The sequence below is a fragment of the Methylomonas sp. HW2-6 genome (assembly GCF_052474525.1).
Window position 1 is genome coordinate 2,412,579 of the sequence record NZ_CP184124.1, and the last position, 111,548, is coordinate 2,524,126.

Here is a 111,548-nt window from a genome sequence, read left to right on the forward strand (position 1 = left end):
ACCCATCGTCGAGGCCGGCAAGGCCGCGGTACAGCGCGGCGCGCTGTGGTTGTTCGGCGGCGCGCTGCTGTTCGGCGCGGTGTTCAACTGGCGTTTGACCCGGGCAATCGATTTGTTGGTGGCTTACGCCCGTGCCGTGACTTCCGGCGGCAAGGCCACGCCGCCGCAATTGCACAGCGTGGAATTGGCGACCTTGGCCCAAACCCTGGAAACCATGCGCCGCGAGTTGGAAGGCAAGCAATACGTCGAACGCTACGTGCAAACTCTGACCCACGAAATGAAGAGCCCGCTGGCGGCAATCCGCGGTGCGGCGGAATTGCTGGAAGACCCGTTGCCCGACGCCGAGCGCCGCCGCTTTGCCGGCAACGCCCGCGAGCAGGCGGAACGGCTGGACCAATTGATCGAACGCCTGTTGGGCTTGGCGGCGTTGGAGCAACGCCAGCAGTTGGCCGAGCCCAAGCGGCTGGATTTGGCCGTGTTGGCGCAGGCCGTCGCCGCCGAAAAAGCCGCGCCCCTGGTGCAACGGCAGCTCGGCGTCGCCTTCGAGTTTGCCGGCGAGTTGCCGGTGGTGGGTGAGGAATTCCTGTTGCGCCAAGCCTTGTCCAATCTGCTGGATAACGCCATCGCTTTCGCCCCGGCCGGCTCGCTGATCGAAATCGATGGCCGCAGCGAAAACCAGCGCGCGCACTTGTGTATCCGCGACCACGGTCCGGGCATCCCCGATTATGCCTTGCCGCGCCTGTTCGAACGTTTTTACTCGCTGCCGCGGCCGGATACCGGCCGCAAAAGCACCGGTCTGGGCCTGGCCTTCGTCCGCGAAGTGGCCGTGTTGCACGGCGGCGAAATCAAGGTCGGCAACGCCGAGGGCGGCGGGGTAAAGGCCGTTTTGAGTTTCCCCGCGGCTTAGTGCTGCCGGTCCGGCGAATTCTTGAAAATATGTTATCCGCATCACATAATTCGCTATTATTCTCGACCATTGCCGCAGCGAATTCGGCTGGGCCTAACCCTTGCAACCCGGAAACTCAGACCAGATGAAGCATTCCAAACTGATGCCGCAACCGACTGCACGCGCGGATATGCGGTCGATTGCCCTCAACGGTTCGGCGGCTGTTTGCCGCGCCGATGAATCTCCAATATTGAAAAATCCGTATCGGTTGGCCGCCGTTGGGCTGTTGGTGGTCGCCACCATCCCGGCTGACGCCGCGTCGTTGGATCAACAGATTCGCGCGCTGCTGGCCAAGGACGGCAACCAACTCGGTTGCGCGCAGTTGGTGGGCAGTTCGCCGCGCCAGACCGGCGGCGGTCAGCAGCCATTGAATTTCGGTCCGCAATTGGCCAGTTTGTGCGGCACCATCCCGGCCGGGAATCCGCCGCCGGTAGGCGGTGCGCCTGGTGGCGGCGCGGCGGGGAGTTCGGCTGCCGGCGCGGCGTTTTCCGCCCTCGGCCAAGCCGATCTCGTCCTGAAAAAACGCCGCGGCCAAGCGGACGCCGGCCAGGATCTAGCCAAGGGCGGTGCTGCCGGGGACGGCGAGATGGCCTTGTTACCCGGCGTGAATCTGTTTTTCAACGCCGATTACCGGGCATTGGATCGGCGCCAAACCGAATTGGAGCGGGGATATGTCTCCAACGAGGCCGGCTTCAGCTTGGGTATCGACACCATGCCGACCGACTGGGCCGTGGCCGGGTTGGCGGTCAACTATTCGCGCTGGCACGGCGACCAGTTTAACGGCGGCGGCTTCGACACCGACTCCTACGGGCCGACCTTGTTTGCCTCCTTGTTTCCCTGGCAAGGCTTTTTCGCCGACTTGTCGTTTCAATACCTGCGCAAAGACGGCAGCAACGCCAATCGCCGCGATTACTTGCGCGAAGACAACACCAATTTCGGCGGTGCGATCAGCGGCACGCCCGGTGCCGACCAATTCGAGGGCAATCTGTCTACCGGCTACGACTTGACGCTGGGCGGTTTGACTCTCGGTCCCCGCGCCACGGTCCGCTACCGCCACGCGGCGATGGATGCGTATAGCGAGCAGGGTAGCTCCGGCCTGGAACTGCGCTATCTGGCGGACCGGCTGACCTCGGTGCAATCCAGCGTCGGCGCCCAGGCATCCTACGCAATCAGTACCTCGTGGGGCGTATTGGTGCCGCAGGTCAACGCCGATTGGACCCACGAATACGACAACGGCCAGCGCACGATTTACGTGCAATTCGCGCAAGATTTCCGCGCGCTGCCGACCACGTTCGGTTTCCAAACCGACCGGCCCGACCGGGATTTTTTCCATGTCGGCGGCGGCCTGGTCGCGGTAATGCCCAACGGCTGGCAGGCTTACGCCAATTTCGACGCTTTGCTCGGCCACGCCTATTTCGACAACTACATCGGGACCATCGGCATCCGCCTGGGCTTGTAGCAGACTGCGTCGGCGGCCGTTGCTGTTGCGAACCGCACTGTTCCGCACCGCGCCGGCAGTATTTCCTTGCCTTCTTTGCGGTTAAATCGGTAATCTGGCCGCAATCCGTGTTCTTCGCCGTTTCCTGCAAACAGGGCGGAGGGGAGCGTGTTGAATTTTATGGCAGAGGTGAGCGCACGATGACACAGAAAATTATTGCGGTGGCAGTGAATCAAGACGGTACGATTGCGGCACACGCCGGTCGCGCGGCGAATTGGCGGGTCTACGTCGCTTCCGAGTCCGGGGTGGAACTGGCCTGGACGCTGGATTTGACCGAATTCGGCGGCCTGCACGAATGGCACGTGCGCGGCGACGGCAATCGGCATCCGCTGCATGATGTGGACGTGGCGATCGCGGCGTCGGCCGGCGACGGCGTGATTCGCCGCTTGGCGGAACGCAATACCGAACTGCTCACCACCGGCGAAACCTCGCCGCTGCAAGCGATCGCGGCCTATCTGGCCGGGAAACTCGCCGCCGGTCTGCCGCACGACGAACAGCAATGCCTGAACGGCCATCCCTGATCACCGATAGTTAGCATTGCCGGCCTGACGCCGTTCGCGTTGGCTTGGGTAATACACTTACCTTTTGCACTGTTTTATTAATTAAAACAATAAATTGAACATAGCGTGTATTGTCGATTTGTAATGCACCGGTATAGTGAAAGCGTATTTTCATTACGACCGAATCACGGTCTGGGAGGCCACATGAAAATCGCTAATACCGGAAGTTTCGGTTTGACGATCGCGGCACTGGCTACGGCCGGTTTGGCGGGCATTTTACCGATCGATTTTGTTGTGCCGGCAGTCTTGTTCGCGTTGTTGGTACGCGGTAGCGTTGCGTTAATTGAAAAGGCGCTCAACGGTGCCGACCAGCCTAAAGAACTGGATCGGCATTGATCGTCAAGCTTTTGTTAGCCTGGCCCTAATTCTTACTGGTATTCCGTTGCTACCCTCCGGGGGACAAAGGCGGGCGGTGTTTAAGGGCCGGGTTAATAGCAATGGTGCGGCAGACTGAAACAGGCGTTTTCCGGCGAAGAAAAGCCGGTTAAGCCGATTGGTCTTCGATCGCGGTACCGTTCTGGTCGAAACGCAATACTGCGATTTCGCCGTCCGCATCGGTAATTTCGGCGTCGGCCAAGACGCCGTTGGGGTGGTAGCGGTAACGATGGCGCAGTTCGATATCGCCGTATACCAGCTTTTCCAATAACAGCAGGCGTTGGTCGGCGTCGAAAAAGCCGCGGAAGTAAGTGTTGCGGTTTTCCAGATGGCTTTCATCGGGCAGCTCGTTGACCGGTTTCAGCGGTAATTTGACCCCGCTATAGCTGATGAAATAGCGGCAAACACAGTTATCCAATTCCACGTCTCGTTCCTCACAAACCAAAAGCCAAATTTCCGCAAATAATGTGCCGGAATATCCGCCGCCGAATTGTCCGGGTTGCTGCCGATTAATCGCGTATTTGCTGTGGTAAATGCTGCGGCGACGGTAGGCTTTGTCGGATTTGCGACATTCGGGCTTCGCTACCGAAAACCGGGCGCTCGGCGATACGCGCGGCGGTAACATCGGCGTCGGTGCCGATTTCCGCTGCCACGCCGGATTCAACCGGTGCTGGCGCCGATTTTGCTTGAGCGAAGTTTTAACTTGCTCAGCCTTCATGAAACTGTTTCTCGACTGGTCGTCTTACCGCAACGCCGGCATGGGCGACGCCTACGCCGACATTCCCAAGCACGGCGCCGATTTCGCCAAGGCGGTGGCGGTGTGCATCGGCAGCAAGCAATGCCAGCAGCAGGCCGACAAGGGCGTGATGTGCCCGAGTTTTCGGGTCAGCGCCAATCCGGATTTGTCGCCGGGCGGTCGGGTCAAGTTATTGAAAGCCGCGCTGAACGCCGATAATCCTGTGGCCTTGTTCGATCCGGCCTTGGTTGCCGCAATGGACTTGTGTGTGGCTTGCAAGGGTTGCAAGCGCGAATGCGAAAACGAAGTGGATATGGCGGCGATCAAGGCCGAATTCCTGGCCCAACAAGCCGCCCGCCGCGGGTTGCCGTTGCGGCGCAAATTGTGGGGGCATTTGCCGCGTTTGCTCAAATTCCCGCTGCTGCGCCGTTTGATCGCTTGGCGCAACCGCTCGCCGCTGCTGGCCAAACTGGCCGAAACCGCATTAGGCATCAGCGCCAAAGCCGAACTGCCGCTGCCGGCCGAACAGCCATTCCAAGTGTCGCCACAGTCCGGTTTGATTTTGCACCCGGACTTGAGCGATCGGCAAGTGGTGTTACTGGTCGACACTTTCAATTACTACTTCAATCCGGCCTCGGCCGACGCAGCGAAAAAGCTGTTAATCGCGGCCGGTTACCACGTCCACGTCGCGACGCCGTCAGCCGCCGATAAAGACCAGCGGCCGCTGTGTTGCGGCCGCACCTATTTCTCCAACGGTATGCTCGAACAAGCCCGCTTTGAGGCGCGCCGGATGTTGGCCGCGTTAGGCGAGCACATCGATGCCGGTCGCAGCATCGTCGGCCTGGAACCGTCGTGCATTCTGAGCCTGCGCGACGAATATCTGAAACTGGATCTGGGTGAGTCGGCGCGGAAATTGGCCGAAAAAGTCGTGCTGCTGGAAGAATTCATCGTCCGCGAACAAAGCGCCAAGCGCTGGACTTTGGCCTTTCAAGCCATTCCGGACCCATCTCGCGTGCTGCTGCACGGCCATTGCCACCAAAAAGCGGTCGGCTCAATCAAATCGGTCCGCAAAATTCTTAAGCAAATCCCCGAGTTGTCGTTCGAATTGATCGAAACGTCCTGCTGCGGCATGGCCGGTAACTTCGGCGTCGAAGCCGAGCATTACGCCGACGCCCAGGCAATGGCCGAACTGGCCTTGTTCCCGGCACTGCGCGCCGAGCCCCACGCGCTGCTGGTCGGCAGCGGTTTTTCCTGCCGCGAACAAATCGTCGGCGGCGGTTTCAGCAAGCCGCTGCATTTATCCGAATTACTTTGTCTTGCCTTACCGTCACAGGAGTGATGCATGAAATTATCCATCGACAAACCGCACTTGCAGCAACTGTTGGCCGCTCACCCGCGTTTGAACGGACTGAGCGAGCAACTGCGCTTCGGCAGCAAGGCACAGGTGTTTTACGACCAACTCAGCAGCGCCGAGATGGCAACCTTGGCCGGCATTTACGCCCAGCAAGGCGAGAGCCTGCAACAACAAGCCGCACTGCTGACCGCCTTGCAGCAAGCCTTGAGCGACGACCAGCGCCGCTACGGCCCGGACGATCTGGAAAAACTGCTGCCCGACATCGCCAGCTACTTGCTGGACGGCGCGATTCGCGGCTGGTTGTTTCATGTCGAGCATGGCGGTAGAACGCTGGCCTATTTGATCACCCGGGTCGATTACACGCCGCCCGGCGAGGAAGAAGCCGGCCGCATCCTGATCGAGTTAAAAGCCAACAGCAAGGGCAAGATCGCGATCGAAACCCTGATCATCCGCGGCAAAGACCTGGACCATAAAACCATCCCGGAAATCTTCGCCGGCAAGGGCTATTTAAAGGAAACCGCCGATTTGATCGCCAGCTACGACGAAGCCGCCGGCCGTTATTTCGACTGGCGCGGCCGTTACGGCGAGCAATTCTCCGGCTGGGGCACCGGCATCTACGCCGAAGATCCAACTGCCAGCCACCGCAGCAACGACTGGACCCGCAAGAATACCGTGGTGCTGTCGTCCGGCGGCGGAGCCTGTCGCTTGGTTAACGACGAAAACATCCTCAGCGACCGGGCGCTGACTTTGGAGGCCTCCGGCGACATTTTCGGCACCTATCTGCGCAAGGCCGGCAAAAGCATGCGCTACGACAGCAAAACCGAGAGCCAGATGGAAAAAGCCAAGGCCGAGGTCGGCAAGGGCTTGTTCACCGAATTGCCGGTACACGGCTATATCCTGCTGTTTCATCTGGAGTTGCATCACCACGTCTGGGTGCATGTCGACGACCTGCAGCCTTACGTCTACCAGCCGGAACTGAAGCAAAAACTGATTCTGCCGCCGGAACAGACCGACCTGATCGACATTCTCACCGCCGAAATGGACATGCTGATGGACGACATCGTCGAAGGTAAATCCGGCGGTACCACGGTGCTTTGCGCCGGACCGGCCGGTGTCGGTAAGACGCTGACCGCCGAGGTCTATTCGGAAATCATCAAGCGGCCGCTGTACCGGGTGCATTCCGGCCAGCTCGGTTTGAACGTCGCCGAAATGGAGAAAACCCTGAAGGAAACCCTGATCCGCGCCCAGCGTTGGGGTGCGGTGATGCTGATCGACGAAGCCGATGTTTACATCAAAAAACGCGCCGACAATCTGGCCTCCAACGCCGTGGTCGGCGTATTTTTAAGGGTGCTGGAATACTTCAACGGCCTGCTGTTCCTGACCACCAACCGGGTCGACGACATCGACGAAGCCATCATCTCCCGTTGCATCGCGATGATCCGCTACCACTCTCCGAACAGCGCCGACCGCCGCAAAATCTGGAAAGTGATGACCGAACAGTTCGCGCTGCCGGTCGCGGACGAATTGATCGAACAACTGGTCGACCTGTTTCCCGGCGCTTCCGGTCGCGACATCAAGGGCCTGACCAAACTGGTCGCCAAGTTCTGCCTGCAAAAGCAACTGGCGCCGACGCTGGACGTGTTTATTCGTTGTTCGGTGTTTAGAGGGCTGGAGTTGGTGGATCAGGCGGCTTAATTACGGTTTAGCGTACTCGCCAGCGTTGATAGAGCGTCGTGACTTTTCGGAACGGCGCGCGGCGCACCGGTGGCGATTGATTACCGGCTGGCCGCCGGCCCGCTGCTTGAAGCCTTATTGAGTGCGCCCTTGGGCAGGTTCAGAGCCCAAGGGCAGAAAAGCGAAAGGCTATTCAATAGAAGAATTGCTAATTCAGCTTCTCCAGCAGCGCCGGTTTGATTTGATCCAGCCAATCCAGAATCCGCGATTTCGTCATCTCGGGTTGATTGTGGTGGTCCAGAACCAAGCCGACAAATTTGCCGTCCACCACCGAGTTGGAATGGGTAAAGTGATAACCGGCCGTGCTCCAGGCACCGACCACCTCGGCGCCGTAGCCGGCCACGTAGTGGTACAAATGAATCAAGGAACCGGCGAAGCGATCAAAGTATTTTTGCTGATTGCCCAAGCCGAACAAGGCGATACGCTTGCCGGACAGATCGGCTTCGTCCAGCCGGAACAAAAACTCTTCCCAATTGCCTTCTTCGCTACCGGTGGTCCGGCCGGGAATTTCGCCGACCCCGTAGCTGGGCATGCCCAGAATCAAGGCCTTATAGCTTAACAGCTGGGCGACCGACGCCTGATTCACGTTTACCGGCTCGCTGGCGATATCGTCGCCCAATACGCGATACATGACTTGAGCCATCATCTCGGTCATGCCTTCTTCGGTTCCGTAGAAAATGCCAATTTTGTTCATGGTTTAACCTCGGATTACGGTGTCCATTTAACGAAGCAAAATGTAAACCACTCGCTGTTTTGGAACGGCGGCGATGCGAGCCGGCCGCGGGAAAGCTTTCCGGATACCGGCAAGCGTTGAAATTCGGCCGGATTTGTCAATGCCGATTCGGTGCCGGCTTAAAAAGCAGCCGAATGATCTGGGCCCTGCGGGCTTGCGCTTGGTGATTTTGCCGACAATCCGGCCGACAGGCGGATGAGTTTGCGACAAAGGGCTTGGTGGAAGGTGAGCGGTTGGCGAGGTTTGAGTGGGGGCTGGCGAATAAACGCTTGCCCTGATCTTTTCGCTCTCAGTTTGGGAATAGGCTAACCGGGGCGACCACATCGACGTCCTGTTACATCGCGATGATTCGCTACCTCACGCGGAACGGCACCGACGGTCGCAAAATATGGAAAGTGATGACCGAACAATTCGTACTGCCGGTGGCGGACGAATTGATCGAGCAATTGGTGGATGTGTTTATCCGCCGCTCAGTGCTTAGAGGACTGGAGTTGGTGGACCGGGCGGCGTGAAACGCTAAAGCGAGTCGATTCCGATCCGGCCCCTCTGGTTCCCAAGCTCCAGCTTGGGAACCCACCGCCCGGAAGCTACAGCTTCCCGACCCAATCACCAGTCCCGAACCACCTCTATCAAACCTTCCAACGCTGCATAATTTCGCGCGCTGGAATAGCGCCAATGCTCCGGCAAATCCACATAACCCCGCTCAACCGGATTGCGGTGGATGTAATCCAGCTTCTGCCGCATCACTGCCTCGCTGTCGATCAACTGCGGATGACTACCTTCCTCCCAGACCTGATACTCACTTTCGATCTTATGCGGCCGTTTCAATAACGCCAATAGCTCCAACACTCGCCCCGAGCTGCTTTGTTGCAGATAGGCAATGATTTGTTTGGCGGTATAAGCCTTGAAACGTTGCATGTCCCGGCTCAAATCCGGCGACGCGGCAATCAGGTGCAAGTGGTTTTCCAGGATTACATAACCGTACAGCTTAAACCCGCTGTCGCGCTGCAAAAACCGCCAGGAATCCAGCACGATATTCACTGTTGCCGGCCGGGTAAACAGCGGCAGCCAATGGTTGATCGTCGCGGTCAGAAAATGCGGGCTGGGGTTTTGCAGGACTCGGTAGCGGCTGCGGGGCATGGGCTATGTGGGATAGGGGAGCGGAAGCTGGAGTTTGGGAACCAGAGAAAGATTTCTAGCGGTGACATTCCCATATTGGAGTGAGCGTACGATGCACCGGCCGCTATTATTCGCTTTGCGAAATTATTGATTGAATAATTTTTACTACCCTATCGGTTTGAATTATCTTAATAATAGTGTTCTTAAAATCTGTTTCATCATTACAGATAATGCCCCGCACATTGAATCCATTTACATCTATAGTATCAATTTTTCCTTTGATATCTGCCTGTGTGATAATCATCTCCTCAGTCTTTATGCAAACAGGATATAGCTCTATCCCATGGACAATATTAAACAAATTGTAAGAGTATTGAAGTCTGTCGCTTACAATTATAAATCTATAAGTAAAACTGTGTTGATCTCCCTCATCTAGTCTAATAGCGTTTCCACGGACTACATACGAAGATTTACTAAATAACTCCTCCCCTATTTCATCAAGAAATTTCTTTGGAGTATTTACTTTTTCAGCTTTTATAGCTTTTTCCCATACACTATTCATGGCAAATCGTCCTAAGTTAAATATTAAATTCAGCCAAAATTGGAAGGTGATCAGAATATTTGCTGTTAATCAAGCCGTTTCTTGATAGCAATTCGTTAGCACCTATATTAGTCATAATAATTAAAGAATCCTCTACTAACTTATTAATAATCTGAGGTCTGAGTAAAACATTATCAAGTATATTCCAATGGTGTTCTTCATGGCACGGATTATTTAGATAATATGTTCCATAAGGTCTTTCTTTTTTGCTAAAAAACTTCCACATGGGGTTATAGAGATACTCATATTCCTTTTTTTGAAGAGTTCTTTTTAGCTTGCTAGCTATCTTAGAGTCAATGGTGGCGTTTAAGTAAAAGGCGCCAGTCATTGGGGTTTCAAATGGATTGATATTCAAGTCACCAAATATAATCGTATTCTTTGTATTTTTTAATTTTTCCTGTCGCAAAATCTCATCTTTAAAGTTGTGTATTTCAGCGCCGCGGGACAGGTCTGTTTTAAAATTTATTCTATCTACTAAATGGCAGAAGCAAATTAAAAATACGCCTTCAGATGGGGATTTAAATTCTATAAAAATGTATCTATCCGACTCCGATGTTGTTTTTATAATTGACTTTCCGACTCGTGTAAAGACTTTTATTTTGCCATTGCGATGCAAGCATTTAAAGCCATCAATAAGCATAATATTATCATCAATGTTCGAAGATTCCGCTAGCCCCAGAATGTCAATGTTATACAAGCTCATCAAATTTTTAATAAGGATAGTATGATTTTTATTTTTTATATTCCAAAATGCAATTTTCATACAAAACTCTTTTATCTTTCCTGGCATTATTAATGATAATTCATGATCTGTGCGTAGGTAGAAGGGTATTTTAGTTCCCAACTTCAGTCCGCTAGTTCCCAAACTCCAGTTTGGGAATGCTATCTCGGAAGCTCTAGCTTCCTATCCCCATGCAGACTGGAAGCTGGAGCTTCCAAGGCCGGGGTTCCCAAGCCGGAGCTTGGGAACCAGATACACGATAGAATCTTCGGATGCCATTATTCAATTCACCCAACATGATTAATCACATCCCTGCTTTGATGGGGCACGCCGATGATTTCTGTGCCGGTATCGTTAACCATATAAAAAATTAAATGCCGGCCTTCGGGAAAGCAGAAATAGCCGGGTTTTATATCGTCGCGCACCTTGCCCAGCTTGGGGTGTTCCGCAAGCCAGGCGAAACGGTGGAATAGGGCGCGTAAGTAGTGGTCGGCTTGTTCGGCACCCCACTGTTGAAAGCTGTACAGCCAAATTCGTTCCAGGTCCGCCGCCGCCAGTTGCCTGATGCGATAGCTTGGCTTCATTGGCTGTGTTTTGTTCGCATCGCAACCAGAAACTGCTCTTCGTCGAAATTCTCCTGCAACGGGCTGTCTTCGCCGGCTTGCAGCTTGGCTCTTAACGCCTGTAGCTTAAGATCCTCTTCTTCCAGTTTACGTAAACCGGCGCGGACGGCTTCGCTAACCGATAAGAAACGGCCTTGCTGTATTTTTTCCTGCACAAAATTATCGAAGTGGTCACCCAAGGTGACGGAAGTGTTTCTGGCCATAATTTCGCTCCCGATAAGGTGTATTAGATATTAATATAGGTAGCGGCTTACGCCAAACGCAAGCTTCTTCTAGTTCCCAAGCCGGAGCTTGGGAACCAGAGCCTAGAGCGCTCAGGCTCTCTCATCATCACCTGCAATTTGAATAATCTGATTCAACCGCTCGCAAACCTGAGCGAACGCATCGCCCGGCAAGGATTTGAGAGGATGCGGTTTGGCCTGACGCAAACGCCAGTCGCAGGATTTGGGTTGGTGGCAGAGCACATAGCTGGTTTGTCCGGTCTTACGGCCGCCGGCTTTGCCGACAGCCACCGCAAACGGATTGTCGGCATTGTAGGCGGCAGTCGTCATCGGCAGGCCGATTACCAGCGAGGTTTTTTCATTGAAAATGCGCGGCGAAAGCACCAAAAACGGATGAATGTCGCGCATTTCCTGGCCGACCTGAGGATTGCAATCGATCCAGATTATGTCTTGCCGTTCCGGCACCCAAACCGCCGTTTCCGTGCGGGCTACCAACGTTCGGCGCCTATCGCTTGTGTGTTCGCCATCGCCTCGCCACCGTGCCGCTCGGGGTCGAAGCGGGCCAAGCGCTGCTCCAACGTCAAAACTTCTTCGGCCAATGGCGTGATGACCACTTTATCGTCTTCCACGGAAATCCTTACCCGTTGATGGTTGTGTAAGTGCGCGGCCTTGGCAATGGCCGCCGGAAGGCGCACACCGAGATTATTGCCCCATTGTTTGATGTCGAGTATGGCTTCGGTCATGAACTGCTCCCAAACGTTTAAACGCAAGTATAAACATGGTCGTGAATTGACGTCAAATCCCTAGTTCCCAAGCTGGAGCTTTAGAACCAGAAGCCGGATCGACCGGCAGGGTTATGGCTCAATCCGAGTCTTCATCCACCCCCAACGCCCGCATTTCCAAACCCTCGATCTCCTGCAAGGACTTGCCGGCGATGCCTTGCAAATCGCCGTACATGCCGACCGTGGCGTGCATGACCCGTTCGATTTGGGCTTCGCGTTTGGCCCATTGTTTGAGGATGGCTTTGCGTTCCTTGTCCAGGTCTTCCTGCATGGTCGAGAAGGCTTCGACGATGGCTTCGACCCGTTGCCGAAAACGCGGGCCGGTCAGATATTGGTAAACCATCTCGGTCTTGCCGTGCTGGCCTTCGGCGGCGAGGCGGGCCAGGCCGATTTCCAGCAGGGTGTGGCGAAGTATGGTCGCGACCGGCAACGCGGCGCGCGGGCCGGTGACCCAGACGCCGTCGATGACGTCGAAGGTTTCCACGTCTTTGGGTAAGGCCTGGCTGACGATGACGGCCAGTTCGGCCTTGGCGGCGCGCTGGTCTTCGCGCAGTTTTACCAGCCAGCCGTCGCTCCAGTTTTTGGTGCGTTTGGATTCCCACAAGATGCTGCCGGCCGGGGTGCCCGAAGGGCCGGCGACGCGCTGTAACACGTCGCCGCCGAATTCGCCTTTGGCGACCGGTTCGATGCTGTCGAACGGGAACTTGGCACGCAACAGGTTTTCCAGCTCCAGCTCTTGGACTTCGCCTTGCAGTTGCTGCGAGCCTTGCTCGGCTTTTTGTTTGAGTTCCTCGATTTTTTGCTGCATCGCGGCGATGGTCTGGTCCTTTTCCAGCACCCGCAGTTTCAATCCTTCCTCGGCTTCGCGTTTGGCCTGATCGCGGACTTGGCTCAGGTTGTCCTGCACCCGTTTTTCCACGGTCAGTTCCAGTTCGCGCTTGGCGTCGTCGAGTTCACGCTGCTTTTTAATTAATTCGGCCTGGGCTTGCTGGGCTTCGGCGAGTTTGGCGTCGCGGACTTTCAATACTTCGGTCAAGTCGGCCAGTTCGCGGTTTTTATGCTCCAGCTCGGCGGCGGCGGCCAGTTTGGCCTTGCGGCTTTCTTCTTCGATGACGCGCTGGCGTTCGGTCTGCAGTTGTTTTTCGACCTGCTGTTTGACCTGGTTTTCCAGTTCGCGCTGCGCGTCCTGCAACTGCTGTTGTTGCTGTTTCAGGCCTTGCTCGCGCTGGGCGATGTCGGCGTCTTTTTGTTTGAGCTGTGCTTCGAACTGTTTGCGGGTGGCGGCGAGTAGCGGCGCGGCCAGTGATTCGGTCAGCGGCACGGCGGTGCTGCAATTGGGGCAGGTGATGGTGGCTTCGGTCATGGGCGATTTTTGCGGTTTGGCGGAGGGGGCATGATAAAGCCGAATCGGCGCTGCGTCTAACGCCGAAGCTTGCGATGCGGAGCGCCGCGGCGGGTTAGATCGTTCTAATTACGTTGAGTAATCGGCCCGATGCCTGGCGCCTGCTGCCAAGCCGTTTCTTATATTGGCCGAACATTTCACTGCAGCAGTGAGCAAATCGGAGTCGATGTTGTGTGGCAAAGCCGACAATGTGCGGCATGACATTGGATTTGTGACTGATTTTAAAAGGGTTTTTATTGGCATAAGGTTTGCTGCCGGCTACTGGGGGCAGCCTGCAACCCTTCGATTGTCCGGCAGTAGGTTTGCTGCAACGGTATTCAAGCCAGCGAAGGGCTGAATTTTAACCGGCGACCCGTTTAATCCCAGCCTTAACTATTGGAGCAGCCCATGCCAGCGACTTTCGAACTGAAAACCAACGACGACAACCAGTATTTTTTTCATTTTTTGAACGGTAAAGGCGAGCTGATTTTGATGAGCGCCGATTACGGCAACAAGGACGAAGCGCTAAAGGCAATTAAGGAAGTCCGGACCGGCTCGTTGATGAGCCAGCAGATCGCCGCCGGCAAGGTGCCCGAGGGCGATACCTTCTTCGTCATCAAAGATACCAAGGGCGACATCATCGTCAAAAGTGTTTTATACAGCTCGGCCATGGTGTTCGATAACGCGCTGCACACCGTCAAAGACAACGCCTGCGTTGCCGAAATCGTCGATTTGACCGCCTGACGCGCCAGGGCGCGGCATGCATCGGCTTTATTCAGATAGCGGAATCGGGTAACGGCACTATGGCAATCGAACTTAAATTAACCAAGGAACTGGCCACGGTTTGCGTCACGGCAAGCGAGTTGGCTGCAATTGAAACGCTGATCAAGGGCGAATTGGCCAAACCCGCCTTCGTCGAGCAACTCGACAAAATAGGCAATGCGATACGCGATTGCTTCGCCGAAACGGCTGCCGTTTTAGCGCCTTGGCTGGAAATAGACAACGAGACCGAGTTTTGCAATCGGTACGATGCTGCCTATGCCGATTACAAAGCCAGCTACCTCGGCATCACCAATCGGCCGCGACTGACGTCCGAGCGGGCGTACGTGGACTATATGCTGCTGCGGGAATTCAAGGAAACTCAAACCGCATACCCGTTGTTGAAGACGACTTTCGCCCGGTTGGACGAGTTTATCGACAAATGGATCACCAACGACGCCTGGCTGGCGATGACGATCGAGAATTTCGTCAAAATGCTGTACCGGTTTCTGACTGAAATCGCCGAGCTGAAACAGAAAGACCCGACCGATGCTTTTACGCTTTACCGAGCGTTGATGATCGCTTTACACCCGTATTACGCCATGCTGCAAAATTACCGGAAAGTGGTCGAAGAACCGGTTTGAGCAGGATCAAAGCGGAGGGTCATCGACGGGCGTCAGGCTGACCTTGGACTCAATGAGTAGGGTTTCTCGACGTAAACGAACAATAAAGCCGATGGCACTAATGTCAGGCAAAACGCTGCCGGCAGAAATACCCAAAATAAACAGGCGTGATCGTTGATCGGCGGATAGGTACGCGTGGCAATCAGGAATATGAATTTTAGCGCCAGCCCGTGCATGAGATAGTATGAATAACTCATATTGCCCAGCCAGCGAATAGGGTCCAAAGAAAACAACCTTGCGCTGAAATTAGGCGGGCTGAAACATTCCAAGCAAAAAATATAAAAAAGAACGAATAGAATCGGGTAGCGCCAATAGTCGTCGATATTTAGTTTTTGCAAGATCGCAACGGAACCGAGCGCCATAATCAGAGCCGGCAGGCCCAGGTATAGCGGCTTTCGCAGCGGATAGTGGCTCACCGTTTCGTAAAGCAGTATCCCGGAAATAAACATCAGCAGACGTATATGCCTGGGATAATGGCTGAAGTAAACGAACATTAAAACGCTGACGAACAAAAATAACAGGACCCGAAACTTGTGGGGCCAAGATCTGAGATTGAAGCAAAAAATAACTAAAGGCGTGATTAGATAATAAAAAAATTCGTAACTTAAGGACCAGGCAACGGTTATTATGGGTTGGATGTTGAACAGGCCGGGCAACAATAAGTAGTTTTTAATAACGTAAATCGTACCTTGGACCGGGCTGGACGGTATTTTGGATTCGTTTGGAAAAACTATCGACAGCGCTAGATAAATAATAAATACGGCGGTAAAGGTTGGGTAAATTCTCTGAATTCTCCGCCTGACATAGTTTAAAAAAGGCTTTCTTTTTTTAATCAGCATTCCGTAAATCAGGAAACCGCTCAACACGAAAAATAAGTCGACGCCGATATTGCCTACGCTTTGTAAATAGGCTGCAACCGCGTAAGTGAAACTGCCGGGATTGATCCAGGGTTTTGCCAGCGTCGTGTAATGCACGAGAAAAACCAAAAATACCGCAAAGCCGCGAATGCCTTCCATTGAAACGATCGTGTTATGGTCGGCGTGGGTAATCTGGAACGGGTTATTGGGCCACTTCATCAGTTCTGTATTAATTGCGACTAGGTTTTCTAAAGATAAGGTCCGCCTATTGTTTGGTTTTATGGGCTAAATCCTGCGGCGCTACCGCGCCGAGCCTGGCCAATTCCAATTCAACGGATGCTTCTGACTATAGCAGAAGGGCAGGAGGACGAGAATGCCGTAGCCAAAGGCAGTGCGTCGGCTAGCATTCGGCAAACCCTGGCAAGCTTGCCGGGAGTGACCGATTCGTCAGGCCGAACCGTTGCCATCGGGAATGCGCATGGAGAGTATCCGGTTTCGGCAGGAAAGCGGCGGCTGCGGGGAGGCTCGGGCCGGCAGGCATGCCGGCCTGCTGTTGCGGGTTTTCGAGCCTGCTTAGATTTGTTTGACGTTGATATTCAAGGTTTGGATCCGGTAAGCGATTTGCCGCGGCGTCATGTCCAGCAAGCGGGCCGCCTTGGCTTGTACCCAGCCGCTTTGTTCCAGCGCGGCAATCACCCGTTCCCGCTCGTCCATGCTCTCGTCGTGCAGATCGATATGCTTGATCGATTGCGGCGTGCGGCTGATGCCGATTTCGTTTTCCAGACCGGTGCTGGCAATCACGTCGCGGTCGATAGTGCCGTCGGCGCTCATGATCGCGGCGCGTTCCAGCCGGTTTTCCAGTTCGCGGACGTTGCCGGGCCAGTCGTGTTTCATCAGGATGCGGATTGCACTTTCCTTGATTTCCAGCGGTCGGCCGCCCTGCTGCTTGGAGATCCGGTTCAATAAAAAGGCCGACAGTTCCGGGATGTCCTCGATCCGCTCGCGCAACGGCGGCATGTTGATCGGCATGACGTTGAGCCGGTAATACAAGTCCTCGCGGAAATTACCGTCGGCCACTTCCTGCTCCAGGTTGCGATTGGTCGCGGCGATGATGCGGACGTTGACTTTCAGCGTGCGCACGCCGCCGACCCGTTCGAACTCGCCTTCCTGCAGTACTCGCAGCAACTTGGCCTGGAACGACGCCGAGATCTCGCCGATTTCGTCCAGAAACAGCGTGCCGCCGTCGGCCAATTCGAACCGACCTTTGCGTTGGCCGATCGCGCCGCTGAAGGCGCCTTTTTCATGGCCGAACAATTCCGATTCCAGCAAGGTATCCGGCAGTGCGGCGCAGTTCAGTTTCAGGAACGGGCCGTTGGCGCAGGCGGAATTGAAATGGATCGAGCTGGCGACCACTTCCTTACCGGTGCCGGATTCGCCGCGGATCAGCACCGTGGTATGCCATTTCGCCACCTGACGAATGATGTCGAACACTTTCAGCATCGGTTCGGAGTGGCCGATGATGTTTTCAAAGCGATAGTTTTTGACCAGGGTCTGCTTCAGATAATCTCGTTCATTCAACAGCTCGTTTTGTTTGCGTTCCATCACCCGCAGCATGTTGACGCTATGCGCGATCAGGTTGGCGACCATTTCCATGAAGCGGGCGCGTTCTCCCAGAAACGTGGCGTCGCAGGGTTGGGCGGCCAGAATCCCGACCACTTCGCCTTGTTCCACCGCCAGCGGCGAGCCGATGAAGGGCAGGTCCGGATCGTAAAGCCCCAGGCGGCTCAGGAACCGAGGTTCGTCGGCGATGCGTTCGACTACAATCGTGCTGCCTTCATCCAAAATCGCCCCGACCAGGCCTTCGCCGGGCTGGTAACGTACCGAGCGGTCGATGCCTTCGCCGTATATCTCGCAGATGCCCATGCTGTCGTCTTCGATGTCGCGCAGGGTGATCATGCCGAAGCGCAAGCCGCTGCGTTTGTGCAAAATCTCCAGAATGCCTTTGAGTTTGCTGCGTAACTCGTGGGTACTGTTCAGCAACTGGCTGACCATGTAGAGCGTATCCAGCTCCGATTCGACCAGTAATAATCGTTCAGTCATGGATGTTCACCATGGCGGAATTTTTTTGACAGGGAAAGCCGAGTTTGAAACTGCAGCCGTTTTGGTAATCGGGATCAATTTCGATCATACCGCTGTGCTGATTGACGATTTCCTTGACCATCACCAGACCCATGCCGGCCTGTGCGCTCTTCAGGTTTTGCGAGGTGGTGAAAAACGGCTCGAACACCTTGCTGCGCTGGTTGGCCGGAATCCCCGGCCCGCTGTCGGAAATAGTGACGTTGACCCAGTCGCGGTCGGTCGCCGTCGTGATTTTGATCAGCCGTTCGCGGCTACCGGCGCGGTTCATCGCATCCACTGCGTTATCGATCAGTTGTTTGAACAGCATGCGCAATTTGTTTTCGGAGCCGAGAACATTGGGCAATACCGGATTCGGCAGCCAGTCGACCACGACGCCGTTGGCCAGGAATTTATTGCTGTGTAACAGCATGACTTCGTGCAGCAGTTGGTTCAGATTGACCGGTACCACCGCCGCTTCCGGGATTTCCGGCACGCAACGTTGCAGCGTTTCCAGGGTTTCTTCGCCCATTTTTTGCACTTGGCCGAGTAATTCGCGTAACGGGCCGTTGCTGGCGTCGTTACGTTGGCCCATGATTTGAATTGCTGCATTGATTTGATTCAAGGGCTGGCGAATTTGGTGCATCGCGCCCAGCAAGGTCTCGCGTATGCTGCGGATATGTTCCTCTTCGGCAAGCAAAGTCCGTAACGATTGAATCTGTAACTTTTCTTGTTGCCGGCGCAAGGTGGTGATGTCGTTGAGCGTCAACAACAAATAATCCTTGGATTGGCGGGCAAAAAAACTATCGGCGCAGACGTCGTTTTCGATGAACCAGTTGCCGGAGCAGGAAAACCAGCGAGCCCCGCGCAAGCCGCTGCCTTCGATCCGGATTTCCCGGTTGGCGAAACCTTGGTGGCGGTTGATGTCGGCGCTCCACAAGTCGCCCATTTCCTGCTCCAACGCATCCAGAAAAAACAGGGCGGGCTCGTCTTTGTCCAATTCGCTGATCAGCATCTTGTACATTTGGTTGTCCAGTACCACGCGTTTGTCGCTGTCCAGTACCGCCATCGCTACCGGCGAAGCGTTCAATACCGATTCGATCAGTTGCTTCTGGTTGTTGACCTGTTGTTCGGCGTAGTGGGCCTGGGTCACGTCGCGGTGCATGCCGATGTAATGGCTGATCGCTCCTCTTTCGTCCAGCATCGGCGCGATGGTCAAATCGGCCAGATAACGTTGTCCCATCTTTTGCCGGTTGACTAATTGCCCATGCCAGACCTGTTTACGGGATATGGTGTGCCACAAGTCGTAATAGATTTGTCTGGGGGTGGACTTGTCGGACAGTTGCGATTCGTTTTTACCGAGAATTTCCGCCGCGTTGTAGCCGGTCACTTCGGTGAATGCGTCGTTGATATAAAGAATGTTGGCTTTCTTGTCGGTAATCGAAATCGCCACCGGCGCCTGCTCGACGGCCTTAACGAACAACGAAAACGGCAGCGTTTTGCTCGGCGTTTTGGCAACGGCTACTGCCGGACTGCTTCCGGGCGCGGCTGTCAGCAGTTCGGCGGTTTCGCTATCGATCTGGCTTTGCAGAAAGTCTGGAGTCGATTTGCTCATGCGCATAGATCTCGTCTGATTGATGAAGTCCACAAAACACATGCAATTTGGGCGCCAAATACGAATTTGCCTGCCTACGCTCGATAAATCCTGACGATTTGTGCGGTTTGCGACAATTTTAAACCCGGTTGTTTTGCCTCTGTGTTTTTTGACACAGAAATTTGTGGGGCCGATTTTGCGGTTTTTGCACTAAAACGGTGAGCTGACGGGCCTTTGCAGCGTTGGCACAATTGATGCTGATTACATTGCAAAACACCAGGTTTAAGGCGATGAGCGAATACTTACTTCTGATATTGGGTACGGCGTTGGTCAATAACGTCGTGCTGGTCAAGTTTCTCGGATTATGCCCGTTCATGGGCGTGTCCAATAAGCTCGACACGGCACTGGGTATGGGTTTGGCAACCACCTTCGTGCTGACGCTGGCATCCGCCGCCAGCTGGGTGTTGGAACACCGCTTGCTGATACCGTTCGATATCGGCTTTCTGCGGGTGCTGGGATTTATATTGGTGATCGCCGCCGTGGTGCAATTTACCGAAATGGTGATTCACAAGACCAGCCCGGTCATGTACCAGGTGCTGGGGATTTTCTTGCCGCTGATTACGACCAATTGCGCGGTGCTGGGTGTGGCCTTGCTCAACATCCAGGAGAAATACGATTTCGTGCAAAGCCTGCTGTTCGGCTTTGGCTCGGCAATGGGTTTTACCCTGGTGATGGTGCTCTTCGCCGGTCTGCGTGAACGCTTGGCGCTCATGGCGGTACCGGCGCTTTTTTCGGGGACGCCTATCGCTTTTATTACCGCCGGCATTTTATCGCTGGCATTTATGGGGTTTGCGGGTCTTTATACTAAATAAGAGGCGCATTATGTACGTACTGTCCGCCATCGTTGTTCTGACTGCACTGGGACTGTTACTGGGGCTGGCGCTGGGGATTGCCGGAAAGTATTTGAAAGTAGAGGCCGATCCGCTGATCGAAAAAGTGGAGGCGTTGATGCCCGGTTCGCAATGCGGACAGTGCGGCTATCCCGGCTGCCGGCCGGCGGCTGAAGCGGTGGTATCGGGCGCGGCGCCGGTGACTTTGTGCCCGCCGGGCGGGACGTCGCTGGTGGAGCAACTGGCCAAGTTGCTGGGCGTGGAAGTCGATTTGAGCCAGACCCGGGACCAGGAGCCGATGGTGGCCCGGGTGAGCGAGGAAACCTGCACCGGCTGCACCCGCTGCTTCAAAGTCTGCCCGACCGATGCGATCGTCGGCGCGCCGAAACAAATCCATGCCGTGGTTGCCGATGCCTGTATCGGTTGCAAAAAATGCGTCGAAGTCTGCCCAACCGAATGTTTGCAAATGTATCCGATCGAAGTGACCCTGCGCAATTGGCGCTGGCCTAAACCGCTGGCGGCCTGACGGAGAAGCCTATGCTCGCATTGTTCGAAAATCCCCGTTTGCGCGGCGGTATTCACGCCGAAGAACACAAAACCGAGACCTCGGCGCTGCCGATTGCGACCGATTTTCCGTTGCCGAAGAAACTGTATATTCCGGTGCAGCAGCATGTGGGCAAGCCGGCCGAGCCGTTGGTTATGGTGGGTGAAAAAGTGTTGAAAGGCCAATTGCTGGCGTACAGCCAAGGCACAATTTCGGCGCCGGTACATGCGCCAACCTCCGGCACCATTGTCGATGTCAAAGACTTTCCGGCGCCGCACCCGTCGGCCTTGCCGATCCGCACCGTCGTGTTGGAAAGCGACGGCCTCGAACAATGGGCGGAGTTGAACGTCGCAGAAGACCCGTTTCAGCTCGATCCGGAAGAAATTTGCCTGCGGGTCGGTGCGGCCGGCGTGGTCGGTCTGGGCGGCGCGGTATTCCCGTCGGCGGTGAAATTGAGTCTGGGCCGGAAGAACAAAATCCATACCCTGCTGATCAACGCCGGCGAATGCGAACCCTATCTGACTTGCGACGACCGCTTGATGCAGGAGCGGGCGGCGGAAATAGTGGCCGGCATCCGGCTGATGTTGCGCGGGATGGATGCGCCCAAAGCCTTGGTCGGGATCGAAGACAACAAGCCGGAAGCCTTTGCGGCGATGCGCGAGGCCAGCCGCGACTTCGCCAATATCGTCGTCTCGCAAGTACCTACCCGCTATCCGATGGGCTGGGATCGGCAAATGTTGCGCTATCTGACCGGCCAGGAGATTCCGGCCGACGGCCGCGCCACCGACATCGGCGTCGTAGTGCATAACGTTGCCACCGCGTACGCGGTTTATAAAGCCGTTTGTTTGGGGCAGCCCTTGATTAGCCGGGTGGTGACGGTGTCCGGCGCGGCGGTCGCGCAGCCGCAGAATGTCGAAGTCCCGATCGGTACCCTGATGTCGGAAGTATTGGCCTATTGCGGTTTGGACAAAGCCAGAATGGCGCGGCTGGTCATGGGCGGGCCGATGATGGGCGACGCATTGCCGATCGCCGAGGTGCCGGTGGTCAAGGCCTGCAACGGAATTCTGGCATTGTCGCAAGCCGATATCGAAGAGCCGGAAGTGCAACCTTGCATTCGGTGCTCGAGTTGCGTGACGGCCTGTCCGGTCGGTTTGTTGCCGTTGGAGATGGCCAGCCGGATCAAGGTTAACCAACTCGATGCGGCGGTGGATTTGGGTCTGAAGGATTGCATCAGTTGCGGTAGTTGTTCTTACGTCTGTCCCTCTAACATTCCGTTGGTGCACTACTTCAAGTTTGCGTCCGGCGAACTGGTCAAGCGCCAACAAGCCGAGCATAAAGCCGAGCAAACCAAGCGTTTGATCGAAGACCGCAACAACCGGATGGAACGCATTCGCTTGGAAGCCGAAGCCGAAGCCGAGCGCGCCGCCGAAGCCCGTGCCGCCAGATTGGCCGCCCAGCAGCAGGCGCAGCAAGCTAAAGCCGAAGGTACCGAAAAAACCGCGCCGGGCGTCGCCGCCGAGGAGACCGCATGAGCAGTAAACCGATCAGCGGGCCGCACGTTGCGGCGACCCGTCGCGTAGACCAGATCATGTGGCTGGTGATTAAGGCCATGGCGCCGGCAATCGCCTGCGGCATATTTCTGTTCGGTTGGCCGGCCCTTTACTTGCTGGCAACGACCGTAGCCGCGGCACTGTTATTCGAAGCGTTCAGTTTGAAACTGAAGGGCGTTGCCGCCATGCCGTTTTTGCGCGACGGTTCTGCCATCGTCACCGGTTTGCTGGTGGCCATGACCTTGCCGCCCTGGGCGCCGTGGTGGATAGGCGTGGTCGGTGCGGCCATCGCGATCGTGTTGGGTAAGCACGTCTACGGCGGCTTGGGCCAAAATCTGTTCAACCCGGCCATGCTGGCGCGGGTGGCCTTACTGATTTCGTTTCCGATCGAGATGACGACCTGGGCCAACGTGTCGCCGTTGTTCGCGGGTCCGGGGATGATCGATAGTTTGGGTATTACCTTCGGCGGCTTGCAAAATGCCGATGCCGTGACCGGCGCCACCACCTTGGGTTACGTCAAAACCGAATTCTCCCAAGGCCGGTTGTTGCCCGGCAGTTTGTTGGATTATTCCGGTTTTCTGGCTTTTTTAGGCTGGGAACGCGGCAGTCTGGGCGAGACTTCTTCACTGTTGCTGTTGTTCGGCGGCATCTGGCTGATGCGGCAGGGCGTAATCAAATGGCATATTCCGGTATCGCTGTTGCTCAGCATTTTTCTGTTGTCGAGTCTGTTTCATTTACTGGATAGCCAGCACTATCTGGGGCCCTGGGTGCATTTGAATTCCGGTGCGGTGATGTTAGTGGCGTTTTTTATCGCCACCGACTACGTCACGTCACCGAACACGCCGTTGGGCCAAATTATTTTCGGTGCCGGTTGTGGCATGTTGATTTACGTGATCCGCACCTGGGGCGGCTATCCGGAAGGTACCGGCTTTGCAATCTTGTTGATGAACGCAGTGACGCCGTTGATCGACCATTACATCCGTCCGCGGATCTACGGCCGTTACCGTAACGGCAAACCGCTCGATATTTCCAACTCCTGAGGCCGGCCATGAGTTCCGAACCCGCAAAACCTCAAACCGGGCTCAAAGCCGGCGAATTTTTAGAATCGGCGCGGCAACGTTGGGCTTGGTTCAGGCAAAAACTGGCGGTTTGGCTGGAACCCGATAATTTGCAGCAATTAAGGCCGCAAGTTAAATTTCAGGCTGGCGTGTTGGCCGGGTTTGCGCTGTTGGCTGCGATTCTGTTGGGCGTTGCCGACCTGGCGACCCGCGGCGTGATCGAATTGCGCTTGCGCGAAGATTTGCAGGCCAATCTGGCCCAGGTAGTGCCGGCCGAATTGCACGATAACGATCTGCTGCAGGACAGCGTGATGCTGGATGCCCGCGACAACAATCTGGGAAGCGAGCAAATCGAGGTGTATTTAGCCAAGCAAGCCGGGATGGTCAATGCGGTATGTTTCAAATTCGTGGCGCCGGACGGCTATGCCGGGCCGATTACTCTGGTGATGGGCATCGACCGCAACGGCGAAATTCTCGGCGTGCGGGTCATTTCTCACGTCGAAACGCCCGGTCTGGGCGACAAGATCGAAGTCACCAAATCGAAATGGGTGTTAGGGTTCAACGGCAAATCGCTGGATAACCTGACCGTCGAACAATGGGCCGTGAAGAAAGACGGCGGCGTCTTCGACCAATTCAGCGGCGCGACGATCACGCCGCGCAAAGTGGTGCAGGCCATCAAGCGCGGTTTGGACTTTTATAAGTCGCACCAGGCGGAATTGCTGGGTGCCGGTTAACCGTCGGTTAGTAAGCTCACTGAGCAGCGACTGCGTTGGCGCCGCCGATAGCGCACGAATCGCAACCAAGTTTTTATAAGGGAGCATAGCTGTCATGAATCTGTCGATTCTATTCTCTGCACAATACCGAAAAATCGCCCGCGACGGCTTGTGGGACAACAATGTGGTTTTGACCCAAAATCTGGCGCTGTGTCCGCTATTGGCTGTGACCGGAACCGCAACCAACGGTTTGGGCATGGGCTTGGCAACGATGGTGGTGATGGTGGCTTCCAACGCCGCGGTTTCGGTCAGCCGGCATTTGATCCCGTCGGAAATTAGGATTCCGATTTTCGTGCTGCTGATTGCGGCGCTGGTGACGCTGGTCGATATTTTTCTGAATGCCTGGATGCACGAGTTGCATAAAGTATTGGGCTTGTTCATTCCGTTGATTGTGACCAATTGCGTGATTCTCGGCCGCGCCGAAGCCTTCGCTTCCAAGCAGCCGGTGATGCCGTCGATGTGGGACGGTCTGATGATGGGTGTCGGCTTTACCGGGGCGATGGTGGTGTTGGGGGCGATGCGAGAGATTAGTTCGACCGGTACTTTATTTGCCAACGCTTCGGTTCTGCTTGGCGAAAGCTTTCGCTTTCTGGAGACCGTGTTGATACCGGAATACAAAGGTTTCTTACTAATGGCGTTGCCACCGGGCGGCTTTATCATGCTCGGGTTTATGGTGGCCTTGAAGCGGTTGTTGGATCGCAGAATTGCGCTCAAGCCGGCCCCGCTAGTGGAGGCGGCGGTGGAGGTGGTTGACGAGGATGCGGTCGCGGTGGAATAACAGGAGGCGAAGATGAACGTAGGGGTATGTTACGCACAGGCCGATCGGCAAATTTGGTTGCGTCTGGAAGTGCCTGACGGCAGCACCATCGCTGATGCGATCCAGTTGTCCGGCGTGTTGAAGCAAATTCCGGAGATCGATCTGGAAACGCAAAAGGTCGGTATTTTCGGTAAACTAGCCAAGCTGGATGCTCCGGTCAAAGAGGGCGACCGGGTGGAAATCTACCGTAAAATCACCGCCGATCCCACTCAAGTTCAACGGCGACGAGTGGCATAAGCGATGTATGTCTGCATTTGCAAAGCGGTGACCGATAGCCAGCTCGATGCCGCAATCGCCAGAGGGTTGTGTTCGCGCAAGCAGTTGTTCCATTGTTTCGGCGTGGGCGGCGACTGCGGCAAATGCAACAAGGATATTGCCCGAATCTTGACCGATAAATCCGCCGGACCTTTGCAGCAGACGGCGAATCGTCGGCACTGACCAAACCACATTACCCAGGAGATTAGACATGCAAGGCGACAAGAAAGTTATCGAGTATCTGAACAAGGTATTGGAAAACGAATTAACCGCGATCAACCAGTATTTTTTGCATGCCCGGATGTTTAAAAACTGGGGATTGCACAAGCTCAACGAAAAGGAATACCACGAGTCGATCGACGAAATGAAACACGCCGACAAGCTGATCGAGCGGGTGTTGTTTTTGGAAGGTTTGCCCAATCTGCAAAGCCTGGGTCGCTTGATGATAGGCGAGAATCCGCGGGAAATGCTGGAATGCGACCTTAAGTTGGAATTGCTGGCGTTGCCGTTGTTGAAAGAAGCAATCGCTTACTGCGAATCGGTCAACGACTATATCTCCCGCGAAGTATTGGAGCACATCCTGGAAAGCGAGGAAGAACACGTCGACTGGCTGGAAACCCAGTTGGATTTGATCGAAAAAATCGGCTTGCAAAACTATTTGCAGTCGCAAATGTAACCCACCTTTCGCAAACAGCGGTCGCGCCGAGAATACCTTTGGCGGCGCGACCGCCGTTTCTCGCGCGTGTTCCCAACTTCCTTTCTTTAATTCAATAGTCGCGTAGGCGGCGAAATATCAGCTCGCTTGCCGACAGGGCCGGCGAAGGTACTTGAGCGAATATTTTCCGCGCCTCGCCACCACTTTCCGCTTATGGGTTATGCTTACTCCGATTGCTGGGAGCGGCCTTGGGCTGGTTGATACGGTCGTATCCCGCCGTTGCCGTCTAGCGGCGTAAGGTTGCCGATTTTTCTATCAAAACTGCCGGAATGGAGCGTATGCCGCAAAATGCTTTTACCCTGGAATCCTTGCTGGAAACACACGACTTGCCGCTGGTTATCGTCGATGCCGGTTTGAATGTGGTAGCCGTCAATCGGGCTTGGGAATTGGGGTTCGGCGCTTCCCGGCAGAGTCGGGTAGGTAAACCGTGCTGTCCGGACAACAGCGATTGCCGGCACCGGAAAATGTTCAGAACCTTGGAATCGTATGCGGGGGTCTATCCCGATTACAGTAATCCAGAGGCGCCGTCCTCGTTAAATGTACGCGGTTTTCCGCTGTTGGATGCCGATGCCACGCTGTATCTGGGGGAAGTGCAGACACCATTGCACAAAGGCCCGTCTGTAGAGTCTGAGACCTTGATGGTAGGTAAGTCGCCAGCCTTTACCGAGTTTAAAACCCGGTTATGCCAGGCTGCGGATACTCAAGCTGCGGTAATGCTGCTCGGCGAGACCGGAACCGGCAAAGAGTTGGCCGCCGAGTTTGTCCACCGGAACTCCAAGCAGGCGAATGGCGAATTCGTGATTGTCGATTGCACCATCCTGGGTGAAGACTTGTTCGAAAGCGAGTTGTTCGGCCATGAAAAAGGCGCGTTTACCGGCGCCACCGCGGCGAAGAAAGGCCTATTCGAATTGGCTGACAATGGCACTTTGTTTTTCGACGAGATCGGCGATTTGCCGTTGTCGCAACAACCCAAGTTGTTACGGGCCTTGGAAAGCGGTCAATTTCGTCGTGTGGGCGGTACCACGATGCAAAAAGCGAAAGTCAGAGTGGTTTGTGCTACGCATCGGAATTTGGCGGAAATGGTCAAAAACGGCCGGTTTCGCGAGGACTTATTCTACCGATTGTCGGTGTTTCCGGTGGGAACGCCGCCGTTACGCCAGCGCAAGCAGGACCTGCCGATATTGATCGACCATTTCCTGGGGCAACTCGCGGTGGGAGATGGGTGTTACAGCCTGACGCAAGCGGCGTTGGTCAAGTTGATCCAATACGATTGGCCGGGGAATATCCGCGAGTTGCGCAATTGTCTACAACTGGCCGCCGGTTTGTGTAAGGAACACAAGATTCAAGACACCGACATTCACTTTATGCAGCGTCCGGCCGAGATCGCTGAGACCGGAAACGGCGTTGCCGAGCAACGCGAGCCAACAGCCCTGACCGGCTTGGCGCAGTACGAGGCGGAATTTATCGGCAGTCTGATGAAAAAATATCAGGGCAACCGCAAGCTGATAGCGGCCGAAATGAATATCAGTGAACGAACGCTTTACCGGAAATTGAACCGGCTGCACTTGAACTAGGCCACGGGACGCGATGATGGAATCCAATTTGATCAACTGGACGCTGGACAACATCGGTAACCAGCAACGTAACGGTTTCACGCCGCCGCGGGATATGCGGGAAATGATTTCCCAGATCAAAGCGTTGCCGCCGTTGCCGGGCAGTGCGATGCGCATATTGAATCTGATCGGCGATCCGCATGCCGATGTCGCCAAATTGGCTGAAATCATTGAGTTGGACCCGCTATTGACGGCGCAAATCATCCGTTGGGCCAGTTCTTCGTTGTACGGCTACCGCGGCAAGATCACGACCGTACACGACGCGATTAGCCGGGTTCTGGGATTTAATTTCGTACTGGATCTGGCGCTGGGCCTGGCGGTGCTGGCGCCGCTGAAATCGCCGAAGGAAGGGCAGATCGGGACCCGGATGTTCTGGACTCACGCTTTGGCCAGTACTCGTTTAATGTCGCAATTGGCGGCGGCGATGCCGGAGACGATGCGGCCGAGTTCCCAAGAACTGTTTCTGGCCGGCTTGATGCACAATATCGGCTTTCCGTTGTTGGGGCATCGGTTCCCTGACGAATTCAACTATCTGAGCGGCCTGATCAACGCAAATCCGAATTTGGCGATCTTTAACCTGGAAAATTTCGCGTTCGGTTTGAATCACACCGAAATCGGCGCTTGGTTAATGAATGTCTGGTCGATGCCGCGCACAATCACCGATATCGTTTACCACCACCATAACCCTTGTTATCGCGGCGAGCATCACGTGCTGAATTTGCTGACTTTTTACAGCGATTGTCTGTTGGGCAAGTTGGGGATAGGCGATGCGGCGAATCAGGCTTGTCCCGACGACGTGCCGACGCTGTTGGGCTTGGACGAGGCGGTGTGCGAACGTATTCTCGACAGCCAAAACGACGAGATCAGTTATATTCTGGCAACGGCCGAACAGCTGACGGACTAAGCACTGCCGCTACAGGCAAGCGGCGTTGATTCCCGGTTACGCTTGGTGTGCTTACAATTCGACCCGGCCCCCGGATTCCGAGGGTGCCAGGATCGGGTCGCATTTGGGATTAGGTTGAAGAATGGCTGGTTTCGACCAGGATTTTCAGTTTCGATCCGGGTTTTAGGTCGGCTTTGTTGCGCGGCACGTTGTTCCATTTGCGCAATTCGGTGACGTTGACGTTAAATTTTTTCGAAATTTGGCCCAGCGTATCGCCCGGTTTGACGGTGTAACTGATTTGTTTGATGGCTGGTGCCGTCGATGCGACGGTAATACTGCCGCTGGTCTTTTTGATGGTCAGTTTTTGGCCGGGTTTTAACGCGGCTTTTTTCGATAGCTTATTCCAGCTGATGATGTCATCCTGATCGATCGCGAAATGCTGAGCCAGGCCGGACAAAGTGTCGCCTTTTTTGACCGTATACACCTGCTTGCCGGCCGGTATCGGCGCAGAGGTTTGGGATGCCGGTGCCGACGAGGCTAGGCTGGTAGCTTCGCCTTTTTGCGATTGGTTGGACGCCGGAATCAGCAAGATTTTGCCTTGTGCCACCGATTCGTCTTCCAAGTGGTTGACGCTGGCAATTTCGTCGACCGTGGTGTGGTGTTTGCTGGCGATGCTTTTCAGCGTCTCTTTTTTACCCACCGTATGGTGTTCCCAGCGGATGCGTTCTTCGTGCGGCAGTTCCGCCAGTTTTTCCTTGAATTTATCGGCTTTGTCGACCGGAATCAGCAAGTGCTGGGCGCCGTTCGGATCGGTACTCCACCGGTTGTAACCCGGATTCAGCTTCAAAAAATCGTCCAATGGGGTTTGCGCCAATTCCGCGGCTTTACCCAGATCGATCTGGGATTTGACGTCGACCAGTTCAAAGTAAGGCTGGTTGGCGAATTGGTGTAAGTTGACGTTGTATTTCTCCGGATTGGCAAAGATTTTGGCGATCGCCAGCAGCCGGGGTACGTAAGCCGAGGTTTCGTTATTCAGATCCAGTGACCAGAAATCGGTGGGTTGGCCGCGTTCAACATTCCGGTCCACGGCATTCTTGATGTTGCCCTTACCGGCATTGTAAGACGCCAGCGCCAGCAGCCAGTCGTTATTGAAGGTTTCGCTGAGCTCTTTTAAGAACGTGGTGGCGGCCTGGGTCGATTGGACCACGTCGCGGCGGCCGTCGTACCAGCTGTTTTGTTTCAGGCCGTAAAGCTTGCCGGTGGGCGGAATAAACTGCCACAAGCCCGATGCTTGCGCCGGCGACATTGCATCCGGGCGGAAAGCGCTTTCCACCGCTGGTAACAAGGCCAGCTCGCCGGGGATGTTTTTGGCTTCGATTTCGTTCAATATGAAATACAGATAAGGTTCCGCCCGCTGCTGGACTCGGGACAGATAGTCCGGATTACGCAGATACCAGTTCACTTCGCGGTCTATCCGGGGGTGGTCGATTTCAGGCAATGCATACAGCGACAACATTCTGTCCCACAGCGTGTTATGTTCTTTGGCTGCTTCCTGCTTCTTAGTCGAGCTGATAGCTTTGCCATTGCGGGTAAATACGGAAAACTTACTCGTGGAAGACTGGGTCAGATGATCTTTCTGGGCTTGTTGGCTACAACCTGTAACCAGCAAAATAGGTAGTAGATAAGACAGATGACGGGCTGATTTTTTAGAAATTGAGCGGGGCATTGTCTGAACTCGCTAAAATAAAAAAATTAGATCGTAGCATGGCTTTCTAAAATAGCCAAAAAACATAGCCTTATCGGTTGAATAGATGAAAAGACAATTCTTGTTTGCACTATACGAAACCCCAAGGGGGAAGCTGTTGCAAACCATGGAGGCCAGTTACCTGAAACGCTCTATTACCGTCAGTTGCAAACAAAACCAATTGCAAATCGGCGGACTGGGCTGGGAGAAAGAGTTCGTCGACTTTTCGCTTTACCGCAATTATCTGATTCTCGACGGCAAGGCGTTGGGCGATGCCGACGCGCTTAAAGTGGCCGCTAAGGCCTTTAGCTTGCCGATACAGACCGAGTCGATAGATTTGGTGATTTTGCCGCATATACTCGAGTTCGATGCGCGCCGGTTCCAGACTCTGCGCGAGGTCAACCGGGTGCTGAAGCCGGGCGGCGAATTGGTGGTATTGAATTTCAGTCCGTTTAGTCTGGCGGTTCGGTTTCAGTTTCTGTGGGACCGAAAAATGGCCGATTCCTGGCGCGCGCATTTCATCAGTAAATCGCGGATGTTGGATTGGTTAAAATTGATGAATTTCGAGCTGTTGACTGCGGCCGAGTTCGGTCTGGATAGTTACACCATTTCCCACGGCAAGTTCCAAACCGGATTCGCTGCGTTGTTTGCAATGGCGTACGGCATTAGAGCGGTAAAGAGACAATATACCCTGATCCCCCTGACCGTCGAAAAACGGCGTAAAACCAAATTAGCGACTGCGGCGGCGGGCTTGGAGTCGCGCTCACACGAGGATTCATAAACATGGCGGAAACGGTCAACATATACACTGACGGCGCGTGCAAGGGCAATCCGGGGCCCGGCGGCTGGGGGGTGTGCCTGGACTATAAGGCTCACCGCAAAGAGTTGTTCGGCGGAGAGGCAGAAACCACCAATAACCGGATGGAATTGATGGCGGCGATTCAAGCTTTGGAAACCTTGAATAAACCTTGCAGCGTCAAGCTGTATACCGATTCTAAATACGTGTTGCAGGGTATTACCGAGTGGATGCCCAACTGGAAAAAACGCGCTTGGAAAACGGCTGCCAATCAGCCGGTGAAAAACGTTGAATTGTGGCAGCGTCTGGATGCGGCGATCCAACGCCATCGGATTGATTGGGTCTGGGTCAAGGGCCATGCCGGCGTTCCCGGCAATGAACGCGCCGACCAGTTGGCAAACCTGGGTATTCCCCCGGTTGCCGGGTTACTCAATAATTAAACAGGTGATACATGATAGGTTCGGTAGCGGCGGCGTTAATCGCAGTATGGTTTTACAACACGGCCGCGCGCTCGGGCCGGCCGGCGATTTCCTGGGCGGTGTCCGGGGTAGTGGTCTATTTTTTGGCGGCGGTATTGTGGACGCTGGTCGTGACGCCCGCGATCAAGGACACTGCCAGCCACACTCAAAACGGCGTGTTGGTTTTTATAGTGCAGTACGCTTACATCGCGTTTGGTGCGGCGGCGGCGCTGGCCGTCAATGCCTGGTTGAATAAGCCGGCTTGACCCGGCCGGTGCGATGGCAGTTTGGTCGGTTTACATCATCGAATGTTGTGACGGTAGTCTGTATACCGGCATCACTACCGATGTCGAACGGCGGTTTCGCCAGCATCTGACCGGCACTGGCGCCAAGTATTTCAGGTCCAAGCAGCCGCTTCGGATCGTTTACACGGAGTCGGAACACGATAGGGTGACCGCCAGCCGGCGGGAAGCCGAGATCAAACGCATGGCGCGGGTCGAAAAGCTGGCAATGCTGCAATCGGCCCGCTAAGCGGACAAGTTTGCGGTGGGTTTGCAATTGCCCTCGCGGCTACGTCCCTGTCAGCCGCAAGTTGGCCGGCTTGTTATCAAAAATTGACTTTAAAACCGGCTTGGACCAAACGCGGCGAGCCCGGCAGAATGCCGCGGGTCCTGTCGACGATGTAAGTCTCGTCGAGCAGGTTTTTCAGCGATACGAAGAAATCGGTGTTGATCGGTTTGGCGTGATAGGTGGTGGCGACGTTTAACACTACATAGTCGTCGATTTTGCCGGTTTGGCCGTTACCGTTGACCGGCGCCGTGCCGGTATTGGCAAAATCGCTGAATTGTTCGCCGACGTAAACCGTTTCCAGATGCAGATCGAAGCCGCTGGGATGGGCATAGCCGATGGTGGTAGTCAGGTTGTGTTCCGGCGAGTAGGGCAGGCGGTTGCCGACAAAGTTGCCGTTGGCCATCGCACGCGCCGTGTCGTTATTGCAATCGGTGCCGGTGGCCAGACAGCGGAAAGCGGAAGTCATCTCGGCAGTACCGACCCAAGTGTAAGCGGCTTGCAGGTAAACGTTATGATCGCTGTCGAACAACGGGCCGAAGTCCTGGCGGGCCGACAGTTCGGCGCCCTGATATAGAGCCTGTCCGGCGGCCAGCGGGGTGGAACCGCCGGCGATGCTGCCGACTGCGTTTTGCTGCAAGAAATCTGCGTGGAACAAGGTGGCATCCAATTTGGCGCCTTTATATGGTTTGGTCCTGACGCCCACCTCGTAATTCCAACTTTTCTCCGGCCCGACGTCCACGACGGTGCCGACATTGCTCAGCGTATCCTCCGCGCGCGGCGGGGCAAAGCCGCCGTGAAAACCGAAAAAGGTGGTGATCTTGTCGTTCGGCGTATGCGCGATACCGAACGCCGGCAAGATTTCGGTCAGCGTGGTATCGCCGGCAGCGTTGGTGAGTTTGTTCAGTCGGCGAAAATCGACGTGTTCGATACGAACGCCCGGCGTCAAACTCCAATCGCCGAGTATGAACCGGTTTTGGGCGAAGCCGGAGTAGGCATCGGTTTCGCGCTCGTTACGTTCGGCGAACGAGGTTATCGTGCCGGTCAAAAATTGTTTATTTTCCTGAATCCGCTGCTGTTCTTCGAAGTGGGCGCGGAAGCCGATGTCGAGTTCGTTGTCGACGCCCAGGGTTTTGTGGTTGACATGGAGACGCGGTTCGACGCCGTAGCTGTAGTAATCCCGCAACCGGCCCTGAATCGAGTTGCAAGCGTCGGGATTGACCGCGACGCCATTGAGTCTGGCGGTATTGAAGCCGCACTGGTTGTCGGTGGTCGTGCTGGCTTGGCGCCACCAGTCGCGATGGAAATGCGACCAATAGACATTGGTGGTCAACGTTGCGTTATTGTTGATGCTGTACTGGTGGGTGACTGAAGTACCCCAGCGGTCGGTCATCATCCGGTCGTTTTTAAACGGGTTGTAGCGAATCCCGAAGTTGCGCATTTCGGCGTCGGTGATGCCGGAATAGGTCAATTGCGAGTCTTCCTGGAAATAGTTGGCGCGAATGGTCAGGGCATTGCTCGCGTCGATATCGTAGACACCTTTAATGTTGAAATCGTTGATGTCGGAATGGGTATTGTCGCGGGCGCCGCGGCTTTCTTTGTGAGTGATATCGACCAGACCGCCGAAATCGCCGACCGTGCCGCCATAGTTGAAATGGCCGTCGTAAAAGTCGCGGGTACCGCCGGTAAAGCTTAGATAACCGCCGGGCTTGCTAGGCGGATTCGGCGTCAGATAGTTGATAGTGCCGGTGATGGTTTGCGGGCCGTACAAGATTTGCGACGGACCCTTCAACACTTCGATGCTGGCGAAACGTTCGATCGGCGGATGGTAATAACTGGCATTATCGCCGTAAGGAGCGTACGAGAGCGGGATGCCGTCTTCCAATAACAAGGTTTTGGTGGAGCGGGTGGGGTTCATGCCGCGGATACCGATGTTGGGCCGCATGCCGAAACCTTCCTCGTCGCGGGCATTGACGCCAGGGATTTTTCGCAACGCCTCGTTGACGTTAAACACATGGCTTTCGAACAACTCTTCCTGGGTCAGTACATTGATGGTGCCGGGGATTTTTTGCAGGGTTTCCGCGGAATCGACGATTTCCACCACCGGCATTTCCAGCTCAGAATCTTCGGCGGCGGGTACTGCGAGCAAAATCGGAGAATGGCCGAGGAGTATGGCGATTTGACCGGGTATCAAAAGGTGTGAATATTTTTTCGGCATGGTGTTGATCCGCATCGGTAGTTTCTATAAGACAAGTAGGGTATTTACCAAAGTTAACGGAAGTATACGTTCCTTAATGCAAAAGGTAAATGATAATGCATATTATTTACCATTCATTTTGGTAGTGGTGGCGTGAGTGTCTTGCGCCGCATTGGATTGGATTTTTTGCTGTTTTATTTTTAGCCCTGTACCATGCCCGGTCATTTGTTAAGTTTGGGGAAAACGATGAATAAACATCTGCAACAAGTCAGGGCTTTTCACGACACTTTCGGCATCGTCCAACCGGAAGAAGGCGATGCCGGCCGTCTTTCGGATATGGATATTGTCCTACGCCAGGCTTTGTTGCTGGATTGCGCCAGCGACACCTTTAAAGCGATTGCCGCCGGCGATCTGGAAAAAATACTGGCCGGTTTGGTGGACTTGGCGTTCAACGCATTGGCGGCCATTGCGACCCGCGGCGACGATGTGGTGACAGTTGCGGCCAACTGGCGCCAGGACGGTTCGGTCTTGTCGGTGGTCAGGGTTTTATCCGATAAGGTCAACCAATGCGCATCGGGCGAAACCGTGCATTACTCGGGTTTGTATTCCATCTGCGTGCATCTGGCGCAGCGTTTCGTCAATGCCGATTTCGACCAGGCCTTCCAAATTTTGCAGCGCCATCTATTAAGTGGGCAGGGCGATTCGGTACGGATCGACTTGAGTCCGGCTTTGTTCGAATAAGCGGGCTACTATGCTTGGGCGACCCTACAAATTAGGTTTCGTCGGCATCGGCCTGATGGGCCGGCCGTTGGTGTTGCGCCTGCTGCAAGCTGGTGACCAAGTTTGGGTTTGGAATCGAAATTGGGAAAAAACCAAGCCGGTAGCTGAGGCCGGTGCCGTGGTTTGCGGTTCCGTTGCCGAACTGGTGCGTGCAGTCGATGTGACAATTTTGTGTTTGTCGGATACCGCCGCCGTAGAACAGGTTGTCGCAAGCCAAATATTGGACAACGGCGGTCCCGGTAAATTGCTGATCGACTTGTCCAGTATCGACCCGGAAGCCACCCGGCGGCTGGCCCGTGAATTGGAATCCGCGTGCGGCATGGCTTGGATCGATGCCCCCGTTTCCGGCGGCACCGCCGGCGCCGAGCAAGGAACTTTGGCCATCATGGCGGGAGGGGATGCGGCCGATATTGCCCTTGCGCGCGAGGTGCTGCGGCCTTTATACAGCCGCCTGACTCATATGGGGCCGGTCGGTAGCGGCCAGACCACCAAGATTTGCAATCAAATGATCGTCAGTTGCAATGTACTGGTGATTGCGGAAATGATGGCCCTGGCCAAAGCGGCCGGCGTTGACTCGGCCAAAATACCGGAAGCTTTGGCCGGCGGTTTCGCCGATTCCAAACCCTTGCAAATCGTGGGGCCGGAAATGGCGGCAGAGCGTTTCGAACCGGTGAAGTGGCGGGTTAAAACCTTGCTGAAGGATTTGAACATGGCGGCCGAACTGGCTACCAAGCAGGGCAGCGCGGTGCCGATGTCCGGGCTGGCGGCGCAACTGATGCAATTGCACGGCAGTCGCGGATTTCTGGAGCAGGACCCTTCGACCTTGGTCAAGCAATATCTCCGATCTTAACCATGTTGCAGTTTTCGGCCAATCTCAGCCTGCTATTTAACGAATATCCGTTGCCGCAACGGTTCGCGGCCGCCAAGGCCAACGGTTTCGATGCGGTTGAAATTCAGTTCCCCTACAGCGTTCCGGTCGCGGAATTGCGGCAGCTATTGGATGACCACGGCTTGCGGCTGGTGTTGTTCAATGTCGATGCCGATACCTTGTTGCAAGGCGGCGAAGGTCTCGCCGCGGTGCCGGAAAAGCGGCAGGATTTTCAACGAGCAGTCGAACAGGCGCTAGGCTATGCCGAAGTGTTGCGGCCCGGAGCGATAAACGTGTTGCCCGGCCGCTGCCTGAACTCGGAACGGTTGGCCGAATACCGGGCAACCTTTCTGGAAAACCTGGATTACGCCGTTCGGGTGTTTGCTGAGCGAGATATCATCACCGTTTTCGAAGCGGTGAACAGTTTCGATATGCCGGGATTTATTGTCGATAGCAGCGCGCAGATGCTGAAAATACTGCACGACTTGAATCATCCGCAATTGTGTTTGCAATACGACATTTATCACATGAGCCGGATGGACGAGGATTGCGCCGATTTTCTGCGTCGCCACATTGGTCAGGTCGGCCATATCCAGTTTGCCGACTGTCCGGGACGCGGCCAACCGGGTAGCGGGGCAGTGGATTTTTCAGCCTTGTTCCAAATTATTCGCGATTCCGATTACGCTGGCTGGACCGGAGCCGAATACCGGCCAAGCGCAGTAACCGCCGATAGCCTCGCTTGGCTGAAAAGCTGCTCGGCAGGCAATATTCGCGCGGTATAATCCAAGTATTGTCCAATTGTTAGACCAGAAATATGTCCAAGCATAACTTCACGATTCACCATGCCAGTCTGATTGTTTCCGATACCGAGCAGTCGCTGCGTTTTTATCGGGATGTACTCGGCATGCAGCTTATCGAACGTCCGCCGTTGCCGTTTCCGGGCGCCTGGCTGGCAATCGGCGACCAGCAGATCCATTTGTTGGAGCTGGAAAACCCGGATCCGACTACCGGTCGGCCGGCCCACGGTGGTCGCGACCGCCACGTGGCGATGCATATCGATTCGGTGGACGCGTTGCGGAGCGATTTGGAGGCGTCCGGTGTTGCTTATACGCTAAGTATTTCCGGACGTCGGGCCTTGTTTTGCCGGGATCGCGACGGTAATGCGCTGGAGTTCATCGAGCGGGCTTGAGTGTATGCGATTAGGGCGCATCATGTACCTGGGGTTGACCGTTGGCAGTCTGGCTATGTTGTTGTTTGTAACCGGTTTTTTCTGTTTTCGGCTTGGCTTGGCTTTACTGGCCGGTTTTTTTTACGCTGTAGCGAGTAAGTTTCTATTACTTGCGCTGGTTGGGTTGGGAGTGCTTGGTCTGATTGCTTTGGCAAAAGCGCTGTATCGGGAGTTGCGTAGCTATTTTCGGCGCGATGCCGCGGAAATTCGCTGTTGGTGGGCGTTGCGCAACCAACTCAGTGACGCCGGCTTGCGCGCCGCTGCGGAGGCGCGGCAACTGCGCTATCGGATGCAACTTGAGCGCGGGCGTATCTCTGCCGCAAACAACCGTAAACATTTGCGGCAATTACGGCAGGCTATTGCAGCTGAGCTGGCGGCGGTCCGCAAGCGGGTGCCCGCTGCGACTTATAAGGCACTGTGCAAATCGCTAAGGCAACATTACAAGCAGGCGGATGCAGCCGCGATGCTGGCATTGCGCAAACAATTGCCATGTCCGTGATGCGGCGCTGGTTGGCGGAAGCCTTGACGTTTTGGCGGCGTAGTAGCGACGACAATCTGCATTGGCGCTTGTCCCGGCAGGACGACCTGGTGCAACTGCGCCGCGAACAAGCTTTGGCTGAGCAGGAACTGGTGGCGGAATTAAAAAAACGCAGCCAGCAACTCGCGCACGAATTGGCTTTGAACAAGGCACGCAACCAGAATGAACTGGCGATGCTGAAAACCCGTTGTCGGCAAGATTTGCAGGATTACCAGCAATATTTGCAGTCGCTGGATAAATTGAAAGACTCGCTATGCCTTAGCTACGGTCACTTGCCGGAAGCGGTCGCATTCACGATCCATCACCACGCCAAACAGTTGCTGAACCGGATGTGGGAGACTGACGAACCGCAGCAGAAATTGCAGATTGAAATGCAACTGTTGCAGTTCATGACGGCTGTTCACGAAGACAGTCGGGCGTCGTTACAGTCTGACACGGCCGAAGGCCTGCCGCAGCGGGCTTTGGCCTGTATCGATGCCGATTTCGAAAATCAGATCGGCTGAAAATACTCTTCGATATCTTTAATCAGCTTTTTATTCAGCGCGAACATCACTACGTGGTCGCCTTCGGCGAACACAGTGTCGTGATGGACCGGAATCACTTCCTTCTCCCGAATCAAAGCGCCGAGAATCACGCCGTCGGGTAAGTTGACCTGATCGACGCGCAAGCCGACTACCGATGAAGAGTTCTTGCTGCGGTGGGCTATGGCCTCGATGGCTTCGGCGCTGCCGCCGCATACCGAGCTGACGCCGACCACGTCGCCTTTGCGGACGTGCTTCAGAATGCCGCCCAGCGTCTCAAGTTTGGGTTGAATCGCCAAATCGATATCGCTGCCGTCCAGCAGTTTCAAATAAGAGTTATTGTTGACCAGGCAGATCGATTTTTTCGCGCCCAGTTTCTTGGCCAGGCCGGCAGCGATCAGGTTGATGCCGTCGTTATTGGTAATCGCGCAGAACAGGTCGATGTTCTCGATCATTTCTTCCTGCAGTAGGGATTCGTCGGTGCAATCGCCGTGCAAAATCAGGGTGCGGCGCAGGTCGTTGGCGATTTCCCGGGCGCGGTTGATATCCTTTTCGATGATTTTGACCTGGTAATTGTGCTGCAAGGCGATGCCCAGACGCTTTCCGACATGGCCGCCGCCAGCCAGCATGATCGTTTTGATTGGCGATTCCAGCTTGTGCAGGTCGATCAGGGTCTTCAGGACTTTCTCGCGCGGGCAGACGAAAAACACTTCGTCGCCGCTGGCGATGACTGCTTCGCCGTTAACCGCGATTGCCTTGCCGTCGCGGAAGATCGCCGCAACCCGGATCATGCTGTCGGCCAGTTTTTCTTTGACGGCGTGGATGCGTTTGCCGGTCAGGAAACCGGTCGGTACTACCCGGATCGAAAACAAACGGACTAAACCGTCGGCGAATTCGGAAACGTGCAGTGCGCCGGGGTATTTGATCAGATTGTGGATGGATTCGGTGACGACCTGTTCCGGGCTGATGACAATATCGATGCCGCCGGGTTGGAATAATTGCGGATGGTTCAGGAAGTCGATCGCTCGCACCCTGGCGATGGTTTTGGGTTTGCTGTACAGCGTGTTGATCACCTGGCAGGCCAGCATATTGGTTTCGTCGCGGTCGGTGACGGCGATCACCATGTCGGCGTCGCGGATGCCGGCTTGTTCCAAAATACTCGGATGGGCAGCGTTGCCTTCGATGGTGGCGATATCCAGGCGTCCCTTCAGTTCGGTTAGCAGGCTCGGGTTTTTGTCGATAACCACGATATCGTTTTCTTCGCTGGCCAGGGCGCCGGCAACCGATGAGCCGGTCACGCCGGCACCTAATATAACTATTTTCATGACACGTAACGCCGGGGATAAGGGCTTGGCGGACAGATTCCGCTAGATGCTAAGCCAGCTGGGTTAAAGGCCGCGGATTATACGCCTATCGCCCGGCATGTCCATGCTAAAACCCGTGCTTGGCGGCGCCGAATTGCCTGCGGATACCGGCGCTGGCGGTGCTGGTATAAAACGGGGCTGGGATTAGCGTTTGCCAACGATTTCGACCTGCGCAAACAACCGGGCCAAACCGGCCTCGTTCGCTATGTAAGCCGTCGGCCGGCCCAGTGCGTTAGGCTTGTTTTCTGGTCATTGCCGCCTCATAACGTTTATAATCGCAAACTTTGGTTCACTCTCACACTGGAAGTATCATGCTGGGTAAGCTGGTTAAAATGGTAGTTGGCAGCCGCAACGACAGGCTGGTCAAGAAGAAACGCAAGCTGGTCAAGAAAGTCAATGCGCTGGCCGCCGAGTACGAAACATTATCCGACGCCGCTTTGCAGGCTAAAACGCAAGAGTTCCGCGATCGCTTGACCCAGGGTGAAAAACTCGACGATTTGTTGCCGGAGGCCTTTGCCGCGGTCCGCGAAGCTTCCACCCGCGTTTTCGGCATGCGCCATTTCGACGTGCAGTTGATCGGCGGTATGGTGTTGCACAGCGGCAAGATTGCCGAGATGAAAACCGGCGAGGGTAAAACCTTGATGGCAACCTTGGCCGCATACTTGAACGCCTTGCCCGGCAAAGGCGTACACGTCGTTACCGTCAACGATTATCTGGCCCGGCGCGACGCGGAGTGGATGGGGCGGCTCTACGGATTTCTGGGATTGACCACCGGCGTCATTGTCAGCGATTTGAACCACGAACAACGTAAAACTGCCTATGCGGCAGATATCACCTACGGCACCAACAACGAATTCGGTTTCGACTACCTGCGCGACAATATGGCGTTTAGCCTGGAACAGAAAGTCCAGCGCGAGTTGCATTTTGCCATCGTCGACGAGGTGGACTCGATCCTGATCGACGAGGCCAGAACGCCGTTGATTATTTCCGGTCAAGCCGAGGGTAGTACCGACATCTATTCGATTACCAACCGCATCATTCCGCATCTGACCAAGCAGGAAAAAGCCGAGGATCCGGAGCAGCAAGACAAGATGCCGGGCGATTACGCGGTCGATGAAAAACAGCGGCAAATTCACCTGACCGAAGCCGGTTACGAGAAAGTCGAACGTTTGCTGACCGAGCAAGACTTGATTCCGGAAGGCTCCACTTTGTACGACCCGGTCAACATTCGCTTGATGCATTACTTGAACGCCTCGTTGCGGGCGCATGTCTTGTTCCAGCGCGACGTCGATTACGTGGTCAAAGACGGCCAAGTCATTATCGTCGACGAGTTTACCGGCAGGATGATGCTGGGTCGGCGTTGGTCCGAGGGTTTGCACCAAGCGATGGAGGCCAAAGAAGGAGTGCCGATTCAAAACGAGAACCAGACTCTGGCTTCGATTACCTTCCAGAATTATTTCCGCCTGTATCATAAGTTGTCCGGTATGACAGGTACCGCCGACACCGAAGCTTTCGAGCTGAATAAAATCTACGGTCTGGAAGTCGTGGTGATTCCGACCCACCGGCCGATGATTCGTAAGGACATGGGCGATTTGGTCTATCTGTCGGCCCGCGAGAAATACAAAGCCGTGATCGAAGATATCAAGGACTGCGCCAAGCGCGGCCAACCGGTCTTGGTCGGCACCACCTCGATCGAAAATTCCGAACGGATTTCGGCGATGCTGCGCGAGCAGGGCATCAAGCATGAAGTCTTGAACGCGAAACAACACGAGCGCGAAGCGCACATTATCGAAATGGCCGGTTTGCCCGGCGCCGTCACGATTGCTACTAACATGGCCGGCCGCGGCACCGACATCGTTTTGGGCGGTAACTTGAATGCCGAGCTTGATGCGCTGGGGCCTGACGCCAGCGAAGCCGACAAAGAGCGGGTTCGCGGTGCTTGGCTGGATCGGCACGAGCAAGTGTTGGCCAGCGGCGGTCTGCACGTGATCGGCTCCGAGCGTCACGAATCGCGGCGGATCGACAACCAATTGCGCGGCCGCTCGGGCCGGCAGGGCGATCCTGGTTCGACCCGGTTTTATTTGTCGCTGGAAGACGATTTGATGCGGATTTTCGCGTCGGAACGGGTGGCGTCGCTGATGCAGAAGCTGGGCATGGAAGAGGGCGAAGCGATCGAACATCCTTGGGTGACGCGGTCTATCGAAAGCGCGCAACGCAAAGTCGAGAACCGTAACTTCGATATCCGCAAGGAAATTCTCGCTTACGACGACGTCGCCAACGACCAGCGTAAGGTGATTTACGCGCAGCGTAATGAATTGATGGCAGCTGAGGATATCAGCGACATTATCACTGCGATTCGCGCCGACGTGTTGAACGACGCGATTACCCAGTTCATTCCGCCGAAGACGATGGAAGAGCAATGGGACGTGCGTGGTCTGGAAGCCCATTTGCAGCAAGAGTTTCATTTGAGCTTGCCGCTGGGCGAGTGGTTGGATAGCGACCGCAGTTTGAACGAGCAAAAATTGCGCGAGCTGATTGTGGAAAAGGCCGCGGAAGAAGACCTGCGCCGCGAGCAGACCGTCGGGACGCAAGTCATGCGCCATTTCGAAAAATCGGTCATGCTGCAAGTCCTGGACAACGCCTGGAAAGAACACTTGGCCGCAATGGATCAATTGCGTCAAGGTATCCATTTCCGCGGTTACGCGCAAAAGGACCCGAAGCAGGAATACAAGCGCGAATCCTTCCAAATGTTCAACAGCTTGCTGGACCACATCAAGCACGAAGTCGTGATGATTTTGGCCCGAGTGCAGATCGCGCGCGAAGAAGACGTGCAGGCCATCGACGAGCAGCGTCAGGCGCCGCAGGAAATGCATTTCGAACACGCCGAAGCCCAATCCGTATTTGAAGAGACTGCACCGGCTCCAGCCGCGCAGGAACCGGAGTCAGAGTCCGGTTTGGCGGAACAGCCTTTCGTGCGTCACGGCGCCAAGGTCGGCCGTAATGATCCGTGTCCCTGCGGATCGGGTAAAAAGTACAAGCAGTGCCATGGTAAGCTAGAGTGATCGGGATTGCGGTGCCGCTAGCAAGCGCGGCACCGCACCGACTCGGTGCTCGGAGTTTAGAGCTCGGCTCGCCGCCCGCGATTGCGGCTCGAGGCTTAATAGTTCACTAGTTCCAGAGGTAATCACTATGCCGCATAGAGTTTTTCATAAAAGCAGTCCCGCCGCCGATATCACCAAATTGCCGAAACTCGGCATGGAAAAAAAGCATTTCATCGCCGATTTCAAACACTACTACAGCCACCGCCTCGGCCGCGACGAAAATTGCCGTTCGCCCCACTACGCCTATGAAGCGCTGTCTCTAGCCATCAGTGACCGCTTGGTTGAGCGCTGGAAGAAAACCTACAACGTTTATCGCGATTCCGATTGTAAAAAAGCGTTCTATCTGTCGATGGAATTCCTGATCGGCCGCTCGTTGAGTAACGCGATGTTGAATTTAGGCGTAGACGATGTCGTCACGCAAGCCTTGTACGATTTGGGCTTAGAAGCGGAAGAATTAGTGGAAAGCGAGCCCGATGCCGGATTGGGTAACGGCGGCCTGGGGCGGTTGGCGGCTTGTTTTATCGATAGCTGTGCCACCTTGCAATTGCCGGTCACCGGCTACGGTTTGCGTTACGAATACGGTATGTTTTCTCAGCAGATCGTCAACGGCGAGCAGATCGAGCGCCCGGACCACTGGCTGCGAATGGGCAACGTTTGGGAAATCGAGCGCCCGGAATACATGCATCGGATCAAATTCGGCGGCCGGACCCAAAGCCATATCGACGAAAAAGGCAACAAGCGTACTAGTTGGATCGATACTCACGACGTGTTGGCTATGCCATACGACACGCCGGTGCCGGGTTATAAAAACGGCACGGTCAACACTCTGCGGCTGTGGAAAGCGATTGCGACCGAAGAGTTCAATCTGCAGGAATTCAATGCCGGCGACTATGCCGAGGCGGTGGCCGAAAAAAATACGGCCGAAAACATCACGATGGTGTTGTATCCGAACGATGCCAACGAAAACGGCAAGGCTCTGCGCCTGCAACAGCAGTATCTACTGGCGTCTGCCAGTTTGCAGGACGTGATTGCCAACTGGGTCGGCCGTCACGGCAATAATTTCGCTAAATTCGCTGAGAAAAACTGTTTTCAGCTGAATGACACCCATCCCAGCATCGCTGTCGCCGAATTAATGCGTCTGTTGATGGATATTCACGGCCTGTCCTGGAAGGAGGCCTGGGGTATCACCCGCAGTACGATGGCTTATACCAACCACACCTTGTTGCCCGAAGCGCTGGAAAAATGGTCGGTGCGCTTAATGCAAACCCTGTTGCCGCGCTTGATGGAGATTATTTTTGACATCAATGCTCATTTCATGTCCGAGGTCTCGGCGCGTTGGCCTGGGGATGGCGCCCGGATGGCCCGGATGTCGATCATTGAGGAAGGTCATCAAAAACAAGTGCGCATGGCGTTTTTGGCCATTGTCGGCAGTTTTTCGGTCAATGGCGTGGCCGAACTGCATTCCAAGTTGCTGAAGGACGGCCTGTTCAAAGACTTTTACGAATTGTGGCCGCAAAAATTCAATAACAAAACCAACGGCGTAACGCCGCGGCGTTGGCTGGCAGGCTGCAACCCTGAATTGGCGCAATTGATTACCGAGACGATTGGAGACGCCTGGGTCACCGATTTGTCGCAACTTGCCAAACTCAGGCCTTATGCTGAGGATGCCGCGTTCCGCAAGAAGTGGTACGAGCTCAATCGTGCCAGTAAGCAACGACTGGTCGATTACAAGAAAGAAGAGCACGATATCGAAATCAATGTCGATGCTTTGTTCGACGTGCAAGTCAAACGCATTCACGAGTACAAACGCCAGATTCTGAATGTATTGCACGTGATCCATCTCTACGACCGGATCAAGCGCGGCGATACGGCCAACTGGGTCGACCGTTGTGTGCTGATCGGCGGCAAAGCCGCGCCCGGCTACGTGATGGCCAAAAAAATCATCAAGTTGATCAACAACGTGGCGAATGTGATCAACGACGATCCTGACGTCGGCGATAAACTGAAACTGGTGTTCATGCCGAATTACTGCGTATCGGCCATGGAAAAAATCTGCCCCGGTGCCGACCTGTCTGAGCAAATTTCGACGGCGGGTAAAGAAGCGTCCGGTACTGGGAACATGAAGTTCATGATGAACGGCGCCTTGACTATCGGTACGTTGGATGGCGCCAACATTGAAATTCGCGAGGAAGTCGGTGCTGAGAATTTTTTCCTGTTCGGCTTGACCGAAGCTGAAGTGGAGGCCTTGCGTCCGCATTACGATCCGCAGCCCTATATTAATCAGGATAGCGATCTGCAAGGAGTCATGCGCCTGCTTGAGTGCGGCCATTTCAATCAATTCGAGCCGGGCATTTTCGACGATATCATCGGTTCGATCAAAAGCCCGCACGACCCGTGGATGACGATTGCCGATTTTCGCAGCTACATTGATGCTCAACGCCGGGTGGAATTGGCCTACCGCGATCAAGAGCGCTGGACCAAAATGAGTATTATCAACACCGCCGCCAGCGGCAAGTTTTCCACGGACCGTACTATCAGCGAATACAATCGCGATATCTGGAAACTGGAACCGGTTAAGGTCGACAATTAAAGGCAGCGATGCTGGATATCGTTCTGTTCGAGCCGGAGATCCCGGCCAATACCGGCAATATTATCCGGCTTTGCGCCAATACGGGCGCACATCTGCATTTGATTCAGCCGTTGGGCTTCGATCTGGACGACAAACGGCTGCGGCGAGCCGGGCTGGATTATCACGAATGGGTGAGTATTCGCCAATATGCTTCGTTGGCGGATTACGTCGAAAAAAGCAGGCCCAAACGGTTGTTCGCGTTGACCACCAAGGGTTCGGAAGTATACAGCGAAGTCCGTTTTCAATCGGGTGACGCGCTGTTGTTCGGTCCGGAGAGTCGCGGTTTACCGATGTCGTTCCTCGCCGAACATCCGGCCCAGTACCAATTGTATCTGCCGATGCGTCAGGAAAGCCGTAGTCTGAATCTCTCCAATACTGTCGCAATCGTACTTTACGAAGCGATGAAGCAGTTGGGCTTCCCGGACGCTGTGATCAAGCCGCGTTTACCTTAACTGCCGGCTTCGGTCCTTTTCCTGATTTTAGTTCGGCGAGTTGAGACTGAGGTGGGCGAGCATATAAGCCGGGATTCTACCCGGTCGCAAATCCTAGTCTTTACCGTTCTTGTGTTTCCGATAGGTTTGCGCCGCGTAATTCTTGGCTTGGTCTTTAGATTTTTCGGAAAATAAGTTTTGATAAAATCCGCCTTTGCGGTCGGCAATCGCGCGGCAGATATCTTTGAACAGGCTGGTATTTTCGATTACCGCTCTCGGGCTGAGTCCGTGCTGGTTGGTCAAGTAATAAGACACCCCCATTAGATAGGTTTTCTCCCGGCCGTTGAGTTTGATCAGCAGCTTCTTCTGTTTGTCGTAAACGTAGTAAGAGGTGAACGCTAACAGGCCCAGGCCCAAAAATTTGGTCCACAACAGGATGTAGGAATTGTCCTCGAAAAGCGGTTGGCCCTTGTTCAGAATGGCTTCGGTTTTGGTCATGATTGTCCTCGTCGGTTGTATTCCCACATAGTAATTTAACACGCCGGTGCTGTACAAATTGCCCTGCCAAATAGGTGGCGGGCTGTAAAACTGGGCTAGGCCATCTCTGAGGCTCCAGGCGGATAGAGCGCGTCTAAGGCCGAAGCGGCGAACACTCCGCCCTGTTCAGCAGTCAAGGGCAAGCGAAATTTATTGAGTGTCGGAATAGCCTAATCGGAGAGCTGCCGAACATGTATTCGACCGAATGATGGCGGCCGATCGACATCGGTTCGACAAGTTTGGCGATTCGGCTCACGGTGAAGCTTGTTTTTGGTGCAATTTTGCCCGGCATTGCGTGGTTTTGGTGCGTTTTCCGAGTTGATTCATCGCGCAAAGGAGCAAAAAAGGCTTGGCGCGACGTATTTTTGACTTGGCATTAACTTTGCTTTAACTAAAGCGTGTGTTGTTACTCCTACCTGTTCTCAAGTGTGGACATTACGCCCTAGTTGGAAATCCAAGCAGGGCGTTTTTTTTGCGCCTCGCAATCCGGTTAGGCCGGCCGAATTAAGCTTTTTTTACGAATTCGGATTTCAACTTCATCGCGCCGATACCGTCGATCTTACAATCGATGTCGTGGTCGCCTTCGACCAAGCGGATGTTTTTGACACGGGTGCCGACTTTGACCACCAGCGACGAACCTTTAACTTTCAGGTCCTTGATTACGGTGACCGTGTCGCCGTCTTGCAGCAGATTGCCGTTGGCGTCTTTGATGACCTTGAGGTCGTCACTATGGGCGTCGGCGGCGTCCTGAGTCCATTCGTGAGCGCATAACGAGCAGACGAAATTGTTACCGTCGTGATAGGTGTATTCGGACCCGCACTGCGGGCAATTGGGTAAGTCGTTCATTGATTTCGGTCGTTCCGTTCTTGATAAAAGCTGAGCACAGCCGTATTGAGCTAGTCCTGTGCTTGTGGCAGATTGGCCTAGGCCGTTCTTCGGTGTGGCCTGCGCAGGGGCGGGTGCCGCGCCAGCAAACATCACTGCCAGCGGCGGCATCGATTGGTCAGCGGTATTTAACGTGTGGTTTGCCGTTGCCCACGCCAATCTCGCCGATGGTAAATGCGGTTTCGCCTTGCTGTTGCAATATTTGTAACGTGGCCGCTTCGTCGACGGCGGCGACGCAAACGATCATGCCGATGCCGCAGTTGAATGTTACCAGCATGTCTTCCAAGGCAACGTTGCCTTGTTGCTGTAGCCACTGAAAGATTTCCGGTAATTGCCAACTGCTCAGGTCGATATTGGCTTGCAGGCCTTCCGGCAATACTCGCGGCAAGTTCTCGGTGATACCGCCGCCGGTGATATGGGCCATGGCATGGACCGGAATCGTTTTTAGCAACTCCAGCAGCGGTTTGACGTATATCCGGGTCGGGGTCAGCAAGGTCTCACCGAGCGGTCTGCCGTTTACCTCGTCGGTCCAGGCGAGTCCGCTGCGTGCCACAATTTTACGGATTAGCGAGTAGCCGTTCGAGTGCGGACCGGAAGCGGCCAGGGCGATCAGTTTGTCGCCGGCTTGAACCAAGCTGCCGTCTATGATGCGGTCTTTTTCGACGATGCCGACGCAAAAGCCGGCCAAGTCGTAGTCGCCATCGGCGTACATGCCCGGCATTTCCGCGGTTTCGCCACCGACCAGAGCGGCGCCGGCTTGCTCGCAGCCCAGGCCTATGCCTTCGATAACGCTGGCTGCGGTATCGACCGCCAATTTGCCGGTTGCGAAATAGTCCAGAAAGAACAGCGGTTCCGCGCCTTGCACGACGATGTCGTTGACGCACATTGCCACCAAGTCGATACCGACGCTGTTGTGGATATTTAAATCCAGGGCCAGTTTCAATTTGGTGCCGACGCCATCGGTGCCGGAAACCAGCACCGGTTGTTTGTAGCGGTCCAGAGGCAATTCGAATAGCGAACCAAAGCCGCCAAGGCCGGCCATCACGCCTGCATTACGGGTTCTGGCAGCGATGGGTTTGATGCGTTCCACCAAAGCGTTGCCCGCTTCGATATCGACACCGGCACTCTTGTAATCCAGGCGGTCTTGTTGTTCGCTCAATGTTGGCCTCTTGTTAAAGTTCAGGTTGAAACGACCGATATTGTACTATATTCCGAATTAATGCTGAGTCAGGGTAGGCGAGTGAGCAAGGTTTTTATGAAACGTAAATCCGTGCGTTGGGGTTTGCTGGTATGGGGTTTGTTGGGCGGAGTCGTAACTGCCGATGCCGTTGAGGTCAAGGGGCTTTATGAAATCGAACTGGTGGCCCGCAGCCAATCGGCCGAGGACAGGCTGCAAGCTATCAAGCAGGCTATGTATGCGGTATTGAGCCGGGTGTTGGTAGCGGACGACATTTCCAAAATTCCGGCGGTGCAGCAAGCGTTGGCCAGTGCGCAAAACTATGTCAAACAATCGCAATTTTCGCTGATCGCGGCTGACGAGCAACCGGACAATGAGGCGCGCTTGATTCGGGTGCAATTCGACGAAGATCAATTGATGCAAGTCATGCGCGATAGCCATGTCGGGATCTGGAGTGAGATCCGGCCGGAAACCTTGGTCTGGCTGGTAGTCGACGAAGACGGCGTACGCCAGTTTTATAACGCCGACGCCATGCCGGAAGTGGAAAGCGCATTGGCCTTTGCCGCCAAAATCAAAGGTATTCCGATGATTTATCCGATGTTGGATCTGGAAGAGCAGCAAAAGATTTCGGTCAGCGAAGTCCTCAGTGCCGATTCGCGCAATTTGCTGGCCGTTTCCGCACGTTACGAAGTGACCTCGGTCATGGCCGGGCGCATCGCCAAAAAAGGCGGTTGCTGGCAAGGGGAATGGGCGTTTTATTTCGACGGCAAGATCAAGCAATGGAATGGCGAATGCTTGCCTTTGAAAGCGGCCGCCGTTGCCGGCGCCGAAGGCGCTTATCGAGTGCTGTCCAATTATTACGGTGTTAAGCCCTCAGCCAATCAATAAGCTGTAAAGGCCGTAGGCGCCGCCGTAGCTGATCAAAAAATAGAAAAGAGACATCACCAAGCCGGCCGTATTGTTGATGTGCAAAGCGTCTTTGAAAATCCTGCCGATAATGATCAAGTCCCACAGTAAAAACAAGCTTAGCGTCATGTAGCTGGGCGTATCTTCGGCAACGGTCACCCAAAACAGGATCGGCGCCAGGAACAGCGCCACTACGTTCTCGCAGAACAATATCGCCGACGACACTTTAATAAAATCGCCGAAAGTGCCGTTGGTTAGCAATACCAGCGCAATAAAGGCTAAAGTCAGCAAAGTCTCCAGCATCACCTCGAAAATCGAATCGATATCGTCAACCATGTTGAATTGGACGAAGAACACGATTGAGAAATAGAAAATCAGATTGTGCTTAAAGAAACGAGGTGAGGCCGGCAGATTGAGGACCGAGACATTGAGCCAGCACAGCGGAAAATACTGTCTGATGATGTCCATCGTCTCGGTGTCCTAACAGTTGTGGTTTATTCTTCCGTTTCGGAATACGGGTAGGCGTCGTAAGGGCCTCGGTAATCCTGTTGTTGTAAGTGGCTGAACTGGTCGTTCAGCGCTTGGATCAGATCCTTGCTCTGCTCAATCAGGCCGAGCAGGCGTTTCCGGTTCTTTTTGTTTCTGCCGACTGGATCGGTGATCGGCAGCAAAGTTCTCCAGAATCCCAGGCTCTTCTCGAATAAGCCGACAAGATCTTCGCTCAAGTTGAGTTGAGCTTGACGCTTCAGCAGTTGTTTTATGACGAATTTGGCATTAACCCGACTGACAATCATATGCAGCGGCGTCATGATCGCGAGCAGCGCCAGGACCATGATCGGGCCTATGATCGGGTCGAACACCAAGTCGAGTATGCCGACTGCGATTTCGGCAAACAGCAATAGCATGATAATGAAGCTCAACACGATCAAGCTCGAAGCATTGGAGCGCTCTTTCCAGGTATTCAGCGCATCTTCCACTTCAGGCATTATCACTTGATCGATGGCGAGGATGCTATTTTCCAGCGAATCCAATATCCGGTAAGAGCGGTCGTTGTTGATGTTAGCGAACCGATGATCGAACGGGGTGGTATCTCCGGATTGCGAGAGCACCACAAACTGGCCGGTGTGGATGCCAAGGTTTGCCAACCGGCGTTGCCAGGACGCGGCGATTTCCTGGCTTTTGGCTGGGTCGATACTGATCTCGGAATGATCGACGACAAACAGAAACTTATTTGAATCCTGATGGGCAACGATGGTACTGAGGGTGTCTTTGATCAATTCGGCGTCGGCTTCGAACAAATCCGTAAATACCAAAACCAGATCGGAAATACCAATTACGTAATTCCGTAACAAAGCCGAAATCTGGGATTCCTGATTGGGGTTCAGTACCGGAGCGTCTATGACTAATTTGTTTTTCAATTTGGCGCTATTGGCGGTGACTAGCTCCAAATAAGCGTTGATTTTACCGCCCTCTCCAGTCGCAGTTTGTTCGAGTACGCGGCTGATCTGGTAAAACGGCAGGCGGTGGTCGGCGTCCAGCGCGGTACCCGGTAAAGTGGCTGTGGTCGCTTGCGGCGTATATTGTAGTACTGTGAATTTGTGGCGAGAGGTATTCAGTTGCACGCCAAGATAGCGGTTGATGAATTCGGATTTGGCTGGTGAGTAGCCGCCGAGGGTGCTGACGATAGGCCACCAACTGGTTTTGCGCGCAGTGGTTTCGTCGTTCTCGATCAGGCCCAGCTCGAACTCGATTTCATCCAAGTCCTGAAATATTTTTGCGGTTTTCTGCAATATCGGGTCGTTGGCGGCGAATTGCCGCTCGAGATTGATCAGGTGCTTGCTTACCGTTTTCTCCGCCATGATACATGAACCTTATTCTACTAGTTGTGGGGTGTTCATCAGACGGCGGGAGTATACACCGATGGCTTTAATCGGAGTAAAAAAACCTGCCGCCCCAGCAACGGCAGGTCCGGGAGGCTGCGGGATGTACGAGTCGGGCGCGGTGGCTTATTCCTTGATATCCAGCTCTTTGATTTTGCGCGTCAGCGTATTACGGCCGTAACCCAGAAGTAAGGCCGCTTCGTGTTTGCGGCCGTGGGTATGGTTCAGCGCCGCCTCGATTAATAAGGTTTCCACCGACGGAATCGCATGTTTGGCGATATCGACTTTACCCGACGAGAGCTGTTGTTTGACCCAGGTTTTGAATTGGTTTTCCCAGTCGCCGTTACCGGGCTCATTTGCGCTGGTTTCGGCGTGGCTCTGGCTGAGTTCCGGCGGTAGATCCTCGATATGGATTTCCCGGCCCGATGCCATAACTGTGAGCCAGCGGCAAATGTTTTCCAATTGTCTGACGTTGCCCGGCCAACGCAAGGAACTCAGAAACGCTTCGGTATCCGGTCGCAATACTTTGATCTCGGTGTTCAGCTCTTTCGCACTTTGGTAGAGGTAATGCCGCATCAGCAAACCGATATCCTGCCGCCGCTCGCGCAACGGCGGAATATGGATGCGGATTACATTCAAACGGTGAAATAAATCCTCCCTGAACCGGCCTTGGGCGACCAGTGCCTCCAGATCCTGGTGGGTGGCGGCAATGATGCGGACGTTGACCTTGACCGAGGTGTGGGCGCCGACCGGATAAAACTCGTTATCCGCCAACACTCGCAATAGTCGGGTTTGCAATTCGGCCGGCATGTCGCCGATTTCGTCCAGAAACAAGGTGCCGTTGTTGGCCTGTTCGAAGCGGCCGATGCGGCGGGCTTGGGCGCCGGTAAAGGCGCCTTTTTCGTGGCCGAATAGTTCCGACTCCATCAAGTCCTTGGGAATCGCCGCCATGTTTAAGGCGATGAAAGGCTGGTCGGCACGCGGGCTGTGGCGGTGCAGCGCCTTCGCTACCAACTCTTTGCCGGTGCCGGATTCGCCGTTGATTAACACGGTAATGTGCGAACGGGCCAGACGGCCAATGGCGCGAAATACCTCCTGCATCGCCGGCGCCTCGCCGATGATTTCCGGCGTCTCCTGCACCCTTTCCTGTTCCTGAGTGTTATCGCTATGACGTTGCCGGCTGTGGGCGCAGGCGCGCTGTACGGTTTCGACGACTTCGGTAACGTCGAAGGGTTTGGGCAGGTATTCAAAGGCGCCGCCGTGGAATGCCGATACCGCGCTTTCCAGATCCGAGTGCGCGGTCATCACGATCACCGGCAGCTCGGGGTAGCTGTTTTGAATGTTGCGCAGCAGTTCGAAACCGTCCATGCCGGGCATCCTGATGTCGGTTATCAACACGTGCGGCAAGCCGTGGGGTAGCGATTTCAACAAATCGCCGGCATTGGAGAAGCTCTGCGTGTTGGCGCCGGCTTTCTGCAAGGCTTTTTCGAGTACCCAGCGAATGGATTTGTCATCATCGACAATCCAGACCTTGTCAGGAATTTGCATGATTTTGCTCCAAGGGTAGGTAGATGGAAAACACGGTGTGGCCGGGTTCGCTTTCGCATTCGATCAGGCCGTTGTGCTGATTGATCAAGGATTGCGCGATCGATAGCCCCAGCCCGGTTCCTTCGGCGCGGCCGGTGATCATCGGGTAAAAAATTTGTCCCATCAGCTCGGGTTTGATACCGGGGCCGTTGTCGATGATGTCTATTTTTACCGTCAGCCGGTAGCGTTTACGGCCGATCGTCATATGCCGTTGCACCCGGGTCTTGATGGTGATCTCGCCGTCGCTCTGTAACGCTTGCACCGCGTTGCGGACGATGTTCAGAATCGCCTGAATCAGCTGGTTTTTGTCGGCGAAAATCTCTGGAATGCTGGGGTCGTAGTTGGTTTCCAAGACGATGCCTTTGGTCGATTCCGCCGCAACCAGGTGGCGGACGCGTTCCAGGACTTCGTGGATGTTCAGCTGGCTCTTATTCGCCGGCTTGTTCGGGCCCAGCATTTTGTCCATTAGGTCTTGCAAGCGATCGGATTCGGCAATGATGATTTGGGTGTATTCCTTCAATTCCGGGTCTTGTAACTCCAAATCCAGCAATTGCGCCGCACCGCGCAGCCCGCCCAGCGGGTTCTTGATCTCATGAGCCAGACCGCGGACCAGCATCCGACTGGTGTTTTGCTGGGCCAGCAATTGCTCTTCCTTGGTAATGCGCAGATGGCGGTCCACTTGCTGTAGCTCAATTAATATCTCGCTGAGTTCGCCGTCTTCCAGTAACGGCGTCGCGCTGAGATTTACGGTAATCGACTGGTTAAGCCGTTCTAGGATCAGCTCTCTATCGACCAGGGGTTCCAGCATGTACAGACGCGGCAATAATTCATTAAACAAGCTGCTGTGTGCGGTTTTGAATAGTTTGTGCGCCGTGTGGCCAAGCAAATGCTTGGCGCTGTCTGCTAACAGCATTTCGCCTGCCGGGTTAATGTAGATTAATCGCAAATCCTTATCGAACAGCAGGATTGCTTCGTTTAAGTGATCGAGTATTTTTTTGTGCACTGGAAACGGATATCCTTAAAAGTCCTGTTTAGCTAAAGCAATATGTACGCCAATGTCCGGATTCTCAGGGCGGATGCACCTTGCCGGGCGAAGTTGCCTATGGTGCGCTTATTTTAGTGCATATGCTGGAGCAAAAGCACCAAAGTGGTGCGCTGTATTGCGGTCGCCGGTTTTCAGGGTGCCCGGCTTTTAAGGCTAACTGGACTTGGGAGGGGGTTACCGATCATCTCGGTGCGACTTAAATAACAAGGTTGATGCTGTTGAGTTGCCTTGTGGCCGATCAGAGTCGATAGTCAATGGTCAGCGGTGCGTGGTCGCTGAACCGCTGTTGTTTGTATATCTGCGCTGCGGCTGCCTTGTTGCCGATTCCTGGCGTGGCGATCTGGTAATCGATGCGCCATCCGACATTCTTAGCCCAAGCTTGGCCACGATTGCTCCACCACGTGTAACATTCGTCTGTGGTGTCGGGATATAAATAACGGTAGGTATCTACCCAACCGAGTTCTGCCAACACCTGTGTCATCCAGTTTCTTTCTTCCGGTAAAAATCCGGAATTTTTCTGATTGCCGCGCCAGTTTTTTAAATCGGCCGGGCGGTGGGCGATGTTCCAGTCGCCGCACACGACGACTTCGCGGCCGCTGCCGATCAAGTCGGCTAAATGGGGAAGAAATCGCTCCATGACACTGAACTTGACAGCCTGGCGCTCTGCGCTGCTGGAACCGGACGGCAGGTACAGCGAGACAATCGATAGATTGCCGACTCGAATTTCCAGATAACGGCCTTCGCTGTCGATATCAAGGTGGCCCAGGCCCTCGATGACCGTATCGGCCGGCACCTTGCTATAGATGCCGACACCGCTGTAACCCTTTTTCTCGGCGTAATGAAAGTAACCGTATAGCCCGGCGGGCCTTAACATCTCGGCGGTCAGGTTTTGGGGTTGGGCCTTGAGTTCTTGTAAGCAGACGAAATCGGCGTTTTGGTCTGCCAGCCAGTCGTAGAAACCTTTGTTGGCTGCGGAGCGAATGCCGTTCAAGTTGGCGGAAATAATGCGAAGCATGGGGACACTTTGGGATGGGTTCCGGTCGTAACGAGCGACATAAAAAACCCCGCTAAGCCTTGAAGCTTGCGGGGTTTTGAGCCGGTTTCTGCCTGCGCGAGACAGGCTTAACCTTTACAGGCTGTAGTACATATCCAGCTCAACCGGGTGAGTGCTCATGCGCAGGCGAGTTACATCTTGTTTTTTCAGTTCGATGTAGCCGTCGATCACGTCGTCGGTGAATACGCCGCCGCGGGTCAGGAACTCGCGGTCTTTGTCCAGAGCATCCAGCGCTTCGTCGAAAGAGAAGGCCACTTGCGGGATGGCTTTTTCTTCTTCTGGCGGCAAGTCGTACAAGTCTTTATCCATCGCTTCACCTGGGTGAATTTTGTTTTGGATACCGTCAAGACCGGCCATCAGCATGGCTGAGAACGCCAGGTATGGGTTAGCGGTGGAGTCAGGGAAACGAACTTCGATACGGCGACCTTTTGGGTTGGTGACGTAAGGAATCCGGATGGACGCAGAGCGGTTACGTGCTGAGTAAGCCAGCATCACAGGTGCTTCGAAGCCTGGTACCAAGCGTTTGTAGCTGTTGGTTGACGCGTTAGTAATCGCGTTCAGGGCTTTAGCGTGTTTGATGATACCGCCGATGTAGTACAGAGCGGTTTCTGACAGGCCGCCATACAGGTTGCCGGTGAACAGGTTGACGCCGCCTTTGGCCAGAGATTGGTGGACGTGCATGCCGCTGCCGTTGTCGCCGACCAGTGGTTTCGGCATGAAAGTAGCGGTTTTGCCGTAAGCGTGAGCGATGTTGGCGATGACGTATTTCAATTCCAACACTTCGTCGGCTTTTTTAACCAGGGTGTTGAATTTGGAACCGATTTCGCATTGACCGGCAGTGGCCACTTCGTGGTGGTGCACTTCGATGGTTTGACCCATTTCTTCCAGCACCAAGCACATGGCGGAACGCATGTCTTGGAATGAATCGACTGGCGGAACCGGGAAATAACCGCCTTTTACGCCAGGACGGTGGCCGATGTTGCCGTTTTCGTAAACTTTTTCCGAGTTCCAGCCGGCTTCTTCGGAGTCGATTTGGTAAGAGCAGCCGCCCATGCCGGCGCTCCAGCGTACGTCGTCGAAAATGAAGAATTCGTTTTCAGGGCCGAACAATGCGGTGTCGGCGATGCCGGTAGATTGCATGTAAGCTTCTGCGCGTTTGGCGATGGAACGCGGGTCGCGGGCATAACCTTGCATGTCTTTCGGTTCGATGATATCGCAACGCAAGATCAGCGTTTTGTCGTCGAAGAACGGATCGATTTTGGCGGTGCTGGGATCCGGCATCAGAATCATGTCGGATTCGTTAATGTGTTTCCAACCGGCGATGGAAGAGCCATCGAACATGTTGCCTTCTTCAAAGGTGTCTTCGTCGATGGTGTGCGCAGGGAAGGTGACGTGTTGTTCCTTGCCGCGGGTATCGCAGAAGCGGAAATCGACGAATTTAATGTCGTTTTCCTGAATCATTTTTAGTACGTTATCTACTGACATCGGCCAAAATCTCCTAGTGGATGGTTATTGTTTTAGGTTTAAAAAACCGGCGCTTACCATAGCATCAATTGCTAACAAGAGCCAGAAAAATCAAAGCTTCCAGCGTGCCTAAATCACCCTGGAAGCGTCTTGTGATTGCTTGTTGGCGAGCGGGGTAGAGCTTAGAAAGTCACGACCACATCGGCGGTAAACAGAAACTGGCTTTGCCGAGTGCCGTTATCGAACGCTCTGGCGTCGTCGGTAAAGTCATAACGCAAGTTTGGTCTCAGATTCAGCCATTTTGCCGGCTTGTAACTCATGCCGGCAGTTACGGCGTAGTAGCTCGAGCCTTCTTGGGTATAGCTGGCAAGGTAGTTGCCGCCGCAGGCGAAGTTGTCGCCTTGGTTAGCGGATGCGGCATAGCAGCGGCCTGGGCCGTAAACTCTGATGCCGTTGTGGTCGCGGAACCATTCGGCTCTTAAACCGGCCGATACTTTGTCGTTGACGTCGTAAATCAAATATTGGTTGATGCCATACCATTCTGCGTCGCCGTTGCCGCTGGCATCAGCTGGTATCCAAATGTTTTGGGCGAAGCCGTGGTCATGCTGAATGATGTAATGCAGCTTGTCGGTGAAATTGTGTTTGCCGACCACGCTGTACATTGACCAGCTATCGTTAACATGCTCGGCACGTTTGCCTGCAGTAGACGTAATCGCTAGAGAGGTGCCTGCGTCGTCGCTAGTCCAGGTTACGCCTCCCAGCCAGGCCCAGTTACCCAAATCGCGGTCCCAGTTACCGTCCCAGCCGCCAGTGCTGCTACCGGTAACGGCACCACCCATTACGGTCCAGTTTGGATTGAACGCATAGGTCGCTAATACCCCTGTATGGGTGAAAGGCTCGCCGTACTGCATCGTATAAGGTTTGGTGATGAAGAAATTGTCCGGCGCGGTTACGACTTCGTAACCAATCGGGGTGTAAAAGTGACCGAGTTTGACGTCGATACCGTTACCAAACGGCAGGTTGATTTCCGCATAGGCCTGGGGTAAGGCTAAGCCGTAAAAGCGCTCACCGTTACCACTCAAGCCCAAATCCCAGCTGCCGCGTTCGCTGGCTTCAAGCGTTTTAGGATCAAATCCCGGGGAGCCGTATGCTTGAGTGAAAATCGCGTCGGTTCCGTACATGGCGTCGACTCGTCCGCCGATATCGAAAGCATCGCCGCCGACAGTAACGGCTTTTTGGAAATATAGGTAGAACTGGTTGACCTGGAATTCGCCACTGCGGTCGTTGAACGTGACCGGGCCGTTAAAACCATCGCCGTTGCTGCTCATGTTCGCGCCAATGCTGGCGTTAAACCATCCGCCCAACTTCAGATTGTGGTCCTGCATGAACTTGCTTTCGTTGGGATCGATGCCGGCTGCGCTGAGCAAACCGGGAGCTTGGCTCCAGGTTTCGGCAGTGGCGCTACCGCAGCACAGCGCGATGACGGCCGCCAACGAAGTGTTCGCAGTAAGTTTGAGTGATGGAAGGATTATTTTCATAGGTTTACCTCTTGGTGTGTGACTACTGCATTAAGAATAGCATTTTTGGGGCCAATTTCATTTTAATAAAAAATCAATAAGATACGTTTGTTTGTTCCGGTTTTTTTGAACCTAAACGGTGCAATTCCGATTTTGTGATTTATTTTGGTGCGGAGGAAGTTTGCTTAGACTAATCAATCAGATGAAGAGACTTAGCGTCAATGTTTGAGTTTGTGCTTGAAGAGATGGGTCGTGGTGGTGCATGTCTGTGCCGGATGCACCATCTGAGTGCGAATCTATTTGGTTTCGGCGGGGGATTTGTAACAACCGCTTATAAATCACGGACATAAATAGTGGCATGCATCATGCTTCGTCGGTTTCGGGATTTTACTAACTGAAGCAACGAGGTGTTGAACTATGAAACTGATCACAGCGGTGGTTAAGCCGTTCAAGCTGGACGACGTGCGCGAAGCGCTGTCGGATATCGGCGTGTCGGGCGTAACGGTGACCGAGGTTAAGGGTTTCGGCAGGCAGAAGGGCCATACCGAACTGTATCGCGGCGCCGAATACGTCGTCGACTTTTTACCGAAGGCCAAGATCGAAGTTGCGGTGGCCGATGCGTTGCTCGATCAAGCTGTAGAAGCCATCGTCAAGGTCGCCAATACCGGCAAAATCGGTGACGGCAAGATTTTTGTCACTAATCTGGAGCAGGTGGTTCGAATCAGAACCGGCGAATCCGGCGAAGAAGCTCTTTAACATCAACATCAAGATGGGGAAATAAACAATGAGATATTTAACAAGCATGGCGCTGTTAGCGCTGTTTGGGCTATCCGGCGCGGCGTTTGCGCAAGAAGCTGCCGCACCGGCGGTGCAAGCCACGATTAACAAAGGCGACACCGCTTGGATGATAGTGGCCACAGTGCTGGTGGCGTTGATGGTAATACCCGGTCTGGCTTTGTTCTACGGCGGTATGGTGCGAGCAAAGAACATGCTGTCGATTTTGATGCAGGTTTTCGTGATTTTCTCGTTGACCGCGGTATTGTGGGCTACCTACGGTTATAGCGTTGCCTTCACCGAGGGCAATGCATTCTTTGGCGGATTCAGTAAAGCTTTCTTGAGTGGTATCACGCCGGACTCCATGGCAGCGACCTTTAGCAAAGGCGTTTACGTGCCCGAGTATATTTATGTGGCGTTCCAGTTGACGTTTTCGGCAATTACCCCGGCCTTGATCATCGGTGCTTTTGCCGAGCGGGTTAAATTTTCTGCGGTGCTGTTGTTTACCATTTTGTGGTTCAGCTTCTGCTACTTGCCAATGGCACATATGGTTTGGTACTGGGCCGGTCCCGATGCTTATACCGATGCCGCAGCGGCGGAAACTGCCGGGGCTACAGCCGGGTTTCTGTTCCAAAAAGGTGCGCTGGATTTTGCCGGCGGTACCGTGGTGCACATTAACGCTGGTATTGCCGGCCTAGTCGGTTGCTTGATGATCGGCAAACGTATCGGCTATGGCAAAGAATTCATCGCGCCGCATAGCGTAACGATGAACATGATCGGTGCGTCGTTGCTGTGGATAGGCTGGTTCGGCTTCAACGCCGGTTCCAACCTGGAAGCCAACGGCTTGGCGGCGATGGTGTTCTTGAACACTCTGCTGGCCGCCGCCGCCGCGACCCTGGCCTGGATGGCCGCAGAATGGCTGGTACGCGGTAAACCCAGCATGTTGGGCGCCACCTCCGGCGCGGTAGCCGGCTTGGTTGCAATTACCCCGGCTTGCGGATGGGCCGGTCCAATGGGATCGATCGTGCTGGGTCTGGTGGTCGGCGCGGTGTGTTTCTGGTCTGTCACTTACCTCAAACATGCTTTGAGCTATGACGATTCGTTGGATGCCTTCGGCGTGCACGGTATCGGCGGCATCATCGGCGCGTTGGGTACTGCCGTTGTCGCCAGCCCGGCGTTGGGCGGTTCCGGAGTATGGGATTATGTTACCAATGCTACGGCACCGGACTATAGCATTTTGACCCAGCTCGGCAGCCAAGCCTGGGGTGTTGGCGTCGCCATTGTCTGGTCCGGCGTCGTATCGTTCATCGCTTTCAAAATTGCCGATGTAGCACTGGGTTTGCGAGTCAGCGAAGCCACCGAACGCGAGGGTCTGGACGTTACCGAGCACGGCGAGACCGCTTACCACAGTTAATTGCTACGCGTACCGAAATGCTTGAGGGAACGGGCGATCAATTACAGGTCGCCCGTTTCAGTTAGCTCGGGATGTCTTGTCAGTAACGCGGCTGGCTAAATTGTAGGTTGCGGCGGAATTCTTTATCATTGGCCGCAACTGTCACGAAACAGCACGTTAACCATTCGATTTTTTGGGGATAGCATGAAACTAATTACAGCAATCATTAAACCGTTCAAATTGGACGACGTTAGAGAGGCCTTGTCCGAAATCGGCGTGGCCGGTGTGACGGCGACAGAAGTCAAAGGCTTCGGCCGGCAAAAAGGCCACACCGAACTGTACCGCGGTGCCGAGTACGTGGTGGATTTTCTGCCCAAGGTGAAATTGGAGATTGCGGTGGCCGACCAGATTGTCGACCAAGCCGTGGAAACCATCGTCAAGGCTGCCAATACCGGCAAAATCGGCGACGGTAAAATCTTCGTTACCAATCTGGAGCAAATCATACGAATCAGAACCGGCGAGACCGGGGAAGACGCGATTTGATACACCGATAATAATCAGAAAGTCGGGCGTAAGATCGGCAAAAATCGCCCTGGTCTGCGGGTAAAACGTAGACCAGGGCGATTTTGTTGTTTATAGCCCGTCAAAAAACAACACAACAATATTCGTGATAGACCATGACAACAATTATAAGAGCGTTAACGCTCATCGCCTCCACCTGGGCATTACCCGTTTCGGCGTTCGCCGATGAATTAAACCAGGCCAACACCGCCTGGGTTCTCACCTCCACCGCGTTGGTCTTGTTCATGACCATACCGGGCTTGTCGCTGTTTTACGGCGGTCTGGTCAGAAGCAAAAACGTGCTGTCGGTGTTAATGCAGTGTTTTTCGATTACCTGTTTGGTTTCTTTGCTCTGGCTGGCCGGTGTTTACAGCTTTATCTTCGCCGACGGCGGCGATTGGCAGCCGTGGTTGGGTGGCGCCTCCAAGATCTTTCTGCCGGATATGGGCATCCGCAGTTTGACCGGCGACATCCCGGAAACCGTGTTTTTCATGTTCCAAATGACGTTCGCGATCATCACGCCGGCACTGATCGTCGGCGCCTTTGCCGAACGCATGAAATTTTCGGCGATGCTCTGGTTCAGCGGGTTGTGGCTGGTTTTCGTCTACATGCCGATTTGCCACTGGATTTGGGGTAACGGCTGGTTGGCGGCGCTGGGCGCTAAGGACTTCGCCGGCGGCATCGTGATTCATGTCAATGCCGGGGTTGCGTCGCTGGTTGCGGCATTGGTGTTGGGCCGGCGCAAAGGTTTTCCGACCGTGGCGATGCCGCCGCACAATATGACGATGGTGGTTACCGGCGCCGGCATGCTTTGGTTCGGTTGGTTCGGTTTCAACGGCGGTAGTGCGCTGAAGTCGGACGGGTCGGCCGGAATGGCGATTGTCGTGACCCATATCGCGGCGGCGGCCGGCGCCTTGACCTGGATGACGATCGAATGGCTGCGTTATAGTAAACCCAGCGTTTTGGGCATCGTTACCGGCATGGTGGCCGGGTTGGGCACCATTACGCCGGCCTCCGGCTTCGTTGGGCCTATCGGCGGCTTGATAATCGGCGTGGTCGCGGGCGGCGTCTGCTTCTATGCCACCCAATTCGTCAAGCGTCGCTTGAAAATCGATGATTCGTTGGACGTGTTTCCGGTACACGGCGTCGGCGGCTGCGTCGGCTCCGTTCTCACCGGCGTGTTTGCGGCCGAGAGTTTCGGTGGGCTGGGGCTGAACGGCGTCAGCATCGGTCACCAAGTGGCAATCCAGACCCTGGCGGTGCTGGTGACCGCCGCCTGGAGCGGTGTTTTCAGTTACGGCTTGTTGAAGATTTTGGATGTGCTGATCGGTCTGCGGGTCACAGACGATGAAGAGCAGCAAGGCCTGGATATCGTGCTGCACGAAGAGACCGGCTACCACAATCTGTAAACTGCGGCATTGCAGGTTAGAATAACCGGCTGACTCAACAGGCGGGGTGTGCCAACACCCCGCTACCGCTATTTTAAGCCGAGATTTCCATGCCAATCACACTCCAAGCTCTGGAACCCATCATTCGCGCCGCCGGCAGTGTGGCGATGAATTATTTCAACGATCTGCCCAATCTGGCCGTCAACAAAAAAAGCGCGCGCGATTTAGTGACCGACGCTGACGTTGCCGTCGAAAATTATCTGAAACAAGCGCTGACCGAACATTGCCCGGAATACGGTTTCTGGGGCGAGGAGAGCGGTCAGACCGCCAATCAAACCAGTCGCTGGATCGTCGATCCGATTGATGGCACCCATTCCTTTTCCAAGGGCCAATATTTCTGGGGCATCAGCGTTGCGTTGGAAATCGACGGCGAACTGATCATGGGCATAGTCTACGGCCCTGCTTTAGACGACTATTACTGCGCCGAGAAAGGCAAGGGCGCCTGGAAAAACGGCAAACCGATCCGGGTCTCCGACGAAACCGACCTCGGCGCCAGCATGGTCTCGACCGGTTTTGCCTGCCTGCGCCAATATCTTACCGACAACAATCTGGCGCGCTTCGCCCGCATCGCCCAAGCTACCACCGGCCAACGCCGTCTGGGTTCGGCCGCATTGGATTTATGCACCGTCGCCGATGGCCAAGTCGATGCGTTTTGGGAGCAGGAATTGAATCTGTACGACGTCGCCGGCGGCGCCCTGGTCGTGATGGAAGCCGGCGGCACCGTCACCGATTTCGCCGGCAATCCCGGCGTGTTTCCCAAACAAATCCTGGCCACCAACGGCAAATTGCTCGATCAAATCTTGCCGTTGATGTAGCTAGCGGTGACGGTCAGGCTGGTTTGGTATCGGCTAATCCCGCAATACCGCATTGCGCCGGTCGGCTTGTTTCAGTACGCCGCCCAGGATCCACATCTGGTACATCGACACGGTCCACATGAAGGCGAAGGAGATGCCAAGCCCGGCGCCGGCGACGATGATCAGCCAGGCGAAGTGCGGGTTTAACTTGGTCAGCCACCAGGAGGCGATGTCGACCAGCAAAAACAAATAGGGCATGACGATGGCCGGATACTTGTATTTGCACGGTACGCCGGTGCTGAAGCTAAAGATCAGGCCGACGAACATGAAAATAAAACTGATGCCGAACAAATGAATGTGGGACAGCCGGGTCAACGAGGCAAAGGTGGCGCCTTCGTTGGATTCGGATACCTTTTTCAGGTTTTCGAATTTGGAAAAATCCGGTAACGAGCCGGCATTGGCGTTGTGACACATCACGCAGTTCTTTTCGACGATGGGTTTGATGTCGGCGTTATAAGACGCTTCGGCGGCCCCGTCGCGCACCCACTGGATAATCTTGAACCGATCCTGGTCCGGTGCGTTCATTTTCATCGAGCCGTTCAGTTTCGATTCCAGTACCGAACCCGAGCGATCGCCGTAGTAACTGTAGACGATGTCGTCCAGCGACAAGCCGAACTTGCCGTCGGCCATGCCGTGAGTGAACAAGATTTGGGTCAGCGCCATCAAGTAACCGGCGCCGATGGTGACCAGATAGCCGGTGAACAGCAACTTGATACATGTGCCGAAGCTGACTAGATTCGCGCCTTTGTAGGCATATTTAACGGGAATATTGGGTTCGGTCGACATAGGTTGTCCGGTCGCTGAGTTGACGGAGCAGGCGTGAATGGGCGGCCGCGATTTGCGGCCGCCCGGCCAGCCTGGTTACTTTTTGACGTTTTGGTAGAAAAAGCCTAGTTCATTGATCTCGTCTTCGCTGAGCGATTCGGCTAGCAAACGCATCCTGCTATAGATGTCGTTACGGCGGCTACCGGTTTTAAAAGCCTTTAAGGTCGCGACCAAATATTCGGCATTTTGGCCGGCCAGGGCCGGGATATCCATTTCCTGGCCTTGACCGTTACCGCCGTGGCAAACTTCGCATGGCGGCAAAATCCGGTCGCTGCTGCCTGCCGAAACCAGCTTTTCCGCCAGTTCATAGACCATCGGGCTGCGCGATTTGAATGCCGGCGGCCGGGTAGAAAACCACGCCGCCAAGTCGGCCGCATCCTGCTTGCTTAGCGATTTGGCCAAGCCCGACATCATCGGATTGTCGCGGCTGCCGTCGGCGTAATCGCGCAACTGCTTGTACAGGTAGGTCGGTAGCTGGCCGGCCAGCGATGGCGTGCCGGGCATCGTGCTGATGCCGTTTTCGCCGTGGCAAGCCGCACAGGTTTTGGCCAGTTCCTGGCCTTTCTGCGGGTTGCCGGCTTTGGCAAAGTTCAGCTCCGCGGCGGTCCAGGCCACTTGCGACGACGGTTGCGCCGCCAATGCGCTCGGCAACAGCAAGACTGTAGTGAGTATCAGTTTTTTCATGATCAGACCCCCCATCTGCCTGAACCAAAGGTTTCCATCAAGAAAAATTGCAGAATCGGATAACCGAAGGCAATCAGCATGAATACGGCGATGATGGCGTTCCACAAGCCGAAGCTGTTCAGGTAGCCGGGTAATTCCTTGACGGCATGGATCGGTTCGGCGTATTCGACCTCGCCCTTATAGCTTTCCTGGCTGGTTTGGGTTTTATACAGGATATAGATCAGCAAACCGGCCGAGCCCAGTAGAATCAGGCCGCCGAATATCATCGTCACCTCGTACGGTTCCCAGGACAGCGTCAACAAGTTGTTGTAGTGCACGCTGTCGATCCGGCGCGGTTGGCCGAGCAGGCCCAAAATGTGCCAGGGCGTGGTCATGATGATCATGCCGATAAACCAGCTCCACAGTTGGGCGATCGCCAGCGACGGGCAATACAGCGGTTTGCCGCTCAACACCGGCCAGAAGTAATAGGCGATACCGAAGTACATGATGATGGTGGTGCCGCCGAAGATCAGATGGAAATGGCCGGAAATCCAGGCAGTGTTATGTACCATCGCGTTCATCGCGTAACTGGCGTTGATCAAGCCGCCGAAGCCGCCGAAGATCAGCATCAGTAGGCCCAGTATCAAGGCCAGAACCATCGGGTTGTTCCAGGGCAGCGCCGCGATCCAGCCGAACAGTCCTTTGCCGCCACGCAAACGGCCGGCGATTTCCAGCGAGGCAATCACGGTAAAGCCGGTAATGAAGGTCGGTAAGGTCACGACGAAGGTGCCGACCGCGTGCAGCAGTTTCCAGCCGTGGCCTTGTTCCGGGTCCATATACAGATGATGGAAGCCGATAGGCAAGCTGAATACCACCAACAGGATGAAGGCGGCGCGGGCCATTTCGTCGCTGAACAAAAAGCCGCCGGCTTGTTTCGGTACCAGACAGTAAAACGCGGTGTAGGTCGGAATCAGCCAGAAGTAGACGATAGGATGTAGGGTCCAGGCGAATAGGGTGCGGGCCAAGCCGGCGTCGATGGTGTCGATCCAACCCAATGCCCACGGGATTAACTGGAACAACACTTCTGCAGCGACGCCGACGCTGGTCCACAACCACAGGATGGCGTTGCCGGTGGTGGCGAACATCGCCAGCGGCACCGGTACGCCGGGGTTGGCCTTTTTCCATTGCATATACATGACGATCATCGACACGCACCAGAACCAGGAGCCGACCACCAACAAGGTGGCGCCGATATAGAACAACGGGTGCGCCTTCAACGGCGGATAAAAGGTAAACAGCACCGAGGCCTGGCCGAACAGCAGCGGTAACGCGGCCATGACCACGCCGGCCAAGGCCACGCCTAAGCCGGTCCAGGCGAAGGTTTTATTCCACACCGGCAATTTCAGCGTGCTGGTGGCGACGTAATAGCCGAAGCCCATGATGAAAAAGGTGGTCAACACAAAGCCCATCAGCACGCCGTGGGTACTGACCGAGGCGTAATAAACCTCGCGCGATTCCAGAAAGCTGAAGAAGCCGCTGCGTTCGATGACTTGATAAAGGCCCATCACCGCGGCCAAGCCGAAGGCGGCGAAGGCGACCCAGAAATGGGTCAGCGCCAATTTTTTTTCTACGCTGTTATCCATGGTTTGCTCCCCCTTGTTTGTTGAGCGCTTCCCATTGCGCCTTGCTGACCACCTTGATGTTGCTCCACATATGGGCGTGGCCCATGCCGCAGTATTCGTTGCACAGCAGCGGATAGTCGCCGGCATGATGCAGTTCGGTTTGGACTTGAGCGACATAACCCGGCACGATCATCGTGCTCATGTTCGTCATCGGGATGTGCACGCCGTGGATCACGTCCAGGCTGACCCAGCGGAAGGTGATTTTGGTTTCCGCCGGCAGGGTCAGGGTTTTTGGATAAAAACCGTACCGTCCGGCTACCATCCGCACCGTCACGCTACCGTCCGGGTTGGTAATGGCGCCTAATTTGTCTTCGGCAAATTCTGCGGATAAATGTAATTTCGCCGAATCTATGGTTTCGACGTTGCTTGGCGCATGGATACCGTGAAGCAGGGCTGAGCCCAGAATCACCGCAACAAAAAGGCCGGCAATGCCCAAGGCGATGCCGGCCCATCTTTTTTCGAGTCGATCGATATGCATGGCAGCCTCCTAGCCGATATGGCCGCGGGGTAGAAATACCCCGTAATACATTAGCAACCAGGCAATTACCATGCCGCCGGAGACGATCAGCATCAAAGCCCAGGTGCCGACCGGCGAGCTCTCCAGGATTTTTTTGCGTTCTTCTTCAGTGAGATTGTTCATATCCTTCCTTTCTTGTATGCGTTTATGACAGGAATTGAGTTGGCAACCAACGGCATGAACAGCACAGGCTCCGTCATTCTTGCTGATGACTTAACCAGCCGATTGCTGTGGTAATCATAACCTTAGCCCCCGTCGGATCGAAAGCGAAAATTCAATGTAATTAATTGGTTGTAATCCAAAGTTACTATCAATGTCAGTATTGGCTCCCGGTATTGGCTGCAGTATTTCGCGATGGTCGCGGTGCTTGGCTTCGGCTTGGTATAATGGCCGACTTTTCCAAATGACTGGGTTTGTCAAGATGAACATCACTGACTATATGCAGCAGTTAGGGCGACAGGCCAGGCTTGCCGGCCGCGAGATCAGTAAGGCCGATAGCGGTCGTAAAAATAATGCGCTGTTGAATATCGCCGCCATGCTCGAGGCCGATAGCGCCACATTAGCCAGCGAAAACCGCAAGGATCTCGATGCCGGCCGGGCTAACGGCATGGATGCGGCCACGCTGGATAGGCTGGAACTGACGCCGGCTCGCATCGACGCGATGGTCGAGGGTTTGAAGCAAGTCGCGGCTTTGCCCGACCCAGTGGGTGAAATCAGCAATCTCGGGTATCGGCCCAGCGGTATTCAGGTCGGCCAGATGCGAGTGCCCTTGGGCGTGATCGGCATCATCTACGAGTCGCGGCCCAACGTTACGGTCGATGCGGCGGCCTTGTGCCTGAAATCCGGTAATGCCTGTATTTTGCGCGGCGGCTCGGAATCGATTCACTCCAATCGGGCGATTGCCGCCTGCATCGCCAAGGGTTTGGCCGCGGCCGGCCTGCCGGAACAGGTGGTACAGGTAGTCGAAACCACCGATCGGGCCGCGGTTGGCGAATTGATCCGGCTGCAGCAATATGTTGACGTGATTGTACCGCGCGGCGGCAAGAGCCTGATCGAGCGGATCAGCGCCGAAGCGACGATCCCGGTGATCAAGCATTTGGATGGGATTTGCCACGTCTATATCGACGGTAAAGCCGACATCGACAAGGCCGTAGCGATTGCGATGAACGCCAAAACCCACCGCTATGGTGTCTGCAATGCGATGGAAACCCTGCTCGTCGCCGAGAGCATCGCTCCGGCGGTACTGCCGGTTTTGGCCGAAAAATACGCGGAGCAGGGCGTCGAATTGCGAGGTTGCCTGAAAACCTGTTCCTTAGTGAAACAGGCCGTCCGCGCCAGCGAAGCAGACTGGCATACCGAATATCTGGCGCCGATTTTGTCGATCAAGATCGTGGCCGATATCGACGAAGCGATAGACCACATCAATACCTATAGCTCGGCCCACACCGAAGCCATCGTCACAGAGGACTACACCTTGGCGCGGCGCTTTTTGCGCGAGGTGGATTCCAGCTCGGTGATGGTCAACGCCTCCACCCGCTTTGCCGACGGTTTCGAATACGGTTTGGGCGCCGAAATCGGCATCAGCACCGACAAACTGCACGCCCGCGGACCGGTAGGATTGCACGGCCTGACGTCATTGAAATACATCGTGCTTGGCGACGGCCATATTCGCCAGTAAATGATCGGCGTTTACGGCGGCACTTTCAATCCGGTCCATTTCGGCCATTTACGCACGGCGTTGGAAGTCAAGGAGCTGTTCAAACTGCAGCGCCTGCACCTGGTTCCATGCCGGCTGCCGGCCCATCGCGGCCAACCCGAGGCCGACGCCGAGATTCGGATGCAGATGCTGGCCGCCGCGGTGGCGGATACGCCTGGGTTTTACGCCGATAGGCGCGAGCTGGAGCGCGACGGGCCTTCGTATATGGTCGATACTTTGGCGGCATTGCGGAGCGAGTTAGCGGGCGATACGCCATTAGTGCTGTTCATCGGCGCCGATGCCTTTGCCGGTTTGGAGCGCTGGCACCGATGGCAGCACCTGTTCGAGTTTGCCCACATCGTCGTGATGACCAGACCCGGTTTTCAACCCGGGCCGTTACCGGTTTTTTTGCAACAGCGGGTCGTCGACGATGCCGGTGTGTTGAGCGTCGAAGCGGCCGGAAGGGTGTTCTTCCAACCGGTGACGGCCTTGGCGATTTCCGCAACTGAAATCCGTCGTTTAATCGCGGCTGGCCGCAGTCCGCAGTTTTTATTGCCTGATCGGGTTATTGCTTTGATCCGTCAGCATCAACTTTATCAAGCAACTACTGATCAATAGGAATTCGAATGCAATCAGAAGAATTAGTGAAACTGGTCGAAACCGAACTCGACCTCCGCAAAGGCCTGAATATCAAAACCATCGATGTGCGGGGTAAGACCAGTATCACCGATTTCATGGTGATCGCCACCGGTACCTCATCGCGGCATGCCAAATCGTTGTGCGATTACGTGCTCGAAAAGGTGAAAGAGAGCGGGCTGCAAGCTTTGGGTATGGAAGGCGACCAAAGTTCGGATTGGATCTTGCTGGATTTGGGCGACGTGATCGTACACGTGATGACGGGACAGGCGCGTGAACTTTATCAATTAGAGAAGTTGTGGTCGGTAGCCGGCGATGCGGCCAGGGCCTGACCTCGCCGGCGTGTAAGCAAATTGCTTGCCGGGTCGAGCTAAACTTTCAGACTGATCCTAAAGAATAATTCTGCTCTGCCGATGACTCAGGCATAGAGAGGAGGGTTTATGAAAGCATTGCGAATAATCGGTTTAGCGGCATGTTTGGGATTAGCGGCGTGTACCAGCCTGAGCGGCAAGAATGCGGAGTCGGTGCAGCAGACTAAAACCTTGCGCGCCAGCGGTTTCAGCAGTTTCGACAACAGCGGTCGGCTTTCGGTCAACCAGCGTTGGTTGCAAGCGCAACAGTCGGCCAAGCTTGAGGCATTCCGCGGTTTGGCGGACCAGTTGTACCGGGAGCCGCTCGACAACGGCGATACGGTCGGCGCAAAAGTGATGCGCGATGAAACCTATCGTGTCTATCTCGATACCTATCTACGCGGCGCTGCCGCCTCGGATTACCGCACCGTAAAGGACAACTTGAAAGCAACATTGGAGCTGCAACTCAGTCCGCGGTTTTACCGGTGCATGAGTGGCGGTGCCGGTAACGTCAACCAATGTTTGCAGGAAGAAAATAAGGTTCCGTTTACCCGATTGGGTTATAAGGAAGCCACGGTCACATCCGCCAATCTGGCTTGCGGTGTGCGTGACTGTAATGATCTGTATTACGTCAGCGGTTTCTCTAAACAACCGAACCTGCTGGACGACGTTTTGTTGGATGCCGGCTTTTACGACGCGCAAGGTATCGTCAATACCGGTGCTCGCGGATTTCTGCAATACTTTCTATTCAATGGCTTCTTTAATACGCTTTAACAGTCTGATTGCACCGATGTTGGCGATCCTATTGGTCGCCTGCGACGGCTCGTTGATGCGTAAATACGGCGCCGGCGACGGGGCTGTTGACGCGTCGGGCCGCCAAACCACTGTGCAAGGGGCTGCGCAAATCGGCGTCGGCGGTGTCGAGGAAGCCCGACGTGCAGCGATCGACGACGCAGTGATGCGCGCTTCTTCGCAGTTGAAACGCAGCAACGTTGGGTCGGTCATCAGTGACGTCAAGGTGGTTGACGAATGGCAAGACGGCGAGGTCTACCGGGTTCAGGCCTTGGCAGTATTGTCCGAGCGTCAGCATTGTGCTTCGCCTTACCGCAAAAAGATCGTTGCTACCGGTTTTCCGATCATGAACGCCGAACAGGTGAGTAGCAGCGAAAGCCAGGATTTGTTTAGCGGTATCCCGCGCGAAATCAATAACCGCTTAATGGAAACCGGCGATTTTATCGGCCGTAATCTGACCAACGCCGTATTGTATTCCCGACCCGACATCGCGCCGGAAATCCTGTCGCCGACAGGCTCGGCCGAGTCGGTGATCGTTAACGTCGCCCGCCAATACAATGCCCAGTTCGTGTTGTCCGGCGTGATACGCGGGTTTCGCACCGAATCCACCGAATATGTGCGAGGCACAGGTGTATTGGCGGAAATCAAATCCATGACCAGGGAATTTATCGGCCGGCGCAGTATCGATTTCGACGTCTTCGTCCACGACGGTTTCAGCGGCGCGCTGTTATTCCAGCAGCGTTACAGTGCCTCTATCCTGGGCGACGTGTCGCTGCCGAACGGCTATAACGTCGGCAGCGAGCGCTTCAACGACACGCCGTCCGGGCATAAAATCGACGAATTGATTCAGCAGGCCAGTGCGGATTTGCATCGACTATTCGGCTGTTACCCATTCACCACCCGCGTGTTGGAGTCGACCCATAACCGAATCGTGATCGCGGCCGGCGCTCAGGACAAAATCAAAGCGGGAGACAAGTTGATGATATTTTCTGCAGCAGGGATCGCGCCGGATGGACACGGATTGAGCGAGTCGATTGGAATTTTGACTGTCTCGGAAGTCAGTGCCAACACGGCGGCCGGCACTCTGGATTCGGGGACGAACCGGGTGGTTCGGCCGGGAGACTGGGTGAAAAGTTTTGCTGCTCCGTGAGTCCTAGGAAGCCGCCTGAAGTCGCTCAATATCTTTGCTTAGCGCGGATGGCGGTACGAAAGGTGCGTAACGTTTGTAGACGTCACCGTCGCGACCAATCAAAAATTTACAAAAATTCCATTTGACCGACCGGCTGCCCAAGAAACCCGGTGCCGTAGTTTTCAGATATTGAAACAAGGGGTCGGCCGTGCCACCGTTAACGTCAACTTTTGCAAATAACGGAAAGCTGACGCCGTAGTTTGCTTCACAGAAGTCGGCTATCTCGTGGTTGGAACCCGGCTCCTGTTGGCCGAATTGATTGCACGGAAATCCCAGTATCTCGAGTCCGCGGCTTTTGTAGGTCTGGTATAGCGCTTCCAAGCCACGGTATTGCGGCGTAAAGCCGCAACGGCTAGCAGTATTGACCACCATGAGGACTTTGCCGCGAAATTGCTCCATAGAAACGCTTTCGCCGCGAATATTCAAGACGGAAAATTGGTATATATCGCTCATAGTCAAAACTTCGCTGATAGATAGTCGGTTGGAGAGCTGGTGATTTAGTGCGCGGAGCCATGTTGGCATACTGGGGCGTTTGGAAATCTGCGAGTTTTCCGAAAATTTGCTTATGGCGGAAACGATACTTTTTTCATTCGGGTGGAGCGGGCCGCGGCGCTAACGGCCATAGGTTACCGTTGGCCGCGGATTTGTCAAAACAAAACCTGCTGGTTAAACCGATTGCAACCCTGCCAGATATTGTTGCAGTTTGTGGGCGACCATGGCCTCGTAATGCCTTTTCAGGACAGAGTCAGCCGGTTTGGCAGGTAGTTCGCTTTCAATCTCGCGGGTGATGTGTGCCAAAAAATGCCTTCTCAGGACAGAATCCTGCGGTAAGGCAGATGTGGATGCCATTGCTGCGACCGCCGGTGTTGCTATGGCGGCGGCGGTCTGGATGGGTGGAATATCCGAATGGGTTTCGGCCGCGGAGGCGAGCGAATGCATGGCGTCGTAATGACGGTGCAAAACCGAATCTTCCGGCGGTTGCTCGGTGTATGCCGTGTCCGCTGGTTTAGCGGCGGCCGTGCTTGCCAGTTCCGGCTCGGTTTTTGTAAATGTTGCCGGTTCTACGGCCGCGGTTGCCGGAGCCGTTTGCGCTTGTTGCGGCGCTGTATCAGCGGTTGCCGACATCGCCTGCGTCGCCGACGGTTTCAACTCCGCCGCGGCCGCATTGGCTTTTTTGCGACGGCCGAGCAAAGCCCAGGCCAGAATGCCCAATACCAGCAGCGAAATACCCAGAATCGATAAAGTTACCAACATGACGGTCCTCCTTTGAAAGAGTGTTGTTATTTTTCCCAGCCGACCCTGCGTCCAATTTGGGCAGCGTTGATTTTTTATAATGGCCGCCAAGCCTCCTTCAGCGACCGGATAACCTTCGGCGTCGCGACCAAACCCGCGGTGTTGTGACGGCTATCTGGTGCGACTTATAACATAATTCGTTGAAATTGTTGATTTTGGCCGGGTTTTTTCCGGCTTGGTGACGCTGTCGCGTTTATCGGCGGCTGGGTCCGGTACAATGAGCGCCTATTTTGTGTATTTCTGATGTATTGATGACTGATTCAACTATCTATGCGCTGGATTTCGACGGCGTGATTTGCGATAGCGCGCTGGAAACCGCGCTGACTGGCTGGAAGGCTGCTGCCACAATTTGGAGCGGCATGACTGGCATTGCGCCGCCGGAAATCGTCAAACGTTTTCGCGCCGTGCGTCCCATCATAGAAACCGGCTACGAGGCGATTCTGGTGATTCGTTTGTTGTATGCGGGAGAGAGCATAGAGTCGATTTATGCTGGCTACAGCGAAAAAGCCAATCAAATAATGACGGCGGCCGGATTGACGGTCGAAGGTTTGAAACAGCTGTTTGGAGACACTCGCGACCAATGGATCGCGCAGGATAAAGCCGGTTGGATTGCCGTAAATCCGTTGTTTTCAGGTATCGCCGACAAGCTGCGTCGGTTGGGTTCGAACCATGACTGGTATGTGGTTACGACCAAACAAGAACGTTTTGTCAAAAAAATCTTAAACGCGAATCACATCGAGCTCGCTGCCGAACGTATTTTCGGTCTGGACCGGAATATGAGCAAACCGGACGTATTGAAAGGTCTGAAGCGTTCGTACCCCGGTCGGCCGATTTATTTTGTCGAAGACCGTCTGCCTTCATTGCAGAACGTTTTGCAGCATGCGGAACTTGCCGACTTGCGTCTCGGCTTTGCCTTGTGGGGCTACAACTTGCCGCAGGACAAAGTGCTGGCCGAGGCGGAAGGGTGTTTGCCGCTAGAGCTCGAATACTTTTTGGCAGACGGCCTATCGCCGCTCGGCGCAGCCTGATGTCGGCCTAAAATCTCAACAAGCTTTGCACGTAGAAATAATCCGTATCCGGTGTCCGTGGCGCGGACGGGGCAATCCTGGCGAATTCGCCTTTGAACAGGTGAGTCCAGCCGGTTTCGAAATTCAGGCTGCTGTTTAAATCCCAACGCGCCGTCAATTCCAACTGTTGGCCGACCGAATCGCCGCTAAGGCCGGTTTTGTCCTGCAAGCCGGTGCCGGCCCAACTGTCAGTCGGCGAGGCCAGCCAGAACAAGCGATGGGAAACCGATGCTTGCAGGTCGCTTCGCGGCGAAAATGTGATGCGGGCGCCGGGCGAGTTGATATTGGTGCGGGCGAACGCGCCGTAGATACCGGTGGCGCCGAACTCGAAGCGGCGGGCGCCGTATAAGGTATCGAACCTCTGGTCTTTATTGTCATGGGGATTGTCGTCGCCGCTGGCGTAATCGTATTCCAGTGTCAGATGCGGGGACCAGGGTGTGTCAAAGCTATAACCGATGTCGGCATGTTGGTACCAAGCCGAGTGATTCTGGTCAAGCCCGTCTCGACTGCCGCTGCTGGCTCTTACGGTGCCGAATTGGCCGATAGTTTCCAGTTGAAAGTCGAACTGCGACTTGGCCGGTTTGATAAACCAGCGGGCGCCGGGCGTAAAATAGCGCCGGTTGCGAGTCTGATTGCGGATGCTGTCGCCTTCGTCCAGATGGTACAAATAAACTTCGGCGCTGGTGTGCCAGGCTAAATTGTAAAGTTCAAAAAAGCCTCCGGAAAACCAAGTGTGGCTGTCTTCCTCGTCGAATTCATGAGTTTCCGCCAACAAATCGGTCGCTGCCGTCGGGTAGCGGTTGACCGGCATTGTCACAAATCCGGTGAATTGCCATGTGTCGTAATCTAACAAGCGCAATTTGATGCCGGTAAAGCTGTTGATGGTATTTCGCATGGCGTTGCGAGCAATCAGGCGTCGGCTGCCCAAATTCAGAGTTTGCCGACCGGCGACCATTTCAAAGCCGAGTCCGCTGTAGAACATATTCTGTCTGGCCCAGGCCAGATAGCCTTGGAGAAAGTCTGCCTGGTCGGCGTGGGTATTGTTGACGCCGGAACCGCCGTCGGCAGCCAAGGCTCTGGCATCCAGAAATTCCGCGCCGAGGCGAAAGGCGTTGAAACTGGCTTGCAGCCAAAGATCGCTTTGTAGCGCAATTTGCTGGTCGCCGCCTTTGCCGTTGGCTTTGAAGGCATTGTCCAAGGTTTCGTAGCGTGTGCGCTGTTCCAAGCCGATTGCCAGCCATTTCGGTAATCCAAGGCTATCGTGCAAATTCCAAACCGGCTTTTCGTATTTATCGTTTCCCAGCAAGGCATCGGGCATTTGACTGGAAAACGGAGCGAATGGCGGCCGACTATAGGTTTTCTGTTCCGCAGCTCCGACTGCAGTTGCCGCGCTGACCAAGTAAAGACTGCCGGCCGCCAATGTTGTCAGTGGGTTACAGATGGGTAGTGGTTTCATCTTTAAACCTTATTCATCGAAGTTGATCCGTTGCCCGATCAAACGTACGTCTAAGTCCATTTGTTTCGGGCGCCCTCTTTCTGGCTCTGGTTCGGTTAAGTACGGTGTTAGCTTACTCATCGTTATATCTTTGCGTAAATAACGAAGAATGAGAATAGTATGTTTCCGGCTTGGTAATAATCACCGCCGGATCAAAGAAATCGGGCCCGAGGCCGGTTAGGCGAGATAGTCGTTGCGGCGGCGTCATCGGTCGTTTGGGAGGGGCTCTTTATTTTGATATTCCATGTTGGAACAGCTGCTGACCGGACTAGATTCCGCAGGCAGGGCCCAAGAAGTTGCCGTCGCAGTGTCTGTGATCGAAGCCGAGTAAACGACATCAAGCTGGCCGGGCCCCGGCTGTTGCGGCAGCGGTTTGATGCAAAACCTGGTCGCAAACCTTACATAAACTTCGGCAAAGGTTCTGGTGTGATGTCGTGTTTGCGACAATGTCGGTCATAGGCCGGCTGAATTGGCTTGTTTTTCCGCTGCAGAAATGCGGCTGTCTTTGAATAATCCTAAGAATGATAAGGATTTGGCAAGCTGGCAAGCCTCTTGCTTCGCAGCACAGTAATACGATTTCATTCATCCGACAGGAGATTTTCCCGATGTTACTCGAGAGCTACGACAGCCAAGGCCTTTTGACTATTACTTCCGTGCTCGGTAAAACCAGTACGGCCGGAGTATCCGCCTGGCGCGGCGATCTGGTGTTGGTAGAAGGCGCTATGCGCGAAGGCGCCACCAATCCTAACGATCGTAATCCGCCGAAGTTGTTGATTCATCAAGCGGCGATGCTGGCTGATAACGAGAAGATCTTGTTCGTCAACGGCGTGGTTTATAAGCTCGACTCACTGCAAGTGTTCGTAGAAAAGTACAAAGCGGGTTTGACTCCTGAAACCCTGGCTTTGGTGTACGTCGAAAATATTGGCAGCAATTTGGAAGTCGAAATCGGCGGTGTCAAATTCAAATTAGTGCCCTACAGCGAAGGCATGGTCTGGAACGAAACCATGGAATTGCTTTACATCGAAAAGGCCGACCTGAAAGGTCAATCTGCCGAAGACAAGGTGGTGACGGTATATGAAGCCGCCAAAGATTTTAAATTTAAGGCGGAGACGGTGGACTACCAAACGGCTTTAAGCAAAACCATCGAAGTCAAGCGCGAAGCCAGCTACGGACCGGTGTAAACCGGCTTTATCCAGGTCGGGAGCGAGCATGAAAAACTTTAAAACGGTTTCGGTTGCCGAATCGGAACATTTGATAGCCGAACAGCAACCGATGATTTTAGATTGCCGCGATCTGAAGGATTACCGGGCCGGTCATATCGATAACGCCATGCATGTACACGAACAATTGCGCGATTCCCTGCTCAGAAAGGGCGATAAGACCAAGCCCTTACTGATTTACTGCTATTACGGCCACGCCAGCGAACATTTGGCGGAAATGTTCGGCGATTTCGGCTTTCAAGCGGTTTACAGTCTGGCCGGTGGTTACGCCGACTGGAAAGAGCAGCACAAACTATAAAGGTAAGGCTATGGAACAATTATCACGAGATTTGGCGTTGCGGATTGCGTTGGCGTCGCGGGTGCTGCCTGGAGTCGATATCGCAACGCTAATCGGCATCTTGCACGAAAAGGCCGGCTCGCCGCTGTCGGACGAGAAATTGAAGACGATCACCGTCACCAATTTAAAGACTGGAATCGGCAGCCACGACGGCGAGGAGGACGGCGAGGACATCGATATCGGCTTGGCCAATATCAAACTGGCCGTGCGTTATCTTTGGGGCGAAGAAGATGGTGACGAGGGCTTGCCGGAAATTCAACCGTACAAAGACGGTGATTTGCCGGAGTCGATTCGGGTCGCGATTGCTTCCAACAGCGGCGCTTCATTGAACGGCCATTTCGGCTCCTGCATCCGCTTCCTGGTATACCAATTGTCGCGCGACGATATGCGCTTGGTCGATATCCGTTCCACCGTCGATGCCGACGCGGCCGAGGATAAAAACCTGTTTCGCGCCGAACTGATCAAGGATTGCCACGTGCTGTTCGTGCAATCGATCGGTGGTCCGGCAGCGGCTAAAGTGATCCGCGCCGACATTTACCCGATCAAGATTCCGGACGTGATCGAAGCGACCGATCAATTGCGCGAGTTTCAGAAAGTGTTCGACGCGCCGCCGCCTTGGATGGCTAAGGCATTGGGCAAAACTGCCGAAGAACGCAAACGCTTCGTATTGCAGGAATAATCAAGCAAACCGGCCGGCAATCAGCTTACTTGGGCAGTTGCCGGTTCAGTCGGATCAGGAAGGTGGTGCCTTGGCCGGCTGCGCTGACGAAACTCAGCGAGCCGCCGTGCTGCTGATTTATGATGCGGTGAGCGATATACAAACCTTGGCCGCTGCCTTTGCCGACATCTTTGGTCGTAAAAAACGGATCGAATATTCGGTCTTGAAGCGGCTCAGGAATGCCTGGCCCGTTATCTGAGATCCGGATCTCGACGCCATCGGTAACGCTTGCAGTGCTGATCCGAATCCGGCCGTGGCCTGTTCCGCCATCCTCGATCGCTTGAGCCGCGTTGATAACGATGTTCAAAAACACCTGGTTTAGTTCGCCGGGGAAGCACTCTATATTTGGCACCTCGGCAAAATCGGTTTCGATCTCGGCGATATACCTGTAGCTGTTGCGGGCGATCAGCAACGTATTTTCCAGCGCCAGATTGACGTTAATCCAACCGGCATTACTTTGGCCGCTGTGGGAAAACCCTTTCATCGCTTGGACGATACGGACGATTTGCGATATGCCCTCCAATGATTGTTCGATGGCTAACGGTGCATCTTCCAGAATAAACGCCAGATCCTCTTTACGCTCCAAGGCATCGATAATTGGTCTGTGGTCTGCCTGGGCGAACAATAGTTTGCGGTACTGTTCCAGCAGACGGGTAATGCTGCCGAAAAAATCGCCGATAGCTTTGATGTTGTCGCCGACGTATTGGGCCGGCGTGTTGATTTCATGGGCGATGCCGGCTGCAAGTTGGCCGACCGCAGCTAGTTTTTCGGCTTGCAGCAGGTTTTTGTTGGCTTGTTCGATCGCTTGGGTGCGCAGTTCGATTTGTTGATCCATGTAGCGCATGATGTGTTGCGATTGCCGGTTCAATTGCCACTTACGTAGCACGGCGTGAACCATCTGGCGTAATTCCAGTGCGCTGAACGGTTTTTCCAAGATCAATAACTGGTCGCTTTCGCCGAGTTTGGCGACCACTTGCTGCCAATTCAAGGTTGGTCCGCTGCTACAGAGTACCGCGTGCAAATTGGGATCGATTAGCCACAGACGGCGGATTAACTCGATGCCTTCGCCATCCGGCAATTCGTTTTCGACAAAGATCAATTGGTAAGGCTTGTCCGATTCCAGGCCGAGACAAATATCCGCTTCAGCCGCGGTTCCGCAGGTACGGCCCTGAAAAATGTAGCTCAGGGTTTCGGTAGCGTTCTGCAGCGACGCGGCCGCGTCGCCATTGAACATCAAGTCGAGCCTGTCGCGTAAAGCAGGATCGGGGTCCACGATCAAAATTCTGGAATGGTCTTCGGTTTCGATAAACATACTTACAATCCGAATTGGCGTAGATTCTGTTTAAGCGGCAATGCGACCCGCTCGCGGCCGATAGGCGGTATGGTTCTTTACCCTCTCAGTGCGCGTTGGATACGCGGCAGATGGATGTCAACCATCGATATGTCATCGGTTTGCGACTGTTGCTGGCGATGTAGGCGCAAGCGTTCGGCTACATGGTCGATCCGGCGCATGCCGGGCGGGGTGTCGGTCAATGCCTGTTGCAGCCTGTCGGCACCGAACAAACTCAGATCGTTGCCGATTTGGTCGGTGACCCCGTCGCTGTAGGCAAAAATCGATTCGATTCCGCTGATATCGTATTCGGAGATGTTGTCGGTCAAGCCGCTGCCGGAGACAATGCCGAGCGGCAGATTGGCGGAATGCAAGTTTTCTATGAGCTTGCCGTAGCTGTCGAACAGGAAGATATCGGGCATGCCGCCATTCCATACCCGAAACCGGCCGGTTGCCAAATCCAGTTTAATCAGCGATGCCGCGCAGAATAAACCGGTCGGCAATTTGCGGCACATTTTCCGGTTAATGATGCCGACGAGTTCTTCCAATGGCGGATGATCCAAACATTGCTGGTCGAAAATCTCGGTGACCAGCAAACCGCCCAGGGCCGATTGCAGACCGTGGCCGGTCAAATCGCCCAGCATCAGGTAAAAAGCCTGGCCGTCGCGGCTGACGGCGTTCAAGATAAAATCGCCGCCGACCCCGTCTTTGGCCGATAGAAAAAACTCCAATCCGTCCGGTACTTGGTAGCCGTATTTACCGAACTTGCTGCAGACGATTTTGGCTGCTTCCAGTTCGTGTTCCACCAGCGCCTGTTTTTCCGCCAATTCGGCATTTCGTTGCTGCAATTCCTGATTTTTCTGCTCGAGTTGAATGCTTAACTGGCGTCTGGAAATGACCAGATTGTATTGTGCAATTGCGTCGCCGATGACCTTTCTAGTCACTTCCAGCGGGCAGGGTTTCGGTAAGTAGCGAAAGACATGGGTGTCGTTAATCGCTTTGATCGCGATGTCGAGTTCGATATTACCGGTCAGTATGATTTGCACGCTGTCGGGCGACAATTCCCCGGCCTGCTTCAGAAAATCCAAACCGTTGATTCCGGGCATGGCGTAATCCGACATAATCACAGCGATATCGGATTCGCGGCGCAGTATCGCCAAAGCTTCTGTGGCCGAGCTGGCGGTATATAAGTCGAACTGGCGGCCCAAAGTGCGTCTAAACAATTGGAGCATGTTGTTTTCGTCGTCGACGCACAGAATTTTTTCCGGTGTATTGTCCGCCATTGCTCGCTCCTATTTTTTTTCGAAGAACGCGGTTACTTTTTCGGCCAGCGTCTGCCAATCGGCGAGGCGATGCAGTCGGCCGATTCGCTGCAGGTAGCTTTGGTCCAACTGCATCTCGAACAAGCGGTCGTTGCCCGGCCGTTCTGTCGGATTTGCCAGGCAAGCCGCGACATGCACTGCGGTTAACTCATTGACCGTCTGGTATTCGGATTCGCTCGGCGCGTTTTGCCACAGGATCGATTCCACGATCAGGGCAGGAATTTTCCATAAACTCAAGACGTAAGCTGCCGCAGCTGAGCGGGTAAAACCGAAAATCTCAGTTTCCAGTGCGGCCACCGGGGTGTTGCTGCGGGTGGTTTGCTCCCGGAGCATTTTGAATTTGTCCCCGCCGCGCGACATGAAAATAAGCAAACCCATGTTGTGCAGTAACCCGCCGACATAGGCCTGATCCGGCTTGTCGCCGGTTTGCTGTTCCGATAGTGAGATCAGCCTTGCCAGTTCTGCAACCCGGCTGGCGTCTTGCCACAGGTATTCCATGTAGCGCTCCATTTCCGGGTCGCTGACGGGGAAGGCGGTCTTGATATGGACCGATAACACCAGGCTGTTGAGTTTTTTCAGGCCGATCAGATTAATTGCGTCGGTCAGATTCGAGACGGTGCGTTGCAGACCGAAATACGGCGAATTGACCAGATGCAGCAGCTTGGCGGAAAGCACCATGTCCTTGGCGAAGATTTCGGCGATTTGCAAGTTGGTGACGCGTTCGTCGGCAATAGCGGCGTTCAGGTCGTGGTAGATTTTCGGCAAACTCGGTAAGTGGCTGGCTTCGCCGACTTCCGCCGCGATCCGCGGGTTATTGACGTAATCCTGGGTTTTGAAAACTTGGGTGATTGCTTCCCGCAATACTTCGGCACTACAGGGTTTGGTCAAGTACTGGTGAGCCACTTCCAGGCCGCGGCTCAAGGTTTCTTCGTCGGCGTAGCCGCTAAGGATCATACGCACCGTAGCAGGGTAGATGTCGGCTACCCGTTTCAACAACACGTCGCCGCGCATTTCCGGCATCATCATGTCGCTGACGATCAAATCGATGGGTTGATGCTGCATGATCTCCAAAGCTTGTTTGCCGCAGGTGGCGAAATACACGCTCCATTGTTCGCGGTAAGGTCGCAGTTGACGTTGAATACCGCTAATCACATTTTCGTTATCATCGACAAATAGGATGTGTTTTTTGGCGTCCACGCGTTTTCCTTACGACGGCCCAGTGGTTCTGCTCGCACCCGGGTGTCGCGGACAGTGCAAGCGATAATCGGTCTGGCGTTTCGGAATGAAAGGCATCGGTCGGGGCGAGTTAGCAGTCAGGAGCGCTAAGTTTAGATAAGAGCGGCCACTTTGTCTGACGCCAATCGGCTGGAAATCGACGCTGCCGCCAAAAATGCGGCCCACCGCCGGTTCTGTCGGGTGTCGGCGAGGATTTAGCGACATTGACAAGGTTTTGGGCAACTGATAGCTTTGCTGCTGGCACTCGGCAATGTGGAGTGCTAACGAATTTTGAAGGTATCGAATGTGGCTGGCGGACAGGACTTAAACGAACGATCGCTTTATTTGCTAAAAACCCTGGTGGAGCGTTATATCCAAGACGGCCAACCGGTCGGCTCGCGCTTGCTCTCCAAGGACCCGAATTTGAAATTGAGTCCGGCCAGCATCCGCAACGTGATGGCGGATTTGGAAGAGATGGGCTTGATCCATTCGCCGCATACCTCCGCCGGGCGGGTGCCGACGGTCAGCGGCTACCGTCTGTTCGTCGACAGTCTGCTGACTGTCAGACCTTTGGCTTCCAACGAACTCGACCAGTTACAGGCCGGGTTGCATAGCGAAACCGAGACGGCCAGCGATCTATTGGGCAAGGCCTCCAAGCTGTTGTCCGACGTCACCAAAATGGCCGGGGTGGTCACTTTGCCGCGCCGCGACAGCGTTTCCTTGCGGCACATCGAATTTTTGCCGATGTCCAGCACCCGGATTCTGGTGATTTTTGTCACCGACACCGAAGAAGTTCATAACAAGATCATCCACACCGAAAAACAATTCTCTGCGGCCGAATTGCAGCAGGCTGCCAATTATTTGAACTCGGTCTTCTCCGGCCGCAGTCTGGCCAAGATTAGGGAATTGGTGGTGAAGGATCTGGAAAAAGATCGGCATTCGGTCAACCAGGGCATGATCGATGCGGTGAATATGGCGCAATTGGCCTTCGCGCAGCAGCCCAACGACGATTATGTGTTGAGCGGCGAAACCAATTTGATGGGTTTTTCCGAGCTGTCAGACATGGAGCGGCTCAAACAGTTATTCGAAGCCTTCAGCCAAAAACACGGCGTAATCCACTTGTTGGACCAATGTCTGCAGGCTGACGGCGTCCAAATTTTTATCGGCGAAGAGTCCGGCTACAGCGTGTTCGAGCGTTGCAGCCTGGTGACCGCGCCGTATTCGGTCAACGACGAAGTGGTCGGCGTGCTCGGCGTGATCGGCCCGACCCGGATGGCTTACGAAAAGGTGATTCCGTTCGTCGACGTTACCGCAAAATTATTGGGCGCGGCCTTGAATCCGAAATAAAAGCCCTTATCGTTAGCCCAACTCAAAAAATTAGAACCATGGAGAAACTATGAGTCACCAGCAATCGAGTCACGAACAGCAACCCGATAGCGAATTGATCGCCGAGGTATTGGAGCAAACCAAGCCTGCCTTCGAAGAAGCGGCGGCAGAAGAAACGGCAGGCGAAGAGACGGTCGGCATCGAGTCCTTACGCCAGCAATTGGAACAAGCTCAACAACAGGCGGCGGCTAATCTGGATAAAGCGTTGCGGACCCAAGCCGAAATGGAGAATTTGAAAAAACGGGTACAAAAGGATTTGGACGACGAACGTAAATACGGCTTGGCCAAATTCGCTAAAGAATTGCTCAGTGTGCTGGACAGTCTGGAATTGGGCATTCAGGCCGCCAGCGGCGACAGCCCGGAAGTGGTCAAGTTGCGCGAGGGCAGTTTGCTGACCGTCAAACAATTCGAATCGGTGTTTGCCAAGTTCAATATCGAAACCATCGATCCGTTAGGCCAGCCGTTCAATCCTGAATTCCATCAGGCCATGGTGATGCAGCCCAGCGAAACGGCCGAACCGAATTCGGTATTGAACGTATTTCAAAAAGGTTACGTTTTAAACGGCCGGTTGTTACGCCCGGCCATGGTGGTGGTGGCCAAGGCCGCCGACAAACCCGCCGATAGTGCAAAAATCGATGAGCAGGCTTGAAAATCCAACGATCAACCGCATATCGCTAACAACTTTTTAACTTACCTCTTATTCAAGTCTGGAGAATTTCAATGGGCAAAATGATCGGTATCGATTTAGGAACCACCAACTCCTGCGTCGCCGTACTGGAAAACGGCACCGCGCGGGTCATCGAAAATAGCGAGGGCGCCCGCACCACGCCTTCCATTATCGCCTTTACCAACGATAACGAAGTCTTGGTCGGCCAATCCGCCAAGCGTCAGGCGGTCACCAATCCGGAAAACACCTTGTTTGCGATCAAACGTTTGATCGGTCGTCGTTTCAAAGAAGACGCGGTGCAAAAAGACATCAAAATGGTGCCTTACAAAATCATGGAAGCCAACAATGGCGACGCCTGGGTGGAATGCCACGGTAAAAAAATGGCGCCGCCGGAAGTGTCTTCCCGGGTGTTGATGAAACTGAAAAAAGACGCCGAAGCCTTTTTGGGTGAAGAAGTCACCGAAGCGGTCATCACCGTACCGGCTTATTTCAACGATTCGCAACGTCAAGCGACTAAAGATGCCGGCCGTATCGCCGGTCTGGACGTCAAACGCATCATCAACGAACCTACTGCGGCAGCGTTGGCGTTCGGTATGGACAAACCGAAAGGCGACACCACCATCGCGGTCTATGACTTGGGCGGCGGTACTTTCGATATTTCCATCATCGAGATCGCCGAAATCGAAGGCGAGCACCAATTTGAAGTATTGGCGACCAACGGCGACACCTTCCTGGGCGGCGAAGACTTCGACTTGCGCATCATCGATTTCCTGGCCGGCGAGTTCAAAAAAGACACCGGCATCGATTTGCACAACGATCCTTTGGCTTTGCAACGGCTGAAAGAAGCAGCGGAAAAAGCCAAAATCGAATTGTCTTCGGCTGAACAAACCGACATCAATCTGCCGTACATCACCGCCGATGCCTCCGGTCCGAAACACTTGAACGTCAAGCTGACCCGCGCCAAACTGGAATCGCTGGTCGACGATCTGATCGAGCGCACCAAGGGCCCATGCCTGCAGGCGATTAAAGACGCCGGCATTTCCACAGCAAAAATCAACGACGTGATTCTGGTCGGCGGTCAAACCCGGATGCCGAAAGTGCAAGCTTTCGTTAAGGAATTGTTCGGCAAAGAACCGCGCAAAGACGTCAACCCTGACGAAGCCGTGGCGTTGGGTGCAGCAATTCAGGCCGGCGTATTGGGCGGCGACGTTAAAGACGTGTTGCTGCTGGACGTGACTCCGTTGTCGCTGGGTATCGAAACCCTGGGCGGCGTAATGACCAAATTGATCGAGAAAAACACCACGATCCCGACTAACGCTTCGCAGACCTTTTCGACTGCAGATGACAATCAAACCGCGGTCACCGTCCACGTGTTGCAGGGCGAGCGGGAAATGGCATCCGGCAATAAATCGTTGGGCCGGTTCGACTTGCAGGACATTCCGCCGGCACCGCGCGGCATTCCGCAAATCGAAGTGTCGTTCGACATCGATGCCAACGGTATCTTGAACGTCTCGGCCAAAGACAAAGCCACCGGCAAAAAACAATCCATCGTGATCAAAGCCTCCAGCGGTTTGTCGGACGACGAAGTCGAACGCATGATCAAGGACGCCGAAGCTCACGCCGACGAAGACCGTAAGCTGAAAGAACTGGTCTCGGCGCGCAACTCGGCGGAAGGCATGATTCACGCCACCGAAAAATCGCTGAAAGAATTGGGCGACCAAGTCAGCAGCGATGAAAAATCGGCGATCGAAGCGGCGATCAAAGACCTGCATGCGGTACTGAGAACCGATGACAAAGACGCCATCGAAGCCAAAACCAACGCCTTGACCGAGCTATCGGGTAAACTGGCCGAACGCGTCTACGCCCAAAAAGGCGGCGCCGAAGCGGCTGCCGCCGGTGCTCACGAACACGCCGCCGGCGGCCAACAAGCCGAGCCCGATCACAATGTGGTCGATGCCGAGTTTGAGGAAGTTAAGGATGATAAGAAGTAAGGTGTAGGGCGGATGGCCAAAGCCGATCCGCCTAAAGTCTTGAACAATGGCAACAGATTGACTCAAGGATAATTTTAAATGCCGGAATTAGAAAAAGAAGCTATAGCGCTGCTTGTTTTTTTGCTTCCAGGTTTCGTTTCCGCTTGGGTCCTTTATGGCTTGACTTCTCAAGTCAAGCCATCTCAATTTGAGCGGATTATTCAAGCACTTATCTTTACGTTTGTTGTTCAGGCACTGATTCCACCAGCAAAGTCAGCACTTTGTTTTTTTGGTAAATTCGTTCAATTGGGCGTATGGGATCAATCTGCTGAAAATTTTGTGAGGCTCGTAATTGCGATAATTATTGGCGTTTTGCTTGCCTATTATATAAACACTGATTCTTTTCATAAAAAGCTTAGGCGGGTTGGATTTACAACCAGAACCTCTTTTCCGTCGGAGTGGGTTGGTGTTTTTTCAGAACATATTGCTTATATTGTTCTCCATTTTAAAGATGGTCGGCGATTATATGGGTGGCCCAAAGAATGGCCAACGCAATATGATAAAGGACACTTTTACATCATGCAGCCGATATGGTTGGGAGATGATGGCTCTACAATAGAGCTGAAAAACGTGGATGGAATACTCGTAAATGTCGCTGACATTAAGTGGGTTGAGTTTATGAATAATATCGACGGAGAAGTAACATGAGAAAAGGTTCAAATCCGCCTCCGCCTCCAGCTCAGACTGGAGATGGTCAGGTTGAAACAAAAAATAGTAATCCTCATGCACCTAAACTGAGGCCTGCGCCGCCGCCGCCGCCGCCGCCTGCAACGGGTGGGTAAGCTAGCTAGCCCGCGTAGGTCCGATTACGCTAACGCTCATCGGAGCTACATTGTCGAATAAATAGGCGAGATGAAAAATGCCAAAACTCTACGAATATTTTGGCCTGATCATCATGTTTTACGCCAATGAACATGAACCGGTGCATGTCCATGGCAAATGCCAAGGCCGAGAGGCTAAAGCGGAAATTATTTTGACCGATGGGCAAATTGATAGTATCCGTTATTTGCAAGTGACCGGTCGTGAAATGTTGTCCGAACGCGAGTTGCAATATTTTCGCGAAATTGTCAGTGCGAGAGCGGTTGAAATAGTACAGAAGTGGATAGACTATTTCGTTTGGCATAAATCGATTCACTCCGAACGTATTTGCAGGCGGCTAAAATGAATCAAACTATTAACATAAGCTCTGCTAGTTTTTTGGGCGATTATCGTATCAGTCTGCTATTTGATGACGGAAAGCAACAGACTGTCGATTTTAAAAACTTTCTGGTGCGATCAAAACATCCAGATATACGTGCTTATCTTGATGTCGCCAAGTTTTCAGACTTTCATATCGAATATGGCGAATTGGTTTGGGGTGATTATGACTTGTGTTTTCCAGTGATCGATTTGTACTTAAATCGACTTGAACACAACGGATATATCGAGTCTGCGGCATAGCTATGAAAGATGCCCTTGATGAAGCATCGCGACGAGCTAAAGAAATAGATGATGGCTTGGTTGAATGTATTTCCGCGGAAATTGTGGCGATAAAAGCGCGGGAGTTATTAAGCGATCAGTCAAAATACAGTCAGTACGTAGTTAATAAGATTCAAAGAAGCCTACAGCGTGTAGAAACCTAAGGCTGTGTTTCGCACCAAGAGGTGGAAAAACGTTTCGAGAGATGGCTCAATCAAGATGATGCCTAATATTCCTGGATAATTAGTTTTAGATTATCCGGTTAGAACAATTAAAAAAGCAATTCGTATTTAATATAAAAATGGCCGCAAAAGAAGATTTTTACAAACTGCTGGAAGTGGATCGCAACGCCAGCGAAGCCGAAATTAAAAAAAGCTATCGCAAGATGGCGATGAAATACCATCCGGACCGCAACAAGGATAATCCGGACGAGGCCGAGAAAAAATTCAAGCTGATCAAGGAAGCTTACGAGGTTTTGTCGGACTCGAAAAAACGCGCGGCTTACGACCAATTCGGCCATGCCGGTGTCGATCCGTCAATGGGCGGCGGCCGTGGCGGTTTTACCGGGGCCGAGAGTTTCAGCGATATTTTCGGCGATGTGTTCGGCGATATTTTCGGCGGCGGCCGCCAGCAGCGCAGCAGCGTACAGCGCGGTGCCGACTTGCGTTATAACCTGGAATTGACGTTGGAAGAAGCAGTCGGCGGTACCGAAGCCACCGTTAAGGTACCGGTGCTGGTCGCGTGCGGCGAATGTAACGGTAGCGGCGCGAAGAAGGGCAGCAGTCCTGTCACTTGTACTACTTGCCACGGCCACGGCCAGGTGCGGATGCAGCAAGGCTTTTTCTCGGTGCAGCAAACCTGTCCGACCTGCCGCGGCACCGGCAAGCAAATCAAGGACCCGTGCCCGAAATGCTACGGCCAGGGTCGGGTGCAGGAAACCAAAACCCTCAATGTCAAGGTGCCGCCTGGCGTGGATACCGGCGACCGCATCCGTTTGGCGGGCGAGGGCGAGGCCGGCCTGAACGGCGGCCCATCCGGCGATTTGTACGTGCAAGTTCAGGTCAAGGACCATCCGATCTTCACCCGCGACGGCGCCAACTTGTATTGCGAAGTGCCGATCAGTTTCCCGATGGCCTGTCTGGGCGGCGATTTGGAAGTACCGACCCTGGACGGCAAGGTCATGCTGAAAATTCCGCCGGAAACTCAAACCGGCCGCATGTTCCGCTTGCGCGGCAAAGGGGTCAAGCCGGTCAGAGGCGGCGCAGTCGGCGATTTGCTGTGCAAAGTGCAACTGGAAACCCCGGTGCACTTGACCAAGGACCAGAAAGCCTTGATCGAGAAACTCGGCGAATCCTTGTCCGGCGGCGGCAAACACCATAGTCCGCAAGAGCATAGCTGGATGGACGGTGTGAAAAACTTCTTCGACAAACTGACGGGATAAGCCATGCAAAGAATCGCGGTTGCCGGCGCTTCCGGGCGCATGGGCTTATGTTTGATCAAAGCGGCACTGGCCGCCCAGCAGGCCGAATTGACCGTTGCGGTATCGCGGCCGGGCAGTCTGGCCGTCGGCCGGGATGCCGGCGAATTGGCCGGTCTGGCGCCGGCAGGGGTGAGCGTTACCGACGATTTGGCTGCGGCCGCCGATCGCTTCGACGTGTTGATCGATTTTACCCGGCCCGACGCGTCGATGAATTACATCGAAATTTGCCGCGAGGCCGGGAAAAAAGTGGTGATCGGAACCACGGGCTATTCCGACGCGCAGAAAGCGGCCATAGCGGCCGCGGCTGACGATGTGGCGATGGTGATTGCGCCTAACTTCAGTGTCGGCGTCAATCTCTCGCTCAAATTGTTGGAAATGACCGCAAAAGTGATGGGCGATTACACCGATATCGAGGTGATCGAAGCCCACCACCGCCATAAAGTCGATGCGCCGTCCGGCACCGCATTGCGGATGGGCGAAGTCGTCGCGGCCGCGTTGGGGCGCGATCTGAAAGACTGCGCGATCTACGGTCGGGAAGGTGAAACCGGCGCCCGCGACCGCAAAACCATCGGTTTTTCGACGATTCGTGCCGGCGACATCGTCGGCGAGCATACGGTAATGTTTGCCGACGAAGGCGAGCGGGTCGAAATTACTCACAAGGCTAGCAGCCGGATGACGTTTGCCAACGGTGCGGTGCGCGCGGCAATTTGGTTGGCGGACAAACCCAAAGGCCTGTTCGATATGCAGGACGTGCTGGGCTTGAAAACTTGAGCCGGGCACGGTAGCGGCCGGGTTCGAGCCCGGCCTCAACGTCTTAAAATCAGCAATAACTTATATTCGCAGCGGCGTTACTGCGCCGGCCAGTTTATAATGCCGGTAGTCGGCGATAACCTGGGCGTGATCGAAAGCCAGAACGGCCGGCAAACTGTCGAATGTAAACAATCCGCAATTTTTCGCATCGTCCGCCGCCAACGGTTCGCCGTGGGCCGTTGCCAAATATACGGCAGTGACGGTGTGGTTACGCGGATCCCGGGCCGGGTTGGAATAAAGCCCGAGCAATGCGGTCAGTTCGACGTCCAATCCGGTTTCTTCCTTCGCTTCCCGAATCGCTGCATGTTCGACGGTCTCGCCGACGTCGACGAAGCCGCCGGGTACCGCCCAGCCGTATGGAGGGTATTTTCGTTCGATCAATACGAATGGGCGTTGCGGATGGTCGATCAATTCGATCAGGATGTCGGCGGCAAGTAGCGGTGTAATCGGTTTCGGCATGGCGGTCACGAGGCTGAGTTAAACGTTAGAATATCGATTGGCGTTAGTTTATACCGGTTTTTACCGGTAGCCGAAATGTGCGTGGCTCAGCAAAACGGCGTTTTCGGTTTGGCATGTCTGCCGGCCGGACTATAGTGCTATCGGGGAACCGACCGATGACTCGAGTCTGTGCCGACTGGAAATTAAATAAAAAAGAAATACATGAACGAATTTATTCCCGGCCAACGCTGGATCAGTAACACCGAATCGGAACTGGGTTTGGGCATGGTCGTCGAGGCCGAAGCCAATCGCGTCACCGTCTTGTTTTTAGCCACCGGCGACCGGCGGGTCTATGCCAAGGACAATGCGCCGCTGACGCGGGTCCAGTTCAGCGCAGGCGACGTTATCGAATCGGTGGAATACGCCAAGATCACGGTGCAGCAGGTACAGCAACACGCCGGCCTGCTGACCTATATCGGCTTGGATGAAGACGGTCAGTTGCAGCAAGTCGACGAAATGGAATTGAACCACCATATTCAATTCAACAAGCCGCAAGATCGCTTGTTTACCGGCCAATTCGACCCGACCGCCTGGTTTTTGCTGCGTTACGAGACCTGGTGCCGGCAACAGCAACATCAACAATCCGCCGTTAAAGGCTTGCAGGGCGCCCGCGCTGCGCTGATTCCGCACCAATTGTACATCGCGCACCAGGCCGCAAACCGCTCCGAGCCGCGCATCATGCTGGCCGACGAGGTCGGTTTAGGCAAAACCATCGAAGCCGGTTTGATCATTCAGCATCGCTTGATCAACGGACTGAGCCGGCGGGTCTTGATTCTGGTGCCGGAAAGCCTGATGTACCAATGGCTGGTGGAAATGCTGCGCCGCTTCAATTTGCGTTTCAGCCTGTTCGACGAGTCGCGCTGCATGTCGTTTGCCGACGAAGGCAATCCGTTTCTGCATGAGCAATTAATTCTGTGCAGCCAGCAGTTCTTCGCCGACTTTCCCGAGCGGCGCGAGCAGGCGCTCGATGCCGGCTGGGATTTGGTTGTCGTCGACGAGGCCCACCATCTGGAATGGAGCGCGGAGGCGCCGAGCGAAGAATATCTGTTCGTCGAGCAACTGGCCGCGGCGGCGCCGGGCTTGGTGTTATTGACCGCTACCCCGGAGCAATTGGGCAAGGAAAGTCATTTCGCCCGCCTGCGCCTGTTGGATCCGGACCGTTTTTACGATTTTCAGCAATTTCTGGCTGAGGAAAGCCAGTTCGAGCCGGTCGCCCGCCTGGCGAATCTGTTGATAGCCGGCGAAAGATTGGATGCCGAGCAGCAAGCGCTGTTGCAAAAGTTGCTGCAGCACGACAATGTCGACAACTGGTTGCAGCAAGTCAACGCAGAAGACGGTGGCGCGCGCGAAGAGTTGATCAAGCTGTTGTTGGATCACCACGGTACCGGGCGGATTTTGTATCGCAATTCGCGGCATACTGTACAGGGCTTTCCCGACCGGCAACGCCACGCCTATCCGTTGCAGGGCGAGGATAGCGCCGATTTGGCCAACAGTCCGTACTTGAATTGGCTGGTGGCCAAATTAAAAGCGCTGGGCGACGAAAAAGCCTTGCTGATTTGCAAACGGGCCGACACAGCGATCCAATTGGAACAGTTGCTACGGCACCATGTCGGCCATACTGCAGCGGTGTTTCACGAAGGCATGAGCATCGTCGAGCGCGACCGCGCCGCCGCGTTTTTCGCCGACGAAGAGAGTAGGGCGCAGTTGTTGGTGTGTTCGGAAATCGGCAGCGAAGGCCGCAATTTCCAATTCGTGAGGCATTTGATTCTGTTCGACTTGCCGGAAAATCCGGATTTATTGCAACAACGCATCGGTCGCCTGGACCGAATCGGGCAGAAGCACGTTATACAGATCCATATCCCTTATCTGGTCGGCAGCGCGCAGCACGTGCTCTACCGTTGGTACGAGGAAGGTTTGGATGCGTTCAGGCACAACTGTTCCGGTGCCGCACAAGTGTTGAAGTTGCTCGGCAGCGAATTGGACCAGGTATTGCACGGGCGCGAACCGGCTGCAATCGAAGCGTTGCTTGCCAAAACCCGCGACTTGAACAGCCGGGTGGAAGAAGAACTGCACAAGGGCCGCGATTTATTGCTGGAACTCAATTCCTGCCGGCCGCAGGAGGCTGCGCATTTGGTGGAAACGATCTATCAGAACGAGCGGGACGGCAGTTTGTGGCCTTACATGGAGGCGATGTTCGATTGTTACGGGGTCGATGTCGAGGACCATTCCCGGGATTGCTACATCTTATGGCCCAGCGAAAACCTGCGCATCGCCCATTTCCCGATGCTGCAGGACGACGGCCTGACCGTCACGGTCGACCGCGACATCGCCTTGGCCCGCGAGGACATGCAGTTTCTGACGGCTGAGCATCCGATGGTGTTGTCGGCGATGGATTTGGTATTGTCCAGCGAGACTGGTAACGCGGCGGTCAGCGTGGTCAAACATCCGCAGTTGAAAGCCGGGCAATTTTTGTTGGAGCTATTGTTCGTGGCCGAATGCAGTGCACCGGCCGAATTGCAGCTCGGTCGGTTTTTGCCGCACACGCCGATCCGCATCCTGGTCGACCAAAACAAACAAGATCTGACGGCGGCCGTCGGCCACGATAGTCTGACCGAGACCGGTGACAGCTTCGATAAACTGCAGGTCGCCCAGTTTTTGCACAGCCAGCGCCAGCACATTCAGGACATGATCCTGGTGGCCGAGCGGCTGGCTGCGGCACAGATGCAAAGGTTGGTTACCGAGAGTGGCAACCGGATGATCGCGGCCTTGACCGGCGAGATCAAGCGGCTGGTGCGCTTGAAAAAGATCAATCCGGGTATCAAACCGCAAGAAATCGAACAACTGAAACAGAAAACCATGCTGTCTCACGAATGCATCCAGGATACCCAGTTACGGCTGGATGCGGTGCGGTTCGTGATTACCAGTTAGCGGTCAATGCGTCTTGATAAATACGGTGGAGTTATCCAGTTCGATGCATTCGAACATCACATCGTCGATAGAGCCGTCGATGTGATCCACGTAATGCACGCCGCATTCGGAGTCGTTTTGTTGGTGTTTCAGGATGCCGTGGACGCTGAAGCAGGTGCCGGATTCGGGCAGCGTCATCGTAATTTTGATATGGCCGATGATTTCTGCCGCGATCGGTTGTTTCAGTCTGACGCGAATTCCGCTGTAACTGATGTCCAGAATATCGGCATCCAGTGCGATTTCCTGTTCAGCGGAGTAAAAGCGCAGGCCGGCTTGCAGGCCTTTGGGTTGTAATCTTGGGTGATTACGTTTCTCGGTCATCGGGCGCCTCCTTAGAAAGATTAACTTGCCTGTTAGGGTGGTTATTTTAGATAAAAAAGTCGGGTTTTGCCGATTTTTGGTTGGCAAAGCGGTGCTGGATATTTTGGATTCGCGTCCGGATTGGCGGGCGCCATGTTATAGGTTGATTCATGCTATTTTCAGAGTTGGGCTTATCCGAGCAACTGCTGCGAGCGGTTGCCGAGCAAGGCTATCAGACGCCAACGCCGATTCAGGCGCAGGCGATACCGGTTATTTTGCAAGGGCGTGACGTGTTGGCCGGGGCGCAGACCGGCACCGGCAAGACGGCTGGCTTCACGTTGCCGTTACTGCACATCCTGCAGCAACAGCCGATTCCGCAAAAGCCGCGGCCGGTCAGGGTGTTGGTGTTGACGCCGACCCGCGAACTGACCCTGCAGGTCTATGAAAGCGTCAGAACGTACGGCAGGCATTTGCCCTTGTTTGCCGAGGCGATCTTCGGTGGCGTCAGTATCAATCCGCAGATTCAGAAAATCCGCCGCGGCACCGATATCGTTGTCGCGACGCCGGGGCGCTTGCTGGATTTGATTCAGCAGCAGCATTTGGATCTGTCCAGTGTCGAGCATTTCGTGTTGGACGAGGCCGACCGCATGCTGGATATGGGCTTCATCCGCGATATTCGCAAAATCATCGCGCTGTTGCCGGAAAAACGCCAAAACCTGTTGTTTTCGGCGACGTATGCCCCGGAGATCAGCGCACTTGCCGAGCAATTGCTGAACGACCCGGTCGAGATCGCCGTGGCCAAACGCAATGCGGCCGCAGATACTGTTTCGCAATTGGTTTACGGCATTCAGCGCGAGTACAAACGCGAACTGTTGTCGTATTTGATCGGTCACGGCCATTGGCAACAAGTGTTGGTTTTCGTCCGTACCAAACACGGTGCGGACCGCTTATGTAAGCAATTGATCAAAGACGGCATTCGCTGCGCCGCTTTGCACGGCGACAAGAGTCAGGGCGCCCGGGTTCGGGCTTTGGACGATTTCAAGAAAGGCACGATTACCGCGTTGATCGCGACCGACATTGCGGCGCGCGGCCTGGATATCGATCAATTGCCGCATGTGGTCAACTTCGATTTGCCGCAGGTTGCCGAAGATTACGTCCATCGCATCGGCCGTACCGGCCGCGCCGGTGCCGAAGGGCAGGCTATTTCGTTGGTCGACCCGGAAGAGGCGCATCTGCTTGCGGCAATCGAAAAGTTATTGAAACGGCAGATTCCGCGCATCGCCGATACCGGTTATCCGCGAGTGTCGCTGGAGTCTGGCAACGCCAAGCCGCCGGCAAAGCCGGCGGCGGCGCGGTCCAAACCGCAGCAAACCGGGCGCCGCGCCCAATCCGGTACCGAAAAGCCCGAGCCGGGCAAACGCAGCCAGCCGCGCAAACCGCGCCGTGGCAACACTAACGCCGCTAAGCCTCGTTAGCGGCGGCAGCGCCGATGTGGATAGCCAGCCAGACTGTATCCTGGTCCGGGCTGGTCCAATCGACCCGGTGCTGGCAATGCGCCGGGATCATCACATAGTCTCCGGAAGACATCTCTAGCGCTGGCGCCGTTTTAAAACTCAGCCGCGCAGCGCCTTGCAGTACCATGACCCATTCTTCCCAGGCCTGATCGTACCAGGCATCGGTTTCGGTGAAATGCCCGCGCGAGACGATGCGCTCGATGCGCAGATTGGGCGCGGCGAGCAAGGTTTGGCATAATTCATCTGGCAACTGAACTGGAATGCCTGTAAAAATAGACGAACTGCTGATGCGCATAAGGCAGATAAAAATAAAAAATTTGGGGGAGGTTACGAATGAATACTACGCCGTTTAACACACTAATTCAGACTTTCATCGGCAATATACCCGACGCGATGCGGCTGTCCAGCCGCTTATGCGACAAAGCCAAAGCCTTGGATTTTCTGGCACCGCTGCTGATCCGCTTGTATTTGGCCCCGGTGTTCTGGATGGCCGGAACCAAGAAATTCGCCAATTTTTCCGATACGGCCGAATGGTTCGGCAATGGCGATTGGGGCTTAGGTTTGCCCGCGCCTTACGTGCTGGTGTTTTTGGTGGCGCTGTTCGAACTGGTCGGAGCGTTATGTATGTTATTGGGTTTTGCGACCCGGCCGATTTGCCTACCGTTGATGGTGATCATGGCGGTTGCCGCCGTCACCGCGCATTTGCAAAACGGTTGGCTGGCGATCGCCACCGGCAGCGGAATTTTTGCCACCGACCGGACGGTCGGCGCGATCGAACGCCTGGAGCGGGCCAAGGAAATTTTGCAGTCGCAAGGCGACTACGACTGGATCACCGAACACGGTGCCTTGGTCGTTTTGAATAACGGCATCGAATTTGCCGCAACTTATTTGGTGATGCTGCTGGCTCTATTTTTCTTGGGCGGTGGCCGTTTTGTCAGCGCCGATTATTGGTTGCGCCGCCGGTACGGAATTGACTGATAGTATCGCCACGCCGGCAAACTCTTGCTTGGGTGCAAGGTATCCATCGGTAACGCTTCAGTTGCGATAATTCTGTACCAGCACCCAAGGTTTGACTACCACGGCCCAGACCGAGCTGTCGGCGGCGACCCAGGCAGAAGCTTGGGCGTCGGAAACGTGGCCGACTTGTCCGGCATTCAGCCAAGCCTCGACCTGGCGTTTGTTATCCAACGCAAATTGGCTGGCGACCTCGATCAAATCCAATTCGTCGGCAACGGCTATTGCCAGGCCGGCGGCAAAAAAACGCTGCAATTCCGACCAGGGAATAGTCGACGTTTCCAGATTCATCTTGGCTTTTTCCAGATCGGCTACGGTCTCGCTCATTTACATTTTCCGGTTGTGGCGGGATGTTGTAGTATGCTGCGCTATTTTATCGCAACCCGGTTTTAAAACAGAAATGAGGAATTTTCATGTCGTTGTTGAGTTCATTTAAGAAGCGTTCGACCTTGGATGCCGCCATCAAACAAGTTGCTCAAGCCCGCAAAAGCGAAGGCAGCAAGGCCGAGCAACTGTATAAAGGCGCCTACCAAGGCTTCGCTAGCGTTATCGCCGACCATTTGATTGTATCCGAAGCACTTTATCACTGGGGATTTGGGCTGTTACACGAAGCCAGAAGTCTGGATGCACAACAAGCGATCGAAATCTACGAAGACGCGATTTCAAAATTTTCGTTTTGCTTGCTGACCGCACCGCATTATCTGGGAGCGGCCATCGACGGCGGCGTCGCCTTCATGGAACTGGCTCGCATCAGTCCGGATTCGGCAAAGCCGGAGTTGTACAAATTCGCCGAGGACTTTTTCGAAAAGGCCGGAGCAATTCAAAAAGGCAGTGCGGCTTACAATTTGGCTTGCATTCATGCGTTACGCGGCGACCACGATGCTTGCCTTAAAGCGTTGCAAACCGCTCGCGAATTCGGCAGTTTGCCGGACGAGCAGAACATTTTGCAGGACGCCGACATGGTCGCGGTAATCGATAGTCAGTGGTTCAAGGATTTTCTAGAGGAGCTGCGCAAACAACCGGAGCCGGCAACGGCGGACGAGACCAAAGATCAGCCGGTAGACGTTGAGCCGCGTTTTAAATTGGAAAAGAAAGAAGATTTCGATTACTACTCGAAATAGTCTTTGCTAGTCGGCGGCAGTCGCCTGCCGGTGCGGTCAAACCCCGCGAGCGCACCGCCGGGCGGGGTTTGTTGAGTAAGGATTTATTGCTTGGCGCCAGCTAACATGGTCGCCAGTTCGCCTTTGTTGTACAAATCGGTGACGATGTCGCAACCGCCTACCAATTGGCCGTCGATATACAGTTGCGGGTAAGTCGGCCAATTCGAATATTCCTTCAGCGCTTCCCGTAATTCCTGGTCTTCGAAAATATTGAAGTGGTTGTATTCGGCGTTACAGGCTTCCAATATTTGCACCACCCGGCTGGAAAAGCCGCATTGCGGAAATTCAGGCGTGCCTTTCATGTACAACAGTACGCGGTTTTCGGATAACTGATTTTGAATTTTTTCAATAATACTCATGGTTGATCTCGGTTGCTAAACGTTATTCGGATTCTATCGATCGCCATTGCGGATTAGAAGTTCAACTTCAAAACCATGGCTGGAGACTACAAACATACCGGTAAAACCGAGCATGCGGTAATGACTCTGCACAACTAAAGCAATATCGGTGCCAGCAATGCTTTAGTCGAACAGGTTCAGATTCAGCCCGCACCGGCGGCAGGCGGGGGTAGCGAAAAGCGTTCGCTAAAGCCGCTCCTATCTGATTCCGGAGCGGCCTGCCGATCAAGCTTATTTGGCTTTGGCCAATTCCGCGCGCATTTCGTCGATCACGGCTTTGTAGTCCGGTTTGCCGAAGATCGCGGAACCGGCAACGAAAGTATCGGCGCCGGCTTCTTTGATCTCGCGGATGTTGTCCACTTTCACGCCGCCGTCGATCTCCAGGCGGATATCGAAGCCGCTGTCGTCAATGATCTTTCTGACCTGGCGCAGCTTGTCCAGCGCCGACGGAATGAAAGATTGGCCGCCGAAGCCGGGGTTGACCGACATCAACAGGATCATGTCGCATTTATCCAGTACGTGGTCCAGAAAAGACAACGGTGTCGCCGGGTTGAACACCAGACCGGATTTGCAGCCGTGGTCGCGGATCATTTGCAGGCTGCGGTCGATGTGGCGCGAGGCTTCCGGATGGAAGGTAATGTAACTGGCGCCGGCTTTGGCGAAATCCGGAATGATGCGGTCGACCGGTTCGACCATCAAATGGACGTCGATCGGTGCGGTGACGCCGTGCTTGCGCAGCGCTTCGCAGACCAATGGACCGATAGTCAAATTAGGCACAAAATGGTTGTCCATCACATCGAAATGCACGATATCCGCACCGGCATTTAAAACATTAACGACTTCTTCGCCCAAGCGCGCGAAGTCTGCGGAAAGAATGGAAGGTGCAATCAGATTGTCAGCCATCTTTTGATCCTTATAGGTCGGGTTAAAAAGCGGCATTATAACTTTTTTCCGCAGTTTGGCTAAAACCGGGATGGGCAGCGGCCGACTAAGATGCCGTTTCCAGCCGTTCCTGGCGGTATGTGGCTAAAAAAGCCGCAAAATCCGCCGCACTCAGTGGGGCGCTGGTCAAAAATCCTTGGTATAAATCGCATTGCCGACTTTTTAAAAACGCCAGCTGCTCGGCAGTCTCGACGCCCTCGGCGATGACTCGCATGCGCAGGTTTTTGGCCATGGCGATGATTGTCGCGGTGATTTCCATGTCGTCGCTATGGTGCGGAATATCTTCGATAAAACTCCGGTCGATCTTCAACACGTCCAGCGGCAGTGATTTCAGATAGGCCAGGGACGAATAACCGGTGCCGAAATCGTCGATCGCCAGGTGTACGCCTAAGTCGTGTAAATTGTGCAGAATTTGGATCGCCTCCTTTTCGCGCTTCATCAACGCGCTTTCCGTCAATTCCAGTTCCAGCAGATGAGCCGGGAAGCCGGTTTCCTGTAAGGTTTTGGTGACCACGCTGCGGATATCGCTGTGCAGGAATTGTTGTGGCGACAGATTGACCGCCAGCCGCAACGGTGGCAAGCCGGCGTCCAACCATTCCCGCCCTTGGCGGCAAGTTTCCCGTAACACCCAATTGCCGATCGCTGTAATCAATCCGGATTCTTCGGCGATCGGAATGAAGTGGGCCGGCGAAATTAATTCTCCAGCTGAGGTCAGCCAACGCACCAGCGCTTCGGCGGCGAGAATCTCGCCGGATTCGACATCAATCTGCGGCTGGAAAAATACCCTCAATTCGCCGCGCTCTAGCGCTTGGCGCAGGCGAATCTCGATATCGATACGTTCGCGGGCAGCGCGGGTCAAGTCCTCGGAAAAATACTTGAACCGGTTGCGGCCTTCGTTCTTAGCTTGGTAGAGCGCGGTGTCGGCGTGCTGGATCAACTCGTCCGGGCAGGTACCGTGCTTCGGAAACAGCGAAATGCCGACGCTGACGCCGATGCGTACTTCGTTGCCACTCGGTAGGCACCAAGTCTGGCTCAAGGTCTTGATGATTTGGGTGGCGACTTGGGCCGCGGCTTCCGGATGGCCGATGTCTTCCAGTAAGATTACGAATTCGTCGCCACCCAGGCGGCATACGGTATCGGAACTGCGCAGGCGTGCAGTCAATTGCTGCGCGACCATTTGCAGCAAATTGTCGCCGGCCAAATGGCCGAAGCTGTCGTTGACATCCTTGAAACGGTCAAGGTCCAGCATTAGCACCGCCATTTGGGCCGATTGGCGCCGAGTTTTTTCGATCGTATGCTGTAGACGAGACAGAAACAGCATTCGGTTCGGCAGCTTGGTCAGCGGGTCGTGATGGGCCAGAAATTCCAGTTCCTTTTCCGAAGCCTTCAGTTTGGTGATGTCGGCAAACACGCCGACATAGTGGCTGACCGCGCCGTCTCCACTCCGCACGGTACTGATACTCAATAGCTCCGGATAAATGTCGCCGTGTTTCCGGCGATTCCAGATTTCGCCCTGCCAGTGGTCGGTCGCGGCGATGCTACTCCACATCTCCCGGTAAAACTCGCTATCGTGCCGGCCGGAACTGAGCAGGCGCGGACTGTTGCCGATCACTTCTTCCGCGCTGTATCCGGTAATGGTGGTGAACGCCTTATTCACCATCATGATGCGGCGGTCGGCGTCGGTGACCATGACGCCCTCGCGGGTACTTTCGAAAACCGCTGCGGCCTGACCGAGCGTTTCTTCGTTGGCTTTGATTTCGGAAATATCGGTAATCGTGCCGACGTAGCCCAGCAAATTGCCGGTCTCGTCCAATTCCGGCTCCGCCCGGCCTATCACCCAGCGGATTTGGCCGTCGAGGTGTTGAAACCGGTATTGCAGGGTAAAGGGCTTGGCCGCGGCTATGCAGGCGGCCCACTCGGCTTTGACGCGCTCCAGATCGTCGATGAAAATAGCGGCAGCCCAGCCGTCGCCGTGCGCCTGATGGTGGCTGAGGCCGGAAATTTCGCACCAGCGCTGGTTTACATAGTCGCAGCTTCCATCGCGGTCGGTACGAAAAATACCGACCGGGGCGATCTTCGACAAGGTGTGGAACAACAGTTCGCTTTCCTGTAACGCGATTTCGGCTTGCTTGCGGGCGGTAATGTCGCGCAGAGCAATCACAAAAGCCGGGGCCGCATCCCACTCCAATGGGGTGGAACGCATTTCGGCCCAGGCGATGCCGCTGGGTCGGATCAGATTGATATCGTGGTGAACGGCTTGGTCGATGGTCACCGGGATTGCCAGTGCCTGGCCGGTCAGCGGACCGCGTTCCAGCAGTTGTTCGGCGGCTTGATTGGCGTAAAGAACGATGCCTTGCGGGTCGACCACCATCACGCCGTCGGTGATGGTGTTTAACATCAGCTTCAGTTGTTTGAGAGTCTGCGGCATCGGTTAGAGTCTGGATTAGCTTTTGGCTCTGACGGTCAGGACGCCGGCACCCTGCGTTTGGGGCGTGGTTGCCGCGACTATTGGATACATCTGCGACAAGTTGCCGAGCAGTTTCTGATACAAGCCATTATCCAGAGTAAAAGAGCTTGCGAAGGTTTTTATATCCGACGTTTTATCCGGCATGTCCTGTGTCGGGCTGGTTTGTTCTATCAGGTGCCGGGAGTCAGGATGCGGCGATGCTTCAAAGCGCGTCAAGCACGAATTGAACGCGCTGGGTTCAGCCGGACTCTCGTTAACCAACAAGATGGTGTTTACCATGAGATAGTTCTTTGAACGTCGAGAATGAGGATCGTGGAAATTTTAACCGGATGCCGTAACCCGGACCGCGCTAGTCTCCAAAGTCGTAGTTCTGCAAAAACGCCAAAAATACCTCCTCAATTGCGCCAATTGCTCAAGGGGCGATGCCTGTGAAAGTTTCCTGGACAAGCACTTGTTCTATAATCGCAAGCTTTTGTCTTTCCGCCAAGGAGAACTTATGGCCGCCACCGCTTCCGCGATGTTGCCGCTCGGTACCGTCGCTCCCGATTTCCGCTTGCCCGACACCGTGACCGGTCGCGAATTCGCGTTGCAGGATTTACGCGGCGAGCGGGCGACGCTGATCATGTTCATCTGCAACCATTGCCCCTACGTTTTGCACGTCAAGCAACAGCTGATCGCGATCGCCCGCGATTATGCCGACGCCGGCGTCGCAACCATCGCCATCAGCGCTAACGATGTCGCCAATTTTCCGGAGGATGCGCCGGACCGGATGAAAGCGATGATGGCCGAGTGGGGCAATCCGTTTGCCGCCTACCTGTACGACGAAACCCAGGCGGTGGCCAAGGCTTATCAGGCTGCCTGCACGCCGGACATCTATCTGTTCGATGCCGATTTGGCCTGCGTTTATCGGGGCCGGCTGGATGCGGCGACGCCAAAGAATGCCGAGCCGGTGACCGGCGCCGATTTGCGCAACGCCTTGGACGATCTGCTTGCCGGCCGGCCGGTCAGTGCCGAACAGATTCCGAGCATAGGCTGCAATATCAAATGGAAGCCGGCGCAATAAGCCCGGTGAGTTACCCATAGGCCAGGAGCGCGCCGGCTTTTGCTGCCGATATTTTTGCCAGCTTGAGGACATGCACTATGCTTGATCCGATCATTTCACCGGGAGGCACCCATGGCAGAACAACAGGCTCAGCCGCTGCATTTCAGCGGTAGCGGCGGCGAGTATTTTCGACTTTGGATAGTCAACGTTTGTTTGAGTATCGTGACGTTCGGGGTTTATTCGGCCTGGGCCAAAGTGCGGCGCAACCAGTACTTCTACCGGCATACTCGTCTGGCCGGAGCCGGTTTTGATTATCACGGCGACCCCAAAGCCATCTTGAAGGGCCGCCTGATTGCCTTTGCCCTGTTCGCCGCGTACACGCTGACTAGCGGTTTCTCGCCCGCGGCCGCGACGATGATTCTGATTCTGATCATGGCCTTGGCGCCTTGGTTACTGGTGCGGTCGCTGCGTTTCAGATTGCACAATACCAGCTACCGCGGCTTGCGCTTTGGGTTTCGCGGCCAGACCGGGCCGGCTTATCTGGCGTTTTTGCTGTGGCCGCTACTGGCCGGTTTCAGCTTGGGTTTGTTATGGCCGTTCGCCCAGCAACGCATGGCCGCCTACACCCGCAACCACAGCGCGTACGGCAGTGCCGAGTTCCGTTTTTCGGCGACGGCCGCCGCGTATTACGGAATTTATCTGATGACGCTGATGTTGGGTGTGGTTCTGTTCGCCGGTTTGACGGTATTGACCAGTGTGCTGGGAAGCAACGGTTGGTTCGCCGTGGAAGAAGGCCAGTTGACGGCAATGAGCTTGTTGCTGGCGGCGTTCGGTACCTATCTGGGGCTGCTGTTATTTGCGTATCCCTACGTCACCGCGCGTTTGCAGAATCTGGTTTGGGCGACGACGACGCTGGGCGAACACCGTTTCGTAGCCAATGTCAGCGCTTACCAGTTGCTCGGTCTGATGTTGAGTAACGTCGTGTTGGTGATACTGACGCTGGGATTGTATAAGCCGTTTGCCGATATCAGGCTGGCGCGTTACCGGATCGAACATCTGCAAGTACTGGTGGCCGGCAGTATGGACGATTTCGTGGCCGGACTGCAGGCCAACGCTTCGGCTGCTGGCGACGAAATGGCCGAAATGTTCGATTTCGATATCGGCTTGTAAATGCGGGTAGCAGCGGTTTATTACGACGGCCGTAGCGCTAAGGCTCATCCGGTCACGTTATGCCTGGAGGACGATAAACTGTTGTTGCAGGGTAAGGAAGTGGTTCGCCGCGAGGTGTTGACGGGCCTGGAGATTCAGCCGCCGCTTGCGAGCACGCCATGGGTAGTGCTGTTTGCCGACGGTGCTCGTTGCGAGGTGGCGGATAGCCGCGGCTTTGCCGAGTTGTTTCCCGGCACCGACAGCCGGGTGGCTGCGTTGGAAAATAGTTGGCGCTGGTCGGGATTTGCACTGCTGCTGGTTTTGGTGATCGCCGGCGCCGGGTACGTGTGGGGCTTGCCTTATGCCGCGCAACGGCTGGCGGAACGTATTCCGGTCGAGCTGGCCCAGAGCCTGGACCGGCAGGTTCTGGCCGATCTGGACCGGCATCTGTTGCAACCCAGCCGGTTAAGCCCTGAGCGCCAGGGGCAAATCAATGCCAAGCTCGGGAATTTGGTTTTAGCCGATGAGGCGGGGCGGCCGGCCGGATTGGAGTTCCGGGCCAGTGCGGAACTAGGTGCCAATGCCTTTACGTTGCCGGGCGGCAATGTGGTCGTGTTGGACGCTCTGATCGAATTGGCGGATGATGACGAACAGATCGTCGCGGTTTTGCTTCACGAGATGGGACACGTGGCCGGAAGGCATGCCTTGCGGCAGTTGTTGCAGGCGTCCGCGGTCGGTTTGGCGCTGGCGTGGTACGTCGGCGATTTCAGTCAAGTGCTGGCCGCGGCGCCGGCCTTATTGCTGGAAGCCCGCTATTCGCGCGAATTCGAACGCGATGCCGATCAATTTGCCGCCGATGCGCTAAAGGCCAACGCCATTCCGCCCGGCCGTCTGGCGGATATGCTGCAGAAATTGGAAGCGGCCCGGCAAGGCAACTACAACCGGAAGTTTGCCGACGGTTTGGATTATCTATCCAGTCACCCGAGTAGCGAAGAGCGCATCAACCGTCTGCGCAGTCAATGAGTCGCTGCCGATTTTTCAAGATCAAGAGTGAGCAAATGATTAAATCCTGCTACGGCTTTGTGCTGGCGGCGTGGTTCGCGGCCGGTTGTGCCCAGCCGGTGCAACCGCAGGCCGCACCGGATACGGCTCGATTACACCATTTGGCGATCGTCTGGCTCAAGCAGCCGGGCAATGACCAATTGCGTCGGCAATATATAGAGGCAAGCCGGCCGCTGGCCGGCTTGCCTGGAGTAGTGGCCTACGAAGCCGGCACCCCGGTCGCAGTTCAGCGCAGCCGGCCCAACGCGGCGCTGGACGAAAGTTATGATGTGGCGATTTACGGCGTGTTCGAGAGTCGGCAAGCGTACGAACAGTTTCTGAAAAACCCGGAATATTTACGCGTCGCCCAGCAAGTGTTGCGGCCGTTGGTGGATAAGTACAAGCTTTACGAGTTCGCGGAGCCGGACTGGCCGAAACTGCCTTAACCGTTATCGGTTAAGGTGATCGGAACGGTCTCCGCGATTAATCAGAGCGGGTGGTTGCGGTGTTATTGTTTTAAAGCCGAAGCCACTGCGGCGCGGCGAGTGATTTCGGCCCAATCGCCGGCGTCGACCAGATCGGCCGGCGCCATCCAAGAGCCGCCCACACAGGCCACGTTATTCAGCGCCAAATACTCCGGCGCGTTTTTCGGGTTGACGCCGCCGGTCGGGCAGAATGTGACTTGCGGTAGCGGGCCGCCGAGCGATTTCAGCATAGGAATGCCGCCGGCGGCTTCGGCCGGGAAGAATTTCATCGCGGTGATGCCTTTGTCCAGCAAACGCATCACTTCGCTTGGCGTAATGACGCCCGGCAGCAACGGCACGCTGGTTTCCAATGCCGCATCCAACAGGCTCTCGGTGACGCCGGGGCTGACGATGAACTGGGCGCCGGCGTCGAGAGCATGGTGCAGAGTCTGAACGTTGATGATGGTACCGGCGCCGACGATCGCGCCGGGCACCTCGGCTTTGATCTGGCGGATCGCGTCCAGGGCCACTGGCGTGCGCAAGGTTATTTCCAGCACTTTCAAGCCGCCGTCGACCAGGGCTTTGGCCAGCGGGACGGCGTTTTCCAGATTATTGATCACCATGACCGGCATTACCGGCGAGGTGGTCATGACTTGTTTGATGGTTACGGTCATAGCTTATGTTTCTCTCTGTTGGCGGTGCTGCGCCCGCGGGCGGACACGGTGGCCCGGCTGAGGGACTTGATCGAGTATTCCCTGTGCCGGGCTTGGGTTGTAGTTATTGTTAATCCACGTAAAACAAGTTGGTGGCTCCGGTTTCCGCCGACGAGGCGTGGGCGCGGAAGCCGCCGAACAATTCCCGGCCCATGCCGAAATGATGGCCTTTGGCGGTATTGGCTGCCACGGTGCGGGCTTCGAATTCGGCCGAATCGATTTGGACGTTGACTTCGCCGGTCTGGGTGTTCAGCGCGATGATGTCGCCGTCGCGAACCTTGGCCAACGGGCCGCCGTCCAAACATTCCGGACACATGTGAATTGCCGACGGCACTTTGCCGGAGGCGCCGGACATGCGGCCGTCGGTAATCAATGCTACTTTGAATCCTCTATCCTGCAATACGCCGAGCGGTGGCGTCAGTTTGTGCAGTTCCGGCATGCCATTCGCTTTCGGGCCTTGAAAGCGGAGCACGACGATGCAGTCTTTTTCCAGCTCGCCGCGTTTGAAGGCGGCAACCACGTCGTCCTGATCGTCGAATACCACCGCCGGAGCAGTGACGACTTGGTGTTGCTCGGCGACCGCGGAAATTTTCGATACGCCGCGGCCCAGGTTGCCGTGCATCACGGTGAGGCCGCCGGTCGATTGGAACGGTTTGCTTACCGAGCTGATCACCGTTTCGTCTTGGCTGGCGCCAGGGCCTTCCGCCCAATGCAGTTCGCCGTCGGTCAGTTTTGGTTCCCGGCTGTATTGCGCCATGCCGCGTTCGTCGCCGATGGTCAAAATGTCGCCGTGCAGCAGGCCGTTGCGCAGCAGTTCGGCAATCAAGACGCCCATGCCGCCGGCCGCTTGGAAGTGGTTGACGTCGGCCGAACCGTTCGGGTAAATCTTGGCCAGTAGCGGTACGATTTTCGACAATTTGTCGAAGTCGTCCCAGTTGATGATGACGCCGGCGGCGCGGGCGATTGCGATCAGATGGATGGTGTGGTTGGTCGAGCCGCCGGTGGCCAGTAAGCCGATGATGGCGTTGATGATGGCTTTTTCGTCGATGGCATGGCCGATAGGACGAAAATCGTCACCCAACGCGGTGAATTTCAAAATTTGCCGAGCGGCCGCTTTGGTCAGCTCGTCGCGTAGCGGCGTATAGGGGTTGACAAAGGAACTGCCGGGCAGATGCAGGCCCATGATTTCGACCATCATCTGGTTGCTGTTGGCCGTGCCGTAGAAAGTGCAGGTGCCTGGGCTGTGGTAAGACTGGGATTCCGACTCCAGCAACTCCTTGCGGCCGACCTTGCCTTCGGCGTACAACTGGCGTATGCGCACCTTTTCTTTGTTAGGCAGGCCGCTCGGCATCGGGCCGGCCGGGACGAATACTGCCGGCAAATGGCCGAAGCTCAAGGCGCCGATCAGCAGGCCAGGTACAATTTTGTCGCAGACGCCCAAATATAAGGCGGCGTCGAACATATTGTGGCTGAGGCCGATCGCAGTCGCCATCGCGATTACGTCGCGGCTGAACAGTGACAACTCCATACCGGGCTGGCCTTGAGTGACGCCGTCGCACATTGCCGGCACGCCGCCAGCGAATTGCGCCACGCCGCCGGCTTCGCGCACGGCTTGTTTGATCAGGGTCGGGAAGTCCTTGTAAGGTTCATGGGCCGACAACATGTCGTTGTAGGCGGAGATGATTGCAATATTGGCTTTTTGCGCGCCGGCCAGATCGTCTTTTTCGTCGCTGGCGCAAGCGGCAAAGCCGTGGGCCAGGTTACCGCAAGCCAGTTTGGCGCGGTGCGGGCCTTTTTCGACGGCGGCGTCGATGCGGGCAAGATAAGCCGCACGAGTTTCGCGGCTGCGTTTCACCACGTCTGCGGTGACTTTTTCTAAAGAGGGATGCATAAATTATCCTGATGCTTGACTTGGTGGCCTACATAGAGAATCGCGTTCTCCGTGCTAGGGTGGTTCGTTTGGCTAATGCGTATTCGGCTTTTTTTCCAATATGATCCAAAAGCTCAACCAGCTCAATAAGTCGCGGCTCACAGACCTGAACTCCGACGCCAATTTGGGCATGATGCGATCTATCTGCTCGGCGCCGAGCTGGTCGATCGGTGCCAACTGCGTAATCTCCAGACCCGCTTTGCCCGCGGCTTCGACGTATTTGTTTGCGCGCCAACGGTTCGGAAAGCCTTTGTGGGAGTACATCAATCGGTACAGCAGCCGCGGCCAGGTTAAAAAGTCGAACGCTTGGTAACGGTCCAAGCCGTGGCTTTTCAGATCGACCTTGTGAATCGATTTTCCGTCCGGTTTTAACGCAGCGTCGATATCGGCAAACGTGGCATCGATATCGTCGACATGTTCCAGCACCGCCCGGGAAATAATCAAGTCGTAAGCCAGGCTTTCGCCGGACAATCCGTTTGGGGTGACCGCGTAGTTGACGGTGCCGGCGCTGAATCCGCTTTCCGGATCTCCGCTGCTGTTGAAGGCAGCCATCGCCCTGGATTTCTCGTCGCCGGTCAAGCCTTCGCAGAGGGCTTTATAGATCTCGGCGTTTTTGGCATTGATTTTATTCAGCGGAAATCGGTCGACGCAGCGAACCTGTGCCGCGCCGTAGGCGTATAACAACAATGCGACCCCGAGCACGTCGCCAGGCCCGTATTCCAAAATAGTCTTGCCGGCCAGAAACGTTTTGAATTCCGCCGGTTCCAGACCCAATTGCCGGCGGTAATCTTCCACGCACTCGAAAAAATAGCCGGCAACCTCTACAGAGCTGCCTTCATCGCCGCCGCGCCCGGTTTGGCCGGTAAGGCGGACATAAAGGCCAGGCGAGAATCGGGCGATTTGATTGGTGGCAAAAGCCTTCGAAAAAAGGAGGATGTCTTTGCAAATGTTCTCGGTGTACAAAAGCGGCTCCTTTTCAGCGTTAATTATGATGTTGCCGGCCCGGGATCAGGGAGCCCAATACAACTCGACCGGCGCCTGCTCCTGATTCAACAGTGCCCGGATCGGCATGTCTTCGACCGGGCCAGGTTGTTGCGCGTTACCGAATACGGCCAGTTTGTCCTCGCCGGTGAACAGGATCACGATGCGCTCTGATTTCAGCAGGCCGTTGCGGGTCAAGCTCAGGCGTTCGGTGTTGGCGCCGGTGACCTCGCTCTGCGCCGCATTGATCGCCACGGTCAGTTGGGTGTTGTTTTCGCTCAGCGCCTCGGTCAGACCGGAGGCGTGCGGAAACAACGACGCGGTGTGGCCGTCGATGCCCATGCCGACGATGCTCAATGTAAAGGGTTGCGGTAAGGCCTGGTAACGGCCTTCGGTTTCGGCCTGGCCGGCAGCGGCGGTCGCGGCAGCGGTTTTCATGCCGACGAACTCGACGTTTCTGGCATTGTTGATCAACAGGCTGCGGCGGATCAGGGCTTCGTTGCTGGCACTGTGCTCAGCGTCCACCCAGCGTTCGTCGACCAGCGCGACTTTGATTTTTTTCCAGTTCAGATCGGATTTGGACAGTGCTTCATACAGCGGCGCCGGTGTGGTGCCGCCGGAAACCAGTAGCACGGCATGGCCGTGCTTGCTGATCGCTTCCGACAACACGTCGTGGCATTCCGCTACCAATGCGGTGAACAAGTGGTTTCGCTGTTCGAAAAAAAATTCTCTAACCATAATCGTTGTACTCGTGATGGATTTAGATGGTTACTCTTCCCACGCGCGGCCGTCGCGGGCCAAAAGCGCTACCGAGGCGATCGGGCCCCAGCTGCCGGCCGGATAGGATTTGGGCGCGCTGTGGCTGTGCGCCCAGGCGTCCTGGATCGAATCGACCCAAGTCCAGGCCTGTTCGATTTCCTCTCGGCTCAAAAACAGCGTCGGATTGCCGCGCAGGGCTTCCAGAATCAGTTTTTCGTAGCCGCCGAAGATGCTGTTTTTCTTGAAGGTTTCTGAGAAACTCAGGTCGAGCTTGGTTTGCTGCAGTTTGATGTTGCCGTCGATGCCGGGCACTTTGTTCAGCATCACCACCTCGACGCCCTCGTTGGGTTGCAGGTGGATCACCAGTTTGTTGGCAGGCAGGTCGCGGAAACTGTCTTTAAAGATGTTGTGCGGCAACTGTTTGAAATTGACCACGATCTCGGTGCGCTTGTTCGGCATGCGTTTGCCGGTGCGCATATAAAACGGCACGCCGGCCCAGCGCCAGTTGTCGATGTCTACCCGGATCGCGACAAAACTTTCGGTGGTGCTTTCCTTATTGGCGCCTTCCTCTTCCAGATAGCCCGGCACAGCCTGGCCTTTGATGAAGCCGGCGGTGTACTGGCCGCGCACGGTTTTCTCTTCGACGTTGCGCGCCGTGATCGGCCGCAGCGCTTTCAGAACTTTGATTTTCTCCATGTGGATGCTTTCCGCTTCCAGATCGGCCGGCGGTTCCATCGCGACGAAGGTCAGAATTTGCAACAGGTGGTTTTGCAACATGTCGCGTAACTGGCCGGTCTTGTCGAAATAGTCCCAGCGGCCTTCGATGCCGATGTCTTCGCCGACCGTGATCTGGATGTGGTCTATCGTATTGTGGTTCCAGTTGGTGGTGAAAATCGAATTGGCGAAGCGCAAGGCCAACAGGTTCAACACGGTTTCCTTGCCCAAATAGTGGTCGATCCGGTAGACCTGGTCTTCGTGAAAGGCGTCGGCGACGGCGTCGTTGATTTCTTTCGACGACTTCAAATCGTGGCCGATCGGTTTTTCCATCACCATCCGCGATTCCGGTGTCAATACGCCGCAGCTTTGCAGGCCCTGGCAAATGCTTTTGAACAAAAACGGCGCGACGGCGAAATAATTGACCATGACCCGTTTGTCCGGCTCCACGGCGGTGTTCAGCTGCAGGTATTGCTCAGGCTGAGTCAGGTCTATTTTCAAATAAGACAGGCGCTTGGAAAAACGTTGCCAGATTTCTTCGTTGATGGTGTTGTTCAAAAACGCCTCGAGACTGGCGCGGGCGATTTTGACGAAACCTTCGCTGGTCTCGTCGAGCCGGTCGACGCCGACGATGCGGGTGTCGGGTTCGAGTAATTCGGACTTTTCCAAGCGATATAACGAAATCAACAGTTTGCGCTTGGACAAATCACCCAGCGCGCCGTAAATCACCAAGTCGCAGGGTTTATAAGTGTGGTTTTTCATTCAATGGTACCCAAATACGCTGAAATCCGTTCGGTGCCGGCGGCGGTTCCGGACGGTGGCAAAATCCGGCGGGCCGAAATTAGCCGAAAATGCCGCCATTATACCGTTCCAAGAGCTTTTCGAACAAGAAAAAAGCCTGTAGGCCTTGATTTTACTGGGTTGTGCAGGAGGAACGGCTCAGCCGAAGCTTTCCGTGGTATAGCGGAAAAATCGCAGGCTGTCCGACCAATAAGCGGCCGGCAGGCCGGCTTTTTGTTTCAGGTGGGTCAGGAAACGGGCCGGTTCGGGCAGGTCGTCCCAAACCGCCGGTAGAAACGTCGCCCGCCGGCCGCCTTCCTGCAGAATCAAGCCATCCACGCCGGGGCGAAGCTGCTGCAGCAAGTCGGCTTCCGACTTGACCGGCAGCGGTTCCGCCGGCGCCAGCACCGAGATATGCAGATCGAGTCCGGCCAGTTCGCTGTCCCGCAGCGGCGGGAAGCGCGGATCGCGGAAGGCGGCGGCGAAGGCGTTTTCGGCCACGTCTTCGGCCAAAGGCCGCCGCGCTTCGAGCATGCCGATACAACCGCGCAACTGGCCGGCGCGTTCCAGCGTGACGAAGGTGGCGCGGCGGGCGGATAATTCGCCGGGATATTGTGCCGGATCGACGCTTAACGGCCGGCCGGTTTCCAGGCCGTGGCTAATCGATAGTCGGGCCAGCGCCAACAGCCGTTGGCGTTGGTCGTCAGTCAACGACATAGGCACCGTAGCCCACCACTTGCTGCTTGTCGCCGGCGGTGTCTCCGGAGTTGCGCAGATCTATGGTTTTGATCGACAGGCCTTTTTCTTCAAGTAATTTTAATAGGCCGTTCACCGCCACCTTGCCGCAGGCGTCCTCGCCGCCGATGTCCTGGTAGCGCAATTGTTCGATCAGTTGGCTGGTATTGCGGTCCATGCGTTGCGCGGTGGCGTAAGGGTGGTAGTGGCTTAGGTCGGAGCTGACCACCAGCAAGGTTTCCGGGCCGTCCCACAGCAGATCCAGCACTTGGCTGACCTGGTCCGGGCTGGCGTCTCCGGCCACGATCGGCACCAGGCTGAAGTCCCGCAAGACTTCCTGAAGAAACGGCAGGTGGACTTCCAGGCTGTGTTCCAGGGTATGAGCCTGCTCGATATATTCGACAAACGGTAGTTGCAATAAAGTTTCCACCGCGGCCCGGTCGACCAGGACGTCGCCGAGCGGCGTGGTGTAGGCGTGGGTTCTGCTGACCGCCAGACCGCGGAACGCCACCCGGTGCGAAGGTCCGATCAATACCACGCGTTTGATCGAGCCGGCTGCCGGCTTCAAGCGTACATAAGCGCTGGCCGCGATCGGCCCCGAATAGAGATAGCCGGCGTGCGGGGCAATAATGGCTTTGGGAACTTGGTCCGCCGGTTCGGCCTGCTGCAGAAAGCCGACGATTTCGGCGTGGAGTTGTTGGGGTTGCGCCGGGTAGAAGCGGCCGGCGACCGCTGGTTTTCTGTTCATGCGCTGATCCTTATTAGAGTTGTAATCGATCAGTAAGCCTGGGCCGGCTGCGGCTGTCGAAATAACTACAGTTCGCGCCTGCTCCGGCGTTATTCTACTGCTAACTGCATCGGTAACGACCGGATTTTTTCGGCGAGGTTCAAGGAGCAACACCATGGCCACATTACTTAGTTCCGACACTGCTGCCACCCGCTATTGGCACGTCCTGGCCGACGGCAAAGTGCAATGCGATTTGTGCCCGCGCTTTTGCAAACTTCACG

At 54.9% G+C, this 111,548-nt stretch carries 117 protein-coding genes (2 of these 117 cut by a window edge); 65 read left to right on the forward strand and 52 right to left on the reverse strand.

All coding sequences use genetic code 11. From position 1 onward, the window contains the following. The 4 genes from creC to ACH518_RS11990 all read left to right on the forward strand — a co-directional run. Positions 1–907: the 3' portion of a two-component system sensor histidine kinase CreC gene (gene creC / locus ACH518_RS11975; protein WP_445370250.1), read on the forward strand. 521 nt of this gene lie to the left of the window's left edge; only the last 907 of its 1,428 coding nucleotides appear in the window; its start codon lies off the left edge, out of view; it ends in the stop codon at positions 905–907. A gap of 124 nt (positions 908–1,031) precedes the next feature. Next, on the forward strand, positions 1,032–2,405 hold the full coding sequence (locus ACH518_RS11980) for an autotransporter outer membrane beta-barrel domain-containing protein (RefSeq protein ID WP_445370251.1): 1,374 nt from the start codon (positions 1,032–1,034) through the stop codon (positions 2,403–2,405). 179 nt (positions 2,406–2,584) lie between these two features. After that, positions 2,585–2,965: a NifB/NifX family molybdenum-iron cluster-binding protein gene (locus ACH518_RS11985; RefSeq protein WP_445370252.1), complete on the forward strand. Its 381-nt coding sequence runs from the start codon at positions 2,585–2,587 to the stop codon at positions 2,963–2,965. 183 nt (positions 2,966–3,148) lie between these two features. Beyond that, the gene (locus ACH518_RS11990) at positions 3,149–3,340 is read left to right on the forward strand and encodes a hypothetical protein (protein WP_140912231.1); all 192 of its coding nucleotides are present in this window, start codon (positions 3,149–3,151) and stop codon (positions 3,338–3,340) included. A gap of 148 nt (positions 3,341–3,488) precedes the next feature. Here the strand turns inward: ACH518_RS11990 and ACH518_RS11995 are convergent, their stop codons facing one another. Continuing rightward, positions 3,489–3,803, reverse strand: a complete 315-nt coding sequence (locus ACH518_RS11995) for a DUF6156 family protein (RefSeq protein ID WP_278212380.1) — start codon at positions 3,801–3,803, stop codon at positions 3,489–3,491. A 292-nt stretch (positions 3,804–4,095) separates the two neighbouring features. Between ACH518_RS11995 and ACH518_RS12000 the strand changes: the two genes are divergently transcribed. Both ACH518_RS12000 and ACH518_RS12005 read left to right on the forward strand, forming a co-directional pair. Further along, positions 4,096–5,454, forward strand: a complete 1,359-nt coding sequence (locus ACH518_RS12000; protein WP_445370253.1) for a (Fe-S)-binding protein — start codon at positions 4,096–4,098, stop codon at positions 5,452–5,454. A 3-nt stretch (positions 5,455–5,457) separates the two neighbouring features. Continuing rightward, on the forward strand, positions 5,458–7,164 hold the full coding sequence (locus ACH518_RS12005) for an AAA family ATPase (protein WP_445370254.1): 1,707 nt from the start codon (positions 5,458–5,460) through the stop codon (positions 7,162–7,164). Positions 7,165–7,351: 187 nt separating this feature from the next. Here the strand turns inward: ACH518_RS12005 and ACH518_RS12010 are convergent, their stop codons facing one another. The 9 genes from ACH518_RS12010 to ACH518_RS12050 form a co-directional block, all read right to left on the reverse strand. Further along, a complete protein-coding gene (locus ACH518_RS12010) occupies positions 7,352–7,897 on the reverse strand; it encodes a flavodoxin (RefSeq protein ID WP_445370255.1) in 546 nt (181 codons plus the stop codon). Between the two features lie 645 nt (positions 7,898–8,542). Continuing rightward, positions 8,543–9,076, reverse strand: a complete 534-nt coding sequence (locus tag ACH518_RS12015; RefSeq protein WP_445370256.1) for an REP-associated tyrosine transposase — start codon at positions 9,074–9,076, stop codon at positions 8,543–8,545. A gap of 106 nt (positions 9,077–9,182) precedes the next feature. After that, positions 9,183–9,617, reverse strand: coding sequence for a hypothetical protein (locus tag ACH518_RS12020; protein WP_445370257.1), 435 nt, complete (start codon positions 9,615–9,617; stop codon positions 9,183–9,185). Between the two features lie 16 nt (positions 9,618–9,633). Further along, entirely contained in the window at positions 9,634–10,419 is a 786-nt protein-coding gene (locus ACH518_RS12025) for a hypothetical protein (RefSeq protein WP_445370258.1), read from the reverse strand. Positions 10,420–10,664: 245 nt separating this feature from the next. Then, positions 10,665–10,961, reverse strand: a complete 297-nt coding sequence (locus tag ACH518_RS12030; protein ID WP_445370259.1) for a type II toxin-antitoxin system RelE/ParE family toxin — start codon at positions 10,959–10,961, stop codon at positions 10,665–10,667. Beyond that, positions 10,958–11,203, reverse strand: a complete 246-nt coding sequence (locus ACH518_RS12035) for a type II toxin-antitoxin system ParD family antitoxin (protein WP_445370260.1) — start codon at positions 11,201–11,203, stop codon at positions 10,958–10,960. The genes ACH518_RS12030 and ACH518_RS12035 overlap by 4 nt, the downstream gene beginning before the upstream one ends. Before the next feature lie 111 nt (positions 11,204–11,314). Next, positions 11,315–11,716 (reverse strand): type II toxin-antitoxin system PemK/MazF family toxin, encoded by a 402-nt coding sequence (locus ACH518_RS12040; protein WP_445370261.1) that lies wholly within the window; start codon positions 11,714–11,716, stop codon positions 11,315–11,317. Continuing rightward, a complete protein-coding gene (locus ACH518_RS12045; RefSeq protein WP_140912225.1) occupies positions 11,710–11,964 on the reverse strand; it encodes an AbrB/MazE/SpoVT family DNA-binding domain-containing protein in 255 nt (84 codons plus the stop codon). Before ACH518_RS12045 ends, ACH518_RS12040 begins: the two co-directional genes overlap by 7 nt. A 118-nt stretch (positions 11,965–12,082) precedes the next feature. After that, entirely contained in the window at positions 12,083–13,366 is a 1,284-nt protein-coding gene (locus tag ACH518_RS12050) for a DUF2130 domain-containing protein (RefSeq protein ID WP_445370262.1), read from the reverse strand. Between the two features lie 426 nt (positions 13,367–13,792). Here ACH518_RS12050 and ACH518_RS12055 point away from each other — a divergent pair, with 426 nt between their 5' ends. Both ACH518_RS12055 and ACH518_RS12060 read left to right on the forward strand, forming a co-directional pair. Further along, the gene (locus ACH518_RS12055; RefSeq protein WP_278212374.1) at positions 13,793–14,128 is read left to right on the forward strand and encodes a DUF1508 domain-containing protein; all 336 of its coding nucleotides are present in this window, start codon (positions 13,793–13,795) and stop codon (positions 14,126–14,128) included. Between the two features lie 59 nt (positions 14,129–14,187). Then, complete coding sequence (locus tag ACH518_RS12060) at positions 14,188–14,787, forward strand: hypothetical protein (RefSeq protein ID WP_278212373.1); 600 nt, start codon at positions 14,188–14,190, stop codon at positions 14,785–14,787. A 32-nt stretch (positions 14,788–14,819) separates the two neighbouring features. On the opposite strand, the gene ACH518_RS12065 is transcribed toward ACH518_RS12060, so the two are convergent. The 3 genes from ACH518_RS12065 to nifL form a co-directional block, all read right to left on the reverse strand. After that, positions 14,820–15,842, reverse strand: coding sequence for an acyltransferase family protein (locus tag ACH518_RS12065; protein WP_445370263.1), 1,023 nt, complete (start codon positions 15,840–15,842; stop codon positions 14,820–14,822). A 414-nt stretch (positions 15,843–16,256) separates the two neighbouring features. Then, positions 16,257–17,783, reverse strand: coding sequence for a nif-specific transcriptional activator NifA (nifA, locus tag ACH518_RS12070; RefSeq protein WP_140912220.1), 1,527 nt, complete (start codon positions 17,781–17,783; stop codon positions 16,257–16,259). After that, a complete protein-coding gene (gene nifL, locus ACH518_RS12075; RefSeq protein WP_445370264.1) occupies positions 17,776–19,413 on the reverse strand; it encodes a nitrogen fixation negative regulator NifL in 1,638 nt (545 codons plus the stop codon). Before nifL ends, nifA begins: the two co-directional genes overlap by 8 nt. A 269-nt stretch (positions 19,414–19,682) precedes the next feature. Between nifL and rsxA the strand changes: the two genes are divergently transcribed. From rsxA to ACH518_RS12130, 11 genes are all read left to right on the forward strand, one after another. Further along, positions 19,683–20,264: an electron transport complex subunit RsxA gene (rsxA, locus tag ACH518_RS12080; protein WP_064023544.1), complete on the forward strand. Its 582-nt coding sequence runs from the start codon at positions 19,683–19,685 to the stop codon at positions 20,262–20,264. Between the two features lie 10 nt (positions 20,265–20,274). Further along, a complete protein-coding gene (rsxB, locus tag ACH518_RS12085) occupies positions 20,275–20,808 on the forward strand; it encodes an electron transport complex subunit RsxB (protein ID WP_445370265.1) in 534 nt (177 codons plus the stop codon). Between the two features lie 11 nt (positions 20,809–20,819). Then, positions 20,820–22,358, forward strand: coding sequence for an electron transport complex subunit RsxC (gene rsxC, locus ACH518_RS12090; protein WP_445370266.1), 1,539 nt, complete (start codon positions 20,820–20,822; stop codon positions 22,356–22,358). After that, on the forward strand, positions 22,355–23,416 hold the full coding sequence (locus ACH518_RS12095; protein ID WP_445370267.1) for an RnfABCDGE type electron transport complex subunit D: 1,062 nt from the start codon (positions 22,355–22,357) through the stop codon (positions 23,414–23,416). Before rsxC ends, ACH518_RS12095 begins: the two co-directional genes overlap by 4 nt. Positions 23,417–23,424: 8 nt before the next feature. Then, positions 23,425–24,168, forward strand: coding sequence for an electron transport complex subunit RsxG (gene rsxG / locus ACH518_RS12100; RefSeq protein ID WP_445370268.1), 744 nt, complete (start codon positions 23,425–23,427; stop codon positions 24,166–24,168). A gap of 94 nt (positions 24,169–24,262) precedes the next feature. After that, complete coding sequence (locus tag ACH518_RS12105; protein WP_278212368.1) at positions 24,263–24,985, forward strand: electron transport complex subunit E; 723 nt, start codon at positions 24,263–24,265, stop codon at positions 24,983–24,985. A 12-nt stretch (positions 24,986–24,997) separates the two neighbouring features. After that, positions 24,998–25,261 (forward strand): RnfH family protein, encoded by a 264-nt coding sequence (locus ACH518_RS12110; RefSeq protein ID WP_140912213.1) that lies wholly within the window; start codon positions 24,998–25,000, stop codon positions 25,259–25,261. A 3-nt stretch (positions 25,262–25,264) separates the two neighbouring features. After that, positions 25,265–25,462, forward strand: a complete 198-nt coding sequence (locus tag ACH518_RS12115) for a (2Fe-2S)-binding protein (RefSeq protein WP_140912212.1) — start codon at positions 25,265–25,267, stop codon at positions 25,460–25,462. Positions 25,463–25,490: 28 nt separating this feature from the next. Then, positions 25,491–25,955 (forward strand): bacterioferritin, encoded by a 465-nt coding sequence (gene bfr, locus ACH518_RS12120; RefSeq protein ID WP_140912211.1) that lies wholly within the window; start codon positions 25,491–25,493, stop codon positions 25,953–25,955. A gap of 317 nt (positions 25,956–26,272) precedes the next feature. Next, entirely contained in the window at positions 26,273–27,568 is a 1,296-nt protein-coding gene (locus tag ACH518_RS12125; protein WP_445370269.1) for a sigma-54 interaction domain-containing protein, read from the forward strand. A gap of 13 nt (positions 27,569–27,581) precedes the next feature. Further along, positions 27,582–28,511, forward strand: coding sequence for an HDOD domain-containing protein (locus ACH518_RS12130; RefSeq protein ID WP_445370270.1), 930 nt, complete (start codon positions 27,582–27,584; stop codon positions 28,509–28,511). A gap of 109 nt (positions 28,512–28,620) precedes the next feature. Here ACH518_RS12130 and ACH518_RS12135 read toward each other — a convergent pair whose 3' ends face one another. After that, positions 28,621–30,006, reverse strand: coding sequence for a LysM peptidoglycan-binding domain-containing protein (locus tag ACH518_RS12135; protein ID WP_445370271.1), 1,386 nt, complete (start codon positions 30,004–30,006; stop codon positions 28,621–28,623). A gap of 295 nt (positions 30,007–30,301) precedes the next feature. Between ACH518_RS12135 and ACH518_RS12140 the strand changes: the two genes are divergently transcribed. From ACH518_RS12140 to ACH518_RS12155, 4 genes are read left to right on the forward strand one after another with little or no spacing between them, the layout of a single operon-like run. Next, positions 30,302–31,015, forward strand: a complete 714-nt coding sequence (locus ACH518_RS12140) for a class I SAM-dependent methyltransferase (RefSeq protein ID WP_140912207.1) — start codon at positions 30,302–30,304, stop codon at positions 31,013–31,015. A gap of 2 nt (positions 31,016–31,017) precedes the next feature. Beyond that, positions 31,018–31,470, forward strand: a complete 453-nt coding sequence (gene rnhA / locus ACH518_RS12145) for a ribonuclease HI (protein WP_445370272.1) — start codon at positions 31,018–31,020, stop codon at positions 31,468–31,470. A gap of 11 nt (positions 31,471–31,481) precedes the next feature. Further along, positions 31,482–31,754 carry a hypothetical protein gene (locus ACH518_RS12150; RefSeq protein WP_445370273.1) on the forward strand — a complete coding sequence of 91 codons (273 nt, stop codon included), beginning with the start codon at positions 31,482–31,484 and terminating at the stop codon, positions 31,752–31,754. A 13-nt stretch (positions 31,755–31,767) separates the two neighbouring features. Next, a complete protein-coding gene (locus ACH518_RS12155; RefSeq protein ID WP_278212361.1) occupies positions 31,768–32,019 on the forward strand; it encodes a GIY-YIG nuclease family protein in 252 nt (83 codons plus the stop codon). Between the two features lie 76 nt (positions 32,020–32,095). On the opposite strand, the gene ACH518_RS12160 is transcribed toward ACH518_RS12155, so the two are convergent. After that, positions 32,096–34,273, reverse strand: coding sequence for a TonB-dependent receptor family protein (locus ACH518_RS12160; protein ID WP_445370274.1), 2,178 nt, complete (start codon positions 34,271–34,273; stop codon positions 32,096–32,098). A gap of 225 nt (positions 34,274–34,498) precedes the next feature. On the opposite strand from ACH518_RS12160, the gene ACH518_RS12165 reads away from it, so the two are divergent. From ACH518_RS12165 to ACH518_RS12190, 6 genes are read left to right on the forward strand one after another with little or no spacing between them, the layout of a single operon-like run. Then, positions 34,499–34,993, forward strand: a complete 495-nt coding sequence (locus ACH518_RS12165) for a nucleoside triphosphate pyrophosphohydrolase family protein (protein WP_140912198.1) — start codon at positions 34,499–34,501, stop codon at positions 34,991–34,993. Positions 34,994–35,003: 10 nt separating this feature from the next. After that, the gene (locus tag ACH518_RS12170; protein ID WP_445370275.1) at positions 35,004–35,882 is read left to right on the forward strand and encodes an NAD(P)-dependent oxidoreductase; all 879 of its coding nucleotides are present in this window, start codon (positions 35,004–35,006) and stop codon (positions 35,880–35,882) included. 2 nt (positions 35,883–35,884) lie between these two features. Continuing rightward, positions 35,885–36,682, forward strand: a complete 798-nt coding sequence (locus ACH518_RS12175) for a hydroxypyruvate isomerase family protein (protein WP_445370276.1) — start codon at positions 35,885–35,887, stop codon at positions 36,680–36,682. A 32-nt stretch (positions 36,683–36,714) separates the two neighbouring features. Next, complete coding sequence (locus ACH518_RS12180; RefSeq protein ID WP_140912195.1) at positions 36,715–37,089, forward strand: VOC family protein; 375 nt, start codon at positions 36,715–36,717, stop codon at positions 37,087–37,089. Positions 37,090–37,093: 4 nt separating this feature from the next. After that, positions 37,094–37,627 carry a hypothetical protein gene (locus tag ACH518_RS12185; RefSeq protein WP_445370277.1) on the forward strand — a complete coding sequence of 178 codons (534 nt, stop codon included), beginning with the start codon at positions 37,094–37,096 and terminating at the stop codon, positions 37,625–37,627. Further along, on the forward strand, positions 37,618–38,169 hold the full coding sequence (locus ACH518_RS12190) for a hypothetical protein (RefSeq protein WP_445370278.1): 552 nt from the start codon (positions 37,618–37,620) through the stop codon (positions 38,167–38,169). The genes ACH518_RS12185 and ACH518_RS12190 overlap by 10 nt, the downstream gene beginning before the upstream one ends. Here the strand turns inward: ACH518_RS12190 and trkA are convergent. Beyond that, complete coding sequence (trkA, locus tag ACH518_RS12195; protein WP_140912192.1) at positions 38,157–39,512, reverse strand: Trk system potassium transporter TrkA; 1,356 nt, start codon at positions 39,510–39,512, stop codon at positions 38,157–38,159. The genes ACH518_RS12190 and trkA overlap by 13 nt on opposite strands. 350 nt (positions 39,513–39,862) lie before the next feature. On the opposite strand from trkA, the gene secA reads away from it, so the two are divergent. From secA to trmL, 3 genes are all read left to right on the forward strand, one after another. Further along, positions 39,863–42,613, forward strand: a complete 2,751-nt coding sequence (secA, locus tag ACH518_RS12200) for a preprotein translocase subunit SecA (protein WP_445370279.1) — start codon at positions 39,863–39,865, stop codon at positions 42,611–42,613. Positions 42,614–42,740: 127 nt separating this feature from the next. Next, positions 42,741–45,242, forward strand: a complete 2,502-nt coding sequence (locus ACH518_RS12205; protein WP_445370280.1) for a glycogen/starch/alpha-glucan phosphorylase — start codon at positions 42,741–42,743, stop codon at positions 45,240–45,242. Between the two features lie 8 nt (positions 45,243–45,250). After that, the gene (gene trmL / locus ACH518_RS12210; protein WP_445370281.1) at positions 45,251–45,733 is read left to right on the forward strand and encodes a tRNA (uridine(34)/cytosine(34)/5-carboxymethylaminomethyluridine(34)-2'-O)-methyltransferase TrmL; all 483 of its coding nucleotides are present in this window, start codon (positions 45,251–45,253) and stop codon (positions 45,731–45,733) included. Between the two features lie 93 nt (positions 45,734–45,826). On the opposite strand, the gene ACH518_RS12215 is transcribed toward trmL, so the two are convergent. The 3 genes from ACH518_RS12215 to purM form a co-directional block, all read right to left on the reverse strand. Then, positions 45,827–46,210 (reverse strand): hypothetical protein, encoded by a 384-nt coding sequence (locus tag ACH518_RS12215; protein WP_445370282.1) that lies wholly within the window; start codon positions 46,208–46,210, stop codon positions 45,827–45,829. 543 nt (positions 46,211–46,753) lie between these two features. After that, positions 46,754–47,095 (reverse strand): zinc ribbon domain-containing protein YjdM, encoded by a 342-nt coding sequence (locus ACH518_RS12220; protein WP_278212351.1) that lies wholly within the window; start codon positions 47,093–47,095, stop codon positions 46,754–46,756. Between the two features lie 157 nt (positions 47,096–47,252). Beyond that, positions 47,253–48,293 carry a phosphoribosylformylglycinamidine cyclo-ligase gene (gene purM, locus ACH518_RS12225; protein ID WP_445370283.1) on the reverse strand — a complete coding sequence of 347 codons (1,041 nt, stop codon included), beginning with the start codon at positions 48,291–48,293 and terminating at the stop codon, positions 47,253–47,255. Between the two features lie 96 nt (positions 48,294–48,389). Here purM and ACH518_RS12230 point away from each other — a divergent pair, with 96 nt between their 5' ends. Beyond that, the gene (locus ACH518_RS12230) at positions 48,390–49,199 is read left to right on the forward strand and encodes a DUF2066 domain-containing protein (RefSeq protein WP_445370284.1); all 810 of its coding nucleotides are present in this window, start codon (positions 48,390–48,392) and stop codon (positions 49,197–49,199) included. On the opposite strand, the gene ACH518_RS12235 is transcribed toward ACH518_RS12230, so the two are convergent. From ACH518_RS12235 to ACH518_RS12265, 7 genes are all read right to left on the reverse strand, one after another. Then, the gene (locus tag ACH518_RS12235) at positions 49,185–49,685 is read right to left on the reverse strand and encodes a hypothetical protein (protein WP_445370285.1); all 501 of its coding nucleotides are present in this window, start codon (positions 49,683–49,685) and stop codon (positions 49,185–49,187) included. The genes ACH518_RS12230 and ACH518_RS12235 overlap by 15 nt on opposite strands. Before the next feature lie 26 nt (positions 49,686–49,711). Then, positions 49,712–51,076, reverse strand: coding sequence for a hypothetical protein (locus ACH518_RS12240; protein WP_445370286.1), 1,365 nt, complete (start codon positions 51,074–51,076; stop codon positions 49,712–49,714). 147 nt (positions 51,077–51,223) lie between these two features. After that, complete coding sequence (gene ntrC, locus ACH518_RS12245; RefSeq protein WP_445370287.1) at positions 51,224–52,645, reverse strand: nitrogen regulation protein NR(I); 1,422 nt, start codon at positions 52,643–52,645, stop codon at positions 51,224–51,226. Continuing rightward, positions 52,632–53,687 (reverse strand): nitrogen regulation protein NR(II), encoded by a 1,056-nt coding sequence (gene glnL / locus ACH518_RS12250; RefSeq protein WP_140913259.1) that lies wholly within the window; start codon positions 53,685–53,687, stop codon positions 52,632–52,634. The genes ntrC and glnL overlap by 14 nt, the downstream gene beginning before the upstream one ends. Before the next feature lie 280 nt (positions 53,688–53,967). Then, complete coding sequence (locus ACH518_RS12255) at positions 53,968–54,744, reverse strand: exodeoxyribonuclease III (RefSeq protein ID WP_445370288.1); 777 nt, start codon at positions 54,742–54,744, stop codon at positions 53,968–53,970. A gap of 114 nt (positions 54,745–54,858) precedes the next feature. Continuing rightward, entirely contained in the window at positions 54,859–56,268 is a 1,410-nt protein-coding gene (glnA, locus tag ACH518_RS12260) for a glutamate--ammonia ligase (RefSeq protein ID WP_140913261.1), read from the reverse strand. A gap of 161 nt (positions 56,269–56,429) precedes the next feature. Next, on the reverse strand, positions 56,430–57,785 hold the full coding sequence (locus tag ACH518_RS12265; RefSeq protein ID WP_278212345.1) for a porin: 1,356 nt from the start codon (positions 57,783–57,785) through the stop codon (positions 56,430–56,432). 396 nt (positions 57,786–58,181) lie between these two features. Between ACH518_RS12265 and ACH518_RS12270 the strand changes: the two genes are divergently transcribed. From ACH518_RS12270 to ACH518_RS12290, 5 genes are all read left to right on the forward strand, one after another. Then, the gene (locus ACH518_RS12270) at positions 58,182–58,520 is read left to right on the forward strand and encodes a P-II family nitrogen regulator (protein WP_064024325.1); all 339 of its coding nucleotides are present in this window, start codon (positions 58,182–58,184) and stop codon (positions 58,518–58,520) included. A gap of 28 nt (positions 58,521–58,548) precedes the next feature. Next, positions 58,549–59,952 carry an ammonium transporter gene (locus ACH518_RS12275; protein ID WP_445370289.1) on the forward strand — a complete coding sequence of 468 codons (1,404 nt, stop codon included), beginning with the start codon at positions 58,549–58,551 and terminating at the stop codon, positions 59,950–59,952. Positions 59,953–60,135: 183 nt separating this feature from the next. Further along, positions 60,136–60,474 carry a P-II family nitrogen regulator gene (gene glnK, locus ACH518_RS12280; RefSeq protein WP_140913263.1) on the forward strand — a complete coding sequence of 113 codons (339 nt, stop codon included), beginning with the start codon at positions 60,136–60,138 and terminating at the stop codon, positions 60,472–60,474. A 134-nt stretch (positions 60,475–60,608) separates the two neighbouring features. Next, positions 60,609–61,901 carry an ammonium transporter gene (locus ACH518_RS12285; RefSeq protein ID WP_140913264.1) on the forward strand — a complete coding sequence of 431 codons (1,293 nt, stop codon included), beginning with the start codon at positions 60,609–60,611 and terminating at the stop codon, positions 61,899–61,901. 89 nt (positions 61,902–61,990) lie between these two features. Further along, entirely contained in the window at positions 61,991–62,755 is a 765-nt protein-coding gene (locus ACH518_RS12290) for an inositol monophosphatase family protein (protein ID WP_278212343.1), read from the forward strand. Positions 62,756–62,788: 33 nt separating this feature from the next. On the opposite strand, the gene ACH518_RS12295 is transcribed toward ACH518_RS12290, so the two are convergent. From ACH518_RS12295 to ACH518_RS12315, 5 genes are all read right to left on the reverse strand, one after another. Beyond that, entirely contained in the window at positions 62,789–63,580 is a 792-nt protein-coding gene (locus tag ACH518_RS12295; protein WP_186289627.1) for an elongation factor-1 alpha, read from the reverse strand. A gap of 75 nt (positions 63,581–63,655) precedes the next feature. Then, complete coding sequence (locus ACH518_RS12300; RefSeq protein WP_186289628.1) at positions 63,656–64,303, reverse strand: c-type cytochrome; 648 nt, start codon at positions 64,301–64,303, stop codon at positions 63,656–63,658. A 2-nt stretch (positions 64,304–64,305) separates the two neighbouring features. Beyond that, a complete protein-coding gene (locus tag ACH518_RS12305) occupies positions 64,306–65,925 on the reverse strand; it encodes a b(o/a)3-type cytochrome-c oxidase subunit 1 (RefSeq protein WP_445370290.1) in 1,620 nt (539 codons plus the stop codon). Beyond that, the gene (locus ACH518_RS12310) at positions 65,918–66,442 is read right to left on the reverse strand and encodes a cytochrome C oxidase subunit II (RefSeq protein WP_445370291.1); all 525 of its coding nucleotides are present in this window, start codon (positions 66,440–66,442) and stop codon (positions 65,918–65,920) included. Before ACH518_RS12310 ends, ACH518_RS12305 begins: the two co-directional genes overlap by 8 nt. 9 nt (positions 66,443–66,451) lie before the next feature. Further along, entirely contained in the window at positions 66,452–66,604 is a 153-nt protein-coding gene (locus ACH518_RS12315) for a hypothetical protein (protein WP_445370292.1), read from the reverse strand. Between the two features lie 298 nt (positions 66,605–66,902). Here ACH518_RS12315 and ACH518_RS12320 point away from each other — a divergent pair, with 298 nt between their 5' ends. The 5 genes from ACH518_RS12320 (at position 66,903) to ACH518_RS12340 (ending at position 71,105) form a co-directional block, all read left to right on the forward strand. Further along, positions 66,903–68,159, forward strand: a complete 1,257-nt coding sequence (locus tag ACH518_RS12320; RefSeq protein WP_445370293.1) for a glutamate-5-semialdehyde dehydrogenase — start codon at positions 66,903–66,905, stop codon at positions 68,157–68,159. Then, complete coding sequence (gene nadD, locus ACH518_RS12325) at positions 68,160–68,795, forward strand: nicotinate-nucleotide adenylyltransferase (protein WP_445370294.1); 636 nt, start codon at positions 68,160–68,162, stop codon at positions 68,793–68,795. 8 nt (positions 68,796–68,803) lie between these two features. Further along, on the forward strand, positions 68,804–69,145 hold the full coding sequence (gene rsfS, locus ACH518_RS12330; protein WP_445370295.1) for a ribosome silencing factor: 342 nt from the start codon (positions 68,804–68,806) through the stop codon (positions 69,143–69,145). A gap of 108 nt (positions 69,146–69,253) precedes the next feature. Continuing rightward, positions 69,254–69,937 carry a hypothetical protein gene (locus tag ACH518_RS12335; RefSeq protein WP_445370296.1) on the forward strand — a complete coding sequence of 228 codons (684 nt, stop codon included), beginning with the start codon at positions 69,254–69,256 and terminating at the stop codon, positions 69,935–69,937. Between the two features lie 16 nt (positions 69,938–69,953). After that, entirely contained in the window at positions 69,954–71,105 is a 1,152-nt protein-coding gene (locus ACH518_RS12340) for a flagella assembly protein FlgT middle domain-containing protein (protein WP_445370297.1), read from the forward strand. 3 nt (positions 71,106–71,108) lie between these two features. On the opposite strand, the gene ACH518_RS12345 is transcribed toward ACH518_RS12340, so the two are convergent. After that, positions 71,109–71,597: a glutathione peroxidase gene (locus ACH518_RS12345; RefSeq protein WP_445370298.1), complete on the reverse strand. Its 489-nt coding sequence runs from the start codon at positions 71,595–71,597 to the stop codon at positions 71,109–71,111. Positions 71,598–71,810: 213 nt separating this feature from the next. Further along, positions 71,811–72,356, reverse strand: a complete 546-nt coding sequence (locus ACH518_RS12350; protein ID WP_445370299.1) for a hypothetical protein — start codon at positions 72,354–72,356, stop codon at positions 71,811–71,813. A 332-nt stretch (positions 72,357–72,688) separates the two neighbouring features. On the opposite strand from ACH518_RS12350, the gene ACH518_RS12355 reads away from it, so the two are divergent. After that, on the forward strand, positions 72,689–73,465 hold the full coding sequence (locus ACH518_RS12355; protein ID WP_445370300.1) for an HAD family hydrolase: 777 nt from the start codon (positions 72,689–72,691) through the stop codon (positions 73,463–73,465). 7 nt (positions 73,466–73,472) lie between these two features. Here the strand turns inward: ACH518_RS12355 and ACH518_RS12360 are convergent, their stop codons facing one another. Further along, entirely contained in the window at positions 73,473–74,960 is a 1,488-nt protein-coding gene (locus ACH518_RS12360; RefSeq protein ID WP_445370301.1) for an alginate export family protein, read from the reverse strand. Between the two features lie 644 nt (positions 74,961–75,604). Between ACH518_RS12360 and ACH518_RS12365 the strand changes: the two genes are divergently transcribed. The 3 genes from ACH518_RS12365 to ACH518_RS12375 are packed head-to-tail and all read left to right on the forward strand — an operon-like array spanning position 75,605 to position 77,235. Beyond that, positions 75,605–76,180 (forward strand): hypothetical protein, encoded by a 576-nt coding sequence (locus ACH518_RS12365; protein WP_278212330.1) that lies wholly within the window; start codon positions 75,605–75,607, stop codon positions 76,178–76,180. Positions 76,181–76,208: 28 nt separating this feature from the next. Further along, positions 76,209–76,517, forward strand: a complete 309-nt coding sequence (locus ACH518_RS12370; protein ID WP_140913278.1) for a rhodanese-like domain-containing protein — start codon at positions 76,209–76,211, stop codon at positions 76,515–76,517. Positions 76,518–76,527: 10 nt separating this feature from the next. Then, on the forward strand, positions 76,528–77,235 hold the full coding sequence (locus ACH518_RS12375; protein WP_140913279.1) for a dinitrogenase iron-molybdenum cofactor biosynthesis protein: 708 nt from the start codon (positions 76,528–76,530) through the stop codon (positions 77,233–77,235). A 25-nt stretch (positions 77,236–77,260) separates the two neighbouring features. On the opposite strand, the gene ACH518_RS12380 is transcribed toward ACH518_RS12375, so the two are convergent. From ACH518_RS12380 to ACH518_RS12390, 3 genes are all read right to left on the reverse strand, one after another. Continuing rightward, positions 77,261–78,586 carry a sensor histidine kinase gene (locus ACH518_RS12380; protein WP_445370302.1) on the reverse strand — a complete coding sequence of 442 codons (1,326 nt, stop codon included), beginning with the start codon at positions 78,584–78,586 and terminating at the stop codon, positions 77,261–77,263. Positions 78,587–78,663: 77 nt separating this feature from the next. Then, a complete protein-coding gene (locus ACH518_RS12385; RefSeq protein ID WP_445370303.1) occupies positions 78,664–79,887 on the reverse strand; it encodes a SpoIIE family protein phosphatase in 1,224 nt (407 codons plus the stop codon). Positions 79,888–79,896: 9 nt separating this feature from the next. Beyond that, the gene (locus tag ACH518_RS12390; RefSeq protein ID WP_140913282.1) at positions 79,897–81,123 is read right to left on the reverse strand and encodes a response regulator; all 1,227 of its coding nucleotides are present in this window, start codon (positions 81,121–81,123) and stop codon (positions 79,897–79,899) included. A 324-nt stretch (positions 81,124–81,447) separates the two neighbouring features. On the opposite strand from ACH518_RS12390, the gene hrcA reads away from it, so the two are divergent. The 9 genes from hrcA to dapB all read left to right on the forward strand — a co-directional run bounded on the left by hrcA (position 81,448) and on the right by dapB (position 88,933). Next, entirely contained in the window at positions 81,448–82,488 is a 1,041-nt protein-coding gene (gene hrcA, locus ACH518_RS12395; protein ID WP_278212859.1) for a heat-inducible transcriptional repressor HrcA, read from the forward strand. 49 nt (positions 82,489–82,537) lie between these two features. Continuing rightward, on the forward strand, positions 82,538–83,176 hold the full coding sequence (gene grpE, locus ACH518_RS12400; protein WP_140913283.1) for a nucleotide exchange factor GrpE: 639 nt from the start codon (positions 82,538–82,540) through the stop codon (positions 83,174–83,176). 71 nt (positions 83,177–83,247) lie between these two features. After that, complete coding sequence (gene dnaK / locus ACH518_RS12405) at positions 83,248–85,185, forward strand: molecular chaperone DnaK (protein ID WP_445370304.1); 1,938 nt, start codon at positions 83,248–83,250, stop codon at positions 85,183–85,185. 78 nt (positions 85,186–85,263) lie between these two features. Continuing rightward, positions 85,264–85,872 (forward strand): DUF6338 family protein, encoded by a 609-nt coding sequence (locus ACH518_RS12410; protein WP_445370305.1) that lies wholly within the window; start codon positions 85,264–85,266, stop codon positions 85,870–85,872. A 211-nt stretch (positions 85,873–86,083) separates the two neighbouring features. Continuing rightward, positions 86,084–86,389 (forward strand): DUF4160 domain-containing protein, encoded by a 306-nt coding sequence (locus ACH518_RS12415; RefSeq protein ID WP_445370306.1) that lies wholly within the window; start codon positions 86,084–86,086, stop codon positions 86,387–86,389. Continuing rightward, positions 86,386–86,664, forward strand: a complete 279-nt coding sequence (locus ACH518_RS12420) for a DUF2442 domain-containing protein (RefSeq protein WP_445370307.1) — start codon at positions 86,386–86,388, stop codon at positions 86,662–86,664. Before ACH518_RS12415 ends, ACH518_RS12420 begins: the two co-directional genes overlap by 4 nt. A 2-nt stretch (positions 86,665–86,666) precedes the next feature. After that, positions 86,667–86,846: a hypothetical protein gene (locus ACH518_RS12425; protein ID WP_445370308.1), complete on the forward strand. Its 180-nt coding sequence runs from the start codon at positions 86,667–86,669 to the stop codon at positions 86,844–86,846. A 137-nt stretch (positions 86,847–86,983) separates the two neighbouring features. Next, entirely contained in the window at positions 86,984–88,123 is a 1,140-nt protein-coding gene (gene dnaJ, locus ACH518_RS12430; protein WP_445370309.1) for a molecular chaperone DnaJ, read from the forward strand. Between the two features lie 3 nt (positions 88,124–88,126). Beyond that, on the forward strand, positions 88,127–88,933 hold the full coding sequence (gene dapB, locus ACH518_RS12435) for a 4-hydroxy-tetrahydrodipicolinate reductase (protein ID WP_445370310.1): 807 nt from the start codon (positions 88,127–88,129) through the stop codon (positions 88,931–88,933). A gap of 60 nt (positions 88,934–88,993) precedes the next feature. Here the strand turns inward: dapB and ACH518_RS12440 are convergent, their stop codons facing one another. Then, positions 88,994–89,431 carry an NUDIX hydrolase gene (locus tag ACH518_RS12440; protein WP_278212324.1) on the reverse strand — a complete coding sequence of 146 codons (438 nt, stop codon included), beginning with the start codon at positions 89,429–89,431 and terminating at the stop codon, positions 88,994–88,996. Positions 89,432–89,632: 201 nt separating this feature from the next. On the opposite strand from ACH518_RS12440, the gene rapA reads away from it, so the two are divergent. Beyond that, entirely contained in the window at positions 89,633–92,398 is a 2,766-nt protein-coding gene (rapA, locus tag ACH518_RS12445; RefSeq protein WP_445370311.1) for an RNA polymerase-associated protein RapA, read from the forward strand. A 3-nt stretch (positions 92,399–92,401) separates the two neighbouring features. Here rapA and ACH518_RS12450 read toward each other — a convergent pair whose 3' ends face one another. Continuing rightward, positions 92,402–92,758: a PilZ domain-containing protein gene (locus ACH518_RS12450; RefSeq protein WP_278212322.1), complete on the reverse strand. Its 357-nt coding sequence runs from the start codon at positions 92,756–92,758 to the stop codon at positions 92,402–92,404. 149 nt (positions 92,759–92,907) lie between these two features. Between ACH518_RS12450 and ACH518_RS12455 the strand changes: the two genes are divergently transcribed. Beyond that, positions 92,908–94,212: a DEAD/DEAH box helicase gene (locus ACH518_RS12455; protein ID WP_445370312.1), complete on the forward strand. Its 1,305-nt coding sequence runs from the start codon at positions 92,908–92,910 to the stop codon at positions 94,210–94,212. On the opposite strand, the gene ACH518_RS12460 is transcribed toward ACH518_RS12455, so the two are convergent. Then, the gene (locus ACH518_RS12460; protein ID WP_445370313.1) at positions 94,199–94,501 is read right to left on the reverse strand and encodes a cupin domain-containing protein; all 303 of its coding nucleotides are present in this window, start codon (positions 94,499–94,501) and stop codon (positions 94,199–94,201) included. The genes ACH518_RS12455 and ACH518_RS12460 overlap by 14 nt on opposite strands. A gap of 83 nt (positions 94,502–94,584) precedes the next feature. Between ACH518_RS12460 and ACH518_RS12465 the strand changes: the two genes are divergently transcribed. After that, the gene (locus ACH518_RS12465; protein WP_445370314.1) at positions 94,585–95,229 is read left to right on the forward strand and encodes an HvfX family Cu-binding RiPP maturation protein; all 645 of its coding nucleotides are present in this window, start codon (positions 94,585–94,587) and stop codon (positions 95,227–95,229) included. 57 nt (positions 95,230–95,286) lie between these two features. On the opposite strand, the gene ACH518_RS12470 is transcribed toward ACH518_RS12465, so the two are convergent. Continuing rightward, positions 95,287–95,592 carry a DUF2288 domain-containing protein gene (locus ACH518_RS12470; RefSeq protein ID WP_445370315.1) on the reverse strand — a complete coding sequence of 102 codons (306 nt, stop codon included), beginning with the start codon at positions 95,590–95,592 and terminating at the stop codon, positions 95,287–95,289. 86 nt (positions 95,593–95,678) lie between these two features. Between ACH518_RS12470 and ACH518_RS12475 the strand changes: the two genes are divergently transcribed. Next, complete coding sequence (locus ACH518_RS12475) at positions 95,679–96,386, forward strand: TPR end-of-group domain-containing protein (protein ID WP_140913293.1); 708 nt, start codon at positions 95,679–95,681, stop codon at positions 96,384–96,386. Positions 96,387–96,469: 83 nt separating this feature from the next. On the opposite strand, the gene grxD is transcribed toward ACH518_RS12475, so the two are convergent. The 4 genes from grxD to ACH518_RS12495 form a co-directional block, all read right to left on the reverse strand. Further along, positions 96,470–96,784: a Grx4 family monothiol glutaredoxin gene (gene grxD, locus ACH518_RS12480; RefSeq protein ID WP_278212318.1), complete on the reverse strand. Its 315-nt coding sequence runs from the start codon at positions 96,782–96,784 to the stop codon at positions 96,470–96,472. A gap of 270 nt (positions 96,785–97,054) precedes the next feature. Continuing rightward, the gene (rpe, locus tag ACH518_RS12485; RefSeq protein WP_140913295.1) at positions 97,055–97,726 is read right to left on the reverse strand and encodes a ribulose-phosphate 3-epimerase; all 672 of its coding nucleotides are present in this window, start codon (positions 97,724–97,726) and stop codon (positions 97,055–97,057) included. Between the two features lie 85 nt (positions 97,727–97,811). Continuing rightward, positions 97,812–100,193 (reverse strand): sensor domain-containing protein, encoded by a 2,382-nt coding sequence (locus ACH518_RS12490; protein WP_445370316.1) that lies wholly within the window; start codon positions 100,191–100,193, stop codon positions 97,812–97,814. A 15-nt stretch (positions 100,194–100,208) separates the two neighbouring features. After that, positions 100,209–100,511: a hypothetical protein gene (locus tag ACH518_RS12495; RefSeq protein WP_445370317.1), complete on the reverse strand. Its 303-nt coding sequence runs from the start codon at positions 100,509–100,511 to the stop codon at positions 100,209–100,211. 217 nt (positions 100,512–100,728) lie between these two features. On the opposite strand from ACH518_RS12495, the gene ACH518_RS12500 reads away from it, so the two are divergent. From ACH518_RS12500 to ACH518_RS12515, 4 genes are all read left to right on the forward strand, one after another. Next, positions 100,729–101,295 carry a thioredoxin family protein gene (locus ACH518_RS12500; RefSeq protein ID WP_445370318.1) on the forward strand — a complete coding sequence of 189 codons (567 nt, stop codon included), beginning with the start codon at positions 100,729–100,731 and terminating at the stop codon, positions 101,293–101,295. Between the two features lie 111 nt (positions 101,296–101,406). Further along, positions 101,407–102,444, forward strand: coding sequence for a YjgN family protein (locus ACH518_RS12505; RefSeq protein WP_445370319.1), 1,038 nt, complete (start codon positions 101,407–101,409; stop codon positions 102,442–102,444). Then, positions 102,445–103,446: a M48 family metallopeptidase gene (locus tag ACH518_RS12510; RefSeq protein WP_445370320.1), complete on the forward strand. Its 1,002-nt coding sequence runs from the start codon at positions 102,445–102,447 to the stop codon at positions 103,444–103,446. A 35-nt stretch (positions 103,447–103,481) separates the two neighbouring features. Continuing rightward, positions 103,482–103,910, forward strand: a complete 429-nt coding sequence (locus ACH518_RS12515) for a Dabb family protein (protein WP_445370321.1) — start codon at positions 103,482–103,484, stop codon at positions 103,908–103,910. Between the two features lie 62 nt (positions 103,911–103,972). Here ACH518_RS12515 and ACH518_RS12520 read toward each other — a convergent pair whose 3' ends face one another. The 7 genes from ACH518_RS12520 to amrB form a co-directional block, all read right to left on the reverse strand. Further along, positions 103,973–104,602 carry a bifunctional 4-hydroxy-2-oxoglutarate aldolase/2-dehydro-3-deoxy-phosphogluconate aldolase gene (locus ACH518_RS12520; RefSeq protein ID WP_140913302.1) on the reverse strand — a complete coding sequence of 210 codons (630 nt, stop codon included), beginning with the start codon at positions 104,600–104,602 and terminating at the stop codon, positions 103,973–103,975. Between the two features lie 109 nt (positions 104,603–104,711). Next, the gene (gene edd / locus ACH518_RS12525; protein ID WP_445370322.1) at positions 104,712–106,532 is read right to left on the reverse strand and encodes a phosphogluconate dehydratase; all 1,821 of its coding nucleotides are present in this window, start codon (positions 106,530–106,532) and stop codon (positions 104,712–104,714) included. 72 nt (positions 106,533–106,604) lie between these two features. Further along, positions 106,605–107,534 carry a methyltransferase domain-containing protein gene (locus ACH518_RS12530; protein ID WP_445370323.1) on the reverse strand — a complete coding sequence of 310 codons (930 nt, stop codon included), beginning with the start codon at positions 107,532–107,534 and terminating at the stop codon, positions 106,605–106,607. A gap of 45 nt (positions 107,535–107,579) precedes the next feature. Beyond that, the gene (gene pgl, locus ACH518_RS12535; protein ID WP_445370324.1) at positions 107,580–108,290 is read right to left on the reverse strand and encodes a 6-phosphogluconolactonase; all 711 of its coding nucleotides are present in this window, start codon (positions 108,288–108,290) and stop codon (positions 107,580–107,582) included. 30 nt (positions 108,291–108,320) lie between these two features. After that, entirely contained in the window at positions 108,321–109,787 is a 1,467-nt protein-coding gene (gene zwf / locus ACH518_RS12540) for a glucose-6-phosphate dehydrogenase (RefSeq protein WP_278212309.1), read from the reverse strand. A gap of 177 nt (positions 109,788–109,964) precedes the next feature. After that, positions 109,965–110,522 (reverse strand): AmmeMemoRadiSam system protein A, encoded by a 558-nt coding sequence (gene amrA / locus ACH518_RS12545; RefSeq protein WP_445370325.1) that lies wholly within the window; start codon positions 110,520–110,522, stop codon positions 109,965–109,967. Then, positions 110,509–111,288 carry an AmmeMemoRadiSam system protein B gene (amrB, locus tag ACH518_RS12550; protein WP_278212307.1) on the reverse strand — a complete coding sequence of 260 codons (780 nt, stop codon included), beginning with the start codon at positions 111,286–111,288 and terminating at the stop codon, positions 110,509–110,511. The genes amrA and amrB overlap by 14 nt, the downstream gene beginning before the upstream one ends. Before the next feature lie 154 nt (positions 111,289–111,442). Between amrB and amrS the strand changes: the two genes are divergently transcribed. After that, positions 111,443–111,548: the start of an AmmeMemoRadiSam system radical SAM enzyme gene (gene amrS / locus ACH518_RS12555; RefSeq protein ID WP_445370326.1), read on the forward strand. Its footprint extends 977 nt past the window's final position; the window shows 106 of its 1,083 coding nt (coding positions 1–106); the start codon lies at positions 111,443–111,445; the stop codon falls past the right edge of the window.

Excerpts from the sequence above, each read along its gene's own strand:
- ACH518_RS11980 (WP_445370251.1), top strand. The coding sequence starts at position 1,032 with ATGAAGCATTCCAAACTGATGCCGCAACCGACTGCACGCGCGGATATG.
- ACH518_RS11985 (WP_445370252.1), top strand. The coding sequence starts at position 2,585 with ATGACACAGAAAATTATTGCGGTGGCAGTGAATCAAGACGGTACGATT.
- ACH518_RS11990 (WP_140912231.1), top strand. The coding sequence starts at position 3,149 with ATGAAAATCGCTAATACCGGAAGTTTCGGTTTGACGATCGCGGCACTG.
- ACH518_RS12000 (WP_445370253.1), top strand. The coding sequence starts at position 4,096 with ATGAAACTGTTTCTCGACTGGTCGTCTTACCGCAACGCCGGCATGGGC.
- ACH518_RS12005 (WP_445370254.1), top strand. The coding sequence starts at position 5,458 with ATGAAATTATCCATCGACAAACCGCACTTGCAGCAACTGTTGGCCGCT.
- ACH518_RS12010 (WP_445370255.1), bottom strand. The coding sequence starts at position 7,897 with ATGAACAAAATTGGCATTTTCTACGGAACCGAAGAAGGCATGACCGAG.
- ACH518_RS12015 (WP_445370256.1), bottom strand. The coding sequence starts at position 9,076 with ATGCCCCGCAGCCGCTACCGAGTCCTGCAAAACCCCAGCCCGCATTTT.
- ACH518_RS12020 (WP_445370257.1), bottom strand. The coding sequence starts at position 9,617 with ATGAATAGTGTATGGGAAAAAGCTATAAAAGCTGAAAAAGTAAATACT.
- ACH518_RS12025 (WP_445370258.1), bottom strand. The coding sequence starts at position 10,419 with ATGAAAATTGCATTTTGGAATATAAAAAATAAAAATCATACTATCCTT.
- ACH518_RS12030 (WP_445370259.1), bottom strand. The coding sequence starts at position 10,961 with ATGAAGCCAAGCTATCGCATCAGGCAACTGGCGGCGGCGGACCTGGAA.
- ACH518_RS12035 (WP_445370260.1), bottom strand. The coding sequence starts at position 11,203 with ATGGCCAGAAACACTTCCGTCACCTTGGGTGACCACTTCGATAATTTT.
- ACH518_RS12045 (WP_140912225.1), bottom strand. The coding sequence starts at position 11,964 with ATGACCGAAGCCATACTCGACATCAAACAATGGGGCAATAATCTCGGT.
- ACH518_RS12050 (WP_445370262.1), bottom strand. The coding sequence starts at position 13,366 with ATGACCGAAGCCACCATCACCTGCCCCAATTGCAGCACCGCCGTGCCG.
- ACH518_RS12055 (WP_278212374.1), top strand. The coding sequence starts at position 13,793 with ATGCCAGCGACTTTCGAACTGAAAACCAACGACGACAACCAGTATTTT.
- ACH518_RS12060 (WP_278212373.1), top strand. The coding sequence starts at position 14,188 with ATGGCAATCGAACTTAAATTAACCAAGGAACTGGCCACGGTTTGCGTC.
- ACH518_RS12065 (WP_445370263.1), bottom strand. The coding sequence starts at position 15,842 with ATGGAAGGCATTCGCGGCTTTGCGGTATTTTTGGTTTTTCTCGTGCAT.
- nifA (WP_140912220.1), bottom strand. The coding sequence starts at position 17,783 with ATGACTGAACGATTATTACTGGTCGAATCGGAGCTGGATACGCTCTAC.
- nifL (WP_445370264.1), bottom strand. The coding sequence starts at position 19,413 with ATGAGCAAATCGACTCCAGACTTTCTGCAAAGCCAGATCGATAGCGAA.
- rsxA (WP_064023544.1), top strand. The coding sequence starts at position 19,683 with ATGAGCGAATACTTACTTCTGATATTGGGTACGGCGTTGGTCAATAAC.
- rsxB (WP_445370265.1), top strand. The coding sequence starts at position 20,275 with ATGTACGTACTGTCCGCCATCGTTGTTCTGACTGCACTGGGACTGTTA.
- rsxC (WP_445370266.1), top strand. The coding sequence starts at position 20,820 with ATGCTCGCATTGTTCGAAAATCCCCGTTTGCGCGGCGGTATTCACGCC.
- ACH518_RS12095 (WP_445370267.1), top strand. The coding sequence starts at position 22,355 with ATGAGCAGTAAACCGATCAGCGGGCCGCACGTTGCGGCGACCCGTCGC.
- rsxG (WP_445370268.1), top strand. The coding sequence starts at position 23,425 with ATGAGTTCCGAACCCGCAAAACCTCAAACCGGGCTCAAAGCCGGCGAA.
- ACH518_RS12105 (WP_278212368.1), top strand. The coding sequence starts at position 24,263 with ATGAATCTGTCGATTCTATTCTCTGCACAATACCGAAAAATCGCCCGC.
- ACH518_RS12110 (WP_140912213.1), top strand. The coding sequence starts at position 24,998 with ATGAACGTAGGGGTATGTTACGCACAGGCCGATCGGCAAATTTGGTTG.
- ACH518_RS12115 (WP_140912212.1), top strand. The coding sequence starts at position 25,265 with ATGTATGTCTGCATTTGCAAAGCGGTGACCGATAGCCAGCTCGATGCC.
- bfr (WP_140912211.1), top strand. The coding sequence starts at position 25,491 with ATGCAAGGCGACAAGAAAGTTATCGAGTATCTGAACAAGGTATTGGAA.
- ACH518_RS12125 (WP_445370269.1), top strand. The coding sequence starts at position 26,273 with ATGCCGCAAAATGCTTTTACCCTGGAATCCTTGCTGGAAACACACGAC.
- ACH518_RS12130 (WP_445370270.1), top strand. The coding sequence starts at position 27,582 with ATGATGGAATCCAATTTGATCAACTGGACGCTGGACAACATCGGTAAC.
- ACH518_RS12135 (WP_445370271.1), bottom strand. The coding sequence starts at position 30,006 with ATGTTGTCGCTGTATGCATTGCCTGAAATCGACCACCCCCGGATAGAC.
- ACH518_RS12140 (WP_140912207.1), top strand. The coding sequence starts at position 30,302 with ATGAAAAGACAATTCTTGTTTGCACTATACGAAACCCCAAGGGGGAAG.
- rnhA (WP_445370272.1), top strand. The coding sequence starts at position 31,018 with ATGGCGGAAACGGTCAACATATACACTGACGGCGCGTGCAAGGGCAAT.
- ACH518_RS12150 (WP_445370273.1), top strand. The coding sequence starts at position 31,482 with ATGATAGGTTCGGTAGCGGCGGCGTTAATCGCAGTATGGTTTTACAAC.
- ACH518_RS12155 (WP_278212361.1), top strand. The coding sequence starts at position 31,768 with ATGGCAGTTTGGTCGGTTTACATCATCGAATGTTGTGACGGTAGTCTG.
- ACH518_RS12160 (WP_445370274.1), bottom strand. The coding sequence starts at position 34,273 with ATGCCGAAAAAATATTCACACCTTTTGATACCCGGTCAAATCGCCATA.
- ACH518_RS12165 (WP_140912198.1), top strand. The coding sequence starts at position 34,499 with ATGAATAAACATCTGCAACAAGTCAGGGCTTTTCACGACACTTTCGGC.
- ACH518_RS12170 (WP_445370275.1), top strand. The coding sequence starts at position 35,004 with ATGCTTGGGCGACCCTACAAATTAGGTTTCGTCGGCATCGGCCTGATG.
- ACH518_RS12175 (WP_445370276.1), top strand. The coding sequence starts at position 35,885 with ATGTTGCAGTTTTCGGCCAATCTCAGCCTGCTATTTAACGAATATCCG.
- ACH518_RS12180 (WP_140912195.1), top strand. The coding sequence starts at position 36,715 with ATGTCCAAGCATAACTTCACGATTCACCATGCCAGTCTGATTGTTTCC.
- ACH518_RS12185 (WP_445370277.1), top strand. The coding sequence starts at position 37,094 with ATGCGATTAGGGCGCATCATGTACCTGGGGTTGACCGTTGGCAGTCTG.
- ACH518_RS12190 (WP_445370278.1), top strand. The coding sequence starts at position 37,618 with ATGTCCGTGATGCGGCGCTGGTTGGCGGAAGCCTTGACGTTTTGGCGG.
- trkA (WP_140912192.1), bottom strand. The coding sequence starts at position 39,512 with ATGAAAATAGTTATATTAGGTGCCGGCGTGACCGGCTCATCGGTTGCC.
- secA (WP_445370279.1), top strand. The coding sequence starts at position 39,863 with ATGCTGGGTAAGCTGGTTAAAATGGTAGTTGGCAGCCGCAACGACAGG.
- ACH518_RS12205 (WP_445370280.1), top strand. The coding sequence starts at position 42,741 with ATGCCGCATAGAGTTTTTCATAAAAGCAGTCCCGCCGCCGATATCACC.
- trmL (WP_445370281.1), top strand. The coding sequence starts at position 45,251 with ATGCTGGATATCGTTCTGTTCGAGCCGGAGATCCCGGCCAATACCGGC.
- ACH518_RS12215 (WP_445370282.1), bottom strand. The coding sequence starts at position 46,210 with ATGACCAAAACCGAAGCCATTCTGAACAAGGGCCAACCGCTTTTCGAG.
- ACH518_RS12220 (WP_278212351.1), bottom strand. The coding sequence starts at position 47,095 with ATGAACGACTTACCCAATTGCCCGCAGTGCGGGTCCGAATACACCTAT.
- ACH518_RS12230 (WP_445370284.1), top strand. The coding sequence starts at position 48,390 with ATGAAACGTAAATCCGTGCGTTGGGGTTTGCTGGTATGGGGTTTGTTG.
- ACH518_RS12235 (WP_445370285.1), bottom strand. The coding sequence starts at position 49,685 with ATGGACATCATCAGACAGTATTTTCCGCTGTGCTGGCTCAATGTCTCG.
- ACH518_RS12240 (WP_445370286.1), bottom strand. The coding sequence starts at position 51,076 with ATGGCGGAGAAAACGGTAAGCAAGCACCTGATCAATCTCGAGCGGCAA.
- ntrC (WP_445370287.1), bottom strand. The coding sequence starts at position 52,645 with ATGCAAATTCCTGACAAGGTCTGGATTGTCGATGATGACAAATCCATT.
- ACH518_RS12255 (WP_445370288.1), bottom strand. The coding sequence starts at position 54,744 with ATGCTTCGCATTATTTCCGCCAACTTGAACGGCATTCGCTCCGCAGCC.
- glnA (WP_140913261.1), bottom strand. The coding sequence starts at position 56,268 with ATGTCAGTAGATAACGTACTAAAAATGATTCAGGAAAACGACATTAAA.
- ACH518_RS12265 (WP_278212345.1), bottom strand. The coding sequence starts at position 57,785 with ATGAAAATAATCCTTCCATCACTCAAACTTACTGCGAACACTTCGTTG.
- ACH518_RS12270 (WP_064024325.1), top strand. The coding sequence starts at position 58,182 with ATGAAACTGATCACAGCGGTGGTTAAGCCGTTCAAGCTGGACGACGTG.
- ACH518_RS12275 (WP_445370289.1), top strand. The coding sequence starts at position 58,549 with ATGAGATATTTAACAAGCATGGCGCTGTTAGCGCTGTTTGGGCTATCC.
- glnK (WP_140913263.1), top strand. The coding sequence starts at position 60,136 with ATGAAACTAATTACAGCAATCATTAAACCGTTCAAATTGGACGACGTT.
- ACH518_RS12285 (WP_140913264.1), top strand. The coding sequence starts at position 60,609 with ATGACAACAATTATAAGAGCGTTAACGCTCATCGCCTCCACCTGGGCA.
- ACH518_RS12290 (WP_278212343.1), top strand. The coding sequence starts at position 61,991 with ATGCCAATCACACTCCAAGCTCTGGAACCCATCATTCGCGCCGCCGGC.
- ACH518_RS12295 (WP_186289627.1), bottom strand. The coding sequence starts at position 63,580 with ATGTCGACCGAACCCAATATTCCCGTTAAATATGCCTACAAAGGCGCG.
- ACH518_RS12300 (WP_186289628.1), bottom strand. The coding sequence starts at position 64,303 with ATGAAAAAACTGATACTCACTACAGTCTTGCTGTTGCCGAGCGCATTG.
- ACH518_RS12305 (WP_445370290.1), bottom strand. The coding sequence starts at position 65,925 with ATGGATAACAGCGTAGAAAAAAAATTGGCGCTGACCCATTTCTGGGTC.
- ACH518_RS12310 (WP_445370291.1), bottom strand. The coding sequence starts at position 66,442 with ATGCATATCGATCGACTCGAAAAAAGATGGGCCGGCATCGCCTTGGGC.
- ACH518_RS12315 (WP_445370292.1), bottom strand. The coding sequence starts at position 66,604 with ATGAACAATCTCACTGAAGAAGAACGCAAAAAAATCCTGGAGAGCTCG.
- ACH518_RS12320 (WP_445370293.1), top strand. The coding sequence starts at position 66,903 with ATGAACATCACTGACTATATGCAGCAGTTAGGGCGACAGGCCAGGCTT.
- nadD (WP_445370294.1), top strand. The coding sequence starts at position 68,160 with ATGATCGGCGTTTACGGCGGCACTTTCAATCCGGTCCATTTCGGCCAT.
- rsfS (WP_445370295.1), top strand. The coding sequence starts at position 68,804 with ATGCAATCAGAAGAATTAGTGAAACTGGTCGAAACCGAACTCGACCTC.
- ACH518_RS12335 (WP_445370296.1), top strand. The coding sequence starts at position 69,254 with ATGAAAGCATTGCGAATAATCGGTTTAGCGGCATGTTTGGGATTAGCG.
- ACH518_RS12340 (WP_445370297.1), top strand. The coding sequence starts at position 69,954 with ATGTTGGCGATCCTATTGGTCGCCTGCGACGGCTCGTTGATGCGTAAA.
- ACH518_RS12345 (WP_445370298.1), bottom strand. The coding sequence starts at position 71,597 with ATGAGCGATATATACCAATTTTCCGTCTTGAATATTCGCGGCGAAAGC.
- ACH518_RS12355 (WP_445370300.1), top strand. The coding sequence starts at position 72,689 with ATGACTGATTCAACTATCTATGCGCTGGATTTCGACGGCGTGATTTGC.
- ACH518_RS12360 (WP_445370301.1), bottom strand. The coding sequence starts at position 74,960 with ATGAAACCACTACCCATCTGTAACCCACTGACAACATTGGCGGCCGGC.
- ACH518_RS12365 (WP_278212330.1), top strand. The coding sequence starts at position 75,605 with ATGTTACTCGAGAGCTACGACAGCCAAGGCCTTTTGACTATTACTTCC.
- ACH518_RS12370 (WP_140913278.1), top strand. The coding sequence starts at position 76,209 with ATGAAAAACTTTAAAACGGTTTCGGTTGCCGAATCGGAACATTTGATA.
- ACH518_RS12375 (WP_140913279.1), top strand. The coding sequence starts at position 76,528 with ATGGAACAATTATCACGAGATTTGGCGTTGCGGATTGCGTTGGCGTCG.
- ACH518_RS12380 (WP_445370302.1), bottom strand. The coding sequence starts at position 78,586 with ATGTTTATCGAAACCGAAGACCATTCCAGAATTTTGATCGTGGACCCC.
- ACH518_RS12385 (WP_445370303.1), bottom strand. The coding sequence starts at position 79,887 with ATGGCGGACAATACACCGGAAAAAATTCTGTGCGTCGACGACGAAAAC.
- grpE (WP_140913283.1), top strand. The coding sequence starts at position 82,538 with ATGAGTCACCAGCAATCGAGTCACGAACAGCAACCCGATAGCGAATTG.
- dnaK (WP_445370304.1), top strand. The coding sequence starts at position 83,248 with ATGGGCAAAATGATCGGTATCGATTTAGGAACCACCAACTCCTGCGTC.
- ACH518_RS12410 (WP_445370305.1), top strand. The coding sequence starts at position 85,264 with ATGCCGGAATTAGAAAAAGAAGCTATAGCGCTGCTTGTTTTTTTGCTT.
- ACH518_RS12415 (WP_445370306.1), top strand. The coding sequence starts at position 86,084 with ATGCCAAAACTCTACGAATATTTTGGCCTGATCATCATGTTTTACGCC.
- ACH518_RS12420 (WP_445370307.1), top strand. The coding sequence starts at position 86,386 with ATGAATCAAACTATTAACATAAGCTCTGCTAGTTTTTTGGGCGATTAT.
- ACH518_RS12425 (WP_445370308.1), top strand. The coding sequence starts at position 86,667 with ATGAAAGATGCCCTTGATGAAGCATCGCGACGAGCTAAAGAAATAGAT.
- dnaJ (WP_445370309.1), top strand. The coding sequence starts at position 86,984 with ATGGCCGCAAAAGAAGATTTTTACAAACTGCTGGAAGTGGATCGCAAC.
- dapB (WP_445370310.1), top strand. The coding sequence starts at position 88,127 with ATGCAAAGAATCGCGGTTGCCGGCGCTTCCGGGCGCATGGGCTTATGT.
- ACH518_RS12440 (WP_278212324.1), bottom strand. The coding sequence starts at position 89,431 with ATGCCGAAACCGATTACACCGCTACTTGCCGCCGACATCCTGATCGAA.
- rapA (WP_445370311.1), top strand. The coding sequence starts at position 89,633 with ATGAACGAATTTATTCCCGGCCAACGCTGGATCAGTAACACCGAATCG.
- ACH518_RS12450 (WP_278212322.1), bottom strand. The coding sequence starts at position 92,758 with ATGACCGAGAAACGTAATCACCCAAGATTACAACCCAAAGGCCTGCAA.
- ACH518_RS12455 (WP_445370312.1), top strand. The coding sequence starts at position 92,908 with ATGCTATTTTCAGAGTTGGGCTTATCCGAGCAACTGCTGCGAGCGGTT.
- ACH518_RS12465 (WP_445370314.1), top strand. The coding sequence starts at position 94,585 with ATGAATACTACGCCGTTTAACACACTAATTCAGACTTTCATCGGCAAT.
- ACH518_RS12470 (WP_445370315.1), bottom strand. The coding sequence starts at position 95,592 with ATGAGCGAGACCGTAGCCGATCTGGAAAAAGCCAAGATGAATCTGGAA.
- ACH518_RS12475 (WP_140913293.1), top strand. The coding sequence starts at position 95,679 with ATGTCGTTGTTGAGTTCATTTAAGAAGCGTTCGACCTTGGATGCCGCC.
- grxD (WP_278212318.1), bottom strand. The coding sequence starts at position 96,784 with ATGAGTATTATTGAAAAAATTCAAAATCAGTTATCCGAAAACCGCGTA.
- rpe (WP_140913295.1), bottom strand. The coding sequence starts at position 97,726 with ATGGCTGACAATCTGATTGCACCTTCCATTCTTTCCGCAGACTTCGCG.
- ACH518_RS12490 (WP_445370316.1), bottom strand. The coding sequence starts at position 100,193 with ATGCCGCAGACTCTCAAACAACTGAAGCTGATGTTAAACACCATCACC.
- ACH518_RS12495 (WP_445370317.1), bottom strand. The coding sequence starts at position 100,511 with ATGGTAAACACCATCTTGTTGGTTAACGAGAGTCCGGCTGAACCCAGC.
- ACH518_RS12500 (WP_445370318.1), top strand. The coding sequence starts at position 100,729 with ATGGCCGCCACCGCTTCCGCGATGTTGCCGCTCGGTACCGTCGCTCCC.
- ACH518_RS12505 (WP_445370319.1), top strand. The coding sequence starts at position 101,407 with ATGGCAGAACAACAGGCTCAGCCGCTGCATTTCAGCGGTAGCGGCGGC.
- ACH518_RS12510 (WP_445370320.1), top strand. The coding sequence starts at position 102,445 with ATGCGGGTAGCAGCGGTTTATTACGACGGCCGTAGCGCTAAGGCTCAT.
- ACH518_RS12515 (WP_445370321.1), top strand. The coding sequence starts at position 103,482 with ATGATTAAATCCTGCTACGGCTTTGTGCTGGCGGCGTGGTTCGCGGCC.
- ACH518_RS12520 (WP_140913302.1), bottom strand. The coding sequence starts at position 104,602 with ATGACCGTAACCATCAAACAAGTCATGACCACCTCGCCGGTAATGCCG.
- edd (WP_445370322.1), bottom strand. The coding sequence starts at position 106,532 with ATGCATCCCTCTTTAGAAAAAGTCACCGCAGACGTGGTGAAACGCAGC.
- pgl (WP_445370324.1), bottom strand. The coding sequence starts at position 108,290 with ATGGTTAGAGAATTTTTTTTCGAACAGCGAAACCACTTGTTCACCGCA.
- zwf (WP_278212309.1), bottom strand. The coding sequence starts at position 109,787 with ATGAAAAACCACACTTATAAACCCTGCGACTTGGTGATTTACGGCGCG.
- amrA (WP_445370325.1), bottom strand. The coding sequence starts at position 110,522 with ATGTCGTTGACTGACGACCAACGCCAACGGCTGTTGGCGCTGGCCCGA.
- amrB (WP_278212307.1), bottom strand. The coding sequence starts at position 111,288 with ATGAACAGAAAACCAGCGGTCGCCGGCCGCTTCTACCCGGCGCAACCC.